We start from the raw sequence: 115,343 nt of genomic DNA, 5'->3' as shown, positions 1-115,343 counted from the left end.
CGGTCGCCGCCTCGTCGACCGGGCGCCGACGGCGCAGCAGCGGGCTCACTCGCCGTACTTCGCGCGCAGGCGCGGCAGGATCTCTTCGCCGTACATCCGCAGGAACGCCCCCTGGTCGTGACCCGGGTCGTGGAACACCAGATGACGGAAGCCCAGGCCGATGTACCAGCCGATGCGCTCGACGTGCTCGTCGGGGTCGTCCGACACGATGAATCGCGAGGCGGTCCGCTCGATCGGCAGCTGCTCGCCCAGGCGCTGCATCTCGATGGGGTCGTCGACGCCCATCTTCTCCTCCGGTGTGAGCGCCAGCGGCGCCCAGAACCGGGTCTTCTCGCGCGCCTCGTCGAGCGTGGGCGCCAGCGACACCTTCACCTCGATGAGCGTGTCGATGGCGTCGGCGGGCCGTCCCGCCTTCTCCAGGCCCTCGTGCAGCGCGGGCAGCAGGGTGTCGGTGTAGAGCTCGCGCTTCTTGCCGGACGTCGTGATGAAGCCGTCGGCGATGCGTCCGGCCAGGCGCGTGGCCGCCGGGCCCGCGGCGCCGATGTAGATCGGGACGGGCTGGGGCAGCTTGTCGTAGATCGTGACATTGTGCGCGTGATAGAAGGTGCCGTCGAAGGTCACGCGGTCCTCGGACCACAGCCGGCGGATGAGCCCGATCGCCTCTTTGAGTCGCTGGAAGCGCTCGGGCGGGTCGGGCCACGCGATGCCGAGGTTCGCCTCGTTGAGCGCCTCACCGGTGCCGACGCCCAGGATCACGCGCCCGGGGTACAGCACGCCGAGCGTCGCGAAGTCCTGCGCCACCACGGTCGGGTTGTAGCGGAACGTCGGCGTCAGCACGGACGTGCCGATCAGCACGCGCGACGTGCGGGCGCCGAGGGCGCCGAGCCAGGGGATGGATGCCGGCGCGTGGCCGCCGTCGTGCAGCCACGGCTGCAGGTGGTCCGAGATGAAGACCGAGTCGAACCCGGCCTCCTCGGCCTGCACGGCGTAGTCGAGCAGCTCGCCCGGGCCGAACTGCTCGGCGGAGGCCTTGTAGCCGAAGCGCAGCGGGATGGTCATGCGGTTCTCCCATCGAGGGTGAGGGCGGGGGTGAGGGCCGGGTCGGGCAGGAACTCCGAGCCGTCGGCTCGCGCGAGCCGCGCGCGGTACGCGTCGACCGTGCCGGGCCACAGCAGTGTGAGGCGACCCGAGCGGTCGTCGACGTACCAGTTGCGGCATCCTCCGGTCATCCAGCGAGTGGATGCCGCGGCCCGCGCGATCTCGTCGGTGTAGGCGCGCTCGGCGTCGGGGTCGACGCGCAGCACGCGCCCGGCGCGAGCCTGCAGCACGCGTGCCGCGTACCCGGCCTGCTCCTCGATCATGAGCACCGACGACGAGTGGCCGAGCGAGGCGTTGGGGCCGTTGAGGACGAAGAGATTCGGGAATCCCGCCACGACGGTCGACGCGAAGGCGGTCATCCCCTCCGACCAGTGCTCGGCGAGGGTCTGCTCCTGCTCGCCGACGACGAGGTCCGCGTACGGCTGGCGGGTCGAGACGAAGCCGGTCGCCAGCACCAGGGCGTCGAGGTCGTGATGCGAGCCGTCGGCGGCCAGGACCGTGGCACCGTCGATGCGGTCCACCGCGGCGGGCACGAGCGTCACGTCTTCCGACGCCACGGCCGGGTAGAACTCGTCCGACAGCAGCACGCGCTTGCATCCGAACGCGTAGTCCGGGGTGAGCAGGGCACGCAGCGCAGGATCGGCGATCTGCGCCTCCAGGTGCGCCCGCGCGATCGCCTCGGCCTCCGCCGCGGCGGCGGAGTCGCCCGACCGCGACGCGAAACGCTCCTCGCCCTCGGCGTAGAGGTCGGCGCGTAGCGCCTCAAGGGCTTCGGGATGCGCGGCGAAGCGGGCACGGTCGGCGTCGGAATAGGCATCCCCGCCGCGCGGCACGATCCAGGCCGGCGTGCGCTGGAACAGCGTCACGTGCGCCGCCGTGCGCGCGAGCGCAGGCACGATCTGGATCGCGCTCGCCCCCGTCCCGACGACCCCGATGCGCCGGCCGGCGAGCGGGGCGCCATGGTCCCACCGCGCCGAATGGAACACCGGCCCCGGGAAGGTCTCGAGCCCTTCGAGCGCGGGGATGGCCGGCTCGGTCAGGCGTCCGCACGCCAGCACCAGGGCGTCGGCGACGACGAGATCGGGCGCGTGCCCGGCGCCGCCCACGTCGATCAGCCAGACCTCGCGTCCGGCATCCCATCGCGCGCGCTGCATCCCGGTCCGCAGGCGGACGCGGTCGCGCAGGCCCTCGGCGTCGACGACGTGCTCGAGGTAGGCGTGGATCTCGTCGCCGCGCGCGTAGGTGCCCGACCACGACGGGTTCGGGTGCGCGGCGAAGCCGTACAGGTGCGAAGGCACGTCGCACGCGATCCCGGGGTAGGTGTTGTCGCGCCACGTGCCGCCGACCGAGGCCGCCCGCTCGAGGACGACGAAATCCTCGATGCCGGCGCGACGCAGCGCCATCGCCATGCCGATGCCCGCGAACCCGGCTCCGACGACGGCGACCTCGACACGCGTCATCCGGGCACCTGCCCGTAGGTCGTGGTCCGCAGCCGGAAGGGACGGAACAGGCGGGCCACCATCGCAGAGGCGTCAGCCGCCGGCAGCTCCTGACCGAACTCGATCCCCGCCTCGGGCTTCACGCGGCCGTCGAGGAGGGTCCCCCCGAGGTCGTCGCCGCCGGACTGCAGCAGCGCGACCGAGGCTTCGCGGCCTACGCGCGTCCACGGGATCTGCACGTGCGGGATGCTCCCCGACAGCAGCAGCCGCGACACCGCGACCATCGCCCGGTGCTCGTCGAGCGGCACTCGGCCGGGCACGAGCGGCACCCCGCCCGCGGGACCGGGGAGCGGGATCGGCACGAACTCGCTGAACCCGCCGCCCGTCGCCGCCCTCGCCGAAGCGGACTGGAGCTCACGCAGCTGCCGCAGGTGCGCGATGCGCTCGGCGGCGGTCTCGACATGGCCGTAGAACAGGACGCTCGTCGACCGGAGGCCCGCGCGGTGTACCGCCGTGATCGCTTCGACCCAGCGGTCGATCTCCAGATCGCCGGGCGCGACCAGCGCGCGCACGCGCTCGCTCAGCACCTTGACGCCGGTGCCCGGCACGGTGTCGACGCCGGCGTCGCGCAGCGCCGCGAGCGCGCCGTCGAGCCCCATCGCGCCGCGGTCGGCGAGATCCCACACGTCCTGCGGGCGATAGGCGTGGAGATGGATGCCGGGTGCCCCGGTCTTCACGGCACGGGCGATCTCGACGTACCCGGCCGGATCCGCCTCGGGGGGCAGCATCCCCTGGACGCAGATCTCGGTCGCACCGAGGTCCCACGCGTCGGCCGCGATGGCGGGGACGTCGTCGAGGGCGAAGACCGTGCCGAGGCCCGACGACGTGAGGTTGCGGTTCACGACGAGTGTGACCGCCTCGCCGACGGTGTACCGGCGCACGTCGTCGGCCGTCGCGGCGAGCACGTCGAGGTCGTCGCCGGTCGCCCCTAGGAGGGCTGTCCACTCGGCGTCGTCGAGCGCCAGGGGGTCGGCCGCGGCGGTCTCGGCGAGCCGGCGGACATCGCCGAGCCCCGGTCGCCCCGCGGAGGGCGCTCCGGCGTCCGCAGGGGAGACGCCTGCGTCGTCGATCGGCCTCGGGTCGAGGTCTTCCGTGCGGTCGGGGCGTTTCGTCTCGCGAGTCGGTCGCTGAGCGAGGAGCGCCAGCGACGAGGCGAAGCGTCCTCGCTCGCTCAACGAGCGAGGGGTCGCTGCAAGCCCCGTCGCCGGGTCGGCGAGCGCCGCCACCGCCGCTCGCAGCGCGGGGTCGATCCACGTCTCGGCGCCCTGCACGAACTCGGGCTGGGCCGTCAGGCGCTCGCGCAGCTCGAAGCCCAGGTCGGCGGTCATGCGGGCCAGGTCCGACAAGTGCGGCCAGGGGCGCTCGGGGTTGACATGGTCGGCGGTGAGCGGCGAGACGCCGCCCCAGTCGTCGGCGCCGGCACGCAAGAGCAGTTCGAACTCGGCGGGATCCGACAGGTTCGGCGGCACCTGGATCCGCATCCGCGGGCCCATCACGAGCCGTGCCACCGCGACAGCCGCCACGTACTCGAGCAGCTCCGCGTCGGGCGCACCCTGCATCGCCGTCCTCGGCTTGGCACGGAAGTTCTGGACGATGACCTCCTGCACATGGCCCTGACCGTCGACGACGTGCCGCTCGTGCGCCTCGCGGATCGCGACGAGCGACTCGGCGCGGTCGCGCACGGTCTCTCCGATGCCGACGAGGATGCCGGTCGTGAACGGGATGCGCCGGCGCCCGGCATCCTCGATCACGGCGAGGCGCACCTCCGGGTCTTTGTCGGGCGAGCCGAAGTGCACCTGGCCCGGCTCCTCGTACAGCCGCCGCGACGTGGTCTCGAGCATCATGCCCATCGACGGGGCCACGGGGCGCAGCGCGGCGAGCTCGTCGGCCGACATCACCCCCGGGTTGGCGTGTGCGAGCAGCCCGGTCTCGGCCGTGACCAGGCGGGCGACGTGCGCCACGTACTCGATCGTCGATGCGAACCCGTGCTCGTCGAGCCAGGCGCGAGCTTCCGGCCACCGTTCCTCGGGCCGGTCGCCGAGGGTCAGCAGCACCTCCTTGCAGCCGAGCGCCTGACCCTGCCGCACGACCGCGAGCACCTGCTCGGGCGACATGTACGCCGGCTTGTGCTTCTTGAGCAGCTGCCCCGGGGTGTCGACGAACACGCAGTAGTGGCAGCGGTCGCGGCACAGCGTCGTGAGCGGCACGAACACCTTGCGCGAGTACGTGATCACGCCGGGACGACCGGCTGCCTCGAGCCCGGCATCCCGCATCCGAGCGGCCAGCGCGAGCAGACGTTCGAGGCGCTCGCCCGTCGCGCCGAGCAGCGTCTCGGCATCAGAGGCATCGAGCCGAGCGCCCGCGGCGGCGCGCTCGAGCACGTGGTCGACCTCGGCGGCCGACGGGGAGACGACGATGGGGGACGCGACGGTCACTGATCCAGTCTTGCACCGAGTCCGGGGGTCGGGGCCCGGGATCGTTGCCCTCCCGTAAGCAAATCAGCCCTGATCGAACCGATGGCGCTGGCAGACTAGGCACATGGTGACTCTGCTGCTCGACTCGACGCAGCTCGAAGTCGTGCTGTCGGTGTCGGAGCGCGCCCTCTCATTCCGCAAGGGGAATGTCGTCGTCGATCGCTCGACGATCACCAAGGTGCAGCTCACCGACGACGCGTGGACGTGGCTGCGCGGCATCCCGAGCCCCGGTACGCACGTGCGCGGCGTCATCGCGATGGGCACGTGGCGCTCCGCCGGCGGCGAGGACTTCGCGGTCATCCGCCGGCACCGCCCGAGCGTCGTCATCGACCTGGACGGTCACGCGGAGTTCCAGCGGGTGATCCTCACCACGCGGCACGGCCTCGCCCTCGTGCAGGCGCTGCGCGTCGAGGTCGCAGAGGAGCCCGTCGACGTCGTCGAGATCGCCGCCGAGACCGGAAGCACACCCGCGGTGCCCGAGAAGAAGCCGCGCAAGCGCAAGGCTCCCGCGGCCGCCCCCGCTGTCTGATCCCGCGCCCTCACCGCGTCCCGCGTCCCGCTCCCCCTGGGCCGCGCCCTGTTGCGCGCGAGCATGCCCCGGGTGTGCGCGACCATGCCACTTCGGGCGCGAGCATGCCCTGTTGCGCGCGAGCATGCCCCGGGTGTGCGCGACCATGCCACTTCGGGCGCGACCATGCCACTTCGGGCGCGACCATGCCCGGGCAACGCGCGGGCATGGTCGGCGCGGGGAGGGCATGGTCGGCGATGACGCGGGCATGGTCGGCGTCGGGTGGGCATGGTCGACGTCGGGAGGGCATGGTCGGCGTCGGGTGGGCATGGTCGGCGCGGGGAGGGCCGCCGGACCGACGAGGCCGGGGAGTCAGCTGACGTCGCGGCGCCAGCTCACGAGGTGCCCGATAACGACGAACACGACGGCGTAGCCGAGCAGCACGAGGCCGCCCGCCCACCACTCCAGGGCGTCCGCTGACGCTGAGCCGGTCGCTGCCAGCGAATAGACGCTCGCGCCGACCAGGGCGTCGCTCGCCGCGCCCGGAAGGTACTGCGTGACGTCCGACAGCCCATCGACGAAGGCGGCGGCGGTCCGGCCGATCGGCTCCAGGAACTGCGTGAACACGAGTACGCCGACGATCGCGCCCACCTGGTTGCGCACCAAGGCGCCGACCCCGACGCCGATGAGCGCCCACAGGACGTAGGCGAGCAGCATCCGCCCCACCATCGCCCACGTGTCGGACGACGCGAGCTGCGTGTCGAGCCCGAATCCCGAGAGGATCGCGGCGGACACGCCGACCGAAGCCAGGACGCCCACCACCCCGAGCAGCGCACCGAGCAGGACGCCGACGGCGAGCTTCGCCACCAGCACGCGTCCGCGACGCGGGGTCGCCAGGAACGTCGGCGTGAGCGTCTTGTGCCGGAACTCCGCTGTCACCATCAGCGTGCCCACGAGCAGCGGGAACACATAGCCGACCGCGGTCGCGGTGCTGTAGAGCGTGGCGGGCAGGATCTCTTCGGGCAGCGGCGGGGTGCCGGACGTCTCACCCGGCAGCGAGCCGGTGGCCGACATCGAGAACACGAAGCCCAGCGCGCCGGCGGTGAACGCGACGTACGCGAACAGCACGATCGCGAGGATCCACCAGATGCTCGTCGAGAACAGCTTCGTCGTCTCGGCGCGGGTCGCCGCCGTGAGGCTCATCGCTCGCCCCCTTCGTGCTCGGTCTCGTCGTCAGGGGAGGGGGCGGATGCCGCGACCTGCGCGTCCTCGGCGTCTGCGGACTCCCGCGGTGCCGCTGCCGCCCGACCCTCGTCGGGCTCGCCCGCTGCGGCGGAGGTGTATTCGGCCGCTGGATCGCGGGGGCCGGGGTCGTCCGTGTCGTCGGGGCGTTTCGTCTCGCTCGTTCCTCGCTCGCTCAACGGCCGGGGGTCGTCGTCCGGTCGTTGCACGGCGGACTCTCCCGTGCCGGGAGACGAAACGCCTTCGTCGTCGGTCTGATCGACACCGGACGGCTCGTCGTCGCCGCTGTCGAAGGCGGCGAAGAACGCGTCGGCCTCGACGTCCGCGTCGGTCTTCACGTAGTTCTCCCACGGCCGGTCGTCGTCCTCGTCGGGCGGCTCGGGCGTCGAGAGCTCGTCGTCGATCACGCCGATCTCTTCGACGTCGGGGTCGGCGTCCTCGGGCGGCGCCTCGGCCGCGGCCTCGCGCTCCCGTGCACTCTCGAACTGGGGTTCGCTCTCGCTCTCCGGTGCGCTGTCGGACTGGGGTGCGCGATCGGACTCGGGCTCGGATGCCGTCGGGACGATGTCGATCACACCGGTGCTCGCCACCGCGAAGCCGGCACCCGTCGTCACCGCCGGCCCGCCGGTGGGTTCGGTCACGGGCGGGATGTCAGCGGCAGAGTCTTGGTCGGCGACCGGTTCCTCCGCGGCGGGCTCGCCAGCCTCGGCGGCCACCGGCTCTTCGGCGGTGGGGGCGGGGTCGAACGTGTCGGCGTCGCGGTCCCGTTCGTCCGTCCATGCGGCACCGGCGGCTGCGCCGAGGGCGGCCGCGGCTCCGGGGGCTCCCGCGGCTTCGGCGTCGAGCTCGGCCGCGGCCAGAGCGGACTCGTCGGCCTCCCGGGCCTCGTCGTCGGTCTCGCGACCCGCCGCCATACCGCCGGCGGCCGCGAGTGCGACCCCGGCCACGACCGGCGCGGCCTCGCCGGGCGCGGCCTCGGCCCCGGCCTCGACCGGCGCGGCCTCGGCCTCGGCCCCTTCGACCGGCGCCACTTCGACCGGCGCCGCCTCGACAGCTGCCCCCTCGACCGCGGCCCCTTCGACCGGCGCCGCCTGGGTCGGCGCGGCCGCGGGCTCGGGCGATGCGGCCTCGACGGACCCGGTGCCCGGGGCGGCGGCATCCATCGACGAACCCCCCGCCGCAGAGGCGTGGACGCGCGTGCCGTTGACGAGATCGAGGAAGACCTCCTCGAGCGCCGGGCCGCGCCGCTGCAGCGCCGACAGAGCGACCCCCGAAGCGGCCGCGGCCGCACCGACGGCCGTGGGGTCGGCGCCGCGCACGGTCAGACCCGAACGCAGCACCTCGTACGGCAGGCCCGCGGCCGACAGCGCGGCGGTCAGGGCGTCGCGGTCGGGGGCGTCGACGACCGTGGCGTACTCGGTCGGATCGGCGAGGTCGTCGATCGACCCCTCGAACACGAGTCGCCCGCGCGAGATGATCAGCAAGGCGTCGACGGTCTGCTGCACCTCGGCCAGCAGGTGCGACGAGACGAGCACCGTGCGCCCCTCGGCGGCGAGCTGCCGCAGGAAGCCGCGCATCCAGCGGATGCCTTCGGGGTCCAGGCCGTTGGCGGGTTCGTCCAGCACGAGCACGCCGGGGTCGCCCAGCAGCGCATACGCGAGGCCGAGACGCTGGCGCATGCCCAGCGAGTATCCGCCCACCTTGCGGCCGCCGGCATCCCCGAGTCCGACGAGGCCGAGCACCTCGTCCACGCGGCCCCGCGGGATCCCCGCCGCCTGCGCGTAGATCGTCAGGTGTGCAGCCCCGGTGCGGCCCGGATGGAAGCTGGATGCCTCGAGCACGGCGCCGACCGTCTGCAGGGGCTTGCCGAGCTCGGCGTAGCGCCGGCCGCCGATCGTCGCGTGGCCGCTCGTCGCGCGCACCAGGCCGAGGAGGATCCGCAGGGTCGTCGTCTTGCCCGCGCCGTTCGGACCGAGGAATCCGGTCACGCGGCCGGGCTCGACGCGTGCGGACAGGTCCGATACGGCGGTGACCGCGCCGAAGCGCTTGGTGACACCTGAGAACTCCAGCGACTGGCCGTCGGGCATGCCTGAACCCTCTCGTCGTGCGGGGCGACGCCGCCTCGTCGCGGCACTCCGTCCCATCCTGGCGGAAATCCGGCGTCACCGTGAGGGAAGTTGTGGCGCCCGGTAACGTTGCGCACGTGACCGACCCCGCCGCTGCCGCCGAGCCCACCGTCCTCGTCCGGGCGCGGGCGGGACTCGGGCGCCTCACGCTCAACCGGCCGCGCGCCATCAACGCGCTCGACCTCGGCATGGTGCAGCGCATGCACGAGGCTCTGGACGCCTGGGAACCCGACACCGACGTCGACGTCGTGCTGCTGGACGGTGCCGGGGATCGCGGCCTGTGCGCGGGCGGCGACGTCCGCGGCCTCGCCGAGCAGGTCACGAGCGGCCGGGCCGACGACGCCGCGGTCTTCTTCCGCGAGGAGTACGCGCTCAATGCCCGCATCGCCGAGTACCCGAAGCCCTTCGTGGCCTTCGCGGACGGCATCACGATGGGCGGCGGCATCGGCGTCACCGGGCACGCCTCGATCCGCGTCGTGACCGAGCGCTCGCAGCTGGCGATGCCCGAGACCCGCATCGGGTTCACCCCCGACGTCGGCGGGACGTGGCTGCTGGCCCACGCGCCCGGCCGGGTGGGGGAGTACCTCGGGCTCACCGGCGCGGTGATGGACGCCTCGGACGCGATCTACGCCGGCTTCGCCGATCACTTCGTGCCGCACGAGAACCTCGACGGCTTCCGCGACGCCCTGGAGACCCGTGCCGACCCTTCGCTGGCCGAGCTCGTCTTCCTGTTCGACGAGACCCCGCCGCGCTCGAAGCTCGAAGACGCCCGGGCCTGGATCGACGACGCCTTCGCCGCCGACACCGTGCCCGAGATCGTCGAGCGCCTGCGTGCGCGGCCCGAGCCCGAGGCCGCGGCCACCGCCGACCTGCTCGGCGAGCTGTCGCCCACCGGCCTGGCCGTGACGCTCGCCGCCGTGCGCAGCGCCCGTGAGCTGCCCGACCTGCGAGCCGCGCTCGCGCAGGAGTACGGGCTCGTGATGTGGTTCGCCACGACGCAGCCCGACCTCGCCGAGGGCATCCGCGCGCAGGTCATCGACAAGGACCGGGCGCCGCGGTGGTCGCCCGCGACGCTGGCGGACCTGCCGCCGGAGCTGGCGGCATCCGCTCTCGCGTTCCAGCCGGCGATTCCGCTCTGGAGCTGACGGGAGCCGATCGTGACCAGACGCCGCTCGTACTCGATCGGGGTGGCGATCGACTGGTTCTTCTTCGTCTTCGCGGGTCTCGCGGCCGTGTGGCTCGCGTACCTGAGCTTCACCGAGACGTTCAACGTCGGGTGGTGGGGCATCCCGTTCTTCCTGGCGTTCTGGGGGCTGCTGGCATACCTCGTACTGCCGCGCTTGCACCGCATCCTGACGACGATCTACGTGCCCGACTACTTCATCGGGCGCACGCGCACATCGGACGGACTCCTCGGAGACCCCGTGAACCTCGCGTTCCTCGGGACCGGCGACCAGATCCAGGCCGCGCTCGAGGCCGCGGGGTGGACCCCCGCCGACCCCGTCACCCTCGGCTCGTCGTGGCGGATCGTGGCCTCGACGCTCGCCCGCCGCAGCTACGACGAGGCGCCGGTGAGCCCGCTGTTCCTGTTCGGGCGGCAGCAGGACTTCGCGTATCAGCAAGAGGTCGCCGGCAACCCCGCGCAGCGCCACCACGTGCGGTTCTGGCGGTGCCCGGACGGCTGGCTGCTGCCCGGCGGGCGCCGCGTCGACTGGCTCGCCGCCGGCACCTTCGACACGCGTGTGGGGCTGTCGCTGTTCACGCTGCAGATCACGCACAAGATCGACGCCGACACGGACATCGAGCGCGACCACATCGTGACGACGATCCGTGACGCGGATGCGCGCGTCACCGTAGACGTCATCGCGGACTTCGCCACCGGCTATCACGCCCGCAACGGCGGCGGCGACAGCATCCGCACCGACGGCGACCTGCCCATCGTGGACGTCCGCGCCGTCGACGCGGGCGCCGGCCCCGAGGTCGCCGCGGACGTCGAAAACGGCGGCGCGTCATGACCGACGAGAGGATGCCGCACCCCGCGGATCACCCCGGCACCGGTGCGGCGGCGCACCATCCGCACAAGCGCCCGGCCTTCGAGCCCGCCGAGCGACTGCTGCGGCGGCCCGAGCGCGATCCCGCCATGCGGCGTCCGACCTCGACGGTGGCCGGTGCGGTGCTCGTGCTGCTGCGCGCGGCCGCGGGCCTGGTCGTGATCGCGGGCATCGCGGTCCAGTGGCCGGCCATCCTCGCCGACCCCGACGTCGAACTCACCCTCGACGGCGTCAGCGAGGCGGAGGCGGGCCAGTGGGCGCTGTGGGTCGTCGTGGTGGTGGGCGGGCTGTTCGTGCTGCTCGACATCGTGTTCGCCGCCTTCGTCCTGCGCGGCAGCAACGTGGCCCGCGTCGCGGTCATGGTCATCTCGACGCTGTCGATCTCGACGACGTTCTTCGGCTGGTGGGCGCAGGGGCAGGAGATTCACGTCAACCAGACGTTCGCGTCGCTCGCGCTGGACATCCTGGTGCTGCTCGCGCTGTCGAGCCGCAGCGCCGCCGCGTACGCGCGCCGGAACGAGCAGCGCTGAACGCCCGGCGGCCGCGCGGCCCGCGGCTGCGGCATCCACTTCGCCATCGCGTGGAACGGATGCCGGCGCGGTGCGGGAGCAGGGAGCGAGTGACGTAATCTGAGACGGCCCGCGCGCGAGGTGCCGCGGCAGCGGTCCCCGGGGAGGATCCGTGTTCGACAGTCCGCTCTCGGCATCGGCCTACGAGGTGCTCGTCGTGGACCCCGCCGTGGACGATGAGACGCTGCGCAAGGCGTACCGGCTGCGGCTGCGGCAGACGCACCCCGACACCGGCGGCGACGCCGCCCTGTTCATCCAGGTGCAGCGAGCGTGGGAGCTCGTCGGCACGCCCGAGGCCCGCGCCGCCTACGACCGTGGCCACGGCTTCGGCGAGGCCGCCGCACCCGAGTGGTCGGGCTGGCGCCCTCCCGCCGCCCGGACCGACACGCGCCCCCGCGCGCGCTCGTTCGGGCAGCCCGGCGGCTGGCGCCGCGAGCGGTACCTGACCCTCATCCGCGAGTGGGCGGGACGCGGCGTCACGCTCGACGACCCCTACGACCCTGCCCTGGTGCGCTCGGCGCCGGTGGCCCTGCGGCGGCTGCTCGCCGACGCCCTCGCCGAGGAGGCGACCGCGCGCATCGTCGCCGACCTCGGCATGGGTTACACGGTGTGGCACGACGTCGCCGCCGGCGGATCCGACGCCAAGATCGACCACATCGTGCTGGGGCCGAGCGGGCTCTACGGCGTCCTGTCGGAGGACTTCGGCGGTCCGGTCCGCCTGCGCCGCGGCGAGTTCATCGGCGACGGCGTGCCGGGCGCACCCATCGCGGAGCTGCTCGGCAACATGCGGGCCGTCGCCCGCGCCGCCGGCGTGCGCTTCAGCGGAGCGATCGTCGTGCTGCCCGACGAGGACGTGCTGCAGCCCATCGAAGAGCTCGGCAAGGTGCGCGGAACGCGCGTCGCCGTCGTCTCGCGCAGCGCGCTCACCACGATCCTGCGCCGCGGCATCACCGGCGCGCGCGACATCGGCGGCAACGAGGTCTTCGACGTCCGCACCCGCCTGCAGCAGACCGTTCGCTTCGCGTAGCCCGTTCTTCTCCGTCGACAGCATGTGCTCTCGCCGAGTGCACACGTTCCGCGCGCAGCTTGCGTGTGCGGTCGGCGAGATCACGTGTCGTCGACAGCCGAGGTGCCGGCGACCCCGCCGACACCTCGCTCAGGTGCGGTCGCGGGCCTGGCGCAGCCAGCGTTCGATGCCCGAGATGTGCACCTGGGCGGCCGCCGTGGCGAGCTCGACGTCGTGGTCGGCGATGGCATCGAGGATCGCCTGGTGCTCGGCGAGGGTGCGCTCGACAGCGCCCGCCTGGGTCAGACCGCGCCAGGCGCGGGCGCGGATCGTCTGGCTGGTGAGGCTCTCGAGCAGGCTCGCCAGGTAGGCGTTGCCCGCGAGGCGGGCGATCGCGGCGTGGAAGCGCACGTCATGCGTGACGAGCGCGTCGACGTCGGCCTCGAGCGAGGCCGCGGTGAGTTCGGCCTCGAGCTCGGCGACGGCGGCGTCATCGGCGCGCTGAGCGGCGAGTCCGGTGGCGTGCGACTCGAGCACGCGGCGCACGGCGAAGATCTCCAGTAGAGAGTCGTCGTCGTGCAGGTCGACGACGAACGAGATCGCTTCGAGCAGCAGCCGGGGCTCGAGGCTCGTGACGTACGTGCCGTCGCCGCGGCGGACGTCGAGCACGCGGATGACCTCCAGCGCCTTGACGGCCTCGCGCATCGAGCTGCGCGAGAGCCCCAGGCGCTCGGCCAGCTCCTTCTCGGGAGGAAGCCGTGATCCGGGGGTCAGTTCGCCGCGGACGATCATGTCTTTGATCTTCGAGATCGCTTCGTCGGTGACGGCCACGTCTCCATCGTAGACATCGGATGTCAGGATGGTGTGCATGCGCGTCGTCGACAGCCATCTGCACCTGTGGGATCCCGATCTGCTCGACTACGACTGGCTCGAGGGGGCGCTGCTCCGACGTTTCGGGCCCGACGAGCTGGACGCCGCCCTGGCCGACGTCCCCGCCGAGCCGGGCTTCGTCTTCGTGCAGGCCGAGTGCGCGCCTGCCCAGTCCGTCGCCGAGGTGGACGGGGTCGCTGCGCTGGCCGAGCGGGTCGGCGTGCGGGGCATCGTCGCCCGCGCCCCGCTCGAGGACCCGGCCGCGACCGAGGCGCACCTGGTCGCGTACGCGGCGCGCCCGCTCGTGGTCGGGGTGCGCCGGCTGCTGCAGTCCGAGCCCGACGGCTTCGCCGGGCGGCCCGGGTTCCGCGCGGCGGCGCAGGCCGTGGCATCCGCCCGCCTCACGTTCGACGCGTGCGTCCGCGCGCACCAGCTGCCCGACGTGATCGCGCTCGCCGACGCCGTGCCCGAGCTCACGATCGTGCTCGACCACCTCGGCAAGCCCGCCGTGGGGGACGTGGATGCCGCCGCCCCCGCCGGGGGCACGCCCTGGGCACGGGCGCTCGCCGCGCTCGCCGAGCGCCCGAACGTGATCTGCAAACTGTCGGGGCTGCCCGCAGAGTCGTCAGGGGAGTGGTCCGCCGCGCAGGTGCGGCCGTTCCTGGACGTCGCGCTGGACGCCTTCGGCCCCGAGCGCCTGCTGTTCGGCGGGGACTGGCCCGTGTCGGGCCCGTACGGCCGCTGGCTCGACACGGTGTCGACCTGGGCCGCCGATCGCATCGGCGACACCGACGCCGTGCTGGCGGCCAACGCCGAGCGCGTGTACGGGCTGCGCTGACGGGCAGGGTTACGGAGCGCGGGTGAGCCCCGCTGGCCCTGCTCGTCGATCAGAACAGGTGTTCTGGTGAGCGGAGGCGCAATCGCGGGCAAAACGTCCTGCGTGCGCCGAAACACCTGTTCTGGGCATGGGCGTGGGGAAAGTGCGCGCATCGGCGAGCAGTGGGTGGATGCCGGCGGCCGGGGCCGCCGGCATCCACCAGCCATCACGTCGGGCGCAGCGGTCAGCTGCCGGCGGGACGCAGGCGCAGGGCGGCCATGCCGCCGTCGACCTCGATGTAGGTGCCGGTGGTCGAGCCGGACTGCGGGCTCACGAGGTACAGGACGGCCCCCGCGACCTCCTCCGGCGAGACGAGGCGGCCGTGCGGCTGCCGAGCCTCGAGGGCGGCGCGCTCGGCGGCCGGGTCGGGGGCGGAATCGAGCAGCCGCCCGATCCACGGCGTGTCGGCCGTGCCGGGATTCACGGCGTTGACGCGGATCCCCTCGCGCAGGTGGTCTGCGGCCATCGCGCGGGTCATCGACAGCACGGCGCCCTTCGACGCGCTGTACAGCGCCCGCTGCGGCAGACCTGCGGTGGCGGCGATCGACGACGTGTTGCAGACCGCGGCGGCGGGCGACTGCCGCAGCCATGGCAGCGCGGCCGACGTCACGCGCGCGATGCCGGTGACGTTGATCGACAGGACGCGCGCCCACTCGTCGTCGTCGTTCGCCGCGATGTCGCCCTGCGCGCCGATGCCGGCGTTGTTGACGACGATGTCGATGCGGCCGAAGCGCTCCGCGACGGCTGCGACGGCGGCATCCACCTCCGCGCGGGACGAGACGTCGGCGGCGAACGCGGCGAACCGCTCCTCGGCGCCGGAGGGGTCGCGGTCGAGCACGGCGACCTGCGCGCCCTCGTCGGCGAGAGCGCGCGCGATGGCGGCGCCGATGCCCGACGCGCCGCCCGTCACGATGGCGACGAGGCCGTCCAGCTGCGCGGTCATCGGGATGCCTCCCACGCGACGAACTCCTGACGCTGTGCGCCGATGCCCTCGATCTCGATGTCGACGACGTCGCCCGGCGCGAGGTAGGGGAAGCGGCCCGAGAGCGCCACGCCCTGCGGCGTGCCGGTGAGCACGAGGTCGCCGGGCTCGAGCGTCAGGAACTGCGACAGGTGCCACACGATGTGGTCGACGGGGAAGATCATGTCCGCGGTCGACGAGTCCTGTCGCGGCTCGCCGTTGACGAAGCTCCGCAGCTGCAGCGCCTGCGGGTCGACCTCGTCGGGCGTGACCAGCCACGGCCCGGTGGGGTTGAAGCCGGGCGCGCACTTGCCCTTCGACCACTGCCCGCCCGACACCTCGAGTTGAAAGGTGCGCTCCGAGAGGTCGTTGGCCGTGACATACCCGGCGATGTGCGCGGCGGCGTCGGCGGGCGAGTCGAGGTAGGACGCGCGGCGGCCGATCACGACACCGAGCTCGACCTCCCAGTCGGTCTTCTCGCTGCCGCGGGGGATCGTCACCGTGTCGTTCGGGCCGACCACCGTGTTCGGGGTCTTCAGGAACACGACCGGCACCGGCGGCGGCGCCGAGCCGGACTCGGCGGCGTGGGCGGCGTAGTTCATGCCGATGCACACGACGGCGCTCGGACGGGCGATGGGGGCGCCGATGCGGAGGTCGCCGGCTCCCTCCAGCTCGGCCAGCTCGCCGGCGGCGATCGCGGCGTCGGTGCGGCCGACGGGGTCGTCGGCGAGGAAGTCTCCGTCGATGTCGGAGGTGAGGGGGCGCAGGTCGAGGTGACGGTCCCCGTCGAGGACGACGGGGATCTCGTGACCGGCGTCGCCGAGGCGCGCGAACTTCATTGGTCTCCTGGTGGTTCCGTGGCGGCTGCACCCGAGGGGCGCGATTGACAGTATAGACGTCGGATGTTTAACTGCGAGTGGTTCGACGAGAGAACCCGGAACCCGCAGGAGACCCGCAACAGTGAGCCGCATCGTCGCGTTCGAGACGACAGACATCCGATTCCCCACGTCGTTGAGCCTGGACGGCTCCGACGCGATGAACCCGGATCCCGACTACTCCGCCGCCTACCTCCGGATCGTGACGGATGCGGCAGACGCCATCGACGGGCACGCCTTCGTGTTCACGATCGGCCGGGGCAACGACGTGCAGGTGGCGGCCCTCGACGCGCTCGCCGACCACCTCGTCGGGCGTGAGCTCGAACCGCTGCTCGACGACATGGGCGCGACCAACCGTGAGCTGATCGGCGACTCGCAGCTGCGCTGGCTGGGCCCCGAGAAGGGCGTCATGCACATGGCGATCGGCGCGGTCGTGAACGCGCTGTGGGACCTCAAGGCCAAGCGCGCCGGGCTGCCGCTGTGGCAGCTGCTCTCTCGCATGACGCCCGAAGAGCTCGTCGCCCTCGTCGACTTCCGGTACCTCACGAATGCGCTGACGCCCGACGAGGCTCTCGCGATCCTCCGTGCCGCGGAGCCGGGCCGCGCCGAGCGCGAGGCCGAGCTGCTGGCCACCGGCTACCCGGCGTACACCACGAGTCCCGGCTGGCTCGGCTACTCCGACGAGAAGCTCGCCCGCCTGTGCCGCGAGGCGATCGCCGACGGCTTCGGGCAGATCAAGCTCAAGGTGGGTGCCGATCTCGACGACGACATCCGTCGCCTGCGCATCGCGCGCGAGACGTGCGGCGAGGGCTACCCGATCGCCATCGACGCCAACCAGCGCTGGGACGTGTCGGACGCGATCGCCTGGGTGAACGCCCTCGCCGAGTTCGACCTCGCCTGGATCGAAGAGCCGACGAGCCCCGACGACGTGCTCGGGCACGCCGAGATCGCGCGGGGGGTCGCGCCGGTCCGGGTCGCGACAGGCGAGCACGCGCAGAACCGGGTGATCTTCAAGCAGCTGCTGCAGGCCGGCGCCCTCGCTGTCATGCAGATCGACGCCGCCCGCGTCGGCGGCGTCAACGAGAACATCGCGAACCTCCTGCTCGCGGCGAAGTTCGGTGTGCCGGTCTGCCCGCACGCGGGCGGCGTGGGACTGTGCGAGGCCGTGCAGCACTTCTCGATGTTCGACTTCGTGGCCGTGAGCGCGAGCCGCGAGGGCCGCATGATCGAGTACGTCGATCACCTGCACGAGCACTTCGTCGTGCCCACGGAGGTGCGCGGCGGCGTCTACATCCCGCCGCTCGCGCCGGGCATCGGCATGGAGATGAAGGCAGACAGCCGCACCGCGTACACCTTCGGAGCAGTGGATGCTGCGGCCTGACGCCGGCGTCCGTCAGGCGCCTGCGCTCACGCGCCTCGGCTACGGCGCCGCCAACGTCGGCAACCTCTTCCGGCCGCTCAGCGACGAGCAGGCTTGGGCGATCCTCGAGGCCGCCTGGGATGCCGGCATCCGCTATTACGACACCGCCCCGCACTACGGCCTCGGGCTCTCGGAGCAGCGGCTGGGGGCGTTCCTGCGCACCAAGCCCCGCGACGAGTTCGTGATCTCGACGAAGGCGGGGCGGCTGCTGCGGCCCAACCCGGACGACGATGGCGGCCTCGACGTCGCGAACGACTTCCACGTGCCGACGACGCTGCGACGGGAGTGGGACTTCTCGGCGGACGGCATCCGGGCGAGCCTCGACGAGTCGCTCGACCGGCTGGGTCTCGACCGCGTCGACGTCCTCTACCTGCACGACCCCGAGCGCCACGACCTCGACCTGGCCCTGCGCGAGGCGTTCCCCGCGTTGCAGCAGCTGCGCGACGAAGGCGCCGTCGACGCCGTCGGCATCGGCTCGATGGTCTCATCGGCGCTGGCCGCGGCCGTCGAGGGTGCCGACCTCGACCTCATCATGATCGCCGGCCGCTACACGCTGCTGGAGCAGTCCGCCGCCGACGACGTGCTGCCCGCCTGCCATGAGCGCGGGACGGGGGTGGTGGCGGCATCCGTCTTCAACTCCGGGCTGCTCGCCAAGGACGAGCCGTCGCGCGACGACCGGTACGAGTACGGCCGCATGCCCGACGAGCTGTGGGACCGGGTGCAGCGTATCGTCGCGGTCTGCCGCGCACACGACGTCGCGCTGCCCGCCGCCGCCGTGCAGTTCGCGCTGCGCGACCCCTCGGTGCGCTCGGTCGTCGTCGGCGGGAGCCGCCCCGAGCAGCTGCGCCGCAACGCCGACCTCATGGCCGCCCCGATCCCGGCGGCGCTGTGGGACGAGCTGGCGAACGAGGGCCTCATCCGCTGACCCGACCCGCGCGTTCCGTCCGGGTGCGGCGGGAGCGTCCGCGCGGTCAGTCGTTCAGGCCGAACAGGTCGAGCGGGTGCGTCAGCCGCCACCACGGCGACGGATCCGAGACGTCGCCGGCGAGCGTCAGGTCGACCTTCGCACCGTTCAGCGGGCCCGTGACCTGAAGGGAGCCGACGGTGTCGCCCGCATCACGGGCCTCGCCGAGATCGAAGCTCGTGGCGACCGTGCCGACGCCGCCGTTCCAGAGGACGACCGACGCGTCGCCGGACGCGACGACGTCGACCTTGTCGCCCCAGCGGGTCTCGACGACGCCGGCGACCGTGCCCGCGGTGACCGAAGGCTTCAGCTGCAGCTCCTGCTCGAGCTGTGCGTAGATCGCGCGCGACGCCGCGAGCCGGGCCGCGTCGTCGGGCTGGCCGAGCACCGAGGCGTACAGGCGGACCGTCGTGTCGCCGATCGTCACGTCCTTGGCCGACAGCAGGTTCCAGGCGTCGAGCGTGCCGGTCTTGAGGCCGACGACCCCCGGGTCGGCGAGCAGCCCGTTCGTGTTCTCTACCGTCCCCGCCCCCGGCAGCACCACGGACTGCTGCGCCACGATCTCGGCGATGACGGGGTTCGCGAGCGCCTTCTGCGCGAGCGGGATGAGGGCTTCGGGGGAGGCGGTGTTGCGCTTGTCGATGCCGGTCGGCTCGTACAGCGTGATGCCCGGCACCCCGTGGTCGGTCAGCCACTTGTTCGCGGCGGACGCGTACACCGCGTCGGACGGGAAGAGGTTCTGCGCCAGCCGGTCGGCGTAGTTGCCTGCCGATCCGATGAGCATGCCCTGCAGGAGCTGGTACTCGGTCAGCGTCCCGCCGACCGGGACGTTGAGGGCGGACTCGCCCTGCCGCAGGTACTGCCAGTACGCGTTGCGGTCGGCAGCCGAGAACCGGTACTCGGGACCCTGCTCACCCACAGCGAGCGGCATCTCGTCGAGGACGACCAGCGCGGTCACGACCTTCGTGATGCTCGCGATCGCGTCGGGGTCGCCGGTCGACGCCAGCGATCCGATGCCCTCGACCGCCTCGGCCGCGCTGCCCTGGGCGGGCCACGCGGGCACGGCGGCGGGAGCGGCGGCGGGCTGCACCTGGATCGCCGTGACGGTCGGGGCGACGGCGTGGAGCGGCCACAGCAGCGTCGTTCCGGCGTAGGCCGCCAGCACGCCGGCGATCACGATGGTCGGCACGATCACTCCGGCCCGCAGCGGCGACCGCCGGGGCGCGTCGGCGAGCAGATCCGCCTCGACGGCGACATACGGCATCGACGCGGCGGCCAGGTCGTCGGGTGCGCCCACGCGGCCGACGGCGGCCGGGTCGACCCACGACAGCGCGGTGCCGGTGCCGGTGTTCGTGGCGGGAGCGGTGACGGTGGCGGAAGCGGATGCCGGCTGCCCGGCGTCGGCGGTCGACACGGGCTGCGTCGCCCGCGCGGGGTCGGGCACCGTGGCCGATCCGGTCTGCGAAGCGGCGGGGAACACCGGGGCGGGGCCCGTCGCGACGAACCCGAGCGCGGCGGCGAGATCGGTGCTCGCCGTGGTGGTGGGCACAGGCTCGACCGGCTCTGCATCCGCGGGCGGCACGAACGACGGCCCCTGTGCGAACGAGGGTGCCGGGTCGAACGAGGGTGCCGGGTCGAACGAGGGTGCCGGGTCGAACGAGGGTGCCGGGTCGAAGACCGGGAGGGCCGGAGACGGCTGGGCGGGGAACGGCGCCGCGGCGATCGATGTCGGAACGGCGGCGGTGTCGACCGGGGCGGTCGTGCTCGGCCGCGGGGCCATCGTCTCGTCAAACGAAGGACTGTACCCCGCCGGCGCGGCCGCGAACTCGCCCGTGCGCGCACGACGCTCACGGCGCGAGGGCGCGGGGGCGTCGTTCTGGGTCACTCGCCAAAGATACCTTGCCGCGTCGGCGGTATACTCAACGCCACAACCACGGGAGTCCGGTGAGCCGGGCTGAGAGGAAGCGACCCACGCTTCGACCGTCGAACCTGATCCGGATCATGCCGGCGCAGGGAGGAGAACACATGCACGCGTCCACGTCTGCCCCCACCGGGTCCGCATCGGCCACCGCCGCAGGGGCATCCGCGATCTCGCACCGCCTTCGCTGGCGCGTCGTCGACATCGTCGTCGCCGCCGTCCTCGGCGTCGCCCTCGGCCTCGTCTTCTGGGCGTGGAACACCGTCGGCGGCACGTGGTTCGTCGCCATGGACGGCCTCACCCCCGGCCTCGGCGGCATCGCCGTGGGGATCTGGCTCATCGGCGGCGTGATCGGCGGTCTCGTCATCCGCAAGCCCGGAGCGGCGCTCCTCGTCGAGGTGATCGCCGCGCTCATCTCGATGCTCATCGGCAACGTGTGGGGCGTCTCGACGCTGTTCTCGGGCATCGTGCAGGGCCTGGGCGCCGAAGTGATCTTCGCGCTGTTCCTGTACCGCCGCTTCACGCTCCCGGTCGCGATGCTCGCCGGTGTCGGCGCGGCCGTCGGGGCGTGGGTGTTCGAACTGTTCTACGGCAGCTCGCCGAACATCCTGAAGACCATCGAGTTCAACGTCATCTACCTGGTGTCGCTCGCCGTCTCGGGCGCGCTCCTCGCGGGGCTCGTCGGCTGGCTCGCGGTCCGCGCCCTCGCCGCGACCGGCGCGCTGAACCGCTTCGCCGCCGGACGCGAAGCGCGCCGCGAGGTCTGACATGCCGGGCTCGTCCGCCCACGCGGCAGGGCGCGGGCGGCCGGCCGACATCACCGCCGCCGGGTGGGGGTGGCGCTACGCCGGACGCCGTGCGCCGGCTGTGCGGGACGTGACCTTCACGATCGAGCCGGGCCAGCGCGTCCTGCTGCTGGGCGCGTCGGGCGCCGGCAAGTCGACGCTGCTGGCGGGCATCGCGGGCCTGCTGGGCGGCGCCGACGAAGGCGACCAGACCGGCATGCTCCTCGTCGACGGGGCGCGCCCCGAGACCCAGCGGGGCCGCGTCGGGCTCGTGCTGCAGGACCCGGACGCCGGCGTCGTGCTGTCGAAGGTCGGGGACGACGTGGCGTTCGGCTGCGAGAACCTCGGCGTGCCGGCATCCGATATCCCCGTCCGGGTCGCCGAGGCTCTCGAAGCCGTCGGGCTCGACGTGCCGCTCGACCGGGCGACCAAAGCGCTCTCGGGCGGACAGAAGCAGCGCCTCGCGCTCGCCGGGGTGCTCGCGATGAGGCCGGGCGTGCTGCTGCTGGACGAGCCGACGGCGAATCTCGATCCGGAGGGGGTGCGCGAGGTGCGCGCGGCGGTGGAGCACGCCGTCGCCGAGACCGGTGCGACGCTCGTCGTCATCGAGCACCGCACCGAGGTGTGGGCCGACCTCATGGACCGCGTCATCGTGGTGGGTGCTGAGGGAGGACTCCTCGCCGACGGTCCGCCTACCGAGGTGTTCGCGCGGGTCGGCGACGACCTCGCCGCCGCCGGCGTGTGGGTGCCCGGACGGCCGATCGACCTGCCCGTCCTCGCGCCGGCCCGGGTCGATGCCGAACCGGCGCTGGCGGCATCCGGGCTCTCGGTCTCTCGTGATCGCCGCTCGATCGTGCGGGCGGGGCTCGAGGTGCACGTGCCGCGCGGTGCGGCCACCGGGATCGTGGGCCCCAACGGCGCCGGCAAGTCCACGCTCGCGCTGACGCTCGCCGGGCTGCTGCCCGAGGCCGCGGGGGAGGTGCTGGCCGCGCCGCAGCTCGCGGGGCGGTCGGGGCGCCGGCCGTCGCGGTGGACCTCGCGCGAGCTGCTGACCCGCATCGGCACGGTGTTCCAGGAGCCCGAGCACCAGTTCCTCGCCTCGACCGTGCGTGACGAGCTCGCCATCGGCCCGCGGTCCCGAGGCGTCGCGGCGGCCGACGTCGAGGTCATCGTCGACGAGCTGCTCGAGCGGCTGCACCTCGCTCCGCTCGCGCTCGCCAACCCCTTCACGCTGTCGGGCGGCCAGAAGCGGCGCCTGTCGGTGGCCACGGTGCTCGCCGACGCCCCTCCGGTGATCGTGCTCGACGAGCCCACGTTCGGCCAGGACCGTCGCGGCTGGGTCGAGCTCGTGGCGCTGCTGCAGTCCGAGATCGCCGCGGGCACGACCGTCGTCGCCGTGACCCACGACGACGACGTGCTGCGGCACCTCGGTGCGCATCGCATCGACCTGGGACTGCCGGTGACCGCGGGGGCGGCGTCATGACCGCGGCGACGACCGACGCGAGCGCCGTCGACACGCGGCCGGCGTGGCTCGACGGCGTGAATCCCGTCACCAAGGTCGTGCTGGCGCTGCTGCTGTCGGTGCCGCTGTTCGCCTCGATCGACGTCACGAGCGCGCTCGCCGCCATCGTGCTGCAGCTCGCATGCCTTCCGCTGACGGGGCTGCCCCTCACCACGCTGCTGAAGCGGATGCTGCCGATCGTGGTGTTCGCGCCGGTCGCGGGCCTCAGCATGCTGCTGTACGCCGAGCCGGGCGGCCGCGTCTACTGGTCGTTCGGGTACGCGACGATCAGCGACGACTCGATCGCGCTGGCCATCGCCGTGTGCCTGCGCGTGATCGCCCTCGCGCTGCCCACCATCCTGCTGTTCGGCCGCACCGATCCCACCGAGCTCGCCGACGCGCTGGCGCAGGTCGCCCGCCTTCCGAGCAGGTTCGTGCTCGGCGTGCTGGCCGGCACCCGCACGCTCGGGCTGTTCCTCGACGACTGGCGCAGCATGGGTCTCGCGCGCCGCGCCCGCGGCGTCGGCGACACCGGCGCGATCCGGCGGTTCTTCTCGATGGCGTTCGTGCTGCTCGTGTTCGCCGTCCGGCGCGGCACCAAGCTCGCGACCGCCATGGAGGCCCGCGGCTTCGGCTCGGGGATCCCGCGCACCTGGTCGCGCCCGTCTCGCCTGCACGCGCGCGATGCCGTCGCCCTCGCCGGCGGCGCGGCCATCATGGCGCTCGCGATCGCCGCTGCGGTGGCCGCCGGTACGTTCCGGTTCGTGTGGTCGTGACGCGCCGGCCGTGACCGGCCGCTCGTGGCGCGCCGGCCGCGACGCGCCGGCCGCGACGCGCCGGCCGCGACGTGCCGGCCGTGATGCCTCAGTCCGCGGCGACGAGCCGCTCGTACGCCGGCTGCAGCGCCGGGAAGTAGTCGTCCCAGCTCACCGTGCCGACGTCGACGCCGGCGTGCGCGGCGACGAGCCGGTCGAGGTAGTACTCCCAGCCCGGGCCGATCGAGCCGACATCGTCGCCGGCATCCAGCCGTTGCCCGAACGTGAGCACGGTGTCGCCGGGGGACTCCTCGGCGAGCTCGAACCAGAGGTGCCAGCCGCCGGAGTCCGGTGCGGTGTCACCGGCGAACCGCCGCGGCCGGTCGCATTCGTGGATCGTGAACTCTGCGGGCTCCGCGTCGCCGGCCTCGGCGGTCATCGAGAAGGCGACGTGACCGGTGCGGGGGTCGCCCTCCCAGCGGCCGATCCATCGCTCCAGGCGTGCGGACTCGGTGAGCTCGCGCCACACGTCCTCCGCCGTCGCGGCCAAGCGGCGAAGGATCACGAGGTTCGCCTGCCCGTCGATCTTGGCCACGGTGCCGGTGATGTCGGTCATGTCGCGTTCCACAGCTCCTGGTAGTAGGCGAGGCGTTCGCGGTCGGGCTGGATGCCGTACGCCTCGATGAGGGCGTCCTCCCACCCCTCGCCATAGTTCCAGACGGTCGACATCGACGCCACGGCGATGTCGGCCCACCGGTCGCCGACGCCGAGTGCGCCGAGGTCGACGTGGCCGCTCCAGCGGCCGTCGTCGCCGATCAGCGTGTTGGGCACGCATGCGTCGCCGTGGCACACGACGAGCCGGTCGACCGGCGGTGCGTCGCGCAGTGCGTCGGGGAGGTGGATGCCGCGGATCCCGGCGTTCTCGATCCGCCGGGGGACGGTCCACTCGAACGGGCAGTCGGCGACCGGCAGGGCGTCGTGCAGCGCGCGCAGGCCTCTGCCGACCTCGCGGACGGCGGTGGCGGCATCCATTCGAGGGTCCACCGCGCTGATGCCGGGGAGGGATGCCGTCACCATCCATTCGTGCACGTCATCGCCGCCGTGCTCGAGCACCCGCGGGACGGGCGTGTACGCGACGGCCCATTCCAGGCGGTCGGCCTCGCCGGCGAACGACGTCTCGAGCGTGCGCGGCGTGTGCTTGATGTGGCGGCCGTCGTCGGTGCGGAAGGTCAGCCCGCCGTCCTGGTTGTGCCATACCGGCGTGAGTGCCGCGCCGCGCGCGAGCTCGAGCACCCGGGCCGGCACGGCGACGTCTTCGACAGGGATCGACATGCGTCCCATCCTGCCGGTGCTCAGCCCGACAGCGCCGCCTTCAGCAGCGCGGCGTGATTCTGCACCGGGTCATGCACCGAGTGCAGCAGTGTCACGACGGCGTGCGGCGCGAGCTCGGCGCGCAGGGCGTCGAGGGCGCCCTTCGTCGGGCCGGCGAGCTCGGCGCGGTAGGCGGCCGCGAAGTCCTCCCACGACATGCCGTCGTGGTGGAACGCGGTGCGCAGCTCGGTCGAGGGCGCCACGTCCTTGGCCCAGAGGTCGAGGTGCGCCCGGTCCTTCGAGAGGCCGCGCGGCCACAGCCGGTCCACCAGCACGCGGAATCCGTCGTCCGGCGCCGGGTCGTCGTACACGCGCTTGATGCGGAGCTCCATGCCCCTCATCCAACACCGCGCAGCAGCAGGTCGGTAGCGTGGATGCCGCATCCCCGCCGCGAAGCGTGTGGTGGAACGCAGTACCGCGTAGTGTGGAACCCGATACCAAGTTCGAAGGAGAACGCATGGAACTGACGGACGCCTCGGCCCTCGTCACCGGCGGCGCGAGCGGACTCGGCCTCGCGACCGCCCGACGTCTCGCCGCAGCCGGCGCGGTGGTGACCGTCGTCGACCTCGCGACCTCGGCGGGCGCCGACGTCGCGGCCGAGCTCGGCGGCTCGTTCGCGCCTGCCGACGTCACGGACCCGCAGCAAGTGGCCGATGCGGTCGCGGCGGCCGCGGCATCCCGGCCCCTTCGCGTGGTCGTGAACTGCGCGGGGATCGCACCTCCGGCGAAGGTGCTCGACCGCGAGGGTGATCCGTCGCCGCTGGATGCGTTCGAGCGCATCATCCGGGTCAACCTCATCGGCACCTACAACGTCATCTCGCAGGCGTCGGCCGTGATCGCCAAGACGGAGCCGACCAGCGCCGGAGACCGCGGCGTCATCGTCAACACCGCGAGCGTCGCCGCGTTCGACGGGCAGATCGGGCAGCCGGCGTACTCGGCCAGCAAGGGGGGCGTCCACGCCATGACGCTGCCGATCGCGCGCGAGCTCGCCCGCTACGGCATCCGCGTCGTCACCATCGCCCCCGGCATCATGGAGACCCCGATGCTCGCCGGCCTGCCCGAGGCCGCGCAGGAGAGCCTCGGCCAGCAGGTGCCGTACCCGCAGCGCCTCGGCAAGCCCGACGAGTACGCGCGCCTGGTGATGTCGATCGTCGACAACGGCTACCTGAACGGCGAGACCATCCGCCTCGACGGCGCGATCCGCATGGCCCCGAAGTGAACCCTGGAGACCCCATGAGCGACTCGATCCTCGTCACCCGCGACGGCGGCCTCGCCCGCGTCACCTTCAACCGCCCCGCCTCGCTCAACGCGATGGGCTTCGAGATGGGCCGCCGCTGGCGCGACATCGCGCACGAGCTGACCGCCGACGAATCCGTGGGTGCGATCATCCTCGACGCGGCAGGACCCGCGTTCTGCGCCGGCGGCGATGTCATCGAGATGGCCACGTCCGGGGCCTCGGGCGCCGACGTCACGGGCGCCGCGCACACGATCCACGACGGCATCCGCACCTTCGTCGAATCCGGCACGCCGATCGTCGCGGCCGTGCAGGGCGCGGTCGCCGGCGGCGGGCTCGGGCTGATGCTCACGGCTGACTACATCGTCGCGTCCGAGCAGTCGAGGTTCGTCAGCCGTTACGCCAACATCGGCCTGACCCCCGACCTGGGCGTCTCGACGCTCCTTCCGGCGGCGGTGGGGCAGCGCCGCGCGCTGCAGCTGCTGCTGCAGGACGTCACCATCGACGCGGCCACCGCCCTGGACTGGGGACTGGTGACCGAGGTCGTGCCGGCGGACGAGGTCGCCGCGCGCGCCGAGGCGGTCGCCCGATTCTGGCTCGACAACGCCACCGCCGCGTTCGGGCAGGCCAAGCGACTGGTCCGCACGGGCGCCGGCCGCTCGTTCGCCGACAACCTCGACGACGAGGCGGCGTCGATCGGCGCCCGCTTCGACACCGACGAGGCCCGGGCGCGCGTGCAGGCCTTCGCCGCGGCATCCACGAAGTCCCGTTCCTGACCGCACCCGCGGCGTCGACAACCCACTTCCCATCCGCATCATGTGCTCTCGCCGAACGCACACGGAACTGACGTCCAGGACGTGTGACCTCGGCGAGAGCACATGATCGCGGCACCTGTCGCCCGCACCGCACCTATGCCCGCACCTCTGGAGGAGTACCCATGACCGACAAGCCCCTCGCCGGCAAGACGATCCTGATATCGGGCGGCAGCCGCGGCATCGGCCTGGCGATCGCGCTCCGCGCCGCGCGCGACGGCGCCAACATCGCGCTGCTGGCCAAGACCGACACCCCGCACCCGAAGCTCGAGGGCACGGTGCACTCCGCGGCGGAGCAGATCCGGGATGCCGGCGGCCAGGCGCTCCCGATCGTCGGCGACGTGCGCAACGACGACGACATCACCGAAGCGGTCCTGAAGGCCCAGGGCGAGTTCGGCGGCATCGACATCGTCGTGAACAACGCATCGGTGATCGACCTGTCGCGCTCGCTCGACCTGGAGGCCAAGAAGTACGACCTCATGCAGGACGTCAACGTGCGCGGAACGTTCATGCTGTCGCGCGCCGCGGTGCCGATCCTCAAGGACGCGCCGAACCCGCACATCCTGTCGCTGTCGCCGCCGCTCAATCTGTCGCCGAAGTGGCTCGGCGGGCACACCGGCTACACGCTCGCGAAGTACGGCATGACGATGGCGACGTTGGGACTGGCGGCCGAGTTCGCCAAGGACGGCATCGCCGCCAACACGCTGTGGCCGCGCACCACGATCGCGACCGCGGCCGTGCAGTTCGCCCTCGGCGGCGACCGCATGATGAAGGTGAGCCGCACTCCCGAGGTCTACGCCGACGCCGCGTACGAGATCTTCACGAAGCCTGCGCGCGATTACACCGGCCAGACGCTCATCGTCGAGGACGTGCTGGAGGCCGCGGGTGTGACGGACTTCTCGGGCTACGCGGCGGTGCCGGGCACGCCCGACTCCGAGCTGTTCCCCGACATCTTCCTGGACTGATCCCGCCGTCGTAGGGTGGGGAACATGGCGGTGCGGAGCCTGTTCCCCATCCTCCTCACGCGAGACCTGCCGGCGCTCGTGCGGTTCTACGAGAGCGCGCTCGACGCGACGGTGTCGTACCGATTCGGCAACGAGGGCGTCGACGACTACGTGTCGCTGAAGCTGGGCGACGCGTCGCTCGGCATCGGCCGCGATCCCGACGCGCTGCCCCCGTCCGTGGGCGACCGCGTCGAGCTGTGGTTCTACGTCGACGACGTGGATGCCGTCTACGCGGCGTGGCTCGCCGCCGGAGGACGCGGAGTGGAGCCGCCCGCCGACATGCCGTGGGGCGAGCGCGTGGCGCAGGTGCGGGATCCCGGCGGCAACCTCGTGAACCTCGGCGCCGAGGCGCGGACGACCGCGGCGCCCGACGCGGCGGGCTGAGCGGTCAGATCAGCCCGAGCCGGCGGAACGCGTTCGCGATGCCGTCGTCGAGCACATCGGTGGTGACGAAGTCCGCGAGGTCCTTGAGCTCGGGGTGGGCGTTGCCCATGGCCACGGCGACGCCGCACACCTGGAACATCTCGATGTCGTTCCAGCTGTCGCCGATCGCGACGGCGTCGGCCGCGTCGATGCCGAGGCGTTCCAGCAGCAGCTCGATCGCGGAGCCCTTCGTCGTGTCGGCCTCGTTGATCTCGCCGTTGGAGCCGCCCGGCAGCGGCATGCTGCCCGGGACGATGAGGAACTGGTCGCCGAGGTCGGCGATCAGCTCGCCCATGCCCTCGGGGTGGTCGCTCACGAACACCGCCTTGTCGATGCGGTCGAGGTCGGCCTCGTCGACGCTCGGGAACGTGCGCTGGGCGAGCCCGACGAGCGAGTCCTCGGGCCGCACCTCTTCGCCCGCGGCTTCGCGCGCGTCGATCGCGGCCGCGTACTCGCGCATGAGCTCGGCCATTTCGTCGGACGCGTAGACGCCGTCACGCGTCTGCAGGAAGTAGCGGATGCCTCGTGCCTTGAGCGCGGCGATCATCCGGTCGGCATGCTCGCGCGACAGCGGCCGGTCGATGACCACCTCGCCGTCCGACGTGACCAGCGCACCGGAATTGGTCACGGCCCCGTCGAAGCCGATCTCGGCGACGCGCGGATGGATGTCGGAGGCCGATCGGCCGGTCGCGAGGTACACCAGGTGCCCCGCCGCGCGTGCGGCGCGGATCGCGTCGGGCGTGCCGGGCGCGATGCGCGAGCCGTGCTCGAGGATCGTGCCGTCGACGTCGATGAACACGATGCGCCGGCGGTCGGAGGTCGAGGGCTGCGGGGCCATGGGTCGTCCTTCAGTGCTTGTTGCCGGTGAGCAGGAGGATGCCGCCGAGCCCGATCATGAGTCCGCCGCCGGTCGCCGACAGGGTCGCGATGCGCTTCGGCGAACGGCCGAACCACGAGCGTGCCGCGGCCGCCACGAGGGCCCACGCCCCATCCGAGAGCAGCGCGATGGTGAAGAACACCAGGCCGAGCTCGATCATCTGGAGCGGCACCGACCCGGCGTTCAGGTCGACGAACTGGGGCAGCACGGCCACGAAGAACGCGATCGTCTTGGGGTTGGTCACGCCGACGACGAAGCCCTCGCCGAGCTGACGCCACGCGGAGCGGGGGAGCGCGGCGGCGGTGGCGGCGGCCGCGGTGCGGTGCCGGTGACGGATCGCCTGCACGCCGAGGTACATCAGGTACAGGGCGCCCGCCACCTTGAGGATCGTGAACAGCACGATCGACTGCGCGACGATGCCGCCCACGCCGAGCGCGACCAGGCCGATCACCGGCAGCAGTCCCAGGGCGTTGCCCAGCACGCTCAGCAGTCCGCCGATGCGGCCGAGCGCGAGAGCGCGGCCGATCGTGAAGAGCACGCTCGGGCCGGGGATCACGATGAGCACCAGCGCGGCCAGCGTGAACGCGATCAGGTTGTCGACGGGGACCACGTGTCGAGCGTAGCCGGGCCGCGCAGGGTCAGCGGGTCAGCAGGAAGCCGACGATGATGAGCCCGACGCCCACGCCCGCGAGCGCCATCGACAGACGGATCGCCCGGTACTTGCGCTGCACCACCGCCGACAGCACGAGCAGCTGCTGGAAGGTGCGCTCGGGCGGGTGGACCCCGCGCTCGCTCAGTGCGCGCTCGACCTCGGCGGGTGACCCGAGCCCGCGGACCTGGCCCCAGTACGTGATCGCGCCGGGACCGGGACCGCGGCTGAGACGCGGCCAGACCGCCGCCGCGGCGGCCACGACGGATGCCGCGGCCGCGACGACGCCCAGCACCCACACCGTCGCGCCCAACGGCGAGAGGGTGACCGGCGTCCAGTCGCCGCCGATCATGCCGCTCAGCACGATCGAGAACGCGATGCCGAGCGAGCCGATGAGCAGCGAGGCCTTCTGGTCGGCGCGATCGATCTCGTCGCGCACCTCGGCCAGCATCTCGGCCGCGAGGGCGGCGGTGTCGCGCGCGGGAAGCGGTCCGGGGGTGGATGCCGCGGCCGGCGCGCGACCGTCGGCCGCGGCATCCCGCATCTCGTCGCGCGCCATCAGCGCACCCCGAACGTGACGGTGAACGAGGTGCCGTCGGCGAGCTCGATGCGATACGTGTACTTCTTGCCGCTCTTCAGCTTGATGGTCGGGATGGCACCCACCCAGGTCTTGGTGAGCTTCGCATAGGTGAAGCTGCCGATCGGCGGATAGAGCCCCTCGTTGACCTTGGCCGACGACGGCAGGTCCGCCGTGGCGACGAGGACGACCCCGGTGACGAACCGCTTCGTGCCGATCGACTTTCCGGCGGCATCGCACGCGCGGAACACGATCGGCACGCCGGACAGCCGGAAGAACACGCTCGAGCCGTCGGCGTTTACCGCCAGCAGCGGAGACCGATCCGGCACGCCCCCGCACAGGACCGGGCCGGGCGCCGTCACCGTGTAGGCGGCGCTCGCCGACCCGGTGTTCCCGGCGGCATCCGTCGCGCGGCAGGTGACGCTCGCCGTGCCTGCCGTCGCCGTCGACGGGACGTCGCACGACTGCGAGGCCACGCCCGAGGCGGCGTCGGTCGCGTTCGGGGTGGCGGTCGCGGTGCCGCCGACCGTGACGGGGTCCGGCGTCACGACCGGGGCGAGCGCGGGCGCCGTCCCGTCGACCTTGACCAGGAGCTCGGTCGTCGCCGTCTCGCCCCGCACGTCGGTGACCGTGCCGCTGACGGTGCGGCCCTCGGGGGCGGTGTCGGCGTCGACCGTGACCGGGGTCGGGCACGAGGTGATCGCGACGCCCGAGGTGCACTGGAAGGTGACGGTCACGGGCGTCGTGCTCCAGGTGCCCTCGGTGTACGGGCCCGCCGCATTGACCGCGGTCGCGACGATCTGCGGAGCGGTCGACGGCGCCTGCACGACGACCGACGCCGAGGCCGCGTGCCCGTCCGTCGTGCCGTCGTTGGGCATCACGGTCACCGTGATGACATCGCCCTCGTGCGCGAGGCCGTCCAGCGCCAGCGTGGTCGCGTCGGCGCCGACCGGCGTGCCGTTGCGGGTCCACCGGTACGACAGGTCGACGTGGTCGCCGTCCGGGTCGGTGCCGTCGGCGTCCGCCGTGAGCAGCGAGGTCGGCGTCACGTCCGAGCCGTCGGGCTCCAGGGTGACGGTCGCCGCCGGCGCAAGATTGGCGTCCACGACCTCGACCGCGAACGACGCCGTGCTGCACGAGGCCGTGCGGCACACGCGGACCTCGACGACGTAGCCGCCCGGTGTCGGGAACAGCTCGTCGATGCGCGCGTGCGTCTGCGCGCCGTCCTGCTCGATGGCTGCGGGACCGGAGGCGACGACATCCTTCCCGCTCCTGACGTACACAGTGGCGGTGAGGTCTTCGCCGGGTGCGGCATCCGTCACCGCGATCGTCCGCTCCAGCCGGCTGCCCGCCTCGACCGTCGCGTCGTCACCGGGTGCTCCCAGCGCCGGCGCGGCCGCGGCTGCGAGGTCGAGGTGACCGTGCTGGGTCTGCGTCGCCACGTTGCCCGCGGCATCCACCACCTGCAGGATCCAGCGGAACGGCCGGCCGTCGTTCGGCACATCCGCGTCCCAGCTGGTGCCGCTGGGGCTGCGGGTGACCGGCACGCGCTCCCAGGCGGCCTGCCCGTCGCGCTGCACCAGGAGCACCATCTGCGCGATGTCGCTGCCCGTGCCGTCGGCGCCGAACGACAGGCGGCTTCCCCCGGCCCCCGGCACCTCGACGTACGTGACGGAGGGCGCTGTGCTGTCGGTCGAGTCGGCCGGGCCGTACACCGCCTCGACGTTCAGATCGGTGAATTTCTCGATCGAGGCGGTGCCGTCGCGTGCCACCTCCACGCGGGCGGGCGTCACGACGAGCAGATCGACCGGTCCGCCCGGTGCGTCCTGCTGCGAGATCGTCGCGAAGGTCGAGGGGAACGCGACGCCGGCGCGGGTGAGCTCCGTCTGCGGCACCCCGACGCCCGCCGCCGCGATCGCGGGGGAGACCCCCGTCTCGACCTCGGAGGTCAGCGCGGTGATGAGCGCGCCCCGCGGGACCAGCGGCGGATCCTCCGGCCGCGGCCCGAGCGCCGCGGCGAGCCGGGGCAGCACGGGCTGGCCGGGCACGACGGCGGGAGCCTGTCCGTCGGCGGTGAGGTAGGTCGTGCCGTCCGCGCTGCCCGACGGCACGGACTGGAACGTGGGCTGCAGCCGCAGCGACGCCGAGAGCACGCCGTCGTGATCGGCGACCTCGCTCAGGCCCGCAGGGACCTCGGGGAGCGGAGCGGACTTCGTCTCGCCGGAGGCCGCCGGCGAGAAGGTGTACATCGGCAGGCCGTAGTAGACGGCGCCCATCAGCACCTTCTCGTCGTACCCGGAGTACAGCCCGAGACCGCCGAGGTACGACTGCTTGGCGTAGGCCAGGGCCTGTGCGGAGGTGATGCTGCGCCCGTCCACCGTGACCCCGATCCAGTCGGCGTACAGCGCGAGCAGACGTTCGCCCAGCGCCGTCGTGGTGTTGTTGGCCAGACCGTACCCGGTGTTGCCGACGAAGCCGCCGGCCGTCGAGAAGACGTCCACCCAGTCCTCGACGTCGCCGAAGTAGGCCGTCGGCAGGTTGTTGCCCGCGTGGCATCCGATGAGGAAGACGAGCGCTCCCGCGAGCTGCGACTGGTCGCCGCGTCCGTCGGCGAGGAACAGGTCGGTCTCGGCGAATCGGCCGGACTCGGCGCCGTCGACCCCGGGCAGCATGCGTCGTTCGTCGGCGTGCGTGTTGAGCGACACGAGGCGGGGGCTCTCGGCGCCGTCCGCGGGGAACAGGGCATCGGACATGTCCTGCTGCGTCCACGTGCCGGTGAGCTCGGTGTTGGCGGGGGAGCGCCATTCCAGCGCCGCCGTCACCTCGGCCGGCAGCTCGGCCCACGCGCCGTAGCCCGCGGTGACGCTGGAGTCCGCGGCGAGCTCGCCCGCCGCATCCATCGCCCCGTCTGCGGCGCGGAAGCGTGCGGCGATGCCCTGGATCTGGGCGGGCGTCTCGACGAGCCGCCCGAGACCCACCGTCGGGACGTACAGATGGCCGGCGAGCGACTCGTACGCCGTCGCCAGCCCGTACGGATCGTCGGTCAGGATGTCGCCGGCCGCGGCGGCCGCCGACAGCGGCGTGGCGCACGGATCGACCGCGTCGGGCGCGATGTCGACCGGGCAGGGTTCGCCGGTCGGCGTCGTGGCGCGCCGCAGGTCGGTGGCGTGGCTGGATTCCGTGAACTGCGCCGTGTTCTGCGCGACCGGGGCGAACGGCACGATGTCGTCGCCGCCCACCACGACGACCGAGGTGATCTGGTCGCGGTGACCGTCGACGGCGGCGGCCACGTAGCGGTTGATCGCCGTCGTCAGCGCAGCGCGCGCACTGAGCGAGCAGGGGTTCTGGTTGTAGGCGGTCCGCGCCGCACGCACGGCCGGGTCGGAGTCCACCGACAGGATGGCGCCGTCCACTTCCGAGCCGGCGGCGCCGACGCCGTTCATCGAGGCCAGCGCCTCGCGCACGGCATCCGAGCCTTCCCATCCGTACTCCTGCGCGTACCGCGTCGCGTCGAAGATGTAGAGGGTGTTCGTCGTCGCGGTCACGGGGTCGCTCTGGCCGGGCTCGCCCATGTCGGGGGCGTCGACGCCGGGGCAGCGCGTCTCGTCGCTGTCGTCCACGTAGCGCACGCGCAGCGAGTAGAGCGACGAGCTCGGCATGCCGTTGCCGCTGGTCACCCGCACCATCAGCTGTTCGCCGGGTGCCGTGTCGACGCCCGCCGCCTCGATCTCGGCGGCGATGCCGTCGCGCACGACCGCCTGGTCGACGAGCGTCTGCCCGGGCAGGGCGCCGGCGGCGTCGGACCCGGACTCGGCGATCGCTCCGAAGTCGCTCTGCTCGGTCACGGCGGTACCCGGTGCGGTGCCGGCGTCGGCGACACCCAGCGTCGCCGCGGACGCCGATCCCGACGGGCGGAACAGCGAGATCGCGATCTGCCCGTCCTGGGCGTTCGTCGAGATCACCAGGCGCTTGCCGCGCGGCGCCGGGTCGACGAGGTAGTAGTCCTCGTCGCTGGAGGGGCTCTGCGACTCGGTCCCCGTCTCTTCGTCGAAGAGGAAGTGGTCGGGGGCGATCCACCCGTAGAAGATGCTCCCCTCGGTGAGCTCGGTGGGAACGCCCACCCACTCGCCGTTCTCGTAGTTGGTGGCGGGTTCGTCCCACGCGTCGTCCGTGCGGACGTCCGTGTTGGCCGCCGAAGCCGCGTAGATCCCCGACGTGATCCCGCCGTCGGCGCCGAAGTCGGTCATCGTCCTCGCCCACGAGAAGAAGGTGCCGAGAGCGAACACCGTGCCGGCGCGCATGTCGGCCAGGGGCGCGGTGACCCGCTGCCCGGAGCGGATCAGCGGTCCGCTGTACACGCCGTCGTCCGTCCCCCAGCGGATGCCCGGACCGGAGCCGGCGGCGTACACGTCGGTGGGAACGGTGGATGCCGGCGCGTCGACGAACGCGGTCGGCGCGGCGATCGTGAGCGGATCGTCGCCGGGCCCGACCTGCGACTCGCCGGGTCCGAGGTCGAAGGCGAACCGGTAGCCCGTCCAGTAGCGGCAGCGCACGTCCGGGGTGCAGGCGTTGCCCACCGAGCGGGCGCTCGCGTACCGCGGGTCGATCGCGCTCGGGGCGATGTCCTCCCACGGATAGCTCTCGGCATCCAGCAGCGAGAACAGCAGCGTGCCGACGGTGACGTCCTGGGGGGCGCCGGCGGCGATGTCGGCGGCGGTGCCGGTCGACAGGAGCGCCGTCGAAGGCGCGGCGAGGGTGCCGGTCACCTCGGTCGTCCCGAACAGCGCCGTGCGGCTCTCGGGCGACAGCGTCGTCACGTCGACCGCGCCCAGCGGCGTGTCGGCGAGGAACAGCCGGTCCGCCGGGACCTCGGACAGGAGCGTGAGCGCGATCGGCAGATCGCGCAGCGGCACGGCGTCGATGCCCGACGTGTCGAGCGTGAGACCGGCCGAATCGAGTTCGGCCAGCACCGCGTCGTCGTCGAGGGTCAGATCGATCCCCTGCGCGGTCAGCAGCGCCTGCCACCGGGCGATGGGCTCGGTGCCCTCTCCGGCGATCGGGATCTGGGCGACCGGCGCCGAGCCGAGAGCGTACGAGGTGAGCGAGAGCCCGGCCAGCCCGCTCTCGTCGAGCCCGAGATCCTGCAGGGTGAGCGAGCGGATGAGCTCGGCGGCGGCCCTCTCGGCATCGGTGGCCGGGTTGCCGTCGTCCAGGATGCCGGCGGCCCAGCCCAGCACCTCGTCGAGGGTCACCGTCTGGGTGAGCTCGCCCGCGAAGGGCGTGTCGGCGAGGATCTGGTCCCAGCCGCCGGGCAGGTCCAGCCGGTACACGGGAAGCCGGTAGACGGGCAGGCGGTAGACAGGGAGCCGGTAGACCGGCGAGTCGTCGATGAGCAGCCGGTAGACCGGGAGCCGGTAGACGGGCAGGCGGTAGACCGGCAGCCGGTACACCGGAAGGCGGTAGACCGGTGCGCCGGCGAGCTGCGCCGCATAGTCCCGCAGCGTCGTCAGGGGGATGTTCTGGATCCTCACCTGGGTCATGTACCCGGGGGTGGGGATCCAGCCGTCGACGGACTCCACCGACAGGTACGAGGACGTGTGGGTGTCGACGACGGCGACCTCGGAGGGCGACGGCGACTGGAAGGCGAGCGTGCGGCCGGCGACCGACACGCTCGGATGGGTGCCCTCGGCGACGTCGATCCAGTCGGGCGAGAAGGTGGCGACGCATTCGATCGTCCCCGACTGGGCATCCGACCAGTTGATCTCCTGCGTGCGGATGACCGGCACGGCCAGTGCCACCGGGTCGACACCGCTGGGCAGTCCGACGAGCAACGGCACGGTGGTCGACCACGCGACGTCGCTGCCCTGCGGCGAGATCTGCGGGTCGGCCACCTCGCCCACGCGGCGATCGGCGTCGATCGTCCCGAGCCCGACCGAGTAGCCGGTGACATTGCCCTCGACGGTGGTGGCGACGACGACGTCCTTCATCTCTCCCGAGAAGTTCTTGCAGGCGTCGGACCTGATGTAGGCCATGTTGGTGCCGGTGGCGTCGATCGACAGCGCGCTCGCCGCGGTGGCGATCAGCCGCGCGCGGTTGACCGTGAAGCCGCGGTCCACGGTGTACAGGCTCGGCAGCGCGGTCGCCGGCTGGGCCGAGATGGGGTCGCTGCGGGAGAGCAGCGCGATGACGTCGCCGTTGCCGCTGATCACGGCTCCGGACGAGCCGGTGGGCAGTTCGAGGCTCGGGAAGGCCTTGCGCAATGCGATGTCGCCGTAGATCCCGTCGCCGTCGGCGTCGAGATCGGCGACGTACGTGTCGGCGACGCCGTTGGTGTCGGCCACGGTGGTCGGGCCGGCCGTGACGAGGTTGCCGGCGGTCGACGTGAAGACGAGGTGGCGGCCGTCGTCACTGAGATCGGGTTCGAACGAGTCGCCGTCGGGCTCCGCGGCCGCCTGGATCCGGAAGGTGTGGTCGCGCAGGGTGTCCCGCACGTAGACGTACGTGCGCCCGGGTGCCGTGCTCGCGTCACCGGTGAGGTTGGTCGCCGCGCTGGTGAATGCCACATACCGCCCGTCGGCGCTCGCGACGGGTTCGGCACTGGCGCCGTCGGCGCGGGTGGTGCCCACGGGACCGTCGGGCACGCTGACCAGGTCCGGCGCCCCCGAGAACGGATCGTCCGAGTACATCGTCGCCGTGGACCGGTAGATGTCGGCCAGTCCGTTGTCGCCGCCCGCCGGGTCGGCGCCGCTCGAGGCGAAGACCACCTGCTGGCCGTCCGGCGTCAGGAACGGGTCGGTCGCCCCGCCGCCCGCCCCGTCCGCGACGGCGAACCGCTCGGCCCCGGTGGGGAGGCCGACGGCCGCGGCGACGGGAAGCGCCGAGGCCGCCGTCGAGGTGAGGGTCGCGAGGCCGGTGACGATCAGGGTCGGGATCGTCAGCACCGCCATGGTGCGAAGCGGTCGGCGCACAGCGGAGCGGGAACGGTTCATCGTCGCCTCACAGGGGTGGAAAGGACGCGGGGGCGGCGCGGACGGCTCATCGCCCGTGCCTCGATTCGACGGACAGGTCCGAGGACGCGGCGAGGAGGGCCTCGACATCGACGACGCCGAGCCCGGCGAGGGTCTGCTCTGCTTCGGCGGCGAGCGCGCCGTCGGCGGGGCCGCCGCATCGCGCGAGCTGCGCGAGTGAGAGCGCGCGCTCGAAGGGGAGGAGGGATGCCGCGGCCGCCGCCTCCCGCGTCAGCTCGCGCGCCGCATCGGCGTCGCCGTCGAGCCCGGCCAGGCGCGCCCGCTGGCGCAGCAGCCGGCTGAGGGCGGGCCCGGTCGGCTCTTCGCGGATCTCGTCGAGGATCGCGCGCGCGGCGCCCGCGTCGCCGGCATCCAGTTCCGTCTCGGCCAGCCGGATGAGGTTGTCGCGCGCCCAGTCGTTGTCGTCGACGGTCGAGAACAGCTCGGCCGCCCGGGTGAAGTCCCGGCGCGCGGCCTCTCGGTCGGCTGCGCGCTGATGGCCGCGCGCCGAGAACGCGGTGGCGATGGCGATCAGGTACGGGTTGTCGGACGCCTCGAAGACGTGCATCGCCTCGGCCAGCCGCGGCCGGGCGTCGCCGACGAGGCCCTGATCGACGAGCACCTCCGCCGCGTTGACGGACTCGATCGCCGCTCCGACGACGTCGCCGGCGGCCTCGGCGGCCAGCTGCGCCTGCGAGTAGAGCGCGATCGCGAGGCTCCATTCGCCGCGGTAGTAGGCGCGGGCGCCCAGCAGGTTGTACACCTTGGACTTCGAGAGCTCGTCGCCGATCTGGTCGTACAGCTCGAGCGACCGCTGCGTGTACTGGATCGCCTGATCGCCCTCGAGCTCGCCCGCCGCGATGTCGTGATAGCGGTAGGCGTCAGCGAGGACGCCCTTCGCCGCGTCATCGGCGGCGTGGTCGGCGAGGATGCCGATGCTCTCCTGCGCCAGGCGCCGGGCCTCGTGCCACTTGCCCTGGCGCAGCCGCAGGCCGGCCTCGGTCACGGCGACCGCTGCGAGCACGCTCTGCGCCGCGTCGCCGATCCCCGCCACCCCCCGTCGCGCGGCGCGCAGCGCGCGCACCGCCTCGGCGGGACGGCCGAGCACGTTGAGCGCGAACGCGCGCTCGCGGTCCAGACGTGCGCGCTCGACGGCGTCCGTGACGAGCTTGCGGGCGTGGGAGAAGGCTTCGAGGCCCTCCTGCGCCCAGCCGCCGGCGAGGCTCACGCGCCCCAGCGCGGTGAGCAGCTCGGGCAGGTCGTCCGCGGCCGCGGGCTCTCGCCGTGCCGCCTCGACGGCCACCCGGTACGCGTGGACGGCCTCTTCGAGGGCGAACGCGCGCTCGGCGCTCTGCGCGGCGCGGACGGCGGCGTCGCGCGCCGCCCGCCAGTCGCCGGCGACCTGGTAATGGTGGGCGAGCATCGCGTCGCGCGTGGAGCCGGCCGCGGACGGGTCCGCCTCGATCGCCGCGGCCGCGGCCCGGTGCAGCTCGCGCTTGGTCTGGAAGGTGAGCTGGTCGTACGCGACGTCGCGGAACAGCTCGCTGCGGAACGAGACCCCGTCCACGCCCAATTCGAGCATCGTGGCGAGACCGCCTGAGATCATCGGCGCTCCGACGCAGCGGACGTACAGCCCGAGCGGGATGCGGGTGCCCAGCACCGACGCCCGCCGCAGCGTGGCGCGGTCGGCCTCGCTCAGCGCGTCGATCCGCTCCCCGATGAGCTGCTCGATGGCCAGCGCATCGCGCCCGGTCGCCAGCCCCGCGGCCAGCTCGATCGCGTAGAGCGGGTTTCCGCCCGACCGGCTCACGAGCGGCCGCAGGTCGGCGGGAAGCAGCCGGCGCCCCGCGATGCCTTCGATGAGCTGGGCGGTGTCGTCGTCCGACAGCGGTCCGATCGCGATCCCGGGCGCCTCCAGCTCCAGTCCGCCGGGTTCGTCGCGGCGCACGACGACCACGCCGTGCCGTCGATCGCCGTGGATGACCTCGGTGAGCACGCCCGCCGACGCCGGGTCGATCCACTGGGCGTCCTCCAGGACGAGGCATCCCTCGCGAGCGGTGAGCAGCCCGATCAGCTCGCCGAGGACCGCCGTCGCGCGCTCCGCACGGAACCCGTCGTCGAGTGCGTCGACCTCCGCGGTCGGCTCCACCGCCGCCGAGACGGCGGGCGCGAGCAGCGGCAGCCAGGGGCGGAGGTCGGGGTCGAGCTGCGACACGGCCGCCGTCAGCAGCGCGCCGGCGTCGGCGGCATCCGCGGCGATGGGGATCCCCAGCAGCGGGCGCAGCAGCGACGACACCGCACTGTACGGCGTCGCGATCCCGTACCGGTCGCCGTGGGCGCGGAGGACCGGCAGGCCGGTCTGCTCCAGGGCGCGTTCCACGAGCCGGGACTTGCCGATGCCGGCAGGTCCCGACACCGTGACGACCGCTCCGGTGCCGCGCTGAGCGGCCTGCAGCACGTCGCTCAGTTGCGCCAGTTCGCCCTCGCGTCCGACGAACGCGCTCGATGCGTCGAGCGTGACCGACGTGGCGGCGCCGGTCACCGTGGCGACGGGGATCTCGTGCGATTTGCCCTTGACGGTGATCGCCCCGCCGTCGGTGGACGCGAACGCCCGCCCGGACCGTTCGAGCGCGGACCGCGTGACCAGCACCACGCCCGGTTCCGCTCTCGACGTCAGCCGGGCGGCGAGGTTCGTCGGGTCGCCCATGACGGTGTAGGTCTGCCGGAACTGCGCCCCCACGAATCCGGCGAACACGCGCCCGGAAGTCACGCCGGCGCGCACCAGCGAGCCCCGCGGCGCGTTCTGCACGATCCGCAGCGCCGCCGTGATCAGGCGTCCTTCGGGATCTTCGACCGTGGTCGGCGCGCCGGCGGTGAGGAAGTACCGGTAGCCCCCGGGCGACGGGTCGACGTCGAGCAGGGTGACGCCGGTCTCGGCCGCGGTCTGCTCCACGAGCAGCGTGAGCCGCGACATGAGCTCCACCTCTTCGGCCGTCGCGCTCGGCGCCAGGCCCGACACCTGCACGAAGGCGATCGCCGCCCACCGATGGTCCGGCTCGGCGCCGAGCAGATCGGGTCGCTCCGCGAACGCCCTCGGCAGGAACCGGTCGGCCGCATCGGTGCGTCCCACCGACAGCGCCATGAGGGACGCGGTCGCGACCGAGCCCGCGCGCAGCAGCCGGTGCGCCCCCTCGGCCCCCTCGACGGGGCCGACCTGGGTGGCCGGCAGCAGCGCGGCGGTCTCGTCGCTGACGAGGATCCGGCCCGCCTCTGCCGCGTTCTGCAGCTCGAGCACGCGCGAGGTCGCGCCGCCGGTGAGGATCGCGCTCACGTTCTCGTCGCCGGTGAGGACGAACTCGTACGTCCCCGAGTGCACGCCCACCGACATCCGCAGCTTGGCGCGGGCGAGGGGCAGGTGGATGTCGCCGACCGCGGTGAGCACGCGGTTCATGTTCCACGCCGCGTGCACCGCGTGGCGGGCGTGGTGGTCGCCGCTGAAGAGGAGGAAGAGGGCGTCGCCGGCGAACTTGACGACATCGCCGCCGTCGTCGGTGGCCGGCAGCAACACCGTGAAGATGCGCGACAGCGTGGCGATCAGCTGCTCGGTGCCCTCGCGCCCCGCCGCCGCGAGCTGCTCCGAGAGCGTCGTGAAGCCCGAGATGTCGACGACGACGGCCGTCCCGTCCACGCGCAGCACCCGCTGCTCGACGTCGCCCAGACCGTGGAGCAATCGCGGTGTCAGCGCAGCCGCCGTCACGTGCGCGCCCAGTGCCGTCCCCTTCCCCAGTTCTGCCCCCGGCCGTCTCCCCAGACGGCCGTCCCCGGCGGACCTCTGGGGCAAGAATGGCACCAACTCGCCCCGCGCGCCAGAGGCTGTCGGCTGCAGTATGACGGCGTGCGCGCGGCCGGTGGAGAGTGGATGCCGCGGCCTCCGGCATCCACTCCGTCCATGCCGCGTTCGCCCAGGCGCCGCCGCGTACCCTTGAGGACATGACCGAGTCCTCGCCCGTGCGCACGACCAAGCCCCGCCAGGTCCGGCCGGCGACCGAGGGCTGGACGCAGCAGAAGGACGCAGAGGGCCGTCCCCTCCTGCAGTTCGCGAGCCCCAAGCGCGGCAAGCCGCCCGTGCACCTCGCCGACTTCACGCCCGAGCAGCGCATCGAGAAGGTCAAGGAGCTGGGGCTCCCGGGCTTCCGCGCGAAGCAGCTCGAGAAGCACTACTTCCAGCACTGGACCCACGACCCGGCCGACATGACCGACCTCCCCGCCGAGGGGCGCGAGGAGCTCGTGCACGGCATGCTGCCGCCGCTGCTCACCGAGGTCCGGCGCCTGGAGACCGACCGCGGCGACACGATCAAGTTCCTGTGGAAGCTGCACGACGGCGCGCTCGTCGAGTCCGTGCTCATGCGGTACCCGGGCCGTATCACGCTGTGCGTGTCGTCGCAGGCCGGCTGCGGCATGAACTGCCCGTTCTGCGCGACCGGCCAGGCCGGGCTCACGCGCAACATGTCGGCCGCCGAGATCATCGAGCAGGTCGTGCGCGCCAACCGCCTCATCGCCGACGGGGGCCTCGGCGGCAAGAAGAAGGACGACCACTCCGCCGAGCGCGTCTCGAACATCGTGTTCATGGGGATGGGCGAGCCGCTGGCCAACTATGCGCGGGTCATGCAGGCCGTGCGCGTCATGACCGACAAGACGCACGGCATGGGCATGAGCGCGCGTGGCATCACGGTGTCGACCGTCGGCCTCGTGCCCGCCATCACCAAGCTCGCGAACGAAGACATCCCGGTCACCTTCGCGCTGTCGCTGCACGCGCCGGATGACACCCTCCGCGACGAGCTCATCCCGGTGAATTCCCGCTGGAAGGTCGACGAGGCCCTGGACGCCGCCCGCGCCTACTTCGACAAGACCGGCCGTCGCGTGTCGATCGAGTACGCGCTCATCAAGGACATGAACGACCACGGCTGGCGCGCCGACCTGCTCGCGAAGAAGCTCAACGACCGCGGTCGCGGCTGGGTGCACGTGAACCCCATCCCGCTGAACCCGACGCCCGGATCGATCTGGACCGCATCCGACGTGAGCGTGCAGAACGAGTTCGTCCGCCGTCTGAACGACGCCGGCATCCCGACGACCCTGCGCGACACCCGCGGCAAAGAGATCGATGGGGCGTGCGGCCAGCTCGTGGCCACCGAGGAGGACGAGGCGGTCGCCGCCGTCACCCCGCTCGAGGTCTGAGAGAGTGGATGCCGGGGCCCCGGCATCCACTCCCCACCGGGCCGCGCTGGGCATTCATCCACCTGCCGTCCAGGTGGCCCTCATACGGTGTTCGGATGTCTTACTCCGCACACCGGCCGGGCAGGTTCGGCTCCGACGGCCGCATCGAGTTCGAGACAGCAGGCTCTGAGCCCGAAGAGCTGTACGTCGACGACGTCCGCGCCGCGCAGGCCCGCGCCGCCCAGGACGAGGCGGCCGAGGCGCCTGACGCACCCGCTCCGCCCGCCGATCCCGAGGGCCCCGAAGACCCGTACCCCGTGACGCAGGACCTGCTCGACGACGCGCTCGCCATGAACCCGACGCAGCCGGTCGCCGTCGCGGCGTCGGCGGAGACGTCGCAGGACGACACGCTCGTGATGCCCGCCTCGGCCGACTGGGGCGCGATGGGCGAGGCATCCACCCCGGAGGCGGAGCCCGTCGAGGCGGCTCCGCCGGCCGCCGCACCGCCCGCCACCCGGGTCAAGACCCCGAAGCAGCCGCGCGCCAAGCGTGAGAAGGTGCCCGGATCGGGGTGGCGCCGACTGGCCGTCCTCGGCGGTGCGGACGGCGTCGTGCTCGACGAGGTGCCGAGCGAGACGCCCCGCTTCGTGCAGATGTTCTTCGTGCTCGCAGGCACGGCGCTGGTGTCGGCGATCTCGATGATGTTCGCCCTCATGACCGGTGTGCGGGTCGCGGCGTGGTTCGCGGTTCCGCTCGCGATCGTGTGGGCGCTCATCATCTTCAACCTCGACCGCTTCCTCACCTCGACGATGCGCTCGACGCGCAACGTGTGGCGCCTCGTCGGGCTGGCGATCCCGCGTGTGATCATGGCCGCGATCATCGGCCTGGTCGTCGCGGAGCCGCTCGTGCTGCAGGTGTTCCACAACGACATCGCGCGCGAGGTGAACGCGACGAACCTCGTGCAGGCGCAGTCCGATCAGGATGCCGTGACCTCGGGCCCCGAGAAGCAGGCTCTGGATGCCGCGAAGGAGCAGGTCGCCGCGCTGGAGAGCCAGGCCGCCAGCGGTGTGGTGGCGGGCGCCGACACCACGTCCGGCGCCGCCGCGTCGGCACAGACGACCGTCGACGACCTGACCGCCAAGCTGGCGGCCCAGCAGACCGTCATCGACCAGGCGCGCGCCATCTACCAGTGCGAGCTCACGGGGCAGGGCGCCGGAGAGGTCGCCGGCTGCACCGGCGTCGCGGGCGAGGGCGCGAGCTCCACCGCGGCGAAGGACCAGCTGGCAGCTGCCCAGGCCTCGTACGACGACCTGGCGGCCAAGCTGCGCGACGCCCAGGCAGGCCTCGCCGACGCACAGGCCGCCGGCACCGCGGACGCGAGCGCGTCGGAGGCGACCAACAAGCAGCAGGCCAAGGACGAGCTGCCCGCCGCCCGCGACCAGTACCAGGCCGCGCTGGCCGCCTACAACGCACGCGCCGCCGAGATCGCGGGCGCCAACGCGGGAGCGACGGGCCTGCTGAGCCAGATCAGCGGCCTGGAGCGCCTGTCGCAGCGCGAGCCGGCCCTGATGTGGGCGCACTGGCTGATCGCCTCGCTGTTCTTCATGATCGAGCTGCTGCCGGTGCTCGTGAAGGTCCTGACCAGCTACGGCGACCCGACGCTGTACGAGAAGGCGGACGCGCTGCGGCGCCAGGTCGCGCTCGACCGCGTCACCGCCCGCAGCTGGCGCGAGCGCGCCGACATCGCGCAGGGCGGCGAGGCCTGACCGGCTGACGCCGCCCCGGTCGACGCGCGCACGTTCGGGGAGTGGCCGGCGGGCGCCGACTCTTCACGCGACACGATATATCGTGTTACAGTGACGGGCGGATGCCGCCGGGAATCGGCATCCCGCGTCCACCGTCCGCCCTCCGCGAACGAGACTGCCGCGATGTCGGCGGCTCGTGCAAGTGTGGGTCCACACCACCTTCTGCGCGCTCGTCCGCGTGCCCTTATGCGCCTTTGGGGATCCTCGTGCTGGCCAAACTCCTCGTCCGATATCTGAAACCATCCGGGTGGCTGCTGCTCGGCGTGCTGCTGTTCCAGGCGGCATCCGCGGTCGCCTCGCTCTACCTGCCCAGCCTCAACGCCGACATCATCGACAACGGCCTGACCAAGGGCGACACCGCCTACATCTGGCGCACCGGCCTGTTCATGCTCACGGTGTCGCTCGGGCAGATCACGGCGTCCATCATCGCCACCTACTTCGCCGCACGCGCCGCCATGAAGCTCGGCCGCGACATCCGCGACGACATCTTCGAGCGGGTCTCCGGCTACTCCGAGCGCGAGGTCACCGACTTCGGCGCCGGATCGCTCATCACGCGCAACACCAATGACGTCCAGCAGGTGCAGATGCTGGCGATGATGGCGGCGACGTTCCTCGTCACGGCGCCCCTGCTGGCCGTCGGCGGCATCATCCTCGCGATCGAGCAGAGCGCCAGCCTCGCGTGGATCATCGCGGTGGCCGTGCCGGTGCTGCTGGTGGTCGCCGGCCTCATCATCGCCCGCATGGTGCCGCTGTTCCGCAGCTGGCAGTACAAGCTCGACGGCGTCAACCGTGTCATGCGCGAGCAGCTCACGGGCATCCGCGTGATCCGCGCCTTCGTGCGCGAGCCCATCGAAGAGGCGCGCTTCCGCGAGGCGAACACCGAGATCATGGTCGTCGGGCGCAAGGTCGGCTCGCTGTTCGTGCTGCTGTTCCCCGCCGTCATGCTGATCCTCAACGTCACCGTCATCGGGGTGATCTGGTTCGGCGGCATCAAGGTGGACGCGGGAGAGGTGCAGATCGGCACGCTGTTCGCCTTCATGCAGTACGTCATGATCATCCTGTCGGGCGTCATGATGGCGAGCTTCATGACGCTGATGATCCCGCGCGCCGCCGTGTCGGCCGAGCGCATCAGCGAGGTGCTCGGCACCCGCTCGACGCTGGTCGCGCCGGAGAACGGCGTGACGGAGTTCCCGTCGCCCGGCGCGGTGGAGTTCGAGGACGTCACCTTCACCTACCCGGGCGCCGAGCAGCCGATCCTGTCGGGCATCAGCTTCACCGCCGCCCCGGGTGAGACCGTCGCGGTCGTGGGCTCGACCGGCGCCGGCAAGTCGACGCTCGTGTCGCTCATCCCGCGCCTGTTCGACGTGACCGACGGCGTGGTCGCCGTCGGCGGCGTGGACGTGCGGCGGGCCGACCTCGACGCGCTGTGGCGCACGATCGGCATCGTGCCCCAGCGGCCGTTCCTGTTCTCGGGGACGATCGGGTCCAACCTGCGGTTCGGCCGCGAGGACGCGACCGACGCCGAACTGTGGCACGCGCTGGAGATCGCGCAGGCGAGCGACTTCGTCAGCCAGATGGACGGCGGCCTCGACGCCCCGATCTCGCAGGGCGGCACCAACGTGTCGGGCGGCCAGCGGCAGCGGCTCGCGATCGCCCGGGCGATCGTGCACGCGCCGCACGTGCTCGTCTTCGACGACTCGTTCTCGGCGCTCGACCTCACCACCGACGCGAGGCTGCGGCAGGCGCTGTGGCGCGAGCTGCCCGACGTCACGAAGATCGTCGTCGCGCAGCGCATCTCGACCATCACCGAGGCCGACCGCATCGTCGTGCTCGACGACGGCGGCATCGTGGGCCTCGGCACGCATGAGCAGCTGCTCGAGTCCAGCCAGACCTACCGTGAGATCGTCCAGTCCCAGCTCGGAGCGGAGGCGGCCCGATGAGCGCCGACGAGACCCCCACCCAGACGCCGCGCCGCGGCCGCCGCGCGCAGCGTCCGCAGCCGGTGATCAGCGCCGAGGAGCAGGCCGAGATCGAACTCGGCGAACAGGCCCGCATCGCCGCGGACGACTGGAGCGGCGGCGTCGCCCCGGGCAAGGCCGCGCACTTCGGTCCCTCGTTCCGGCGCCTGATCGGCCTGCTCAAGCCGCACGCCGTCGTCTTCGTGTTCGTATCGCTGCTCGGTGCGGCCGGCGTCGTCCTCGCGGTGCTGTCGCCCAAGGTGCTCGGCGAGGCGACCAACATCCTCTTCGAGGGCGTGGTCTCGTCGATGGCGCCCGCCGGCACGACGCAGCAGCAGGTCGTCGACGGCCTGCAGGCCGCCGGCCAGCAGGACCTCGCCAACATCGTCGCCGCCATGAACAACTTCACGCCGGGTGCCGGCGTGGACTTCATGGCGCTCAGCCGCGTGCTGCTGATCGTCCTGGCGCTGTACTTCGCCTCGTCGATCCTGATGTGGCTGCAGGGCTACGTCATCAACGTCATCATGATGCGCGTCATGTGGCAGCTGCGCGAAGACGTCGAGTCGAAGATCAACCGCCTGCCGCTGCGCTACTTCGACCGCGTGCAGCGCGGCGAGCTGATCTCGCGCGTCACGAACGACATCGACAACATCACGCAGATGATGCAGCAGTCGCTGTCGCAGGCGCTCACGAGCGTGCTGACCGTCATCGGCGTGCTCGTCATGATGCTGTCGATCTCGTGGCAGCTGACCCTCGTCGTCCTCGTGAGCTTCCCGCTCATGGGCGTGCTCTTCGGCGTCATCGGCCCGCGCTCGCAGAAGGCCTTCGGCATCCAGTGGCGCAAGGTCGGGCGTCTCAACGCCCGCGTCGAGGAGTCGTTCTCGGGTCACGCGCTGGTGCGCGTGTTCGGACGCGAGCAGGCGGCGCGCGAGGCGTTCCACGCCGAGAACGAAGAGCTGTACCAGGCCTCGTTCAAGGCGCAGTTCCTGGCCAACATCATGATGCCGGCGATGATGTTCATCGGGAACCTGACGTATGTCGGCATCGCGGTGTTCGGGGCGCTCATGGTCGCCGGCGGCCAGCTGCGGCTCGGCGACGTGCAGGCCTTCATCCAGTACTCGCAGCAGTTCACGCAGCCGCTGTCGGAGCTGGGCGGCATGGCCGCGGTCGTGCAGTCCGGCACCGCCTCGGCCGAGCGCGTGTTCGAGCTCCTCGACGAGCCCGAGCAGGAGCCCGACGCCGCCGACGCGCCGGTGCCCGTGGACGGCGACGGCACGATCGAGTTCCAGGACGTCGCGTTCTCGTACTCGCCCGACCGTCCGCTGATCCACGACCTGTCGTTCCGGGTCGAGCCCGGGCAGACCGTCGCGATCGTCGGCCCGACGGGTGCGGGCAAGACGACGCTCGTCAACCTGATCATGCGGTTCTACGAGCTCGACGGCGGGCGCATCCTGCTCAACGGCCAGAACATCGCGAACCTCACTCGTCGCGACATCCGTGCCAAGACCGGCATGGTCCTGCAGGACCCGTGGCTGTTCGCCGGCTCGATCCGCGAGAACATCCGGTACGGCCGCGCGGACGCCACCGACGACGAGATCCTCGCCGCCGCACGGGCGACCTACGTCGACCGCTTCGTGCACTCGCTGCCCGACGGGTACGACACGCTTCTCGACGAGGACGCGTCGAACATCTCGGCCGGCGAGAAGCAGCTCATCACGATCGCCCGCGCGTTCGTGGCCCAGCCGTCGGTGCTGATCCTCGACGAGGCCACCTCGTCGGTCGACACCCGCACCGAGCTGCTGCTGCAGCACGCGATGGCGGCGCTGCGCGAGGGACGCACGTCGTTCGTCATCGCGCACCGGCTCTCGACGATCCGCGACGCCGACCTCATCCTCGTGATGGAGAACGGCGGCATCGTCGAGCAGGGCACACACGACGAGCTCATCGCCGCTCAGGGCGCGTACTACCGCCTGTACAACTCGCAGTTCGAGCAGGCAGCGACCGACCTCGACGAAGAGGCGCGGGCGCTGGCCGTCGACGCCGAGTCCGGCGAGCCCACCGAGGACGAGGCGGCACCGGTCGTCTGAGCGCATCGCTGCGAAGAACGCTACCCGTCCCGGCTTGTCCGCCGGGGCGGGTAGCGTTTTCTCATGGTCAACTACCGATATCTCGGAAACAGCGGTCTCAAGGTCAGTGAGATCACCTACGGCAACTGGGTCACCCACGGCTCGCAGGTCGACGACTCCGCTGCCATCGCGACCGTCCACGCCGCGCTCGACGCCGGCATCACCACCTTCGACACCGCCGACACCTACGCCAACACGGCTGCCGAGGTCGTGCTGGGCAAGGCGCTCGAGGGTCAGCGTCGCGAGTCCCTCGAGATCTTCACGAAGGTCTACTTCCCGACCGGCCCGAAGGGTCCGAACGACACGGGCCTGAGCCGCAAGCACATCTTCGAGTCGATCGACGCATCGCTGCGACGCCTCGGCACCGACTACGTCGACCTCTACCAGGCGCACCGGTTCGACTACGAGACGCCGCTGGAAGAGACCTTCCAGGCGTTCGCCGACGTCGTCCGCCAGGGCAAGGCGCTCTATATCGGCGTCTCGGAGTGGACGGCCGAGCAGCTGCGCGAGGGTCACGCGCTCGCGAAGAGCTACGGGGTGCAGCTGATCTCGAACCAGCCGCAGTACTCCGCGCTGTGGCGCGTGATCGAGGGCAAGGTCGTGCCGACGTCCGAAGAGCTCGGCATCTCGCAGATCGTCTGGTCACCCATGGCGCAGGGCGTGCTGTCGGGCAAGTACCTGCCCGGGCAGCCGCTGCCCGACGGCTCGCGCGCGACCGACGAGAAGAGCGGCGCCGACTTCATCAAGTCGTTCCTGCGCGACGAGGTGCTCGAGGCGGTCCAGCGACTGAAGCCGATCGCCGAGCAGGCGGGGCTCTCGATGCCGCAGCTCGCGATCGCGTGGGTGCTGCAGAACAAGAACGTGGCGTCTGCGCTGGTCGGGGCATCCCGTCCCGAGCAGCTGGCCGAGACCGTCAAGGCCTCGGGCGTCGTGCTCGACGCCGACACGCTCGCGGCCATCGACACCGCGCTCGGCGGTGTCGTCTTCAGCGACCCCGAAGACACGTACACCGTCTCGCCGAAGGCGCGGCTCGTCTGACGCCATGGTGACGACCAGCGCCGGCATCCTGCTGTACCGGCTCACCCCGGATCTCGAACTGCTCATCGCGCACATGGGCGGTCCGTTCTGGGCGAGCAAGGATGCCGGCGCATGGTCGATCCCCAAGGGCGAGTACGACGAGGGCGACGAGGACGCGCTGGATGCCGCGAGACGCGAGTTCCGCGAAGAGCTCGGCATCGACGCGCCCGAGCCTCCGTACGCCGAGCTCGGCACGTTCGCATACTCGTCCGGCAAGCGCGTGACGGTCTTCGTCGCCGATGGAGCGGGCCTCGCGCTCGATGACCTGGAGTTCGGCGAGTTCGACCTCGAGTGGCCACCGCGTTCGGGTCGCACCGTGCGCTTCCCCGAAGTCGACCGGGTCGAGTGGACGACGCCGGATGCGGCACGCGAGCGTCTCGTGAAAGGTCAGCGCCCCGCGATCGACGCGCTGCAGCAGCGCCTCGAAGCGCTGACGTGAGCCGCCTGCCGGGCCCTTGTGCGGCTCCCCGCGGAGGCGGAGACTGACCGGGTCGACTCCGCACGAGAGGACCCACCCATGGCTCACGGCGACATCACCCACATCGACATCCCGGTCAGCGACTTCGAGAAGGCCTCTGCGTTCTACTCCGGCCTGTTCGGCTGGCAGATCGCGGAAGTGCCCGGCTACGAGGGGTATCCCATGTGGCAGGCGCCCAACAAGATCTCGGGCGGCGGGCTCGCGCCGCGCGACGAGGGCTTCACCCAGCCCCGCTCCTACGTCGAGGTCGACTCGATCGACGAGACGCTGGCCAAGGCGAAGGATGCCGGGGGCACGGTGGTCAGAGAGAAGAGCGAGATCTCGCCAACGAGCTGGTGGGCCGTGATCGAGGACCTCGACGGCAACACCATCGCCCTGTACGAGGGCACCACCGACGCCGGCTGACGCGCTGGTCGCGGCATCCGCGCGGACGCGGGTCAGCGCACGCCCTGGCCCAAGAGGTCGCGGACACGTATGTCTCCGCTCGCCGGCTCGCGACGGAGGTGCGCGGCGACCTCGCGGACGAGCGCGACGGTCGACGTCGGGCGCAGCCCGGGCTGAGGCTGTCGGAGTCCCGCCAGTGCGGAGAGCACCGGCCGGAGCGCCTCGTCGTGGCAACGGGCGTCGTCGTCGGCGACCCACGCCATGACGTCGTTGATGGTCCAATCGGGATGAACTGGACTGACCGTCGACGGAACGCTGGTGTGTGTGCGGAACATTGGACCAGAATGCGGTGTCATGACGACCGTTGACAGGGCCAATGAGCGGCTGGTGGACCACCGGGTGGCTCTCGGCGGCACGGTGGAGGCAACCCGGCTCGCCGCTCGGCTCGGACGGTGGGCGCACGGCGACGGCACGCTGAGCGTCCGTCTGGCGCAGGCCATCGCCGCGCTCGTCGAAGGCGGGGAGCTGCGACCGGGCGACCGGCTGCCTGCCGAACGCGGGCTCGCCGGCGCCATCTCGGTTTCACGCGGCACCGTCGTCGCCGCGTACGCGCTGCTGGCCGAGGACGAGCTGGTGGAACGGCGGCAGGGGAGCGGCACGCGCATCGCCGGACACCTGGGCGCCGCCATGCCGGCCCGGGAGCGGACGGCGCGCGGCGAGGGGCTGTTCTCGGCGCTGCCGTCCGGCATCGACCTGCTGCGCGCAGTGCCCGCGATGCCGCAGCCGGCCCTGGACATCGTCCGCGCCCACGCGCCGACCCTCGATCCGGTGACCCTCGCCGAGACCGATCCGGCGGGGCTGCCGATCCTCCGCACCCGCATCGCGGCGCTGTTCGAAGAAGAAGGCACGCCGGCCACGGCGGCGCAGATCCTCGTGACCCACGGCGCGCAGCAGGCGATCAGCCTCGTCGTGGACGAGCTGGTGTCACCGGGCGACGTCGTACTCACCGAGTCGGTCACGTGGCCCGGCCTGGCCGACTCGGTGCGACGTCGGGGCGGGCGCGTGCACGGCATCACGATCGGCCCCGAGGGGGTCGACGTCGACGAGCTCGAAGCGGCTGTCGCCGCACTGCGCCCGGTCCTGATCGCGGTGAACCCGCACCACCACAATCCGACCGGCACCCGGCTGCCTGCGGCCGCACGGCAGCGCCTGGCCGACCTGTCGGCCGAGTACGGCGTCCCGGTGCTGGAGGACCGCGTGCTCGCGCACGTCTCGTTCGACGGCGTCGTGCCGCCGACGCTCGCCGCGCTGCGACCCGATGCGCCGGTCATCGTGGTGGACTCGCTGTCGAAGTGGTGCTGGTCGGGCCTGCGCGTGGGCTGGCTGCGGGCGGATCCGGTCCTCGTCCGGCGCCTGCGCGGCGTCCGCCAGCTCATCGACCAATCGACCAGTGTGCCGGCGCAGCTGCTCGCCCTCGACCTCGTCGAGCAGGCGAGGGCGCTGCGGTTGGAGGTGAGCAGCACGCACGCCGTCGCGGCCGCGCAGCTCGCAGACGCGATCGGCGAGCACCTGCCCGGGTGGGAGGTCTCCCCGCCGCGCGGTGGCCTCGCCATGTGGGCCCGCCTGCCGATCGGGTCGGCGACGGCCTTCGCACGCGCCGCCGCGATGCGCGGCGTCTCGGTCGCCGGCGGCACCGAGTTCACGGCATCCATCACCTACGACGACCACATCCGGCTCCCGTACACGGCGCCGGAGGCGGTGCTGCACGAGGGGGTGCGCCGCCTCGGCGAGACGTGGCGGGAGTACCGCGTGCAGCTCTGACTCAGCGGCCGTTCTTGGGACGCGACGACACGTCGATGCGATCCTGGGCGCCGAGCGACGACCAGGCGCTCGCGACGCCCTTGGCGGCGTGCTCGGACGCGCGCACGGCGCGCTCGTCGGCCCATGCGTTCAGCACGTGACCGGAGTGACCGCGCACGTGCTCCAGCACGACATCCGGCAGGCCCGCGGCGCGGCGGGCGTCACGCGCCGAGATCAGCTGCTCGAGGATGTCGACGTTCTTGGTCGGCGCGCCGGTGGAGGTCTTCCAGCCCCGGCGGCGGTGGCCGTCCATCCACTTCGTGTAGGTGTCGATGGCGTACTTCGAGTCGGCCTGCACGACGAGGTTCGCAATGTCGGCGTGGTCCTCGATGGCCTTGAGCAGCCCCGTGAGCTCGCCGATGTTGTTGGTTCCCACGGGGATGGAGCCCGCGGCCCAGTGCCCGTCCTCGCCGACCCACGCCCACCCGGTCGGGCCGGGGTTGCCCTTGCAGGCTCCGTCGGTGGCAACGATGTAGCGGGGCGCGTCGGTCACTCGGGCAAGGCTACCCGGCCGCGGCGATGTCGCCCGCCGGTTCCCCCGTGAGGGCGGTTGCAGAGGACGCGGTATGCCCCGCGCTATCGAAATCGGCAACCGCGCCTGACTTGTTCGACAGCGAATGACGGTTTCGACAGCGCGAACGGATCGGCAGGGTCCGTTCGACCGCATGGGAGGGTGGAGGGATGCGGGCGGCCGCTGCCGCCCGACGGCTCAGGCCGGATCGGCCTCGGGCCCTTCGCGCTCGGATCGCCACTCGTCCGCGAGTTGCGGCATCCGCACCGACAGGTACCGCAGGAAGTCGGCGATGTCGTGGGCCCTCGCCGCCGACGCGGGGGCGGGATTCTCGTCGGCGATGCGGTCGAGGTAGCCGGCGAGGTTGGCGTACAGCGGGGCGTTGGCGGCGATCATGCCCGTCCACGCGTCTTCGGTGAGGTCGTAGCGGTCGCGGCGGTCGCCCGGGCGCGAGCGGCGGTGGATGAGCCGCAGCGACACGAGGTAGCGCACGGCGCCCGACACGGCCGCGGCCGAGACGCCGAGCCGCTCGGCGAGGTCGGCCGCGGTGTAGCCGTCGTCAGGGGCGCCGGCGAGCGCCATCATGACGCGCGCCGGCATGCGGGGCATGCCCACGGCCGCGAGCATCGCGGCGGACTGCTCGGCCGCCTCGACTCCCGCGTGCTCCGCTGACATCCGCACCCCCTCTGTCGAGGCTATCCGTTCGTGGCCAGTTGCCGCCGCCGCATGAGCAACAGGGCGCCGCCCGCCAGCACCGCCGTCGCCCCGAGCAGCCACCAGCCGCCCTTCATGTCGAGCTCTCCCGCGTCGACCGTCGGAGCCGAGGTGAAGGGCGACAGGTTGACGACGGCATCCGGCAGTCCGAACAGCGCGCCGAACAGGCCGAGCATCAGGCCGCCCAGCACGAGGATCCACGCCAGGGCGATCGTCAGCCGCGGTGCCACGACGAAGACGAACGCCGTGATCGCGAGGAACACGGATGCCGCGACCGCCTGCCCGAAGCCGGCCAGGACCGCGTCCGACACGAGGTCGGCGTCGCCCTGCCGGAGCGAGCCGAGCCAGGCGCCGAGCACGCCGGAGGCGCAGACGGCCAGCACGCCGGCGAACGCGATGACGAGGTAGCCGCCGAGCCAGCGGACGCGTCCGACAGGCTGCGCGAGGACGAGCTCCGCGGTGCCGTGCGCTTCTTCCTGCCGGGCGCGCGACACGGTCTGCACGGCCGCGCATGCCGCGAGCACCCCGACGATGAGGAAGAAGATGATGACCATCCCGGCCGCCAGGCTGCCGTTGTCGGAGAGTGCGGACAGCACGTTCTGCAGCGCGGGGATGTCGGTGCCGAGCTCGCTGATGACCGAGGCCAGGCTGGTAGACAGCGCTCCGGTGAGGAGGCCTCCGACGCACCACCCGATGAGCGAGCCGCGGCTCAGCAGCCACACCAACCCGATCGGCGCCGACAGAGAGGCGTGCGCGTACAGGCGTCCGGGACGCTGCGCGATGAAGCTCTCGCCGACGTCGCGCAGCGGCTGCAGGACGAGGGCCACCGCCGTCAGCACGACACCGGTGGCCAGGCACAGCACCAACGGCCACCAGGCGTCGTCCGCGAAGGGGCGGGAGTTCTCGGCCCAGCCGAACGGCGACAGCCACGTGACCCATGAGCTCTCGATGCGCTGCAGATCGTCGCTCGGGGTGCCGAGTGCGTTGCCGATGCCCGACAGCAGGAACGTGATGATCAGCACCCACACCGACAGCGAGTTCGCGCCGCGCGAGGTGCGCATCAGCTGTGCGGCGACGAGCGCGACGCCGAGGAAGACGACGCCGACGGCCGCCGAAGCCACGCCCGCGACCGCCGAACCGCCGACGGCGAAGCCCGAGCCGGCGTACACGGCGAACACCAGTGCGCCCAGGACCGCGTTCGCGATCAGACCGTGGAGGATCGTCGCGATCGTGGGCGCGGCGCGCCCTGCCGGTGTCGCCGAGACCAGTTCGGCGCGGCCGAGCTCCTCCTCGGCGCGCGTGTGGCGCACCGCGAGGAACGACGACATGAAGGCGGCCATCATGGCGAGGAACGGCAGGATGAGGAACAGCGTGAAGGCCTCGCGCTCGGCCCCCGACGGCAGACCGCGGAACAGCATGATGACGGGGTTCGCCATCACCGCGACCAGCACCTCCTGCCGGTCCTGCAGCGTGCCGTAGGACTGCTCCACGCCGCTGACCGCCGACGCGGCGAGCGCGGCGGTGCCCAGGATCCAGAGCGTCAGCTGCAGCCAGTCGCGACGCAGCCGCTGGCGCAGCAGCGCGGCAACGGTCATCGCGACGCCCCCGTGGTCTCGCGCGCGGGCGTCTGCCGGCCGTCCGGCACGGCCGGGTCGCCCCCCAGCTCATCGCCGTAGTGGCGGAGGAACAGCTCCTCCAGCGACGGGGGCGCGATGCGCAGACCCGCTGCGTTGCGCTCCGCCAGCGTCGGAAGAGTGGATGCGACGGCATCGCTGTCGACCGTGAACTTCACGCGTCCTTCTTCGGCCGTCACATCGTGGGCGCCCGGGATGCCGGCCGCGGCCGAGGCATCCGTCCCCTCGAACGAGATCTCGGTCCGAGTGAGGTGGCGAAGCTCGGCAAGGGTGCCGGATTCGACGATGCGACCCGCGCGGATGATCGAGACGCGGTCGCACAGCTGCTCGACCTCCGACAGGATGTGGCTCGACAGCAGCACGGTGGCGCCGGCATCCCGCACCCGGGCGATCTCTCGCCGGAACATCACCTCCATGAGCGGGTCGAGGCCGCTCGTCGGCTCGTCCAGGATGTAGAGGTCGGCGGGAACGGCGAACGCGGCGATGAGCGCGACCTTCTGCCGATTGCCCTTGGAGTACGAGCGGCCCTTCTTGCGCGGATCGAACTGGAAGGCCTCCATGAGCCGTTGACGCTCGGCGCAGTACGCGCTGTCGCGCTTGCCGGTGCCGCGCAGGCGCGACAGGAAGTCGATGGCCTCGCCGCCGGACAGGTTGGGCCACACGCTGACATCGCCGGGGACGTACGCGATGCGGCGGTGGAGCGCCACGCTGTCGTTCCACGGATCCTGGCCGAAGACGGATGCCTCACCGCCGGTCGCCCGGGCGAGCCCGAGCAGGACCCGGATGGTGGTGGATTTGCCGGCCCCGTTGGGTCCGAGGAACCCGTGGATCTGGCCCTGGTCGACGGTCAGGTCGAGACCGTCGAGGGCGTGGACGCGGCCGTAGTGCTTGGTGAGGCCGCTGGTGCGGATGACTGTGGACATGGCGGTGACGCTACGCCGGTTTCACAAATTTGTGAATGTTCCTCACGCTTTCCATACGGCCCGCCTCACGTTGTATACGATGGGCGGCCCTACTTGCGGGAAGGTGGCCTTCCGGGCGGTTTATGTATACACTGAGCGAGGTTCCTGACGAGGAGGTGATGCGGATGCGTGCCAGCGATCGCGCTTACGCGACGCTCCTCGACGAGATCCAGTCGGGCGTGCTGAGCCCGGGCACCGTGCTCGGCGAAGTCGACCAGGCCGCACGCCTCGGGGTCAGCCGCACGCCGCTGCGCGAGGCCCTCGGGCGCCTCGCGGCCGACGGGCTCGTCGCCCAGCAGTCTCCGCGCGTCACAGTCGTCACCGCGATCGACGCCGGCGACATCCGGGAGATCTTCGAGGTGCGCCGGGCGCTCGAAGAGTCGGCGGCCCGACTCGCCGCCGCGCGGGGGGATGCCGCAGCCTTCGCCGCGCTCGCACACGACTTCGCACGCGTCGACCTCGGCACCGCCCGCGGGGCCGACGGCTACTACGGGCTCATCGCACGCTTCGACAGGATGCTCGACACCTCGGTCGCCAACGACTACCTCACCGCCGCACTGCGCACCGTGCGCACCCACCTCGTCCGGGTGCGCAGGCTCGCGCGCGACAATCCGGCCCGGCTGGCGGCATCCGTCTCGGAGCACCGTCTCATCGCGGCGGCCATCGCCGCGCGCGACGCCGACCTGGCCGCCCACGCCACCCACGTTCATCTGCACAACGCGCTCGAGAGCATCCTCGGCGCCCTCGACGCTTCGACCATGGAAGGTTCGTCATGACCGTCACCCACCACCTCCGCGTACACCGCAGCGACGAGAACCTCGCTCGGGAAGGCCAGCTCGCGTGGCACCTCGCCGAGATCGCGGCCGACCCGGTCGAGGTCGACGCCGACGTGGTCGACATGATCATCAACCGCGTCATCGACAACGCGGCCGTGGCCGCGGCATCCCTCACCCGCGCCCCCGTCAGCGCCGCGCGTCAGCAGGCGCTCGACCACGCCGTCTCGGTGGGCGGTTCGGGCGCGACCGTGTTCGGCTGTGCGCTGGACCGCAAGACCAGCCCGGAGTGGGCGGCATGGGCCAACGGCGTCGCCGTGCGGGAGCTCGACTACCACGACACGTTCCTCGCGGCCGAGTACTCGCACCCCGGCGACAACATCCCGCCGATCGTCGCGGTCGCCCAGCACGTCGGCGCCGACGGGCACGCGCTGGTCCGCGGCCTCGCGACGGGCTACGAGATCCAGATCGACCTCGTCCGGGCCATCAGCCTGCACAAGCACAAGATCGACCACGTCGCCCACCTCGGCCCGTCGGCCGCCGCGGGCATCGGCACCCTCCTCGGCCTCGACGTCGAGACGATCTACCAGGCGATCGGCCAGGCGCTGCACACGACGACCGCCACGCGGCAGTCGCGCAAGGGCGAGATCTCGACGTGGAAGGCGCACGCCCCGGCCTTCGCCGGCAAGATGGCGGTCGAGGCCGTCGACCGCGCGATGCGCGGCGAGACGTCGCCGTCGCCGATCTACGAGGGCGAGGACGGCGTCATCGCGTGGCTGCTGGACGGTCCCGACGCCACGTACGAGGTGCCGCTGCCCGCCGCCGGCGAGTCCAAGCGCGGCATCCTGGACTCCTACACGAAGGAGCACTCGGCCGAGTACCAGGCGCAGGCCTGGATCGATCTGGCCCGCAAGCTGCACGGGTCGAACCCCGAGGTGGCCGACCCGGCGAACGTGGAGTCGATCGTGCTGCACACGTCGCACCACACGCACTACGTCATCGGCTCGGGCGCGAACGATCCGCAGAAGTACGACCCGACGGCATCCCGCGAGACGCTCGACCACTCCATCCCGTACATCTTCGCCGTCGCGCTGCAGGACGGCGGCTGGCACCACGTCGACTCGTACACGCCGGAGCGCGCAGGGCGTGAGGACACCGTGGCGCTGTGGCACAAGATCACGACGGCCGAAGACGCCGAGTGGACGCGCCGCTACCACTCCGAGGACCCCGACGAGAAGGCGTTCGGCGGCCGCGTCGAGATCCGCCTCACCGACGGCACGGCGATCGAGGATGAGATCGCCGTCGCCGACGCGCACCCGCTCGGCGCGCGTCCGTTCGCGCGTGAGGACTACGTGCGCAAGTTCCGGCTGCTCGCCGAACCCGTGCTGTCGGCCGAAGAGATCGAGCGCTTCCTCGACCTCGCCCAGCGTCTGCCCGAGCTCACCCCCGAAGAGGTGCAGCAGCTGACGATCGTCGCGGACTTCGGTGTGCTCGCCGGTGCACCGGCGCCGAAGGGGCTGTTCTGATGCTGCGTTTCGTCTCGCTTCGCTCGCTCAACGACCGTGAGGAGCTCCGCCCGTGCTCTATTCGGTAGTCCCCGCGCACGAGAAGCGGCGCCTGTTCCGCGAGCGCCTCGACTCGGGCGAGCTGCTGCGCTTCCCCGGTGCCTTCAACCCGCTGTCGGCCCGGCTCATCGAGCGCAAGGGCTTCGAAGGCGTCTACATCTCGGGTGCGGTGCTGTCGGCCGATCTCGGCCTTCCTGACATCGGGCTCACGACGCTCACCGAGGTCGCGGCACGCGGTCAGCAGATCGCGCGGATGACCGATCTGCCGGCGATCATCGACGCCGACACCGGGTTCGGCGAGCCGATGAACGTCGCCCGCACCATCCAGACGCTGGAAGACGCCGGGCTCGCCGGCACGCACATCGAGGACCAGATCAACCCGAAGCGGTGCGGTCACCTCGACGGCAAGGCCGTCGTCGACGAGGACACCGCGATCAAGCGCATCCGCGCCGCCGCCGACGCGCGACGCGACCCGGACTTCCTCATCATGGCGCGCACCGACATCCGCGCCGTGGAGGGATTGGATGCCGCCGTCCGGCGTGCGCAGGCGCTCGTGGATGCCGGAGCGGACGCGATCTTCCCCGAGGCGATGCGCACGCTCGACGAGTTCGAGGCGGTCCGCAAGGCGGTCGACGTGCCGATCCTCGCCAACATGACCGAGTTCGGGAAGTCCGACCTCTTCAGCGTCGACCAGCTGCGGGACGTCGGGGTCAACATCGTGATCTGGCCGGTCTCGCTGCTGCGGATCGCGATGGGTGCGGCATCCCGCGCACTCGATACGCTCGTCGAGGACGGGCACCTGACCTCGAAGCTCGGCGAGATGCAGCACCGCGCCGACCTCTACGACCTCATCGACTACGAGCAGTACAACCACTTCGACACCAGCGTCTTCAACTTCACCGTTCCCGGTCGTTGAGCGAGCGAAGCGAGACGAAACGTGGCAACCCGTCTCGTCTCGTCGCTTCGCTCCCCGCTCAACGACCGGGGGGATGCAAAAGGAGCAATCATGACCGAACCCGACATCAAGAAGGGCCTCGCGGGCGTCGTCGTGGACTACACGGCGATCTCGAAGGTCAACCCCGAGACCAACTCGCTGCTGTACCGCGGGTACCCGGTGCAGGAGCTCGCGGCGACGCAGCCGCTCGAGGCCGTCGCCTACCTGCTGTGGAACGGCGAGCTGCCCGACGCCGAGCAGCTCGCCGAGCTGCGGCTGACCGAGCGTGCGCACCGCGCGATCCCCGACGACGTGCGCACCACGATCGACCTGGTGCCGCTGGATGCCCACCCGATGGACGAGGTGCGCACCGCGGTGAGCCTCATCGGCGCGCGCGATCTCGCCGGCAGCGGATCGGTGCTCGACGCGAGCGGCAGCCCCGAGCAGAACCTCGAGCGCAGCATCCGGCTGTTCGCGGTGCTGCCCGCCATCGTCGCGTACGGTCAGCGCCGTCGCCGCGGCCTGGAGCCCGTCGCACCCCGTGACGACCTGGACTACGCGGCCAACTTCCTGTGGATGACCTTCGGCGAAGAGGCCGACGAGGTCGTCGTCGACGCGTTCAACCGCTCGATGATCCTGTACGCCGAGCACTCGTTCAACGCCTCGACCTTCACCGCCCGTGTGATCACCTCGACGCTCAGCGACCTGTACTCGGCCGTCGTCGGCGCCATCGGCGCCCTCAAGGGCCCGCTCCACGGCGGCGCCAACGAGGCCGTGCTGCACATCTTCGACGAGATCGGCTCGGCCGAGAACGTGGGGGCGTGGCTCGACCAGGCGCTCGCCGAGAAGCGCAAGATCATGGGCTTCGGCCACCGCGTCTACAAGCGCGGCGACTCGCGCGTGCCCACGATGAAGGCCGCGCTCGACACCCTCGTCGAGCACTACGACCGGCCCGAGGTGGCGGCACTGTACGACGCGCTCGAGTCCGAGTTCGTCGCGCGCAAGGGCATCTACCCGAACCTCGACTACCCGTCGGGGCCCGCGTACAACCTCATCGGCTTCGACACGCTGACCTTCACGCCGCTGTTCGTGGCGGCCCGCGTCACCGGCTGGACCGCGCACATCATGGAGCAGCTCACCTCGAACACGCTCATCCGTCCGCTGTCGGAGTACAACGGCCCTGACGAGCGTCACATCGACGGCTATGTCGCCGACACCGCCGCGCTCGAGGTCGCCGACCGCGCCGAAGAAGCGGCCGGATGACGCTCTGGTTCGGAGATGTCGCCGCCATCGACCTGACGGCGATGGCGAGCGGCACGCTCATCGAGAACCTGGGCATCGAGATCGTCGAGATCCGCGATGACGCGCTCGTGGGACGGATGCCGGTCGACCGGCGCACCGTGCAGCCGGCGGGGGTGCTGCACGGCGGCGCCTCCGTCGCGCTCGCCGAGACGCTCGCGTCGTGGGCGGGCTATCTGGCCGTGGACCGCGAGCGGTTCCACGTGGTCGGCCAGGAGATCAACGCGAACCACATCCGCCCGATCTCGTCGGGGTGGGTGACGGCTACCGTGACGCCCGCCAACATCGGCCGCCGCGCCCACGTGTGGGAGATCCGCATCGTCGACGACGCCTCGCGCCTCGTGTGCATCTCGCGCTGCACGCTCGCGGTCATCGAGCAGCGCAGCACGTACGCGACGCCCGACACGCGCGGCTGACGGCACGCCACACTCGGAGATCCCGCTCCGCTCGGACGGATGTGTCACGTGCGTCCGAGTCACGCGAGATCTCCGAGTCTCACGCGATGCCCGCGGCGCGCGGATCGCCCGACGGCTCGAGCACGAAGAAGTACGCGCGGCCGCGGTCGGCGGCATCCCGACCTGTCATGACCCCCAGGACCGCGTCCGGAGCGAGCCGCACGAAGAGGTCGACGATCGCCTGACCGTCGTAGACCATGGCCGCCGTCGTCACTCCGTCGTGCTCGAGCGTGCGCAGGGTCGCGCCGCCGCGGGCGAGGGCGCGGTCGACAACGAGCCCGTCGTCGGTCTCGCACACGATGGGCGCCACGTCGTCATCCGCGCGGAACAGCTTGCCGTACCACCGGCTGCGCTCCAGCAGCCGCCCGGCGCGGTGATCACGCGTGACGCCCCAGCCGTGCCACAGCCCGCGCAGCTCGCCGGGGGCGACCGGCGGCAGCGAGCGCCACAGCGCCGGCAGGTCGGCGTCGGGAACATCGCCGGCGCGCAGAGCCTCGAGCAGCGTGGCGGAAGAGCGGGAGGATGCCGCCGGCCCCGGCCCTGCGGCATTCCGATCCATCAGCAGCACGGGCTTGATCGCGCGACCCGAGCGGACGGCGTCGATCGCCGCGCCCACGTCGGCGAAGTCGTACGCGGTGACGAGACGTTCGACGGGAAGACGGCCGGCGCGCCACAGCGCGGCGAGCAGGGGGACGTCGCGTGCGACGACCGCGTCCCCCTCGATGACGCCCGTGAGGGTGCGTCCCCACAGCAGGCGGCTCTGCGACACGGTGACGGGGTTCGCGCCCGGCTTCAGGGCGACGGTCGCCGCGACACCCCGCGGCGCCAGGGCGGCGAGGACCGCATCGGTCGTGCCCTGGCTGCCGACCGTGTCGATCGCGTGCGTGAACCCGGTCACACCGTCGAGGGCCGCCGGATCGTGGGTCTCGGTCGCGCCCACCTCCCGCGCGAGCACGCGGCGCGCGTCGACGGGGTCGCTGACGGCGACGCGGGCGACCCCGCGGTGACGTGCGGCCATGACGGCGGCGAGGCCCGTCGTCCCCGCGCCCAGTACCAGCAGCGCGTCGCCCGTGCCGGGGCGCAGCGTGTTGAGCACGGTGCCGGCGCCGGTGAGGATGCCGCAGCCCAGGGGAGCGGCGACCTGCCACGGCACGTCGTGGCCGATGACGGCGACGCTCGAGGCCGGAGCGACCACGTGCTCCGCCCACGAGGACTGCGACATCCAGCCCGTCGTGACCCGTCCGCCGCCGTCGGCGGCGCCGCCGCGCGCGCCGTAGTTGAGCGCGCTGAAGCGCGCGCAGTACGCCGGGTGTCCGTCGGCGCACGCGGCGCACGTCTGACACGACGCGAAGCTCAGCACCACGTGGTCGCCGGGGTGGATGCCGCCTACCCGGCGGCCGACGGCCTCGACGACGCCCGCGCCCTCGTGACCGAACACGGCGGGGAACCGGTCGCCCGCGCCACCCGCGATGCCGAACAGGTCGGTGGGGCACACCCCCGACGCCCGGATGCGCACGAGCACCTCGTCGTCTCCCGGCGCCGGCAGTGTGATGCCGGTGAGCACGGCGGGGCCGCCGCGCTCGTGCACCACGGCGGCCGTGGTCGCGATCGGTGTCGTCGCGACCGGTGTCGCTGCGATCGGAGTCGTCGGGTCGACCGCCCGGGCGGCGTCGATCGTGTCGGTCATGCGCGTCCGATCAGGCCGGGGCCGGTTCGCGGTCGGCGGCGCGCAGCGCCACTTTGTTGACCTTGCCCGCGGCGTTGCGGGGGAGGGCCGGCACCACGACGAGCGCCTTGGGCTGCTTGAAGCGTGCGAGCTTGTCGCCGAGCCACGCCTGCAGCTCGTCGATCGTGAGCTCCTCGCCGGGCGTCAGCACGACGGCGGCGACGGCGACCTCGCCCCACCGCTCGTCGGGACGCCCGTAGATGGCGGCGTCGAGGATCCTGGGGTGCGCGAACAGCACGTTCTCGACCTCTGCGCAGTACACGTTCTCGCCGCCCGAGATGATCATGTCCTTCTTGCGGTCGACGACCCAGACGAATCCCTCGTCGTCCTGCCGCACCAGGTCGCCGGAGTGGAACCAGCCGCCGTCGAACGCCTCTGCGGTCTCGGCCGGCTTGCGCCAGTACCCCTTCATGAGGTTGGGGCCGCGGTACAGGATCTCGCCCACCTCGCCGCGCTCGACGTCGTTCAGCTCCTCGTCGACGACGCGGTACTGCAGGGTGGGGATGGGGCGGCCGACCGATCCGAGCTTGCGCAGCGAGTCCTCGCCGCTGAGCGCGCACGTGATGGGGGTCATCTCGGTCTGCCCGAACACGGCGACGTTCGTCGCCTTCGGGAAGCAGTCGCTCATCTGGCGCAGCAGGGTGTCGGAGGCGGGAGCCGCACCCCAGCTGATGATGCGCAGATGCAGGTCGCGGTCGGGGATCGTCGGGTCGGCGCAGATGACCTGCCACTGCTGCGGCACGTTGAAGACGATGGTCGCCTTCTCACGCTCCCACGCGTCGAGCAGCTCGGTCGGGTTGAACGCGCCCAGCGGGTGGATCACGGTCACGATGCCGATGACGAAGTTCGGGGCGATCGACCCGAGCCCGGCGATGTGGAACAGCGGCGCCGTCATGAACGAGATGTCGTCCTCGCCGAACACCTGGTTCACGCGCAGCAGGGTGAGGCTCTGCGCGAAGAGGTTGACGTGATCGAGCATCGCGCCCTTGGGGCGGCCGGTGGTGCCCGACGTGTACATGATGAGGCACGTGGTGTCTTCGGGCACGTCCGGAGCCTCGAAGCCGGCCGGGTCCTCGGCGACGAGATCGGCCCAGGACTCGGCCCCGTCGGTCGCCGAGCCCGTCGGCGCGTCGCCGATCACGATGACCTTCTTGATGCGGTCGGTGATCTGCGCCACCGCGCCGACGAGCGGAGCGAGGGGCGCCTCGACGATGAGCACGTCGGCGTCGGCGTCGTCGACGATGTAGGCGATCTCGGGCGGAGTGAGGCGGATGTTGATCGGCACGGCGATGGCGCCGAGACGGTTGATGCCGAAGACCGACAGCACGACCTCCGGCCGGTTCAGCGTCAGCAGGAGCACGCGGTCGCCGAACCCGACGCCGCGTCGCGCCAGCGCGGCGGCGAAGGCGTCCATGCGCTCGGCGGCCTGCCGCCAACTGGTCGTCTCGCCGAGGAAGCGGAAGGCGGCGGCATCCGGCTTCATCTCCGCGTGCGTCGCGACCTGGTTCATCCAGTGGTTGCGGCGCGCGGCGGCGGGGATCGCTGAGGGGGCGGCGTCGGTCATGTCGGGTTGCCTCTCGTCACGTCGTCGTACGGATGCCGCGACCCTGCGGCACCGGGCTGGTGTGTCGAGTATGACACCGGCGGCACCCGTTGTCACGCTCTTTGTTAACGCAGATTCACATCCCGACATGCGTGCGAAGTGAACCGCGAGTCGCGGATCCGGGTCTGCGGCGGGGCCGCGGGTAGGCTGTGCGCATGCCCGCAGCCGTGCCCGCCGCCGCTCCGCGCACACGGCCTCGCGACCGCAAGCGCCGCATCGAGGAGGCCGCCGCGCTCGCCTTCGCGCAGCACGGCTACCATGCCGTCGGGATGCAGGACATCGCTGCCGCCGTCGGCATCTCGGCTCCCGCCCTGTACCGCCACTTCCCGAACAAGTACGCGCTCTTCGTCCGCACCGCCTTCACCATCGCGCACCGGCTGATCGAAGACACCGACGAGGCCGCCGCGCGCCCTCTGGAGTCGGCCGACGAGGCGCGGGCCGCTCTCGACGCCCTCTTGGACGCCGTCATCGCCACGACCGTCGAGCTGCGCGCGACCGGCGGCATCTACCGGTGGGAGGGCCGCTACCTCGAGCCCGAAGACCGCGAGCTGCTCACCTCGGAGTTCCGCACCCTCCGTCGCCGCTTCGAGACCGCTCACGGCGTCTACCGTCCCGACGTCGACGATGTCGATCGGCGCCTGCTGGTGCTCGGTGCGCTGAGCGTGGTGGCGAGCATCACCGCGCACCACACCACGGTCGCCGCCCGCACGCTGCGCACGCTCCTCGCCGGCGCGGCGTGGCGCGCCCTGGACGGCACGCTGCCGGCGACCGACGCGATCGCCTCGCCGAGCCCATCGGACGAGGGCGTGGCGGATGTGGGGCCGCCCGCATCCACCGTTCCCGAGCAGGCCGCAGAACAAGGCCGTCGCGCACAGCTCATCGACGCCGCGATCCGCCAGTTCGCGGCACGCGGCTACAACGAGGCGACCATCGAAGACATCGCGGTGGCGGTCGACCTCACGCCGTCGGGCGTCTACCGGCACTTCGACGGCAAGTCGGCCCTGCTGCTCGCGGCGTGCGACCGCGCCGCCGTGTCGCTGGAGCGGGCCGTACTCCGTGCCCGCGAGCAGGCGGCATCCCCGTCCGAGCTCATGCACGGACTCGTCCGCGCCTATGTCGCGCACACCTTCGGCAACCTCGAGCTCACGCGCGTGTACTTCTCCGAGATCGCCAATCTCGCACCCGACGAGCAGCGCAGGCTGCGGGCGCTGCAGCGTGCGCACGTCGCCGACTGGGTCGCGGTGCTTCAGGCCGTGCGTCCGGACCTCGGCGGGCGCGAGGCGGCGGTGCTGGTCCACGCCGGACTCGGCGTCGTGGCCGACCAGACGCCGATGCTGCCCGTGCGCGATGCCGCCGCGGCCGAGCGGCTGGCCTGCCTGGTCGAGATCGTGCTGGGAGTGCGAGGGATGCCGCACCCGGCGTGATCGGCCGGGTGCGGCATCCACTCTGCCGACGTCGGGTCAGCGGCCCTTGCCGTGCAGCATCGGGATCATGCGCTCGACCAGGTGCATGTCGCGCGGCGAACGCTCGAGCGTCAGCAGGTTGAGCGCGGCCTTGCGGGTCTGGCGGGCGATCGACTTCGGCACGCTGAACTCACGGAGCCCGTCGGCGCCGTGGATGCGGCCGAAGCCCGATCCCTTCACGCCGCCGAACGGCAGCGCACCGACGGCGGCGAAGCCCAGCACCGAGTTGATCGTGACGACCCCGGCGTGCAGGCGCGCGGCGAGGCGCTCGCCCTTGTGCGCATCCTTGGTGAAGACGGCCGCACCCAGGCCGTAGTCGGTCGCATTGGCCCGGGCGACGGCCTCGTCGAGGTCGGCGACGGCATTGATCACGACCGTGGGGCCGAAGGTCTCGCGCTGGACGGCCTCCGAGTCCTCGGGCACGTCGACGAGCACGATGGGCGACACCGTGCGCCCGCTGATCGACGCGGGTCCGCCGTACACGGCCTGCCCGCCGCGGCTGAGGGCGTCGTCGACGTGGGCGGCCACGACGTCGGCCTGCGACGGCAGCGTCATGGGGCCGTAGGTGGGCGCGTCGCCGTCGACCGCGATGCGCCCGGCGCGGTCGACGACCTTGGCGACCAGCGCGTCGCGGACCGGCCGCTCGACGTACACCCGCTCGACGCCGACACACGTCTGCCCGGCGTTGCCGAGCGCGCCGAACGCGATGAAGTCCGCAGCGGCGTCGAGGTCGGCATCGGCCGCGACGATGAGGGCGTCCTTGCCGCCGCACTCCGCGACCAGCGGCGTGAGCGACTCGGCACACGCGGCCATCACCTTCTTGGCGCTGGCCGTCGACCCCGTGAACGCGACCTTGTCGACCCCGGCCCGCACCAGGTCGGCGCCCGTGCCGCGGTCGCCGGTCACGACCTGCAGGACGGTGCGGTCGCAGGCCTCGCGCCACTTGCCGGCCACCCAGACGGCGGTGCCCGGTGTCAGCTCGCTCGGCTTGAAGACCACCGCGTTGCCGGCGGCCAGCGCATACGAGATCGAGCCCATCGGCGTGTAGAAGGGATAGTTCCAGGGCCCGATCACGCCGACCACCCCGTGCGGCTCGTAGCCGAGCGTCGCGTGCTGGTTGTAGTTCACGAGGCCTGCCTTGACCTTGCGGCGCTTGAGGACGCGCTCGGCGTTCTTCGTCGCCCAGTCGAGGTGGCCGAGAGTCAGCATGACCTCGAGCAGCGCGTCGCCCTCGGGCTTGCCGGTCTCGCGCGCGATGGTGGCGGCGAGATCCTTCGCGTCGCGCGCGATCGCGCCCTTGAAGGCGAGCAGGATCCTGCGGCGGCCGGCGAAGCCCTGCGCCGCCCACCACGCGGCGGCGTCACGGGCGCGCTCCACGGTGCGCCGGACGTCGTCGGCGGTCGCGACCGGGTAGGAGGCGATGGTCGTCCCGTCGCGCGGATCGGTCGTGGTGAGGACGGCCGTGCCGTCGTCGTGGATGAGGGTCATGTCGGGTTCCTCCAGCTCTCTGCCCCGACGTCGTCGTCGGCGGCGCGCTGCGAATAAGTGAACGGCGATTCACGGTAGCGCCCCCGTTGCCGCGCCGCAAGGGATCCGGCGGAGATTTTCGAATCCCAGTTAGAATGTGACGGTCGAAAGGGGAGCTGCGTGTCGCAGGGCGAGGACGGCGCGACGCTGAAGTCGCAGCGCACGCGCGAGCGCATCCTGGATGCCGCGGCGCAGGTGCTGAGCCGCAAGGGCTACGCCGGCACACGCTTGACCGACGTCGCCGACGTCGCCGGAGTCCAGGCGCCCGCGATCTACTACTACTTCGGCTCGCGCGACGACCTCGTCGAGGAGGTCATGTGGGCCGGGGCGCACCGCGTGCGCGTGCACATCGAAGAGGTGATCGCGGCCCTGCCCGCCGAGGCGACGCCGCTCGACCGCATCCTCGCCGCCGTCGACGCCCACCTGCGCTACGAGCTGCAGATCTCGGACTACACGACGGCGTCGGTGCGCAACGCGGGTCAGGTGCCCGAGCATCTTCGCGTGCGCCCCGCCGCCGAAGAGGCGGCGTACAGCCGCATCTGGCGCGACCTGTTCCACGCCGCGCAGGATGCGGGCCAGCTGCGCGCCGACCTCGACATCAACATCTTCCGCCTGCTGCTGCTCGGCTCCATGAACTGGGCCGTGGAGTGGTGGAACCCCCGCACCCGCAGCCTCGACGACCTGGTGCGCCAGACGCAGGATCTGGTCCGCCACGGCGCCGGCGCCTGACTCCCGCACGGTCCCCGCTGGCTCGGAGATCCCGGGAAGCTCGGAGATTCTGGCGTTATCCGTCCGAGCGAGGCGAGATCTCCGAGTGTGGCGCGCCGCGCGGGGGAGGTGCACCGCATCAGCGCCGACGGTGGAGACCTTGCGCGACCGCAGACATGATGGCGTCCTGGACTTCGTGCCAGCGCCCGATCACCTGGCCGTAGCCGACACGGATCACGTGGTAGCCCAGCAGCAGGAGCTCGGCGTCGTGGCGGATGTCCTCCTCGCGCTGCGGACCGACGTGCGTCCCCCCGTCCACCTGCAGGACCAGGCGGTCGCCGATGAGGAAGTCGACACGATGCCCCGCAATCCAGACCTGCTGACGGATCGGCAGCCCTAGCCAGCGCAACCGCGGCGGCACGAGCGTCTCAAGCCCCGAGTCCGACCAGTCGCTCGCCTCGGCACAGAGTCTGCGAGCCGCGGGCGGAAGGGCGAGTCGCCGCATCCGTTCGCGCGAGATCAGTCCCTTACGGAGTGCCGACTCCCAGACTGCCAAGGCGGCCTCGTAAGGCTGGCAGCGCGAGACGAGTGCGAGCACATTCTCGATCCTGTCGACCAGGGAGTCTGGATGCCGTGGCACGACCGGAGTCGCCCAGTGCACGTGCTCGATCGTGGTTCGAATCTGCGATCGAGCCCCCGCTCCGACATGTGGTCGGTCCTCGGCCAGGACCCACAGGCCGTTGCGACGAGCGGCGGTGACGCATGTGAGCACGACGCCCGCACGAGCCGCCGACTTCAGCGCCGCATCCGCGTCGGGAAGCGCGAGCCAACCGCGACCGACACGCTCGACGGTCCCGGCGGCGACGAGCTGTCGCTGCGCATACTCCGACACGCCTCGTGCGGCGAGGGTCCGCGTGCGCGCCACTCCGCCGAGGTCGCTCATCACCCTCAGTGCGTAGATGGCCACGCGCCCAGCATCCCGATTCCGCCTCGACCGCAGCGGTCGATCCGCCACATCTGGGGACAGTGCTCGTCGTCGCCGCACTGGGGAGGAGGCGCCACGGGTGTGCGAACTTCGGAGATCCCGCCAACCTCGGAGATCCTGACACCATCCGTCCGAGCGAAGCGAGATCTCCGAGTGTGGCGCGCAGGTGGATGCCGGCGGCCGGGGCCGCCGGCATCCACGGGGGTCAGGCGAAGAGGGCCAGGCGCTGCTGCAGCACGGCGTGGGCCTGCGCCACGGTGCGGCGGACGACCTCGCCGGCGCGAGGGATGTCGCGGATGAGGCCCTGGACCTGGCCGACCGTCCAGATGCCGGCGTCGAGGTCGCCGTCCTCGAAGACCCTGCGGCCGCGCGCGCCGGCCACGAGCTCGCGCACGTCGGGGAACTGGCCGCCGTCCGCGAGGATGCGCACGACCTCGTCCGACACGGCGTTCTTGGCGACGCGGGCCGTGTTGCGCAGCGACCGGAAGATGAGGTTCGTGTCGAGTTCGGATGCCTCCACGATGCGCTCCTTGACGGCCTGCGACACCGGCGACTCGACGGTGCACATGAAGCGCGAGCCCATGTTGACGCCGTCCGCGCCGAGTGCGAGGGCGGCAGCGAGCCCGCGCCCATCGGCGAACCCGCCGGACGCGATGAACGGGATCGACAGCGCGTCGGCCGCCGCGGGGATCAGGACGAGCCCGGGCACGTCGTCCTCGCCGGGATGCCCCGCGCACTCGAACCCGTCGATCGACACGGCCGTGACGCCGACCTTCTCGGCCTTGAGGGCGTGCCGCACCGACGTGCACTTGTGGATCACGCGCACCCCGTGCTCGCCGAACATGTCCATGTGCGGCTCGGGGTTCGCACCGGCGGTCTCGACGATCGTCACGCCGGAGTCGATGATCGCCCGGCGGTACTCGTCGTACGGCGGCGGGCTGATCGACGGCAGGATCGTGAGGTTGACGCCGAACGGCTTGTCGGTGAGTGCGCGCGCCCGGTCGATCTCGTTCACGAGGTCGGCCGGGGTCGGCTGCGTCAGCGCCGTGATCATGCCGAGGCCGCCCGCCTCCGACACCGCCGCGGCGAGCTCGGCGCGGCCGACCCACATCATGCCGCCCTGCACGACCGGGTGCTCGATGCCGAGCGCCTCGGTGAACCGGGTGCGCAGCCGTGCGGGTTTGGTCTCGTCGCTGCGCTCCTCGGTCGACGACCGGGTGGCCGTGTCACTCATAGGTCTCACCCGCCTCGGCCTTGGCGAGCAGCGATGCCGGCGGCAGGAACCGGTCGCCGTAGCGGTCGGCCAGTTCGCGGGCCCGTGCGATGAACCCGTCGAGGCCGCCCTCGTACTGGTTGACGTACTGCAGCACGCCGCCTGTCCAGGCGGGGAAGCCGATGCCGTAGATGGACCCGATGTTCGCGTCGGCGACCGAGGTGAGCACCCCGAGGTCGAGACACTCGATCGCGTCGAGTGCCTCGGCGAACAGCATCCGCTCCTGCAGGTCCTCGAAGGGGAGCACCGTGCGGCCCGAGCCGTACTCGTCTCGCAGGCCCGGCCAGATCCCGATCCGGCGCCCGTCCTCGGCGTAGTCGTAGAAGCCCTTGCGCTCGCGGCGGCCGATGCGCCCGGCATCCACCACCATCCAGTCCATGACGGCTTCGGACGGATGCTCGACCCAGACCTTGCCCTCGGCCTCTTCGGCCTCGCGGGTCTCCAGCCGGATCTTGCGCGAGAGCGAGATCGTCAGCTCGTCGAGCAGCTGCAGCGGGCCGGCGGGGTAGCCGGCCTGCAGCGCCGCCTGCTCGACCGAGGCCGGCTCGACCCCCTCGCCGACGGCGGCCACCGCCTCGGCGATGAACCGGCCGATGACCCGCGATGTGAAGAAACCGCGCGAGTCGCCCACGACGATGGGGGTCTTGCGGATCTGCTGCACGAAGTCGAACGTCTTCGCGAGCACCTCGTCGCTCGTGCGCTGGCCGCGCACGATCTCGACGAGCTGCATCTTGTCGACGGGCGAGAAGAAGTGGATGCCGATGACGTCCGAGCCCCGTTCCACCCCCTCCGCCAGCACCGTGATCGGCAGCGTCGACGTGTTGGAGCCGAGCACCGCGTCGGGCAGCACGAGGTCCTGGACCTCCTGGAAGACCCCCTGCTTCACCGGCACCGACTCGAAGACGGCCTCGATCACGAAGTCGACACCCGCGAAGTCGGCCGGGTCGGCACTGGGATGGATGCGGTCCAGCAGCGCCGCACTCTTCTCGAGGGTCGTCCGGCCGCGCGCGAGCGCCTTGTCCTCCAGGCCGCGGGCGTAGTCCTTGCCCCTCTCGGCGGCCTCGAGCGAGATGTCCTTGAGCACGACGTCGATGCCGGCCTTCGCCGACACGTACGCGATGGCGGCGCCCATCATCCCGGCGCCGATCACGCCGAGCTTCTTCGCCTGGTACTTGGGGAAGGGCTGCCCGGTCTCGGCGTTCACCGACGGGCGGGACGCCCCGGAGTTGATCTCCTGCAGGTCGAAGAAGAACGCCTTGATCATGTTCTTCGCGATCTGCCCGTGCGTGAGGCCGACGAGGTAGCGGGTCTCGACCTTCGACGCCGTGTCGAAGTCGACGTACGCGCCCTCGACCGCCGCGGCCATCGCCGCGCGCGGTGCGGGCAGCGGTGCGCCCTTCAGCTGCTTGCGCAGCGACGCCGGGAAGGCCGGCAGCGCGCCCGCGAGCGACGGAGACGTCGGCGCGCCGCCCGGGATGCGGAACCCCTTCACGTCCCACGGCTTGACCGGCGCCGGATTCGCGGCGATCCACGCCTTCGCTGCGGGCAGCAGCGCTTCGGGCGAGGGCACGAGCTCGTCGACGATGCCGACCGCGAGCGCGTCCGTCGGCGAGAACTTCGTGGCCGGCAGGATCACATCGGTCAGGGCCTTCTGCAGTCCCAGCATCCTGACCAGGCGCGTGATGCCGCCGCCGCCGGGCAGCAGGCCGAGCGACACCTCGGGCACGCCGAACTGCGCGCCGCGGACGTCGGCCGCGATCCGGTGGTGCGCGGCGAGGGCGACCTCCAGGCCGCCGCCGAGCGCCGTGCCGTTCATGGCCGCGACGACCGGCCTGCCGAGCACCTCGAGCCGGCGCAGGTCGGCCTTGACCGCATCGATGTGCGCGGTCTCTTCGGCCGCCTTCGCGGGATCGGCGGCGCGCAGCAGATTGAGGTCGCCGCCGGCGAACCAGCTGCGCTTGGCCGAGACCAGCACCACGCCGCGGATGCTGTCGCGCTCGGCCTCGAGCCGGTCAGCCGTCGCCTTCAGCGCCGCGACGAAGTGGGGATTCATGGTGTTGACGGCGCTGTCGGGGTCGTCGAGCGTGATGACGACGTCGCCGTCGGCATCCTGCTCCCAGGCGTAGCCCTGGTACACGGTCGTGTCGTCGATCGTGGTGCTCATGCGTGTCTTCTTCCTCGGTCGTGAGTGGATGCCGCGGGTCAGACCCGCTCGATGACGGTGGCGATGCCCATGCCGGCGCCGACGCACAGCGTCGCGAGGCCGCGTCGCTGGTCGCGGCGCTCGAGCTCGTCCAGGAGCGTGCCGAGGATCATCGCGCCGGTCGCCCCGAGCGGATGCCCGAGCGCGATCGCACCGCCGTTGACGTTGACCTTGTCGTGCGGGATGCCGAGGTCCTTCATCCACTTCATGACGACGGCGGCGAACGCCTCGTTCAGCTCGAACAAGTCGATGTCGGATGCCTCCAGCCCCGCCTTCGCGAGCGCCTTCTGCGTCGCGGGCGTCGGTCCGGTGAGCATGATCGTGGGTTCGGAGCCGGTGACGGCGGTCGCCACGATGCGCGCGCGTGGCGTGAGGCCGAGGCGCTCGCCGATCTCCTTGCTGCCGATGAGGACGAGCGCGGCGCCGTCGACGATCCCGGAGGAGTTGCCGGCCGTGTGGACGTGCTCGATGCGCTCGACGGCGTGGTACTTCTGCGTCGCGACGGCGTCGAAGCCCGCCGTCTCGCCCAGCGTCGCGAAGGCGGCGGGCAGGCCGCCCAGTCCCGTGGTGTCGGGACGGCGGTGCTCGTCGGTGTCGAGCAGAGTCACGCCGTTCTGGTCGCGCACCGGCACGATGGAGCCCTCGAACCGGCCCTCGCGCCAGGCGGCGTCGGCGCGACGCTGCGACTCGGCGGCGTACGCGTCGACGTCGTCGCGCGAGAAGCCCTCGATCGTCGCGATGAGGTCGGCGCCGACGCCCTGCGGCACGAAGTACAGGTCGTAGTTGGTGGTCGGGTCCTGCGCGTAGGCACCGCCGTCCGAGCCGATCGGCACGCGCGACATCGACTCGACGCCGCCCGCGAGCACCAGGTCTTCGAAACCCGAGGCCACTTTCTGCGCCGCCGTGTTGACGGCTTCGAGTCCCGAGGCGCAGAAGCGGTTGAGCTGCACGCCCGCGACCGTCTCGGGCAGGCCGGCGACGAGCGCCGCCGTGCGGGCGATGTCGCCGCCCTGCTCGCCGACGGGCGAGACGACGCCGAGCACGATGTCGTCGATGAGCGCGGGGTCGACGCCCGGATTGCGTTCGAGGAGCGCGTGGATGAGTCCCACCACGAGGTCCACGGGCTTGGTGCCGTGCAGCGCCCCGCCCCGGTTGCGGCCGCGCGGCGTGCGCACGGCGTCGTAGATGTACGCGTCTGCCATGGGGTGTCTCCTCACAGTCCGAGGCCCCGACCGACGATCTCTTTCATGATCTCGGTCGTGCCGCCGTAGATGGTCGTGATGCGCGCGTCCTCGTAGTCGCGCGCGATGCGGTACTCGCGCATGTAGCCGTAGCCGCCGTGCAGCTGCAGGCAGCGGTTCACGATCTGGACATACTGCTCGGTGGTCCAGAACTTCGCGGCGGCGGCATCCTCCGCCGACAGTTCGCCGGCGGAGTGTGCGTGGATGCAGCGGTCGATGTACGCGCGGCTCACCTCCGTCGCCGTGACCATGTCGGCCAGCTCGAACCGCGTGTTCTGGAACGATCCGACGCTCTTGCCGAACGCCGTGCGCCCCTTCACGTAGTCGATGGTGCGTTCCAGCACGCCTTCGCTCGATGCGACCGCCGCCGCGGCGATCGACAGGCGCTCCTGCGGCAGGTTGCGCATGAGGCCTGCGAAACCGGCGCCTTCGGGGCCGAGCAGGTTCGCCGCCGGCACCCGCACGTCCTGGAACACCAGCTCACTGGTGTCCTGCGCGTGCAGGCCGACCTTCTCGAGGTTGCGCCCGCGTGAGAAGCCGGGCGCGTCGGTCTCGATGACGAGCAGGCTGAGGCCCCGGTGCGGGTCGTCGCTCGTGCGCACGGCGGTGACGACGAGGTCGGCGTTCTGGCCGTTCGAGATGAAGATCTTCGAGCCGTTGACGACGTACTCGTCGCCGTCGCGCACCGCGGAGGTGCGGATGCCCGCCAGGTCGCTGCCGGTGCCGGGTTCGGTCATGGCGACGGCGACGATGAGCTCGCCGGCCGCGATGCCCGGGAGCCACCGCTGCTTCTGCTCGTCGTCCGTGAGGTCGGTGAAGTAGGGGATCACGATGTCGTTCGACAGCGCGATGCCGGCCAGGCCGTCCGACACCGGGTGGCGCGCGAGCTCTTCGCCCATCACCGCGTGGAACCGGAAGTCGTCCGCGCCGCCGCCGCCGTACTCCTCGGGGATCGAGAAGCCCAGGATGCCGGCCTCAGCGGCCTTCGTGAACAGCCAGCGGTCGACCTTGCCCTCGGCCTCCCAGCGTTCGGCGTGGGGGCGTGCGTGCTGTTCGGCGAACGCGCGCACCACCTCGCGGAACTGCTCGTGGTCGTCGTCGTAGATGTCTCGTGTCAGCGCCATCGCCGATGCTCCGATTCTTGCCGGGGTCGCGGTGCGGCAGCGTCGCCGCCCGGACATGTTTTTATTATGCATTAGAAATTGGATGCCGCAACCCGCACCATCACCGGTCAGCCGGGGTTGTGCGCCGAGCATTTCTTACGGACGATTAAGCGCGGGCGACGCTGCCTGCCCGAGAGCGAGGACGAAGATGACCAGACCGCTGACCGGCCGCACCGCGGTCGTGACCGGCGCGAGCCGGGGGATCGGGCTCGCGATCGCCGCCCGCCTGGCCGCCGACGGCGCCCGTGTGTGCCTGACCGCCCGGCACCCCGACGAGCTCGAGGCCGCGGTGGCGGCGCTGCCGGTCGGGTCGGCCGTCGGCGTCGCAGGGGCCGCGGACGATCCCGCCCACCGCGCCGAGACCCTCGACCGTGTCGTCGCCGAATTCGAGGGCATCGACATCCTCATCAACAACGCGGGCATCAACCCGGTGTACGGGCCGCTCGCGGGACTGGATCTCGCTGCGGCCCGCAAGATCCTCGAGGTCAACGTGGTGTCGACGCTCGCCTGGACCCAGGAGGCGCTCGCGCGCGGACTCGGCGCGGGCGTGCACGGCGGCAGCGTCGTGAACCTCTCCTCGGTCACGGGCGCCGTCGCGTCGCCGGGGATCGGCTGGTACGGCGTGACGAAGGCCGCCGTGTCGCACCTGACCGAGACGCTCGCCGTGGAGCTCGCGCCGCGGGTGCGGGTCAACGCGGTTGCGCCCGCCGTGGTGAAGACGCGGTTCGCGCGGGCGCTGTACGAGGGGCGCGAGGACGAGGTGGCCGCCGGGTATCCGCTGGCCAGGCTCGGGGAGCCCGAAGACGTGGCCGGAGCCGTGGCGTTCCTCGTGGGCGAGGACGCCGCGTGGATCACGGGCCAGGTGCTGACGCTCGACGGCGGCCTGCTCTCGGCGGGAGGCGCCGCATGAGCGCCGGGCTGCGCGAGCGCACGCGCCGATTCATCCGCGACGTCGTGCTGCCCGCCGAGCCCGCTCCCGGCGACGCGCTCGACGACACCCTGCTCGGCGTGCTGCGCGACGCTGCGCGCGAGGCCGGCCTGTTCGCACCGCACGCGCCGGTCGCGCACGGCGGCCTCGGGCTGCCGCTCGACGAGTGGTCGGGGGTGTTCCAAGAGGCGGGGTACTCGCCGATCGGCCCCGCGGTGCTGAACATCATGGCGCCTGACGAGGGCAACATGCGCCTGCTGGAGGTCGTCGGCACGCCCGGGCAGCACGAGCGCTACCTCGCGCCGCTCGTCCGCGGCGACGTGCGGTCGAGCTTCGCGATGACCGAGCCGCATCCCGGCGCGGGATCGGACCCTCGTGCGCTGTCGACCGCGGCGGAGCGCGTCGACGGCGGCTGGCTCCTCACCGGCCGCAAGCGCTTCATCAGCGGTGCGAACGGCGCCGCCTTCGCCATCGTGATGGCCCGCACGCCTGCGGTGGAGGGGTGGGCAGAGGGGGCGACGATGCTGCTCCTGCCGCTCGACGCCCCGGGCGTGACGATCGGTCCCGACGTGCACACGATCGAGGGAGCGATCGCCGGCGGCCACCCCTACGTGCGATTCGAGGACTGCTTCGTGCCGGACGAGGACGTGCTGGGCGAGCCGGGGCAGGGGTTCCGGTACGCGCAGGTGCGTCTCGGCCCCGCACGGCTCACCCACTGCATGCGGTGGCTGGGCCTGGCCCGGCGTGCCCACGACACCGCGCTCGACCGCGCGAACGCCCGCGAGCTGTTCGGTTCGAAGCTGCGCGACCTCGGCGTCGCGCAGGCGCTGCTGGCCGACAGCGTCATCGACCTCGAGACCTCCGACGCCATCATCGACAAGACCGCCCGCGTGCTCGTCGCCGACCCGCGGGCAGGCGAGGCGCTGTCGTCGGTGGCGAAGGTCCACTGCTCCGAGGCCGTGTTCCGTGTCATCGACCGGTCCGTCCAGCTGTGCGGCGGCGACGGCGTCACCGACGCGCTGCCGCTCCTGCAGTACCTCAACGAGGTGCGCCCGTTCCGCATCTACGACGGGTCGAGCGAGACCCACCGCTGGGCGATCGCGCGGCGCGCGGCATCCGCTCGCTCCCGTGAGGTCGAGGCGGGCGCGCGCCGCCTCGACGAGGTGACGCCGTGATCTCGCAGCCGGACGGCGAAGTGGTCGTCGCGTCGTGGGCCGACACGGAGGGCCTGGAGCGGCCGCCGCTGCTCGTGGTCGACGCCGTGGCGGAGTACCTGCGCGGTATCGGGCTCGGTGACGGCAGCCTCGCGTGGGAGCGCATCGGCGAGGGGCAGTCGAACGTCACGTACGCGATCGCGTGGAGCGCGCGCGAGCTGGTGCTGCGCCGCGGCCCGCGTCCGCCGCATCCACCCTCCACGCACGACATGGCGCGCGAGGCCCGCGTGCAGCGCGTGCTGGGGGCGGCGGGCGTGCCCGTCCCGCGCATCGTCGCGGTGTGCGACGACCCCGCCGTGCTCGGCGTGCCGTTCTACGTGATGGAGCGCGTCGCGGGCGATGTGGTGACGGATGCCGTCCCCGCGGCGCTCGACGACGGCCCGGGCCGTCGCGGGCTCGCCTTCGCGGCCGTCGACGCGCTCGCCGGCCTGCACGCCGTGCCCCTCGACGGCGAGGTCGCCGCGCTCGGCCGGCCGGACGGATATCTCGCTCGGCAGGTCGGACGCTTCGCCGGCCTGTGGCAGATGAACTCCCGGCGGTCGTTCCCGGCCGTCGACGAGCTCGCGACCTGGCTCGCCGAGCGTACGCCGGTCACGCAGCGTGCGTCCGTGGTGCACGGCGACTTCCGGATCGGCAACCTCATGTACGCGCCCTCGACCGCCGCGAAGCCCGCGCCCGCGCGCGTGGCGGCGATCCTCGACTGGGAGATGGCGGCGCTCGGCGATCCGCTGGCAGACCTGGGGTATTTCACCGCGACGTACGCGCGCCCGGGGTCGGCGCCGACGCCGCTGGAGCTCACGCCGGTCACGCGCCTCGACGGGTTCCCCGAGACCGCGGAGCTGCTGGCGCGCTATGCGGCGCGGCATCCGCTGGACCTCTCGATGCTGCCCTGGTACGAGGCTCTCGCGTTCTTCAAGGCCGCGGTGTTCTGCGAAGCGCTGTACACGCGGTGGCTCGACGGCCAGCGGCCGGGCGACACCTTCGGCCCGTCTCTGGAGGCGGGGGTCCCGCGGCTGCTGGAGGCCGCGCAGGAGCGCGCAGCCGTGCTGGGATGACCCGGGCTCGCGCCCCGCTCGGAGATCTCGCGAAACTCGGAGGATCCCGGGCCAGGCATCCGAGCGGGGCGGGATCTCCGGGTTTCGCGGAGACGTAGGCTCGGAGCAGGAGGCATCTCATGCGCAGCGCGGTCATCGTCGACGTCGTCCGGACCCCCTCGGGGCGAGGCAAGCCGGGGGGAGCGCTGAGCGGCGTGCACCCGGTGGACCTCGCGGCGGGGGTGCTCACGGCCCTGCTGGAGCGCAGCGGACTGGCCTCGACCCAGATCGACGACGTGCTCATGGGGTGCGTCAGCCAGGTGGCCGACCAGTCCCTCAACATCGCCCGCCAGTCGGTGCTCGCCGCGGGATTCGCCGAGACCGTGCCCGCCGTGACCATCGACCGGCAGTGCGGGTCGAGCCAGCAGGCCGCGCACTTCGCGGCGCAGGGAGTCATCGCCGGCGCATACGACATCGTGATCGCCGCGGGCGTCGAGTCGATGAGCCGCGTGCCCCTCGGCTCGTCGGCCCACGGCGGCTCCGTGTCGGAGGGTGTCGCGCGCCGCTATCCCGACGGCCTCGTCAACCAGGGCGTGTCGGCCGAGCTCATCGCGCAGCGCTGGGGCTTCGCGCGCGAAGAGCTCGACGCGTTCTCTGCCGAGTCCCATCGGAGGGCGGCGGATGCCTGGTCGCGCGGCCGCTTCGACTCCCAGGTGATCCCGGTCCTGGGCGGCGACGGCGAGGCGGTCGCGTTCGACGAGACCGTCCGTCCCGGCACGACGGTGGAGGGGCTCGCCGGTCTCGGCCCCGCGTTCCGGACCGAGGCGCTCGCGGGGCGCTTCCCCGACCTCGACTGGCGCATCACCGCGGGCAACTCGTCGCCGCTCACCGATGCGGCATCCGGGGCCCTCATCATGAGCGAAGAGAAGGCCACCGAACTCGGCCTCACGCCCCGCGCGCGATTCCACTCGTTCGCGGTGGTGGGCGACGACCCGATGATGATGCTCACGGGACCGATCCCGGCGACGCGGCGCATCCTCGAGCGCAGCGGCCTGTCGATCGAGGACCTCGACGCCTACGAGGTCAACGAGGCGTTCGCGTCCGTGCCGCTGGCGTGGCAGCGGGAGCTCGATGCCGACCCGGCGAAGCTCAACCCGTGGGGCGGTGCGATCGCGCTCGGGCACGCGGTCGGCGCGTCGGGCACGCGCCTGCTGAGCACGCTGGTGGCTCAACTGGAGGCCACCGGCGGGCGCTACGGCCTGCAGACGATGTGCGAAGGCGGGGGCATGGCGAACGCGACGATCATCGAGCGCCTGTAGTCAGAACGGCAGCGTCCCGCACACGCGGTCTACGATGGGCCCAGACCTGACGACGACGGCGTCGCCCGATCGCATCCGCTGATCTGCAGTTCGGGGGAGTGATGTCTGAGACCCGTTCGCCATCCGTCCAGACCGCCGCGCCGGTCATGACGCACCGCGCGATCCTGTTCGTCATCTTCGGCCTGATGGCGGGCATGTTCCTCTCCGCGCTGGATCAGACCGTCGTCGGCACCGCGATCCGCACGATCGGCGACGATCTGCACGGGCTGAGCCAGCAGGCGTGGGTGACGACGGCCTACCTGATCGTGTCGACGATCTCGACCCCGATCTACGGCAAGCTGTCCGACATCTTCGGGCGCAGGCCGCTGTTCATCTTCGCGATCGTCGTGTTCGTGATCGGCTCGATCCTCGCGTCGTTCTCGACCTCGATGCTCGAGCTCGCGGCGTTCCGCGCCGTCCAGGGCCTCGGCGCGGGCGGACTCATGTCGATGCCGCTCGCGATCATGGGCGACATCCTCGCGCCGCGCGAGCGTGCGAAATACCAGGGGTACTTCCTCGCCGTGTTCGGCGTCTCGAGCCTGCTCGGGCCGCTCATCGGCGGCCTGTTCGCGGGCGCCGACGAGATCCTCGGCATCGCGGGCTGGCGCTGGGTCTTCCTCATCAACGTGCCGATCGGCGTGGTGGCGCTCATCATCGTGCTGCGGTTCCTGCACATCCCGCGGCATCCCGTCCATTCCGTCCGCATCGACTGGTGGGGCGCCACGACCGTCATCATCGCCCTCGTGCCGCTGCTGCTGGTGGCGGAGCAGGGACGCGAGTGGGGGTGGGACTCGCCGCTCGCGATCGGCTGCTACATCGTCGGCGGCCTCGGCGTGATCGCGTTCGTGATCGTCGAGACGCTCATGAAGGACGACGCGCTCATCCCGCTCAAGCTGTTCCGCTCCTCGACGTTCTCGATGGCGACCGTGATCGGCGTGTTCGTGGGCTTCGGCATGTTCGGCGCGATGCTCACGATCCCGCTCTATCTGCAGCTCGTGATGGGCGCGACCCCGACCGAGAGCGGCCTGCAGATGCTGCCGATGATCCTCGGCATGATGATCGCCTCGATCGGGAGCGGCCAGCTCATCGCCCGCACCGGGCGGTACCGGATCTTCCCGATCCTCGGCACCGCCTTCCTGTCGATCGGCTTCTTCTGGCTGACCCGCCTGCAGTACGACACGTCGTACTGGTTCATGGCGGGCGGGATGCTGCTCATCGGGCTCGGACTCGGACAACTGATGCAGACGCTGACGATCGCGAGCCAGAACTCCGTCGGCCTGCGCGACATGGGAGTGGCGACGAGCGCGTCGACGTTCTTCCGGCAGATCGGGGGCACGCTCGGCACGGCCGTGCTGCTCTCGCTGATGTTCACGCTGATGCCGCAGAACATCCAGGCCTCGTTCGCCGACGAAGACACCCTGACGAGCGCTCTGGATGCGGCGTTCGACCCCGAGGTCGCGAGCGCACCCGAGAACGCCGCGATCATGGCGAAGATCTACACGCCGATCGTGACGCAGGCGACCGACGCGACGACCCAGCAGCTGCAGCAGGGCGTCGACAAGGCCGCCGCCGCGGCCACCGACGCGGTCGCGGCGCAGGTCGAGGCGGGGCAGATCCCGGCGTCGCAGCAGCAGGCGGCGACCGATGCGGCGGTCGCGCAGGCGCAGCAGGCGGCCCTCGCCGAGATCCAGAAGCAGGTGCCGGCGGCTCGACTGTCGGACGACGGCACCGTGACCCTCGACCTCTCGGACGCCGACGAGCGTTCCGCGTTCGTCGACACGCTCGTGCCCACCCTGCTTGATCGCTTCGCGGACGGCGGCGGAGACTCCCAGATCGATGACAGCACGGTCGACGACACGTCGTTCCTCGTCGGCGCCGACGCACGGCTGAGCAAGCCGATGCTGATCGCGTTCAACGACTCCGCGGTCGCGGTCTACTGGGTCGCGATGTGGGTGGTCATCATCGCGTTCGTGCTGTCGCTGTTCTTCAAGACCCCGCCGCTGCGCGCCAAGTCGGCGTTGCAAGAGGCGGTCGACGACGACGCCGCGCTGTCTGCCCAGCGCGCGGCGAACCAGACGGGCGCGCCCGTCGAGGTCGACACCGGCGGCATCCGCGTGCCGGCCGGTGCCGCGCCGATGACGCGGCGCGAGGCGCGCGAGGCCCGAGAGACGGCGGGCGCGGCGGAGTAGTCGCGCCCGAGGGCGCCTCGCGAGTGCTCGGCTTCGCCGGCCTGCAAGCGGTTGCGCAAACCGAGAGCGAGTGGATGCCGGCGGCCGCGGCATCCACTCCATGAAAGGGTTCTCACACTGTAAGCGCTTGCACTTCTGGTGAATCCGCTGTTACTGTCGGCGCACAGCTCACCGGCACGTCGTCGTGCCTTCTCCCCATCCAGGAGCCTTGATGTCACAGCCGACAAGTCCCCGAGCACGCACCGCCGTCGCGACCCTCGCGGCCGCCGCCCTCGTCATCACGGCCGGAGTGATCGCCATCGCACCGGCCGCCGCGGCCGAACGCAGCTTCGCGCTCGTGGGCGACCTGCAGTCCGAGCTCGGCTGCTCCGCCGACTGGCAGCCCGAGTGCGCGGCGACCGAGCTCGTCGCCACCGGCACCGCCGGCGTGTACGCCGCCGAGTTCGAGGTGCCCGCCGGCTCGTACCAGTACAAGGTCGCCGTCGATGACGCGTGGGACGAGTCGTACGGCCTGAACGGCGGCAACGACAACATCCCTCTCACGATCGCCGGGCCGTCGACCCTGCGCTTCGTGTTCGACGACAACACGAAGCGGGTGGGCGTCGAGGCGAAGAGCCTGCGTGCCGGCTACACCGCCGACGACGACGCGCTCGTCGCGCCGCCCGTGCGCGAGCCGGGCAGCCAGGAGCAGTTCTACTTCGTCATGACCGACCGCTTCGCCGACGGCGACGCCTCGAACGACGAGGGCGGGCTGACCGGCGACCGCCTCGCCACCGGGTACGACCCCACCGACAAGGGCTTCTACAACGGCGGCGACATCGCGGGCCTGCGGCAGAACCTCGACTACATCGACGGCCTCGGCACGACGGCCATCTGGCTCACCCCGAGCTTCAAGAACAAGCCCGTGCAGGGCGTCGGCGCGAACGCCAGCGCCGGCTACCACGGGTATTGGATCACCGACTTCACGCAGATCGACCCGCACCTCGGCACCAACGCCGAGCTGAAGGCTCTCATCGACGAGGCGCACGCCAAGGGCATCAAGGTCTACTTCGACATCATCGCCAACCACACGGCCGACGTCATCGACTACGCCGAGAAGCAGTACGGCTACATCGACCAGAAGACCTCCCCGTACACCGACGCCGACGGCGTCGCGTTCGACCCCCACACCTACGCGGGCACCGACACCTTCCCGGCCCTCGACCCCGCCACGTCGTTCCCCTACACGCCGGTCATCGCCGACGCCGACAAGGACCTCAAGGTGCCGGCGTGGCTGAACGACCCCACGCTTTACCACAACCGCGGCAACTCGACCTGGGCGGGCGAGTCGGTGACCTACGGCGACTTCGACGGACTCGACGACATCATGACCGAGAGCCCCACGGTCGTGGACGGCTTCGTCGACGTGTACTCGGCCTGGATCGATCTCGGCATCGACGGCTTCCGCATCGACACCGCCAAGCACGTGAACTTCGAGTTCTGGCAGCAGTGGACGACCCGCGTGCTCGACTATGCGCACGAGAAGGGCAAGAAGGACTTCTTCATGTTCGGCGAGGTCTACGACGCCGACCCCGCGAAGCTGTCGCCCTACGTGCGCGACACCGACATGTCGAGCGTGCTCGACTTCACGTTCCAGTCGTCGGCGGTGAGCTTCGCGGGGGGCGGCAACGTCAAGAGCCTGCAGAACCTCTACGCGGGCGACGACCGGTACACGACGCCCGACTCGTCGGCGACGGCGCTGCCGACCTTCCTGGGCAATCACGACATGGGACGCGTCGGCTACTTCCTCAAGGATGCCGACCACGCGCTGCAGCGCGACCTGCTCGCCCACGACCTGATGTTCCTGGGTCGCGGCCAGCCGGTCGTGTACTACGGCGACGAGCAGGGCTTCGTCGGCACGGGCGGCGACAAGGACGCCCGCCAGTCCCTGTTCGCGAGCCAGGTGCCGTCGTACCAGGACCAGAACCTCATCGACGGCACTGCCGCCGGATCGGTCGACCGCTACGACACGTCGGCGCCGGTCTACGAGCGCATCGCCGAGCTCGCGGCGCTGCGCACGGCCCATCCCGCCCTCGTCACCGGCGCCCAGATCGAGCGCTACGCCGACAACGGGGCTGGCGTGTACGCGTTCTCGCGTGTCGACCGCGACGAGAAGGTCGAGTACCTGGTCGCGCTCAACAACACGACCGCCGACAAGTCCGTGAACCTCACCACCCTCACCGCGAACGCCTCGTACGCCCCCGTCTACGGCACGTCGACGGGTGTCTCGACGGATGCCGCCTCCGCGACCTCGGTGAACGTCCCGGCTCTCTCGGCCGTCGTCTACCGCGCCGGCACGACCGTCACCGCGCCCGCCGCGGCGACCCCGGTGTCGGTGACCGTGCCCGCCGCGGGCGCGGGCCTCGACGGCACCGCCGCCGTGACCGCCGACGTGGACGACACGACCTGGCAGGAGACGAGCTTCGCGTGGCGCGTCGTCGGGTCGGACGAGTGGCACGCGCTCGGCACCGCGGAAGACACCGACCCGGGCGTCTTCCACACCGTCGACGGGCTCGCCACGGGCACGCTCGTGGAGTACCGCGCCGTCACCACCGATGCCGCCGGCCACCACGCCGCCGCGTCGACGTACGCGTCGGTGGGCAACAAGGTGAGCACGGGCGTCGACGAGACGCCCGAGGAGCCGGTCGAAGAAGAGCCGCAGACGCCGACGGAGTACGGCGCGGTGAGCGTCCCCGGAAGCTTCAACGCCGCGGCGGGCTGCCCGGGTGACTGGCAGCCCGACTGCGACGCCGTGCAGATGACCAAGGTCGACGGCATCTGGCATCTCGCGCTGGCCGACCTGAAGGCAGGCAGCTACGAGTTCAAGATCGCCACCGAGAAGAAGTGGGACGAGAACTACGGCGCCGGTGGCGTGCAGAACGGCGGCAACATCACGCTGGTGCACGCCGGCGGGCCGGTCGAGTTCTTCTTCGACCCGCGCACGAAGAACATCCGCACGACGGATGACGGCCCCGTCATCACGCTGCCCGGCTCGCTGCAGAGCGAGCTCGGCTGTGCGGGCGACTGGATGCCGGACTGCCTGGCGACGATGATGTTCGACCGCGACGGCGACGGCGTCTTCCAGTTCACGACCGACGACCTGCCGACGGGGTCGTACGAGGTGAAGGTCGCGCACAACCGCTCGTGGAGCGAGAACTACGGCGCGGCCGGCGCCCCGGGCGGAGCGAACATCACGTTCAGCGCGACGGCGGGCAAGGTCGTGACCTTCCGGTACACGCTTCAGACCCACGTCCTGACCGTCAAGGCGAGCGACCCGCCGCTGGCCGGCACCGGCGAACTGCGCGCGCACTGGATCGACGCCGAGACCCTCGCCTGGCCCGCCGACCTCGGTGCGCCGGCCGACGGTGCCGCATGGCAGCTGTACGGTTCGAACGATGCCGCACTCGGCGTGACCGCGGACCGCGAGGTCACCGGCGGCACCGATCCGATCGCGCTGACCCGCATCGACGGCGGCCTCACCGGCGACCAGAAGGAGCGTTTCCCTGCGCTCGCCGGCTACGTCGCGCTCCGCATCGACGTCGACCGCGCTACGGCGGCGGACCTCCTGAAGGGCCAGCTCATGGTCGCTCAGCGCGGCGCGAACGGAGCGCTCACGGCGTTCACGGGCGTGCAGATCCCCGGCGTTCTCGACGACCTCTACGCGGATGCCGTCGACGACGCCGACCTCGGCGTCGCGTTCGCGAAGAACGGCAAGCCGACGTTCCGGCTGTGGGCGCCGACCGCTCAGGCGGCGACGCTGCTGACGTGGGACCCGTCGACAGGCTCGGCGGCCGCGGCCGGTGATCCTGTGCGTCATGAGGGGACCTGGGATGCGGCATCCGGAATCTGGACCGTGAAGGGCGACAAGAAGCTCGTCGGCGACGAGTACCTCTGGGAGGTCGTGGTCTACGCCCCGACCACGGGCAAGATCGAGACGAACGAGGTCACCGACCCGTACTCCGTCGCCCTCACCGTCAACTCGGAGCGGTCGGTCGCGATCGACCTCGACGACAAGCAGTGGCGTCCGAAGGCGTGGGAGAAGACGAAGGCGCCCGAGATCGCCCGGCCCGTCGATCGTGCGATCTACGAGCTGCACGTGCGTGACTTCTCGATCGGCGACGCCACGGTGCCCGCGGCCGAGCGCGGCACGTACAAGGCGTTCACGCGCGACAGCGCGGGCACGAAGCAGCTGCGTCAGCTGTCGGCGGCCGGCATCAACACCGTGCACCTGCTGCCGACCTTCGACATCGCCACGATCGAAGAGGACCGCAGCGCGCAGCAGACGCCGGCCTGCGACCTCGCGTCGCTGCCCGCCGACAGCGACCAGCAGCAGGCGTGCGTCGCCGCGGTCGCCGAGACCGACGGCTTCAACTGGGGCTACGACCCGTACCACTACTCGGTGCCCGAAGGCTCGTACGCGGTGGACCCGGACGGCGGTGCACGGGTGTCGGAGTTCCGCGGGATGGTCGGGGCGCTGCACGGCATGGGCCTGCAGGTCGTGCTCGACCAGGTGTTCAACCACACCTCGGCATCGGGCCAGAACGCGACCTCGGTGCTCGACCAGGTGGTGCCCGGGTACTACCAGCGCCTCAACGCCGCCGGCAACGTCGAGACCTCGACCTGCTGCCAGAACGTCGCCACCGAGCATGAGGTCGCGCAGAAGCTCATGGTCGACTCGGTCGTCCTGTGGGCGCGCGAGTACAAGGTCGACGGGTTCCGCTTCGACCTGATGGGCCACCACTCGAAGCAGAACATGCTCGAGATCCGCGCCGCACTGGATGAGCTCACGCTCAAGAAGGACGGCGTCGACGGCAAGGCGATCTACCTCTACGGCGAGGGCTGGAACTTCGGCGAGGTCGCGAACAACGCCCTCTTCGAGCAGGCCACGCAGGGGCAGCTCGGCGGCACCGGCATCGGCACGTTCAGCGACCGGCTGCGCGACGCCGTCCACGGCGGCAGCCCGGTCGCCGGTGAGACCATCCAGCAGCAGGGATTCGGCACGGGCCTGGGCACCGACCCCAACGGGGCGCCCGTCAATGGCACGACCGAAGAGGCGCTCGCCGACCTCGCGCACCAGACGGATCTCGTCAAGCTGGGGCTCGCGGGCAACCTGCGCGACTACACGCTGACCGATCACACGGGCGCCGTGAAGGCGGGCGACGAGCTCGACTACCGCGGAGCCCCCGCCGGCTACGCCGACCAGCCGGACGAGATCATCACGTACGTCGACGCGCACGACAACGAGACGCTGTTCGACCTCTCGATGCTGAAGCTCCCGGCCGACACCACGATGGCCGACCGCGTGCGCATGAACACGCTCGAGCTCGCGACGACGACATACGCGCAGACGCCGTCGTTCTGGCACGCCGGCACCGAGCTGCTGCGCTCGAAGTCGCTGGATCGCAACAGCTACAACTCGGGCGACTGGTTCAACCGCATCGACTGGACCGGTCAGCAGTCGACGTTCGGTTCGGGCCTGCCGATGGCCGCCGACAACGATGACAACTGGGGCATCATGCAGCCGCTGCTGGCGAACCCCGCCAACAAGCCCGGGGCATCCGACATCGCCACGGCCGAGGCATCCGCTCTCGACCTGCTGCGGGTCCGTGACGAGGTGGGACTGCTGCGGCTCGGTTCGGCGAAGCTCATCGAGCAGAAGGTCACGTTCCCGAACAGCGGACCGGATGCCGCACCCGGCGTCGTCGTGATGCTCATCGACGACCTCGTCGGCAAGGACGTGGACCCGAGGCTCAAGGGCGCCCTGGTGGTGTTCAACGCCGGGACCGAGCCCGTCTCGCAGACGGTGTCGCAGTTGAAGGGCCGCGCGTTCGCGCTGACGCCGGCGCTGGCGAAGGGCTCCGACCCGGTCATCAAGACGACGACGTGGGATGCCGCCACCGGCACGGTCACCGTCCCCGCGCGCACGGCCGTGGTGCTCGTGGAGCCGCAGAAGAAGCACTGACCAGGATCCGCGAGCGGATACGCGCGCGCCTCACGGCGGGAGCGTATCCGCTCGCGGAGCGGGGCAGATCAGAGAGCGCTGCCGACGCGCAGCAGGTTGCCGTTGCGATCGACGACGGCGAACTCCCGCATGCCGTAGTCCGTGTCGACCGGAGCGGTGATGCGGCTGCCGGTCGCAGGATCCGGCTCGACGAGGTGCGCCCACTCGTCGTGAAGCAGCCGGGCGTCGTCGACGTACAGGTAGCACATCGACGCCGTCGTGAGGGGGTCGACGTGTGCGTCCTCGGTGAAGTGGAGCTCTGCGTCGCCGCGGCCGATGATGAGGTACTGCCAGTCCTCCGGCGGTGCCCCGCGGTTCTCGAAGCCCAGCCGCTCGTAGAACTCGAGCGTCTCTCGCAGGTCGCGACTGAGCAGGATGGGCACGGCGCGTGCGGTCATGTCCCGCAGGCTAGCGCGGCGCGCCGACACCGCGACAGAGGTCAGAGCGAGCCGAGCAGCTCGGCACCGAAGACCGCGACCGCGGCGACGCCCACGCCCGCGACCGCCAGGCCGATGATCGCGAGGATCAGGATGTTCCCGCCGATCGTCAGCAGCGCGGCCGCCACCGGCGACAGCTCGTGGTGACGGCGGAGTCGGACGGGAGCCGTGGTGGTGACCATGCTTCGACGCTACGGAGCGGCCATGCCCGCGCGCGTCCGTCCGTGGTCTCATGCGCCTCCGCCTTGCGGATGATTCCGGCCGGGCGGCATGGGCTACCGTGGAGCCGGTTCGCACAACCCGCGGAGGCCCAAGGATGAGAGTCGCGCTGCACTCGATCGTCAAGGACGGTCACGAGAGCTCGTACGATCGCGAGCACGAGCGGATCCCCGACGACCTGGCCGCCAGCTTCGCGCGGATCGGCATCCACGACTGGACGATCTGGCGCTCGGGCTCCCACCTGTTCCACGTCGTCGACTGCGACGACTTCGCGGCCGCCATGCGGGCGCTGCAGGACGATCCCGCCGACGCCGCGTGGCAGGCGCACATCGGGCAGCACGTGGACCACTTCGTGCTCGACGGCCCTTCCCCCGAGGGCATGGTGCTGCCACAGGTGTGGCGACTCAGCGAGCAGCGCGGCTGACCGGCCGGCATGCGGCATCCGATTCCAGAAAAATACTCGCGAAGAAGTGTCGATGCCGGACGACGCTGTGCGACGACCCCAGTGAGACGGGCGCCGGCCCGCCCGCACCGGAAGGATCTGACATGAAGTACATGATGTTCGTCGTCACCTCGCTCGAGCCCGACACCGAGGTCGATGACTCCGACGTCGACCTGTGGGTCGACCCGCTCGATGCCAGCGGCAAGCGCGTCATCGGCGAGGTGCTCGCCCCGCAGGCGGACTCGACGGTCGTGAAGGTGCGCGGCGGCAAGGTGCTCACCACGCGCGGCCCGTTCGTCGAGACCGCCGAGGTGATCTGCGGCTTCGACATCCTCGAGGTCGACAACCTCGACGAGGCGATCGAGATCGCGTCGCGGCATCCCATGGCCCGCAACGGGCAGCTCGAACTGCGGCCGTTCATGGTCTGGCCCGACGCCGACAAGAGCGACGCGACCGCCTGACCTGACGGTCACCCGCACTCCGGAAGGGGGCGGCTCTCCGAGGAGAGTCGCCCCCTTCGCGCGTCGGTTCGTGTTCTCGTGCGCCGTGATCGATAATCGTTAACCGTGTGATCGACGACGTCGCACGGGAGGACGGACTCGTGCAGGAACTCAGCCAACTCTTCGACGTGACCGTCGTCGGCGGGGGTCTCGCGGGCGTGGCCGCAGCCGTCTCGGCGGCGCGCAACGGCGCCCGCGTCGCGCTCGTGAACAATCGCCCCGTGCTCGGCGGCAACTCGTCGAGCGAAGTCCGGGTGTGGGTCGTGGGCGGCACCGCGCACGGCGCGCAGAAGTTCGCCCGCGAGACGGGGATCATGGGCGAGCTCTTCCTCGAGAACCAGTGGCGCAACCCCGAGGGCAACCCGGTCCTGTGGGACCACGTGGTCCTCGACCTCGTGCGCGCCGAGCCGAACATCACGCTGTTCCTGAACACCGAGGTGCGCGACGTCGAGGCGGACGGTCCGGCCGAGGATCGCAGCATCCACTCGGTCACCGGCTGGCAGTCGGGCTCCGAGCGGCTCATCACCTTCGCGTCGCCCGTCTTCGTCGACAGCACCGGCGACGGCCTGGTCGGGTTCCTCGCGGGTGCGCGCCACATGTCGGGCCGCGAGGATCGCAGCGCGCACGGCGAACCGTGGGCTCCCGAGGTGGCCGACGACGACATGCTCGGCAGCACGATCCTCTTCTACACGAAGGATGCCGGCGAGCCGGTGCGGTTCGTCCCGCCGGGCATCACGAAGGACGTCGTCGCCGCCGGCATCCCCATTCATCGCCACATCGACACCGCCATGAACGGCTGCGACTACTGGTGGATCGAGTGGGGCGGGCAGCTCGACGCCGTCGACGACAACGAGCGCATCCGCGACGAGCTGTGGGGCGTGGTCTTCGGCATCTGGGACCACATCAAGAACTCTGGCGAGTTCGACGCCGACACGCTCACGCTGGAGTGGGTCGGCACGATGCCCGGCAAGCGCGAGTACCGCCGCTTCCTCGGCGACCACGTGCTCACGCAGCAGGACGTGCTCGATCAGACCCGCTTCGACGACAACATCGGCTTCGGCGGATGGTCCATCGATCTGCACCCTCCGGGCGGCGTGTACTCGGATGCCGCCGGCTCGATGCACCTGCACGGCCCCGGGCTGTACGAGATCCCGTTCCGGTCGCTGTACTCGGTCAACGTCTCGAACCTGCTGATGGCCGGCCGCGACATCTCGGCGAGCCACGTCGCGTTCGGCACGACCCGGGTGATGGCGACGTGCGCGGTCACCGGCGAGGCCGCGGGCGCGGGTGCGGCGCTCGCGGCGCGGTACGGCGTCTCGCCGCGCACGCTGCTGGCCGAGCGCCGCGACGAGCTGCAGCACGCGCTGCTGCGGCAGGACGCCTCGATCGCGGGGGTGCCGTGGCGGGATGCGCGCGACCTCGCCCTGGCCGCGGAGGTCTCCGCATCGTCGGAGCTGCGCCGGCTCGCGGCGCCCCGGTCGGACGCCGGCGACGAGGACCTCGTGTCGCTGGCGGACCGCGACTTCGGGCTGCTCCTTCCCGTGGATCCGCGCGTGGATGCCGTCTCGATCGACATCGAGGCCGCCGCCGCGACCACGGCCGTCGTTGAGCTGTGGAGCACGCGCAACGGCCTGAACCACGTGCCCGTCGACCTGATCGACCGCCGCGAGGTCGAAGTGCCCGCCGGCCATGGGACGATCCGCGCGGAGTTCGCGTACGCACCGCCCGTCGCGTGCACCGTCGTGCTGGTCGTCCGCCGTGACCCCGTCCTCTCGGTGCGCGTCGCCCACGAGCCGCCGCCGTACGGCGTGCTCGGCCTGCTCAGCCGCGAGCCCGGCCTCACGACCGGACAGCCGCAGACGAATGCGTGGTCGGCGGTGGAGCTGCGGCGCCGCGCACCGCGCTTCGCCGTCGAGCCCGAGACCGACGCGTACCGCCCGTCGCAGGTGGCCGGGGGGCTGGCGCGTCCGTTCGACGGGCCGAACCTGTGGTCGTCAGCACCGATCGCGGGGGAGGAGTGGGTACAGCTCGCATGGGCCGACGCCCGCACGATCGGCAGCGTCGAGCTGATCTTCAACGACGACGTCGACGAGGACCTCGTGAACCTGCACCATCACCGCACACCGTTCATCGCGATGCCCGAGCTCGTGCGCGACTACCGCGTCGAGGCCCGCATCGACGGGGTGTGGCATCCCCTCGTCCACGTCGAGGGCAACCGCCGCCGCCGGCGGGTGCACGTGCTGGACGAGCCTGTGCGCACGACCGCTCTGCGCGTCGTCGTCGAGGCGACCAACGGGGCCGATGCGGCGATGGTCGTCGCGGTGCGGGTCTTCGCGCCGGAGGTGTGACCCCGAGGTCCGAGCCAGGAATCGCGAGAGGACATGCCTCCGCCGCGCAGAGCGGGCGGAAACATGTCCTCTCGCGGGTCCCGGGGCTCAGCCGGGCGTCAGCGGCCGGTGAGCGCCGTGATCTCGAACAGGGTGGTCGTGCCCGACACCTCGTTGCCCACCGCGAGGAGCGGCGTCCCGGTGGCCGAGCTCGAGGCCGGGATGAAGGCGACGCCCTCGGGCCCCAGGTCGCCCGCCGCAGCGAGGTCGCCGCCGTCCTCGACCGAGACCGAGAAGTCGCGGTTGTTGACGTAGGTGACGAAGCGGGATGCCGTCGGGTCGGTGATGTCGAAGACCGCGATGCCGCCCACGCGCTCGAAGCCGACGAAGGCGTAGGTGCGGCCGTCGACCTGACCCACCGCGACGCCTTCGGGCTCGGGGCCCTTGTCGTCGCTGCGGCCCTCGAAGTTCGACGCGGTGTGGTTCGAGTTCACGAAGCCGGGGATCGCCGCCGCCGTGAGCGCCTCGAACTGCGAGCCCGAGTCGAACACGAGCGTGCCGTCGGTGCTCCAGATCGAGAACGAGCGTCCGCCGAACGCGTACAGCTCGCTGTAGCAGCCGGCCGCGGCGTCGAAGCCGTTCTCGATGGTCACGTTCAGCCGGCCGAGGTCGGCGTCGCCGAGGAAGGGCGCGAGCGGGCTCGTCGCGCACACCGGGCCGTAGCCGTCCTTCTTGAGATCCTTGACGCGCGAGACCTCGCTGTAGTCCCCCCACTCGCGGGCGTCGCCCTCGTTGGCGGTGACGAGGTAGGTCTTGCCGCCGGCCGAGTAGGACTGGATGCCGTCGGGCATGTACAGGCCCTTCAGGCCCGGGTAGGTGCGCAGTGAGAACGCCTTGTCCTTGTCGCTCGGGTCCAGTGCGTTCTGCGCGAGGCCGAGATCCTTGGCGCCGAGCGGCAGGATGTCGGTGACGCGGGCGCTCGGGATCTGGACGACGGCGATCGCGTTCGCCTCCTGCAGCGACACGTACGCGTTGTTGCCGTCCACCGCGATGTACTCGGGCTCGAGGTTGCGGCTCACCGGGTGGTCGTCGCCGTGCGGCGCGGGGCCGAACACGCGCACGCCCGCGGGCAGCGTCTTGCCGCCGCCGGCCTCGTACGCGTGGAAGTCCGCCGTCTTGACGTCCTTCTGCTTCGCGGCCGCGACCTTGTTCGGCAGCTTCACGACGCTGACCGAGCCCTCGGGGTCGGACGAGAAGTCGTCGGCGGGCTCTGCCTCGTTGGCGACGAGCGCGTACTTGCCGTCGGGGACGATCGTCACCATGTCGGGGAGCGCGCCGACCTCGACCGTTCCGAGCACGGCGGCGGCGGCATCCTTCGCGCGGGCGTCGAAGAACAGCAGGTGGCCGGCGTCGGTCTTGGTCGTCGACTCGAACGCGACGACACCCAGGCCGTCGGGGCGGACAGCGACCGAGTTCGCGACGCCCGCCGAGGCGAGTGCGAACTCCTTGGTCACGGCGGACGCGTCTGAGTAGTCGAGCACGCTCACCGAGCCGGCGAGGGCGTTCACGACGAACAGCCGGTCGCCGTAGGCGGCGACGATCTCGGACGCGGACTGGTCGAACGCGCCGGTCTCGAACGTGCCGATGGGCGCGAGCGAGATCGCGGCGTCGTCGGCCGAGTACGAGATCGGGTCGGGCACGATCGCCGCGTGGGCGGCGAGCGGAGTCAGGGCGAGTGCGCAGGCGGCGGCCGCGGTGACGGCGGCGGCGCCGGCGCGGCGGGAGGCGCGTGAAGGCATCGGGTTCCTTGTCGAGGTTCGGGTGCGCGGAGGGCGCACGACGTGACTATCGACGTCGGGTGTCACCCGGGTGAACGGAGGGCGAACGGGAGCGGCATCCACAGATCTCTGGAATCCCAAGCAGATACAAGGACGTCCATGTAAAATCACCAGTGTGCCAACGTCGGCACGATCGCGTTGATCAGGATGCCCCACAAGGGCGATTCCGGATCGAGAAGGAGCAATGGTGACCACGATCGCCCCCCTCAACCAGACGACGCCAGCCCCCGCGGCCCCGAACCTCACCGCAGAGGAGCGCGCCGCGATCCTCGACGCGGTGCGCGACTTCGCGCAGCATGAGCTCGCGCCGCATGCGCTCGAATGGGATGCCGCGTCGCACTTCCCGCGCGAGACGCTCAACCGTGGCGGCGACCTCGGCCTCGGCGGCATCTATGTGCGCGACGACTTCGGCGGCACCGGACTGTCGCGCTCGGACGCCGCGGCGATCTTCGAGGAGCTCGCGAAGGGCGACCCCGCGATCGCCGCGTACATCTCCATCCACAACATGGTGGCGTGGATGATCGACACGTACGGCGACGAGGACCAGCGGGGCACGTGGCTGCCCACCCTCACGGCCATGACGGGCTTCGGCAGCTACTGCCTCACCGAACCGGGGGCCGGATCCGATGCCGCGGCGATCGCGACCAGCGCCATCCGCTCGGGTGACGAGTACGTGCTCACCGGTGTCAAGCAGTTCATCTCGGGCGGTGGCGAGGCGGCCGTGTACATCGTGATGGCCCGCACCGACGCGGACGCCGGCGCCCGCGGGATCACGGCCTTCCTGGTGCCCGCCGACGCGGAGGGGCTCTCGTTCGGGGCGCTCGAGCACAAGATGGGATGGAACGCCCAGCCCACCCGTCAGGTGATCCTCGACGAGGTGCGGGTGCCCGCCTCCAGCATCCTGGGCGAGCCCGGCCAGGGCTTCAAGATCGCGATGTCGGCGCTCGACGGCGGCCGCATCAACATCGCGGCGTGCTCGCTCGGCGGCGCCCAGTGGGCGCTCGATCGCACCGTGACCTACGTGCACGAGCGCTTCACCTTCGGAGAACCGCTGGCAGAGAAGCAGGCCGTGGTGTTCGCGCTGGCGGACATGGCCACGGAGCTGCGCGCGGCGCGCGCCCTCGTCCGTGACGCCGCGGCCGCGCTGGACGCGAAGAGCCCTGACGCGTCCCTGCAGTGCGCGATGGCCAAGCGCTTCGCGACCGACGCCGGCTTCACCGTCGCGAACCAGGCGCTGCAGCTGCACGGCGGCTACGGCTACCTTCACGACTACGGCATCGAGAAGGTGGTGCGCGACCTGCGCGTGCATCAGATCCTCGAAGGCACCAACGAGATCATGCGCGTGATCATCGGCCGCCAGCTGCTCGGCAGCTGACGCGGACGACCACCGACTCAGCGACGAAGAAGGTCGACATGAAGATCGCATTCCTCGGGCTCGGCCACATGGGCCTGCCCATGGCGAAGAACCTCGCCGCCTCGGGCCACGACGTCGTCGGCTTCGACGTCGCCGCCGCGGCCGTCTCGGCCGCCGCCGACGCCGGGCTCGCGACCGCCGGGTCGGGGGTGGATGCCGCCACCTCCGCCGACGTCGTCATCACGATGTTCCAGACCGGGGCGCAGGTGCTCGACGCCTATCGCGGCGCCGGCGGAGCACCGGGTCTGCTCGACGTGGCGACCCCCGGGGCCCTGTTCGTCGACTGCTCGACCATCGCCGTCGACGAGGCCCGCGCGGCGCACGCCCTCGCCGAGGCCGTCGGTCACAGATCGCTCGACGCGCCCGTGTCTGGCGGCGTCGTCGGCGCCGAGAACGCGACGCTCGCCTTCATGGTGGGCGGCACCGACGAGGACTTCGCCTTCGCCCAGCCGCTGCTCGAGGCGATGGGCCGTCGCGTGGTGCACTGCGGCGGAGCCGGTCTCGGGCAGGCCGCCAAGGTGTGCAACAACATGATCCTCGCGGTCTCGCAGATCGCCGTCGCCGAGGCGTTCGTCCTGGGCGAGCGGCTCGGGCTGTCGCACCAGGCGCTGTTCGACGTCGCCTCGAACGCGTCCGGACAGTGCTGGGCTCTCACGACCAACTGCCCGGTGCCGGGGCCCGTGCCGACGAGTCCGGCCAACCGCGACTACCAGCCGGGCTTCGCCGGCGCGCTCATGAACAAGGACCTGGGCCTCGCCGAGCACGCCATCGAGGCGACCGGCGTCGACGCCCGCATGGGCATGCTCGCACGGCAGATCTACCGCGACTTCGCGGCAGGCGAGGGCGCGGGGAAGGACTTCTCAGGCGTCATCGACACCATCCGGGCCGACAGCGCCTGACAGGAAGAAGTGGATGCCGGCAGCCTGGGCCGCCGGCATCCACTCGAAGAAGACGTCGTCAGTTGCCGGCGAGAGCCTGGTCGGTGTCCTTGATCGCCTGCATCATCTTGCGCAGCGACTCGCCCATGTCGGAGATGCCCTCGATGGCCTTCTCCAGACCCGTGGTCAGCTCGTTGTACCCCTCACCGAACTTGCCCGACGCGTGCTGCGTCTTGAAGTCATCGCCCAGCAGACGGTCCACGTCGCTCTTCAGGCGACGCAGCACGTCACCGATCTCTTCGCGACCCGAGTCGAGCTTGCCCGCCATCGACTCCATCTCGCCGTAAGAAGCCTTGAAATCAGCCATGATCCGTCCCTTTGTCAAAATCAGCGGACCCGATCAGGCCCACCGCCAGGCTACGACAACCCCCCACCACACCCACATGGGGACCATTCCCCATGTGGAAAACTGAGCTACCGGAGGACGAAGATGACCGATTACGAAACGATTCTCGTCGAGACGCGCGGCCGCGTCGGATGGATCACCCTCAACCGGCCGGATGCGCTCAACGCGCTGAACACCCAGGTGTGCCGGGAGGTGGTGGCGGCGGCATCCGCGTTCGATTCCGACGCGGGGATCGGCGCGATCGTCGTCACCGGGTCCGAGCGCGCGTTCGCCGCCGGAGCCGACATCAAAGAGATGGAGTCCAAGACAGGGCTCGACATGCTGCTGGGCGACCACTTCGGCGGCTGGACGCAGTTCGCCGCCGTGCGCACGCCCGTCATCGCCGCGGTCGCCGGTTACGCCCTCGGCGGCGGGTGCGAGCTGGCCATGATGTGCGACATCATCCTGGCCGCCGACACCGCGAAGTTCGGGCAGCCCGAGATCACCCTCGGCGTGATCCCCGGAATGGGCGGCTCGCAGCGGCTCGTGCGCGCCGTGGGGTACTACAAGGCCGCCGACCTCATCCTCACCGGTCGGATGATGGATGCCGCCGAAGCCGAGCGCTCGGGGCTCGCCTCGCGCGTGGTGCCCGCCGCCGATCTGCTGGCCGAGGCGCAGAAGACCGCCGAGGCCATCGCCGCGAAGGGGCTGCCGGCGCTGTACGCGGCCAAGGCGGTGCTGGACGGCGCGCTGGAGTCGTCGCTGGCGGAGGGGCTGCGCCTGGAGAAGCACGTGTTCGCGAGCCTCTTCGACACCGAGGACCAGAAGGAGGGCATGGCCGCGTTCCGTGAGAAGCGCACCCCCGACTTCCGCGGGCGCTGAGTCAGAGGGGCTCGGGCTGCGGGCGCGGCTCGGTGAAGTCGCCGGAGTCCTTGCGGAAGCGCGCGATGATCCGCACCAGCTCGGTGGTGTCGGCCTCGCTGAGACCCGGGCTCTCGAACACCTCGGTGTTGAGCGCGGCGGTCGCCCGTTCGACGAGCTCCCGGCCGCTGCCGGTCAGCACGAGCATCGCCGCGCGGCCGTCGTCGGGGTGGGGCTCGCGCGAGAGCAGGCCGTCGCGCGTCAGCCGGTCGACCGTGTTCGTGACGCTCGTCGGATGCACCTGGAGCCGGGCGATGGCACTGGCCATCGGCATCCGTCCCTCCCGCGTGAAGCCCAGCAGCCGCAGCATCTCGTACCGCGCGAACGACAGGCCGAACGGCTTCAGCGTGGCGTCGATGCGCGCGAACAGCAGCTGCTGCGCGCGGATGATCGACGTGACCGCCGTCATGCCGGCGGCCGCCGGCTCCCACCCGTGGGCGATCCACTGGCGTTTGGCCTCGGCGATCGGGTCCACCGCCAGCCGCTTCGGTGCTGCCATCGCGACCTCCTGCCTCCACCGTACCGGCGATGGGCGCGTCGGCGGTGGTGACACTGAGTGTCAGCTCGCCTGACACTCAGTGTGACGTTCGCCCGGAGTCCCCTAGACTCTTGCGTAGCGTGAGGAGATCGACATGAAGATCGTCGTCCTGGTCAAGGAAGTCCCGGATACATACGGGGATCGCAAGCTGTCCCTCGAGACCGGTCTGGCCGATCGTGCGGCCAGTGAGACGGTGCTCGACGAGATCGGCGAGCGGGCTCTCGAGGTGGCTCTGTCGTATGCCGACAAGACGCCGGGCACCGAGGTCGTGGTGCTGTCGATGACGCCCGAGTCCGCGTCGGCGACGGTGCGCAAGGGTCTCGCGATGGGGGCGGCCTCGGCGGTGCAGGTGGTCGACGACGCGCTGCTGGGTGCAGACCTCGGACTGACCGCGGAGGTGCTCGCCGCCGCGCTGCAGCGCACCGGGTTCGATCTGGTGATCGCCGGCAACCAGTCCACGGACGGCTCGGGCGGGGTGGTCCCGGCGATGGTGGCCGAGATCCTCGACGTGCCGTCGGCGACCTACCTGAGCGCCGTCGAGATCGGTGAGGGCGAGGTCTCGGGCACGCGGGCATCGGACGGCGCGACGGTGAGCGTGACGGCATCCCTGCCCGCCGTGGTGTCGATCACCGAGGCGCTGCCGGACGCCCGGTTCCCCAACTTCAAGGGCATCATGGCGGCGAAGAAGAAGCCGTTCGAGACGCTGTCGCTGGCCGACCTCGACGTCGAGGCGCACGATCCGGACGCCTCGCGGTCGATCGTGATCGGGCTGAGCGAGAAGCCGCCGCGCGCGGCGGGAGTGAAGATCGTCGACGAGGGCGACGCGGGCGAGAAGCTCGCGGAGTTCCTCATCCAGAACCGGCTCGCGTGAGGAAGCGCCATGACGTTTGCAGATGACTCGATCCTGGTTCTTCTCGACACGACGCCGTCGGGCGGCCTGGCCAAGTCCGCCGCCGAGGTGCTCGGTGCCGCGGCCCAGGTGGGCACACCCGTCGCGCTGATCGTCGGCGACGAGGCGCTGGCGAAGGATGCGGCGGCCCTCGGCGCCGCGTCGGTGCTGGTCGCCGCGCCCGCGGAGGGCCTGGGCTCCGGCCGCGTGGACGCGCTGACGTCGGCGGCCGATCTGGTGCGCCCCGACGCCGTGCTGGTGTCGAACTCCGTGGAGGGCCGCGACGTCGCAGGCCGGTTCGCCGCGCGCAACCGCTCCGGCATCGCGGTGGACGCTGTGGGCGTCTCGCGCGACGCGGAGGGTGTGGTCGCGCACCACTCGGTCTACGGCGGCGCGTACAACGTGGACTCCGCGGTGACGTGGGGTGCGCCGGTGATCACGATCCGGCAGGGCTCGGTGGATGCCCGCGCCGAAGCGGTCGCCTCGGCCGAGGTCGAGCAGCTCGAGGTGCGCGCGTCGGGCCGGCGCGCGGCGAGCGTGGTGTCGGTCGACGAGGCGGTCGTCTCGTCGTCGCGGCCCGAGCTGCGCGGGGCCACGAAGGTCATCTCGGGCGGCCGCGGGCTCGGCTCGGGCGAGAAGTTCGCGCTCGTCGAGCAGCTCGCCGACGTTCTCGGTGCCGCCGTCGGCGCCTCGCGGGCCGCTGTGGACGCCGGCTACGTGCCGCAGACGTATCAGGTCGGGCAGACCGGTGTCTCGGTGTCGCCGCAGCTGTATGTCGCGATCGGCATCTCGGGTGCGATCCAGCACAAGGCGGGCATGCAGACGGCCAAGACGATCGTCGCGATCAACAAGGACGCCGACGCTCCGATCTTCGAGATCGCCGACTTCGGCGTCGTCGGAGACCTGTTCCAGGTCGTGCCGCAGTTGATCGCCGCGCTCGAGGCGAAGAAGGCGTAACCCGTATGGCGACGTTCGGGGGGACTCTGCGACGCGGGCTGCCGCGCACGCCCGGCGGCGAGCCGTGGCCGCCGGCCGGCGTCGCGCCCGGCGCGCCCGACCCGGCAACGGCGGTCGAGGCTCCGGCGGCGACGGAGGCTGCCGTGGTGACCGAGGCACCTGCCGAGCTTGTGGCTGCGGCCGAGGCTCCGGCCGTTGAGCGAGCGAGGAACGAGCGAGACGAAACGCCTGTGCCGGCCGGAACCTCCGCCGCGGCGGCCGCCGGCACGGCCGCGCCGGGTCGCAGCATCCGTCGTGGCCTGCCGCGTGTGCCGGGCGGCGAGCCGTGGCCGCCGGCATCCACTGCACCTCCCGCTCAGGTCGCGCAGAACGTCGCGTCGGCGGGCGTAGACGCGCCGACTGCGACACGCGAACCGGCGACGCCTTCGGTTCAGGTGTCACAGACGGCGGCAACGGCCGAGGCGAACCCGCCAAGCGCGCCAGCGGAAGCCGCCAGAGGTGCGAAGGCGCTGCGTCGCGGATTGCCGCGTGTGCCCGGGGGAGAACCGTGGCCGCCCGCGGGCGTCGCGCCGACGGCGCCGGCTGCCGCGACCACGGCCGCCGTGCCTGCGGCAGCGCCGGCCGAGGCTGCGGCAGAGGCTGCGGCATCCACTGCCCCCGCGGTGCGCTCGACCGCCACCGGAGTGCCGCTGTCGCAGCCCCTGCCGTACCCGCACACCGTGTGGGAGGGCGCGAACGCCCGCGTGCACCCCGTACGGCGCGAAGCGCGGCGGATCGGGCCGTTCACGGGACGCCAGTGGAGCCTGCTGATCCTCGGCGGAGCGGCGCTGCTCTATGCGGCCGCCATGGCCGTGTTCGCCGTGCGCTGGCTGCTGTCGACGTCATGGGGCGTGGACTTCATCGCGGCGTTCCCCGGCGAGTACCACCTGCCCGAGGGGGCGCCGGTCGGCTTCCCGGCGTGGCTCGGGTGGCAGCACTTCTTCAACGTGTTCCTGATGGTGCTGATCATCCGCACCGGACTCACCGTGCGCACCGAGAAGCGGCCGACGGTGTTCTGGTCGCCGCGCAGCAACGGGCGCCGCAAGATCAGCCTCAACCTGTGGTTCCACCAGTCGCTCGACATCCTGTGGCTCGTCAACGGGGCGATCTTCGTCGTGCTGCTGTTCGTGACCGGCCAGTGGATGCGGATCGTGCCCACCTCGTGGGAGGTCTTCCCCAACGCGCTGTCGGCCGCGCTGCAGTACGTCTCGCTGGACTGGCCCACCGAGAACGGCTGGGTCAACTACAACTCGCTGCAGCAGCTGGCGTACTTCACGACCGTGTTCCTCGCCGCGCCGCTGGCCGCGATCACCGGTGTCCGCATGTCGGGCGTCTGGCCGAAGAACGCCGCCGGGCTCAACAAGGCCTACCCGGTCGAGTGGGCGCGTGCGGTGCACTTCCCCGTGATGCTCTACTTCGTGCTCTTCATCTTCGTGCACGTCGTGCTCGTGTTCGCGACCGGGGCGCTGCGGAACCTCAACCACATGTACGCCGCACAGGACGCGATCAACTGGGTCGGGTTCTGGATCTTCGCGCTGTCGCTGCTCGTGATCGCCGCCGCCTGGATCGCCGCGCGACCACTCGTGCTCGCCCCGATCGCCCGCCTGTTCGGCAAGGTGTCGGGCCGCTGAAGCCGGTCAGTCCTCGACGGTGATGCCGGCGAGGGCCGCGAGCGTGGGCGCCATGAGCTGCAGCTGCTCGGACGAGATCGTGGCGCCGCGCAGGCCCTCCATCCCGATGACCTGGCCGAGGTCGGCGCCGCGCAGATCGACGTCGGTGAGCCTGGCGCCGGAGCTGTTCAGGGTGGCGATGCGGCTGCCGTCGAAGGCGACGCGGCGGGCCGAGGCATCCATCAGGTCGATCTCGTCGATCGTGCAGTCGACGAACGCGACGTCGAGCAGTTCGGCAGCGCGCAGGTTGACGTAGCCGAGCTTGCAGCGGGTGAACCGGATGCCGCGCCACGACGCGTCGTACACCTCGACCGAACCGAACCGGCTGTCGCGCACCTCGACGTCGCGCCAGCCGCTGCGGGCGCCCGACACCGCGGGCACGTTCGCGCCGGAGATGACGCTCTCGAGCAGGTGCGCGCCCCTCAGCGTCCAGGCGTCGAGCTCCAGCCCGTCGAACCGGCAGGCCTCGACGGTGTCGCCGACGGCGAGCGTCCAGTCCTCGCGCGAGACACCGCTGTACGCGAGTCCGTCGAAGGCGTCGAACGCGTCCGCGTCGCCCGGTGCGAGATCGGCGAGAACCACCGCCTCGTCGAAGTCGAACGACGGCGCCTGCGCGCCGCCCTTGCGCGTGCCCTTGGTGCGAATCGCCACTCCTGCACCCTAGTCCGTGGCGCCGACACCGCCCTCGTCGGAACGGGATGCTTCGTCTCGTGCCTCGCTCAGCACACGTGCCGCTCCCGCCTCGTACCCTTCGGCGTAGGCCTCGTCAGCACCCAGGCGGAACATGTCGCGCTCGAGCGGTCGCACGATCGAGCGCGCACCCGGTAGGTCGAGCCCGCCCACGAGGTCGGCGCGACCTCGCACGACGGCGACCGGCAGGCGGGCCGCCTTGCCCTTCACGAGGTCCGCCGCCGCGGCCAGCTCGTCACCCACGCACGGCATCGTGACGACGAGCGGCCGCCCTTCGGCGTCCGTGCCGCCACGGAGATCCTCGAACACCTCGACGCCGCCGGCGCCGATCGCGTGATCGGTCTGCCCCTCGCGCCAGGCGCGGCCGAGCGTGTCCGACACGATGACGCCCACCTGCACGCCGAGCCGCTCGCGCAGCCCGCCCGCGATCGCGCGGGCCGAGGCGTCCGGATCGACGGGCAGCAGCAGCACCGTGCCATCCGGGGTGTTCGACGCGTCGACGCCCGCCGCGGCCGACACCATGCCGAGCCGGTTCTCCACGATGCGGGTCGTGAAGCCCGACGGGGTGACGCGGGAGGCCACCACCCGCACCGTCTCGGCGGTGATCGCGTCCTCGCGGTCGTCGGCCACCACGAAGCGGCCCTCGGCTTTGGAGACGATCTTCGAGGTCACCACGAGGATGTCGCCGTCCTGGAGGTCACCGCCCGCGGCGTCGGCGATCACCGAGACGAGGTCGGTGCCGGCGTGGATCTCGGGAATGCCCTCGAGGGGCCAGACGGTGAGCGCGGTGCGAGGGGGCATGCGACCAGTCTCGCGGAACCTGAGCCCGGCTGCGGCCGGGGTGCGGCATCCATCCGCGAAACGCCGAGGGGGCGCGCCCGGCGAACCGGACACGCCCCCTCGTGAGAGAACGTTCAGCGCGTGAACCGGACCTCGGTGAGCGTCTCGCCGAGGAAGGGCTCCGTGTGCGAGGCGCCGTCCAGTGTGAAGCCGTTGCGCACGTAGAAGCGGTGCGCGCGGGGGTTGTCGTCCGCGACCCACAGGTACAGGCCCTCGGCGGGCTCGACGACCGCGTCGAAGAGCTTCTGGCCGATGCCGGTGCCGTGGTACGCGTCGAGCAGGTAGATGAAGTAGAGCTCGCGGAACCGCGGAGCGTCCTTGTCGCGCGCCGGGCCGGACCCCGCGAACCCGACGATCTCGCCGTCGACGAGAGCAGCGAACATCTTGAACTCGGGACCCTGCACGGCCCAGTGGGTCCACAGCTCGGCGAGGCGCTTGGGCGAGACCGCTTCGAGGGCGGCCTTGCTGATCAGGTGGTCGTAAGTCTCGTGCCAGCACGTCGCGTGGACGCGCCCGAGGGCCTCGGCGTCGACGTCGCGCACCGGACGGACGACGATGTCGGTCTGGGTTTCGGCTTCCATGGGCGAGACTCTACGCGGCTCGCCGCGAGACGTGAAATCGCGCGAACGCCTGATGAACGGCGCGTGACGATCGGATGCCGCCGGTCGCGGCATCCGGTCATTGTGGGAATCGTCAAGCGAATCGGCATTGAGGTCGAGGATCGCTACGATCGCACCTCGTGAATGTGTGGTGGCGGACCCTGCTGACGATCATGCGTGCGAAGGCGATGCTGCGCCGCAACGGCCCGATCCCTCCGCGGTCCGTCGGACGCGTCCGGCTGACGACGCTCCCGACCGACATCGACCTCCTGATGCACATGAACAACGGGCGCTATGCGTCGCTGTTCGATCTGGGCCGGTTCGACCTGCTGATCCGCACCGGGCTGTGGGACGCCATGAACGAGCGCGACTGGTACGCCGTCGTGGCCAGCGAGACCGTGACGTTCCGCAAGTCGCTGCAGCTGTGGCAGCGGTTCACGGTCGAGTCGCGCCTCTACGGGCACGACGACAAGGCCGTCTACCAGATCCACCGTGCAGTGGTCGGCGGCGAGGTGTACGCCGAGATGATCGTGCGCGCCCGGTTCCTGCGCAAGACCGGCGGAGTCGTGAACACCGACGAGCTGTTCGCGGCCCTCGGCCGGCCCGACGACCTGCCTCCGCTGCCGGGCTGGGTGTCGGATTGGGCCGACGGCGCAGCGCTGCCGTCCACGCGGGCTGCTGCGCCCAGCCTCTGGGACTGAGCACTCCGGGACCGAGTGCTCGGGGCCTGGCTCAGCGGAGGATCATCGTCGCCACGAGCGCGATCGCCGCGACGATGCCGACGTTGATCGTGGTCAGCAGGAGCGTCCAGAGCCGGTTGGGCTCGGGAGCGGTGAGGCTTCGGTGGTCCACGGCCTCGAGCGCGGCGTCGAGGGAGCGGTAGCGGCCGAGCGTCCTGGCGCCGCGCGTGGCGATGTAGCGGTCTGCGTCACGATGGACCTCGCCGACGACCATGCCGTGCAGGTCGGCGGTCCACTCGCCGCGCTCAGGACTCGTCCAGCGGACGGTCCAGCCGGGTTCGCTGTCGTGGGCGTGCTGGCTCATGCGTCGACGGTAGGTCGACGCTCAGCCTGGCGGGTGGGCCTTGACAGGCCGGCTGCCGCGGGTTATCGCGCGCCCGCGGGTGCGGCGGGTCCGTCTGGTTCAGGGACCAGCGTCAGACCGGCGGGCGAGTTCGCCGCCTTGGTGAGCGCCTCGATCCACTCGGGGTTCAGCCGCGGCTGGCGCCCGCCGAAGTACTCGAACGAGAGCGAGACGTGGGGGCTCAGCCAGATCGAGGCGCGGCCGAGGCCGCTGCGCATCGGGTCGGTCCACGTGAACGGGAACGATTCACCACGGCGCAGCTTCGACCAGATGACGGACTGCAGGTGAGCGAGGATCCGGTCGTCGAAGGATGCCGTGATGCGGGAGTCGTAGGTGAGCGTGCCCATCGCCCTCTACAGTAGCCTCCCCGCCGTCCGCTGTGCCACGTTGCGGCGCGGAGCGGGCATTATACGGATCAGAAGCCGATCTGTCTGGTGTTGCGCGGTCGTGGGCGTCTCGCCGAGTGTGGTCACATGCTCAGTTCCCTCCGGCTCACCACCGACCTGCGAACGGCGGTGGCCGGCGGTGAGCTCTCGGTCGCCTACCAGGGTCAGTACGATCTCGGTGCGACGGCCGAGAGCGGGGACACTCTCGCGGCCGTCCCCGCCTCGGTCGAAGCGCTGTGCCGCTGGCATCACCCGGAGCAGGGGCCCATCTCGCCCGAGGTCTTCATCCCGCTCGCCGAACGCGGTGGGTTCCTCGACGAGGTCGACGGGTACGTGTTCTCGCGGGCCGCAGAGCAGATCAGCGAATGGCGTGACGGAGGGCACGACGTCGGGTTCGCCGTCAACGTCTCGCCCGCGCACTTCTCGTCACGGTACGCCGACGCGGTCATGATCCGCCTGGACGAGCTGGACCTCGACCCTGCGGCGCTGACCGTCGAGATCACCGAGGCGCCGCTGCCGCAGCTGCGCGCGCCGATGCTGTCGGCCATCGAGTCGCTGCACCAGGCGGGGGTCACCATCTCGGTGGACGATTTCGCGGCGAGCGACACGACGGTGGCGATGCTCGAATCGCTGCCCATCGACGAGGTCAAGCTCGACCGTTCGCTCACGCAGCGAGTGGATGCCGCAGCCGACGACGCCATCGCCACCGTGGTCGAGACCAGCGCCGGCCATGGGTGGCGCGTGGTGGCCGAGGGCATCGAGACGCTCGCCGATCTGGCCCGGGCGGTGGCACGCGGCTGCGACAGAGGGCAGGGCTACCTGTGGGGGATGCCGTTGAGTGCGGATGCGATGAGCGGCGTCCTTCGGGGTGTCGGCCCCGCAGCCGTCTGACGCCGCGTCAGCGCGGCTGAGCGCTCAGAGGTCGTAGTCGACCGTGTCGTCGCCGAGGTCCTCGACCTGTGCGCCCGAGTCGCCGACCTCGAACTGAGACCAGGTCACCGGCATCCCGGGGGAGAAGAGGATGTCGACGCCGGGACCGCCGCGCAGCGGCGGGACGGTGACGTACCCGCCCCCGGCTTTGACCGCTTCGAGGATCTTGCCCTTGAGGTCGGTGACCGGGTCGGGGAGGAAGTAGTCACGTCCATCAACGGTGAGCCGGTTCACGATCGCCATGCCCTCCAGGTTAGCGCGCGGCCGACACGCATAGGATCGGGGTGTGGGCATACTTCACTACGGCTCCCCAGCGGCGTCCTTCACGATCGACGACCGCGTGCTGGCGCACCTCGAGCTCGTGATCCTGGCCAAGCTGCGCCGCCGCGAGAACCTGTCGTTCGCGATCGTCGACGAGAAGACCTCGCTGCGACAGTCGATCTGGATCTCTCCGGTGACCCAGCTGCGATTCGAGTACGAGGGGCCGATGCCCGAGATCAATCGGCTGTGGCTGCACGAGCTCGTCGACACGGCGAACTCCTCCGGTGGGCTGCGCATCGTGCCCGAGCCGGAGCTTCCCTCACGCTGAGACCCGTCCGCCGCCGCCGCGCTTCGCGCGGTACATGGCGGCGTCCGCGGCATCCAGCAGGTCACCGGGCGCGTTGCCGCGTTCGGCTGTGACCACACCCGCCGACGCCTTCACGCGGATCTCGGTGTCGCGGACCACGATCGGCTCGGTGATCGACGCCAGCGCCCGGCCGGCCACGGCGGCCGCCTCGGCCGGCCCCGCGTCCACGCAGACGATGATGAACTCGTCGCCGCCCAGCCGCACGACCACGTCCGATGCGCGGGCGACCCCGCTCAGCCGCCGGCCGATCGCCGCCAGCACGGCGTCGCCGACCTCGTGGCCATAGGTGTCGTTGACGAGCTTGAAGTCGTCGAGGTCGAGGAACACCACGGCGACGGCCTTGTCGGAAGCGTCGAGCAGGTCCTCGAGCCGATCATGCAGGAAGCGTCGGTTGTGCAGGCCGGTCAGCGCGTCGCGGAGAGCGAGCTCTGCCAGCTCGGCCTGCGCTCGCGCGATCATCGCCGCCCGGATGTCCTCGCCGAGGTCGTACGCGTCCTGCGCGTGCTCGCCCCAGGGGAGGCTGCGTCCGGTGACGCTCTGGCTCCAGGCCGAGAACGATCTGCGGGGCGACAGGGGGCTGTCGCGGTTCTCAGGCCGCTGCTCGCCGAGCCAGTCGACGGTGCGGGCGACCTCGCCGCGCACGAACACGAGCACATCGCCGTCGGCGCCGAGCGGTACCACGAGCAGACCCGTGACACCGGGGATCTCGACTGCGAGCTCGGGGCGCTCCAAAGGCAGCGCCTCCCACAGGAAGCGCCCGGATCCGAGCTCGTCCACCACCGCGAACAGTCGCCCAGGCGGAGGGACGACGCCGACGGTCGTCACGGTCCCATCGAGCCGCAGGAGTGCGCCGTCGGCCGGCACGATGTCGAGCACGGTGCGTTCCCCGCTCATGAGCACCGAGCCCACGTCCGTTCGTCCGTAGATCGGCGCGGTCAGTGCGGTCCGCCGCTCGCGCACCTCGAGCTGGCGGCTCAGGCGCCGGATCTGCTCGGCCGACGTCAGCTGTGTGGCGACGTGGGTGGCGAGCACCTCCAGGGCCCGGCGCAGGAGTACCGGGATGCGTCGCGGCGTGCGGTGCGCACACGTGAACATGCCGACGAGGTGGTCGCCGATCACGATGCCGAACGACACCGTCGAGACCTGGCCCATGTTCCGCATGAACTGGAGGTGGTGGGGCGATGACGCGCGCAGCTCGGCCGGGCCGAGGTCGATGGGCGCCTCGTCGGGCAGAAGCGTGTGCAGCGGCAGGCCCGGGTCCTCGGTGTCGGCGATCACCCGCGACCGCTTCTCGATATAGAGTGCCCGCGCCTGCACGGGGATGTCGGATGCCGGGAAGTGGAGCCCGTAGTACGACTCCATCTCGGGCTCACGTTCGTCGGCCACGACCTGCCCGTGACCGTCGTCGTGGAAGTGGTAGCACATGACCCGGTCGTACCCGGTGATGGCCTTGATCTCGCGGGCAGCCTGGCGGCGCAGCTCATCGGGATCCGACACCCCGGCAAGCCGCTGGATGGCGCCGACGACACCAGTGCGCACATAGTCCAGACCCGGGACGACCGGTTCGAGCTCCAGCAGCCTCGGTGTGGTGTCCGGATGCGGGATCACGTCGTAGGCGGCGCCCTCGAACTCGGCGCGCACGGGGTCGACCGCCACGCCGTGACGCAGCGCCCACAGCAGCGTCTCGCTGCCCGCTTCGTGCAGATCGCGTCCGAGCCAGTGCTCGACGTTCTCGCTCGCGACCACGACCAGGCCCGTCTCGACGTCGACGCCGAACAGCGCACCGTGCGACTGGATGCGGCCGATCGTGCGGATCGGCTCCGCGGAGCATTCCTGCAGCCTCAGTAGTTCGTCGGCGTCGCGGGAGGCGTCACCACCGAAGGCGAGAGAGGGGAGATCGGTCAACCCATGCCCTTCTGAAAGCGGGCGGCTGGATACTGCGCCGGCGAGTCTGATCATCCTACGCGCGGTCGGCCCTGATCCCATCCGGATGCGCATATGCGCAGCGAGGGCGCGGTTAGCGCAACGGCGAGCGGCGCGCAATGGGTTGTACGGCAGACGCGAAGGGCGATTCGCTGATCTGGGTGGCGCCGGCATTCCCGCCGGCGCCGAGGGAGGAGGAGCCGTGGACACGACGACTCTCATCTGGATCATCGTCGTCATCGCGATCGTGCTCGTGATCGTCGTCATCGCGCTGCTGCTGACGGCCCGAGGCCGCCGGACGCGGAGACTCGAGCATCAGCATGAGCGTGCAGAGCGCATGCGCGCCGACGCACGCGAGACCGAACTCGCCGCCCGTGAACACGAAGCCGAAGCAGCCCGCGCCCGGGCCGACGCGGCGGCCGCCTCGGCGGCGGCCGAGGCTGCGAAGGCGCGCGCAGCAGAGGCTTCGATCGACGCCGAACGCCGCGCCGGGACCATCGACGAGCACCGCGACGAGGCCGCTGACCTGCGCGCACAGCAGGCCGAGACGCTGCGCAAGGCCGACAAGGTCGACCCGTACGTCGACGCGGATGCGGCCGACTCCACTCGGGGAACGACCGCGACGGGCGCGACGACCGATCGCGACGCGGCGGTCACCCGGGACGCGGCAGCCATGCGAGATGCGGGCATCACGCGGGACGCGGCGGCCGCGCCCGCGCAGACCGTCGACGGTCGTGACACGCGGGACGTGCGGGACGCGGACGTCGCCGACGCGCGCACGCGCGACACGGCGGTCACCGACGAGACGGACGGGCGCGCAGTCCCGCCGACGCGCACCGATCGCGCCTGATGTGGCGGTCGCGCCGCGGCCGGGGGCCCCGCGGCGCGACCGCTTCGGCGGTGCCCCGACCGCGCGCGTGAGGAGCCGCGGCGCCCGCTAGCGTAAAGCGGGTGACCGACGTGCTCGACGTGCTGCGCACCGCCGGCCGCCTGCTGTGGCGGCACTGGCCGGTGCTGCTCGCGCTGTACCTCGGCGCGATCCTCGCCCGCTACGGCGTCATCGAGTTCGCGGGGTGGATCGGCTCGTACAGTGCCGTCGCCGGGTCACTGCTCCTGCCCATCGCGATCCTCGTGCGCCTCATCGCGCTCGTGGCCATGTTCCTCGTGCTGCGAGACGGCATGCGCCAGCTCCGGGCGATCGCCCCCCTGCCCGCCGACGGCCCGGCGCGGCGGCGTGAGTTCGTCGACGCGCTGATGGTCGGCATCCTCCCGTTCTTCGCCTTCTACGCGGCCTGGGGGTACCTGCGCGAGGATGCGGTCGCGTACTCCTCGCGGGTGCTCGAGCTCACGACCGGTCGACTGTTCGACGACGCGACGGTCGGCGACGGGCTCAACGGCATGGTCACGGTCACGCCGCTGACGATCGCGATCGTGATCGCCGCGTTCGTGCTGCGCTGGCTCCTCCAGCGCTACCGCGATCGACTGCCCCGATGGTTCGGAGTCTTCGCCGCCTATCTTGAAGCGGTCTGGGTGTACTTCGCCGCGGTCGTGATCGGCGACATCGTCGCGACGGTGTCGAACTGGGTCGCGACGCGGCAGGGCATGGTGTGGCTCGGCGATCTGCGGGCGGGCATCGAGTCCGTCTTCCTCCCGTTCGCGTGGCTCTGGAGCGCCACGGAGTGGCTGCTCGGCGAAGTGGGCGGCATCATCCTGCTCCCGGTGGCCTGGCTGACCATCGCAGGCGTGCTCTACGGCCAGGCGGTCGCACCGGCTGCGGTGTCGACCGAGCGCATCGCCGGTGACGTCGGCCGTCGTATCCGCACCCACTACCGGAACCTGCCCGGCCGGCTCCGCGCGCGGCTCGAGGACCTGTGGAGCGACCTGGTGGGCCGCTTCACGCCCATCGGCAACGCCCTCGTGCTGATGTGGCGCGCGGGCCCGGTGCTGATCGGCGGGTTCGTGCTGACGTACACGCTGCTGCTGTGGCTGCAGGGAGTGTGCGAATGGGCGGTTCCCCGGGCGTTCGGGCCGCACGATTCACAGTTCTGGTTCGTCAACGACCAGCTGATCTTCCTCATCGTGCCGGTGCTGATCGAGCCCGTCCGCATCGCTCTCGTCGCAGGGGGCTACGACGGCGTCATCGGGCGACTCCGGGGGCGTCAGGCCGGGGCGTCCGATCGTCCTGAGGCTCTCGACACCGCTCAGGGCTCGACGACGGCGCTCACGAACTCGGGCCTGCCCGCCACGGACTCCAGCTCGACCACGAACGGACCCGAGGCGTCGTCGGGCACCAGGTAGTCCAGGGTGAGGTCGTAGGGGCCCTCAGCCTCGCTGTCGCAGAACGTGTGGATGTCGGGGTCCCATTCGCGGCCGAGATCATCGCGGGCGTCCCATTGGCGACGATGGCCGTCGGCCTCGCGCAGCTGCGGCACTGTGCACGAGAAGGACTGATCGCCCGGATCGATGTGAAGCGTGACAGTGACGACACGCGTATGCGCGGGGGCGTCCGGCAGCTCGGTGAACTCCGCCGACGCCGGGCCGACGGTCGCACCCGCATAAGGGATCTCTTCGCCGGGCGGCAGCGCGACAGCCTTGCTCGCGCTGTTCTCCAGCACCGTGGACCACTCGTTCCACGACATCGCGGCATATGTCGCCGGTACGAGCAGGACGAGCGCACCGAGCGCCACGGCGTTGGAGCGCCACCAGCCGCTCACGGGTTCACCCAGCCGTTCTCGAGCAGCTCGGTCTGATCGACGGTCTTGACCTCGGCGAGGTCGAACGACAGCACGATCATCGAGTCGAGCTCTTGGTTGATGGCGTTCAGAGCCAGCTCGATCCGTCCCTCGCCGGCCTCCACTCCCTCGGGCAGCTCGAAGGCGAGACTGCCCTCGCGGGGTGCGCCGACCGCGAGCGCGCTTCCGGCCAGTGAGTCCGGGCGCTCGCTCGCGTCGAACTGCACGCCGTCGAGCTCGAGCTTCGCGTACTGGATCGACGTTCCAGCCTCGGTCTGCACGGCCTCGGCTTCCAGATCGACGACCAGCCAGTTGCCGTCTGCACTCCAGCCGTCCGCGCTCACCTCCGACGCGCGGCGGAGGTCGGTGAAGGTCACCGTGAAGCTGCGCCCGGTCGCGGCATCGCCGACCGATGCGGGCACGCGGAACGGTGCCTGGATCTGCGCTTCGCCCGGCGTCGCGAGGGCCACGAACCAGGCGACCGCGATGAAGACGAGACCGATCGTCCACCCCGCCCACGGCGGAAGGTGCGCGGCGCTCGGGACGGGATGGGACGGTGCACCGGGCGCGCTCCCCTCAGCTGCCATTGTCGTCCTCCTGATCGACACCGGCACCCACGTCCTGGATGGTGAGCGTCAGCGTGGCCGAGGCCACCGGGTCTTCCCAGTCGCTGCCGCGGGTGACGAAGGTCCCGGTGTACAGCGTCAGATCGTCGAGCCTCACCGTGAGCCGGTCGCCGGCGGCGTATTCGTCGTCATCGACGATCCAGGTATAGACGAGCTGTGCCGGGACGCCGGGCTGCAGCGTCGGGCCGATCGTCGCGTCGTCCATCCGCGCCGCCGAGGACGGTTCGTCCAGCCCGGCGACCGAGAAGGACCGCTGCACGGCGCCGGTGGCCCGGATCGGCTCATCCCAGTTGTTCTCGACGTCGACGACGATCGCGAGAACGCGCTGCCCATCCTCGGGGAACGTGCCCGAGCCGGGCAGCTCGTCGATGAGCACCGCGCGCTCCACGGTGAGCGACCGCATGTCGTTCACGTGCGCGGCACCCTTCCTGAGGTGTGCGAGGGGCGGCTCGGCAGCCGTGGCGAGTCCGCCGAACGCCGCCGTCGCGGCGAGGAACACGCCGGTCCCGATCGCCGCGAACCACGCCGTCGGCACGCGATCGGCCACCGCGCGGACCCAGGTGAAGCGGCTCTTGCGCGCAGGGGCGACGCGAGGCTGCTCAGACACGAGCCCAGCCTAGAGGGCCGGGCGAGGGCGGCTCGGCGGGGTGACGGACGGCGGCGACGCAGACCTCAGGCGGCCGGATCGGCGTTGGTCGCGGCGAACGCGTCGCGCAGCGCGCGCCGCACCTCGACGATTCCCGCGCGGTCGCGGGAGGCGACGCGCTGCGACACGAAGACCTCGCGCGCCGGGTGCTCGGGCAGGTCGAGCAGCCTCACCGGCGCGGGGGAGCCGGCCCACAGCAGGTCGGGCAGCACGGCCACCGCGTGCCCGGTCGCGACCAGCCGGGCGTGCGCGGTCAGATCGGCGAGCTCGAACCGGACGTCGGGCTCGAAGCCGGCGGCGCGGCACTGCTGCACGGCCCACTCGCGAGCCGCGGTGCCGGCGGGCTCCATCGCCCACGCCCGCTCGTGCAGTTCGTGGAGCGCTCGCGCCGGATCCGCGGGCGGCACCGCCAGCCGGATCGGATCCGTGCCGAGCACCTCGCGCTCCAGGCCCTCGACGTGGGCACGCGTGTGCCCGGGGTACTGCTCGGCGACCACGAGGTCGACACCGCGCGCCGTCAGCTCGAACAGCCCCTGCTCGGGCGGAAGCTGCACGAGCTCGACGCGCAGCCCGGCCGCCCGGTCCCCGAGCAGCGCGAGCGCCGTCGGGAGCAGCGCGAGCGTCGCCGTCTGCATCACCGCCACCCGCACCGGAGCGAGCCCGGGCGAGAGCGACTCCAGCTCTCCGCGTGCCTGCTCGTCGAGGTCGAGAGCGCGAGCCGCGTGCGCGGCGAGGACGCGCCCGTGCTCGGTGAGCCGCACGCGGCGGCCGTCCGGGGCGAGCAGTGCGACGCCCGCCTCTTTCTCGAGCAGCCCGAGCTGCTGCGAGATCGTCGAGGGGCTGTACGAGAGCGCCTCGGCGACGGCTGCGAGCGTGCCGCGCAGCGCGAGCTCGTGGAGCAGTCTGAGACGGCGAAGTTCGAGCACCGGCATCCCATCGACAGAACCGAACGATACAGATCATAGATGCTCGCTTTTCGTGAACAAACGGATGCCGCACCCTGGACGTCATGGCACAGGTCGAGCCGATCGCGCACGAAGAGGTGCAGGCTGGAGTCACACACGTGAACGCAGAGGTGAACGAAGCAGTGAGCGAAGCGCACAGGGATCCCGCAACCGAGCGCCGTCTGGTCGACGAGGCCGTCGCGCTGGCGCAGCGCTGGACGCGCGAGAGCGCCGAGGTGCAGGCCGACCCCGCGGCCGAGCGCCTGGCCGGCGTGCTCAAGGACCCCAACGGGCTGCCCTTCACGATCGGCTTCGTCGACGGCGTCATGCGCCCCGAGAGCCTGTCGGCGGCGGCCTCGCACCTCAACCGCGTCGCACCGCTCGTGCCCGAGTTCCTGCCGTGGTACCTGCGCTCGGCCGTGCGCGTGGGTGGCGTGGTGGCGCCGGTGCTGCCGTCGCCTGTCGTGCCCATCGCGCGCCGGGTGCTGCGCGAGATGGTGGGGCACCTGGTCGTCGACGCCCGGCCCGACAAGCTCGGCGCCGCCATCGAGCAGCTCCGCGCCGGGGGCGCGCGGCTGAACCTCAACCTGCTCGGCGAGGCGGTGCTCGGCGAGGACGAAGCGCTGCGCCGACTGGACGGCATCCACGAGCTCATCCGCCGGCCGGACGTCGACTATGTGTCGGTCAAGGTCTCGGCGATCGCGAGCCACATCTCGATGTGGGCGTTCGACGAGGTCGTCGACAAGGTGGTCGAGCGCCTGCGCCCGCTGTATCTGACGGCCGCGTCCGATGGCACGTTCATCAACCTCGACATGGAGGAGTACCGCGACCTCGACCTGACGATCGCGGTGTTCACGCGCCTGCTCGAAGACCCCCGGCTGCGCCTGCTCGAAGCCGGCATCGTGCTGCAGGCCTACCTGCCCGACGCCCTGCCGGCGCTGGATCGCCTGACGGCGTGGGCCCTGCAGCGCGTCGACGCCGGCGGCGCCCGCATCAAGGTGCGGCTCGTGAAGGGCGCGAACCTCGCGATGGAGCGGGTGGATGCCGTCATGCACGGGTGGACGCTCGCCACCTACGACACCAAGGTCGACTCCGACGCCAACTACGTGCGCTGTCTGCGCGCGGCGCTCGACCCCGCGCGCACGCGCGCGGTGCGGATCGGCGTCGCCGGGCACAACCTCTTCGACATCGCGTATGCGTGGCTGCTCGCGGGCGCCGGCGCGGTGCGCGCCGACACTTCGACAGGCTCAGTGCAGGCGACGTCGGGCGACGCTGGCGCGTCGCCCGACGTCGAGTTCGAGATGCTGCTCGGCATGGCGCAGGGACAGGTCGCCGCCGTCACGCGCGAGGTCGGGCACGTGTTGCTGTACGTGCCGGTCGTGCGGCCCGACGAGTTCGACGTCGCGATCAGCTACCTCGTGCGCCGCCTGGAAGAGAACGCGTCGAGCGACAACTTCCTGTCGGCCGCGTTCGACCTCGCCGACGACCCGGCGATGTTCGCCCGCGAGCGAGACCGCTTCGTCGCATCGATCGCCCGGGCCGACGACCCCGCGCTCGCGACCGGACCTCGGCGCGAGCAGGACCGGGTCGTCGAAGCCGCGGCCCTGGCGGCACCGACGGACGCCGGGGCCGGTGCCGAGGCTCCGCGCACCCGCGCACGGCTCCGGCGCGCCGCGTCGGGCGACGACGCCGGGCTGACCCAGGTCGTGATGGGCATCGCGCGGTCCGCCGTGACCTCCGACACCGCGCCGCTGGAGCCGGCCGTGCCCGAGCAGGTGTTCGGCGCCGAGGCGTTCGTCGAGACCGCGGTGTTCGCGCCCCGCCAGACCGACGCCCGCGCCGCCGGAGCGCCCGGATTCCACAACACCGCCGACAGCGACCCTGCGCTGCCCGGCAACCGCGCCTGGGCGCGCGGCATCCTGTCGCGCATCGAGACGTCGCGCGCCGGCGACGCGACCATCGCCGCCGCGCGCGTCACCGACGAGTCGTCGCTACAGGCGATCAT

At 71.6% G+C, this 115,343-nt stretch carries 98 protein-coding genes and 1 riboswitch (2 of these 99 cut by a window edge); of the genes, 51 read left to right on the top strand and 47 right to left on the bottom strand.

The features are described 5' to 3' along the window. The 4 genes in view from cofC to cofG are tightly spaced (each overlapping or abutting the next) and all read right to left on the bottom strand, a layout consistent with a single transcriptional unit that may run on beyond the window. On the bottom strand, positions 1-49 hold the beginning of the coding sequence (gene cofC / locus FB391_RS15660) for a 2-phospho-L-lactate guanylyltransferase (protein WP_246093561.1). 626 nt of this gene lie to the left of the window's left edge; only the first 49 of its 675 coding nucleotides appear in the window; its start codon is at positions 47-49; its stop codon lies beyond the left edge, outside the window. After that, on the bottom strand, positions 46-1,059 hold the full coding sequence (fgd, locus tag FB391_RS15655) for a glucose-6-phosphate dehydrogenase (coenzyme-F420) (protein ID WP_141895909.1): 1,014 nt from the start codon (positions 1,057-1,059) through the stop codon (positions 46-48). Before fgd ends, cofC begins: the two co-directional genes overlap by 4 nt. Then, positions 1,056-2,558 carry a flavin-containing monooxygenase gene (locus FB391_RS15650; protein WP_141895907.1) on the bottom strand — a complete coding sequence of 501 codons (1,503 nt, stop codon included), beginning with the start codon at positions 2,556-2,558 and terminating at the stop codon, positions 1,056-1,058. Before FB391_RS15650 ends, fgd begins: the two co-directional genes overlap by 4 nt. Continuing rightward, a complete protein-coding gene (cofG, locus tag FB391_RS15645; protein ID WP_141895905.1) occupies positions 2,555-5,032 on the bottom strand; it encodes a 7,8-didemethyl-8-hydroxy-5-deazariboflavin synthase CofG in 2,478 nt (825 codons plus the stop codon). Before cofG ends, FB391_RS15650 begins: the two co-directional genes overlap by 4 nt. Before the next feature lie 103 nt (positions 5,033-5,135). Here cofG and FB391_RS15640 point away from each other — a divergent pair, with 103 nt between their 5' ends. Then, positions 5,136-5,600, top strand: a complete 465-nt coding sequence (locus tag FB391_RS15640) for a hypothetical protein (protein WP_141895904.1) — start codon at positions 5,136-5,138, stop codon at positions 5,598-5,600. 351 nt (positions 5,601-5,951) lie between these two features. Here FB391_RS15640 and FB391_RS15635 read toward each other — a convergent pair whose 3' ends face one another. Together FB391_RS15635 and FB391_RS20165 are read right to left on the bottom strand one after the other, a co-directional pair. After that, complete coding sequence (locus FB391_RS15635; protein ID WP_141895902.1) at positions 5,952-6,782, bottom strand: ABC transporter permease; 831 nt, start codon at positions 6,780-6,782, stop codon at positions 5,952-5,954. Next, positions 6,779-8,908 carry an ABC transporter ATP-binding protein gene (locus FB391_RS20165; RefSeq protein WP_141895901.1) on the bottom strand — a complete coding sequence of 710 codons (2,130 nt, stop codon included), beginning with the start codon at positions 8,906-8,908 and terminating at the stop codon, positions 6,779-6,781. Before FB391_RS20165 ends, FB391_RS15635 begins: the two co-directional genes overlap by 4 nt. 116 nt (positions 8,909-9,024) lie before the next feature. Between FB391_RS20165 and FB391_RS15625 the strand changes: the two genes are divergently transcribed. From FB391_RS15625 to FB391_RS15610, 4 genes are all read left to right on the top strand, one after another. Then, entirely contained in the window at positions 9,025-10,092 is a 1,068-nt protein-coding gene (locus FB391_RS15625) for an enoyl-CoA hydratase/isomerase family protein (RefSeq protein ID WP_141895899.1), read from the top strand. Between the two features lie 12 nt (positions 10,093-10,104). Then, a complete protein-coding gene (locus FB391_RS15620; RefSeq protein ID WP_141895897.1) occupies positions 10,105-10,962 on the top strand; it encodes an LssY C-terminal domain-containing protein in 858 nt (285 codons plus the stop codon). Then, complete coding sequence (locus FB391_RS15615) at positions 10,959-11,528, top strand: hypothetical protein (RefSeq protein ID WP_246093560.1); 570 nt, start codon at positions 10,959-10,961, stop codon at positions 11,526-11,528. The genes FB391_RS15620 and FB391_RS15615 overlap by 4 nt, the downstream gene beginning before the upstream one ends. Before the next feature lie 151 nt (positions 11,529-11,679). Next, positions 11,680-12,594: a J domain-containing protein gene (locus FB391_RS15610; protein ID WP_141895895.1), complete on the top strand. Its 915-nt coding sequence runs from the start codon at positions 11,680-11,682 to the stop codon at positions 12,592-12,594. 129 nt (positions 12,595-12,723) lie between these two features. Here FB391_RS15610 and FB391_RS15605 read toward each other — a convergent pair whose 3' ends face one another. Further along, positions 12,724-13,404 carry a FadR/GntR family transcriptional regulator gene (locus tag FB391_RS15605; protein WP_141895894.1) on the bottom strand — a complete coding sequence of 227 codons (681 nt, stop codon included), beginning with the start codon at positions 13,402-13,404 and terminating at the stop codon, positions 12,724-12,726. Positions 13,405-13,441: 37 nt separating this feature from the next. Between FB391_RS15605 and FB391_RS15600 the strand changes: the two genes are divergently transcribed. Further along, positions 13,442-14,281, top strand: a complete 840-nt coding sequence (locus FB391_RS15600) for an amidohydrolase family protein (RefSeq protein ID WP_185843129.1) — start codon at positions 13,442-13,444, stop codon at positions 14,279-14,281. A 223-nt stretch (positions 14,282-14,504) separates the two neighbouring features. Here the strand turns inward: FB391_RS15600 and FB391_RS15595 are convergent, their stop codons facing one another. Further along, positions 14,505-15,263, bottom strand: a complete 759-nt coding sequence (locus tag FB391_RS15595; protein WP_141895890.1) for an SDR family NAD(P)-dependent oxidoreductase — start codon at positions 15,261-15,263, stop codon at positions 14,505-14,507. Continuing rightward, the gene (locus FB391_RS15590; RefSeq protein WP_141895889.1) at positions 15,260-16,120 is read right to left on the bottom strand and encodes a fumarylacetoacetate hydrolase family protein; all 861 of its coding nucleotides are present in this window, start codon (positions 16,118-16,120) and stop codon (positions 15,260-15,262) included. The genes FB391_RS15595 and FB391_RS15590 overlap by 4 nt, the downstream gene beginning before the upstream one ends. A 121-nt stretch (positions 16,121-16,241) precedes the next feature. Between FB391_RS15590 and FB391_RS15585 the strand changes: the two genes are divergently transcribed. After that, positions 16,242-17,537: an L-fuconate dehydratase gene (locus FB391_RS15585; RefSeq protein WP_141895887.1), complete on the top strand. Its 1,296-nt coding sequence runs from the start codon at positions 16,242-16,244 to the stop codon at positions 17,535-17,537. Beyond that, positions 17,524-18,501: an aldo/keto reductase gene (locus FB391_RS15580; RefSeq protein WP_141895885.1), complete on the top strand. Its 978-nt coding sequence runs from the start codon at positions 17,524-17,526 to the stop codon at positions 18,499-18,501. Before FB391_RS15585 ends, FB391_RS15580 begins: the two co-directional genes overlap by 14 nt. Positions 18,502-18,547: 46 nt before the next feature. Here FB391_RS15580 and FB391_RS15575 read toward each other — a convergent pair whose 3' ends face one another. Continuing rightward, entirely contained in the window at positions 18,548-20,425 is a 1,878-nt protein-coding gene (locus FB391_RS15575; protein WP_141895883.1) for a D-alanyl-D-alanine carboxypeptidase, read from the bottom strand. Positions 20,426-20,463: 38 nt separating this feature from the next. Beyond that, positions 20,464-20,573, top strand: a riboswitch (TPP riboswitch). Between FB391_RS15575 and FB391_RS15570 the strand changes: the two genes are divergently transcribed. The 3 genes from FB391_RS15570 to FB391_RS15560 all read left to right on the top strand — a co-directional run bounded on the left by FB391_RS15570 (position 20,566) and on the right by FB391_RS15560 (position 23,520). Next, positions 20,566-21,225: an ECF transporter S component gene (locus tag FB391_RS15570; RefSeq protein ID WP_141895881.1), complete on the top strand. Its 660-nt coding sequence runs from the start codon at positions 20,566-20,568 to the stop codon at positions 21,223-21,225. Its footprint overlaps the riboswitch before it by 8 nt. Position 21,226: 1 nt before the next feature. Then, a complete protein-coding gene (locus FB391_RS15565) occupies positions 21,227-22,726 on the top strand; it encodes an ABC transporter ATP-binding protein (protein WP_246093559.1) in 1,500 nt (499 codons plus the stop codon). Then, positions 22,723-23,520 carry an energy-coupling factor transporter transmembrane component T family protein gene (locus FB391_RS15560; protein WP_141895879.1) on the top strand — a complete coding sequence of 266 codons (798 nt, stop codon included), beginning with the start codon at positions 22,723-22,725 and terminating at the stop codon, positions 23,518-23,520. Before FB391_RS15565 ends, FB391_RS15560 begins: the two co-directional genes overlap by 4 nt. 88 nt (positions 23,521-23,608) lie before the next feature. On the opposite strand, the gene FB391_RS15555 is transcribed toward FB391_RS15560, so the two are convergent. Genes FB391_RS15555 through FB391_RS15545 form a run of 3 tightly spaced genes read right to left on the bottom strand, consistent with a single transcriptional unit; the run spans position 23,609 to position 25,202 of the window. Next, complete coding sequence (locus tag FB391_RS15555; RefSeq protein ID WP_141895877.1) at positions 23,609-24,115, bottom strand: SRPBCC domain-containing protein; 507 nt, start codon at positions 24,113-24,115, stop codon at positions 23,609-23,611. Further along, positions 24,112-24,831, bottom strand: a complete 720-nt coding sequence (locus FB391_RS15550; RefSeq protein WP_141895875.1) for an aminoglycoside 3'-phosphotransferase — start codon at positions 24,829-24,831, stop codon at positions 24,112-24,114. Before FB391_RS15550 ends, FB391_RS15555 begins: the two co-directional genes overlap by 4 nt. A 20-nt stretch (positions 24,832-24,851) precedes the next feature. After that, the gene (locus FB391_RS15545) at positions 24,852-25,202 is read right to left on the bottom strand and encodes a DUF488 domain-containing protein (RefSeq protein WP_141895874.1); all 351 of its coding nucleotides are present in this window, start codon (positions 25,200-25,202) and stop codon (positions 24,852-24,854) included. Between the two features lie 125 nt (positions 25,203-25,327). Here FB391_RS15545 and FB391_RS15540 point away from each other — a divergent pair, with 125 nt between their 5' ends. The 4 genes from FB391_RS15540 to FB391_RS15525 all read left to right on the top strand — a co-directional run bounded on the left by FB391_RS15540 (position 25,328) and on the right by FB391_RS15525 (position 28,304). Further along, entirely contained in the window at positions 25,328-26,089 is a 762-nt protein-coding gene (locus tag FB391_RS15540; RefSeq protein WP_141895872.1) for an SDR family NAD(P)-dependent oxidoreductase, read from the top strand. 14 nt (positions 26,090-26,103) lie between these two features. Then, the gene (locus FB391_RS15535) at positions 26,104-26,880 is read left to right on the top strand and encodes an enoyl-CoA hydratase/isomerase family protein (protein WP_141895870.1); all 777 of its coding nucleotides are present in this window, start codon (positions 26,104-26,106) and stop codon (positions 26,878-26,880) included. 161 nt (positions 26,881-27,041) lie between these two features. Further along, complete coding sequence (locus tag FB391_RS15530) at positions 27,042-27,881, top strand: SDR family oxidoreductase (protein ID WP_141895868.1); 840 nt, start codon at positions 27,042-27,044, stop codon at positions 27,879-27,881. A gap of 24 nt (positions 27,882-27,905) precedes the next feature. After that, positions 27,906-28,304: a VOC family protein gene (locus tag FB391_RS15525; protein WP_141895867.1), complete on the top strand. Its 399-nt coding sequence runs from the start codon at positions 27,906-27,908 to the stop codon at positions 28,302-28,304. Between the two features lie 4 nt (positions 28,305-28,308). On the opposite strand, the gene FB391_RS15520 is transcribed toward FB391_RS15525, so the two are convergent. From FB391_RS15520 to FB391_RS15500, 5 genes are all read right to left on the bottom strand, one after another. Beyond that, the gene (locus FB391_RS15520) at positions 28,309-29,181 is read right to left on the bottom strand and encodes a Cof-type HAD-IIB family hydrolase (RefSeq protein ID WP_141895865.1); all 873 of its coding nucleotides are present in this window, start codon (positions 29,179-29,181) and stop codon (positions 28,309-28,311) included. 10 nt (positions 29,182-29,191) lie between these two features. Then, positions 29,192-29,830 (bottom strand): LysE family translocator, encoded by a 639-nt coding sequence (locus FB391_RS15515; protein ID WP_141895863.1) that lies wholly within the window; start codon positions 29,828-29,830, stop codon positions 29,192-29,194. A 28-nt stretch (positions 29,831-29,858) separates the two neighbouring features. After that, positions 29,859-30,428, bottom strand: a complete 570-nt coding sequence (locus tag FB391_RS15510) for a Pycsar system effector family protein (RefSeq protein ID WP_141895862.1) — start codon at positions 30,426-30,428, stop codon at positions 29,859-29,861. After that, positions 30,428-37,393: a PD40 domain-containing protein gene (locus tag FB391_RS15505; protein WP_185843128.1), complete on the bottom strand. Its 6,966-nt coding sequence runs from the start codon at positions 37,391-37,393 to the stop codon at positions 30,428-30,430. The genes FB391_RS15510 and FB391_RS15505 overlap by 1 nt, the downstream gene beginning before the upstream one ends. A gap of 88 nt (positions 37,394-37,481) precedes the next feature. Then, entirely contained in the window at positions 37,482-41,210 is a 3,729-nt protein-coding gene (locus FB391_RS15500; RefSeq protein ID WP_141895858.1) for an AAA and adenylate/guanylate cyclase domain-containing protein, read from the bottom strand. Positions 41,211-41,443: 233 nt separating this feature from the next. On the opposite strand from FB391_RS15500, the gene rlmN reads away from it, so the two are divergent. The 7 genes from rlmN to FB391_RS15465 all read left to right on the top strand — a co-directional run bounded on the left by rlmN (position 41,444) and on the right by FB391_RS15465 (position 50,516). Further along, entirely contained in the window at positions 41,444-42,688 is a 1,245-nt protein-coding gene (rlmN, locus tag FB391_RS15495; RefSeq protein ID WP_141895856.1) for a dual-specificity RNA methyltransferase RlmN, read from the top strand. Between the two features lie 95 nt (positions 42,689-42,783). Further along, a complete protein-coding gene (locus tag FB391_RS15490) occupies positions 42,784-44,433 on the top strand; it encodes a DUF4407 domain-containing protein (protein WP_141895854.1) in 1,650 nt (549 codons plus the stop codon). 245 nt (positions 44,434-44,678) lie between these two features. Beyond that, the gene (locus FB391_RS15485) at positions 44,679-46,412 is read left to right on the top strand and encodes an ABC transporter ATP-binding protein (protein ID WP_141895853.1); all 1,734 of its coding nucleotides are present in this window, start codon (positions 44,679-44,681) and stop codon (positions 46,410-46,412) included. After that, on the top strand, positions 46,409-48,517 hold the full coding sequence (locus FB391_RS15480; protein ID WP_246093558.1) for an ABC transporter ATP-binding protein: 2,109 nt from the start codon (positions 46,409-46,411) through the stop codon (positions 48,515-48,517). Before FB391_RS15485 ends, FB391_RS15480 begins: the two co-directional genes overlap by 4 nt. 63 nt (positions 48,518-48,580) lie before the next feature. Further along, positions 48,581-49,594, top strand: a complete 1,014-nt coding sequence (locus tag FB391_RS15475) for an aldo/keto reductase family protein (protein WP_141895851.1) — start codon at positions 48,581-48,583, stop codon at positions 49,592-49,594. Positions 49,595-49,598: 4 nt separating this feature from the next. Next, the gene (locus FB391_RS15470) at positions 49,599-50,072 is read left to right on the top strand and encodes an NUDIX hydrolase (RefSeq protein ID WP_141895849.1); all 474 of its coding nucleotides are present in this window, start codon (positions 49,599-49,601) and stop codon (positions 50,070-50,072) included. Positions 50,073-50,150: 78 nt separating this feature from the next. Then, on the top strand, positions 50,151-50,516 hold the full coding sequence (locus tag FB391_RS15465; RefSeq protein ID WP_141895848.1) for a VOC family protein: 366 nt from the start codon (positions 50,151-50,153) through the stop codon (positions 50,514-50,516). Positions 50,517-50,548: 32 nt separating this feature from the next. Here FB391_RS15465 and FB391_RS15460 read toward each other — a convergent pair whose 3' ends face one another. Further along, the gene (locus tag FB391_RS15460; RefSeq protein ID WP_141895846.1) at positions 50,549-50,830 is read right to left on the bottom strand and encodes a hypothetical protein; all 282 of its coding nucleotides are present in this window, start codon (positions 50,828-50,830) and stop codon (positions 50,549-50,551) included. Positions 50,831-50,849: 19 nt separating this feature from the next. On the opposite strand from FB391_RS15460, the gene FB391_RS15455 reads away from it, so the two are divergent. Continuing rightward, positions 50,850-52,316 (top strand): aminotransferase-like domain-containing protein, encoded by a 1,467-nt coding sequence (locus FB391_RS15455; RefSeq protein ID WP_141895844.1) that lies wholly within the window; start codon positions 50,850-50,852, stop codon positions 52,314-52,316. A gap of 1 nt (position 52,317) precedes the next feature. Here the strand turns inward: FB391_RS15455 and FB391_RS15450 are convergent, their stop codons facing one another. The 4 genes from FB391_RS15450 to FB391_RS15435 all read right to left on the bottom strand — a co-directional run bounded on the left by FB391_RS15450 (position 52,318) and on the right by FB391_RS15435 (position 56,137). Next, a complete protein-coding gene (locus FB391_RS15450) occupies positions 52,318-52,848 on the bottom strand; it encodes a ribonuclease H family protein (RefSeq protein ID WP_141895842.1) in 531 nt (176 codons plus the stop codon). A gap of 216 nt (positions 52,849-53,064) precedes the next feature. Continuing rightward, positions 53,065-53,541, bottom strand: coding sequence for a GbsR/MarR family transcriptional regulator (locus tag FB391_RS15445; protein WP_141895841.1), 477 nt, complete (start codon positions 53,539-53,541; stop codon positions 53,065-53,067). A 20-nt stretch (positions 53,542-53,561) separates the two neighbouring features. Further along, positions 53,562-55,175 (bottom strand): ABC transporter permease, encoded by a 1,614-nt coding sequence (locus tag FB391_RS15440; protein ID WP_141895839.1) that lies wholly within the window; start codon positions 55,173-55,175, stop codon positions 53,562-53,564. After that, positions 55,172-56,137: an ABC transporter ATP-binding protein gene (locus FB391_RS15435; protein ID WP_141895837.1), complete on the bottom strand. Its 966-nt coding sequence runs from the start codon at positions 56,135-56,137 to the stop codon at positions 55,172-55,174. The genes FB391_RS15440 and FB391_RS15435 overlap by 4 nt, the downstream gene beginning before the upstream one ends. A 164-nt stretch (positions 56,138-56,301) precedes the next feature. Between FB391_RS15435 and FB391_RS15430 the strand changes: the two genes are divergently transcribed. From FB391_RS15430 to FB391_RS15410, 5 genes are all read left to right on the top strand, one after another. After that, positions 56,302-56,952, top strand: a complete 651-nt coding sequence (locus tag FB391_RS15430; RefSeq protein ID WP_141895836.1) for a GntR family transcriptional regulator — start codon at positions 56,302-56,304, stop codon at positions 56,950-56,952. Continuing rightward, a complete protein-coding gene (locus FB391_RS15425) occupies positions 56,949-58,475 on the top strand; it encodes an MmgE/PrpD family protein (protein WP_141895834.1) in 1,527 nt (508 codons plus the stop codon). The genes FB391_RS15430 and FB391_RS15425 overlap by 4 nt, the downstream gene beginning before the upstream one ends. Before the next feature lie 52 nt (positions 58,476-58,527). Beyond that, positions 58,528-59,430 carry a methylisocitrate lyase gene (gene prpB / locus FB391_RS15420; RefSeq protein WP_141895832.1) on the top strand — a complete coding sequence of 301 codons (903 nt, stop codon included), beginning with the start codon at positions 58,528-58,530 and terminating at the stop codon, positions 59,428-59,430. Positions 59,431-59,520: 90 nt separating this feature from the next. After that, on the top strand, positions 59,521-60,711 hold the full coding sequence (locus tag FB391_RS15415; protein ID WP_141895831.1) for a bifunctional 2-methylcitrate synthase/citrate synthase: 1,191 nt from the start codon (positions 59,521-59,523) through the stop codon (positions 60,709-60,711). After that, positions 60,708-61,163 carry a hotdog fold thioesterase gene (locus FB391_RS15410; RefSeq protein WP_141895829.1) on the top strand — a complete coding sequence of 152 codons (456 nt, stop codon included), beginning with the start codon at positions 60,708-60,710 and terminating at the stop codon, positions 61,161-61,163. Before FB391_RS15415 ends, FB391_RS15410 begins: the two co-directional genes overlap by 4 nt. 79 nt (positions 61,164-61,242) lie before the next feature. Here the strand turns inward: FB391_RS15410 and FB391_RS15405 are convergent, their stop codons facing one another. Both FB391_RS15405 and FB391_RS15400 read right to left on the bottom strand, forming a co-directional pair. Continuing rightward, positions 61,243-62,889, bottom strand: a complete 1,647-nt coding sequence (locus tag FB391_RS15405) for an alcohol dehydrogenase catalytic domain-containing protein (protein ID WP_141895828.1) — start codon at positions 62,887-62,889, stop codon at positions 61,243-61,245. Positions 62,890-62,899: 10 nt separating this feature from the next. Further along, positions 62,900-64,492, bottom strand: coding sequence for a long-chain-fatty-acid--CoA ligase (locus FB391_RS15400; RefSeq protein WP_141895826.1), 1,593 nt, complete (start codon positions 64,490-64,492; stop codon positions 62,900-62,902). Positions 64,493-64,686: 194 nt separating this feature from the next. On the opposite strand from FB391_RS15400, the gene FB391_RS15395 reads away from it, so the two are divergent. Then, on the top strand, positions 64,687-65,955 hold the full coding sequence (locus FB391_RS15395) for a TetR/AcrR family transcriptional regulator (RefSeq protein ID WP_141895825.1): 1,269 nt from the start codon (positions 64,687-64,689) through the stop codon (positions 65,953-65,955). A gap of 36 nt (positions 65,956-65,991) precedes the next feature. Here the strand turns inward: FB391_RS15395 and FB391_RS15390 are convergent, their stop codons facing one another. Further along, positions 65,992-67,482 carry an aldehyde dehydrogenase family protein gene (locus tag FB391_RS15390; RefSeq protein ID WP_141895824.1) on the bottom strand — a complete coding sequence of 497 codons (1,491 nt, stop codon included), beginning with the start codon at positions 67,480-67,482 and terminating at the stop codon, positions 65,992-65,994. 159 nt (positions 67,483-67,641) lie between these two features. On the opposite strand from FB391_RS15390, the gene FB391_RS15385 reads away from it, so the two are divergent. Then, positions 67,642-68,250: a TetR/AcrR family transcriptional regulator gene (locus FB391_RS15385; protein ID WP_141895822.1), complete on the top strand. Its 609-nt coding sequence runs from the start codon at positions 67,642-67,644 to the stop codon at positions 68,248-68,250. Between the two features lie 118 nt (positions 68,251-68,368). Here the strand turns inward: FB391_RS15385 and FB391_RS15380 are convergent, their stop codons facing one another. The 5 genes from FB391_RS15380 to FB391_RS15360 form a co-directional block, all read right to left on the bottom strand. Further along, positions 68,369-69,196, bottom strand: coding sequence for a DUF559 domain-containing protein (locus FB391_RS15380; RefSeq protein WP_246093557.1), 828 nt, complete (start codon positions 69,194-69,196; stop codon positions 68,369-68,371). Positions 69,197-69,419: 223 nt separating this feature from the next. Further along, positions 69,420-70,448: an NAD(P)H-dependent flavin oxidoreductase gene (locus FB391_RS15375; protein WP_141895821.1), complete on the bottom strand. Its 1,029-nt coding sequence runs from the start codon at positions 70,446-70,448 to the stop codon at positions 69,420-69,422. Further along, on the bottom strand, positions 70,441-72,651 hold the full coding sequence (locus FB391_RS15370) for a 3-hydroxyacyl-CoA dehydrogenase NAD-binding domain-containing protein (RefSeq protein WP_141895819.1): 2,211 nt from the start codon (positions 72,649-72,651) through the stop codon (positions 70,441-70,443). Before FB391_RS15370 ends, FB391_RS15375 begins: the two co-directional genes overlap by 8 nt. A 38-nt stretch (positions 72,652-72,689) precedes the next feature. Beyond that, positions 72,690-73,892 (bottom strand): acetyl-CoA C-acetyltransferase, encoded by a 1,203-nt coding sequence (locus FB391_RS15365; protein ID WP_141895818.1) that lies wholly within the window; start codon positions 73,890-73,892, stop codon positions 72,690-72,692. A gap of 11 nt (positions 73,893-73,903) precedes the next feature. Continuing rightward, positions 73,904-75,055 (bottom strand): acyl-CoA dehydrogenase family protein, encoded by a 1,152-nt coding sequence (locus FB391_RS15360; protein WP_141895816.1) that lies wholly within the window; start codon positions 75,053-75,055, stop codon positions 73,904-73,906. A gap of 187 nt (positions 75,056-75,242) precedes the next feature. Between FB391_RS15360 and FB391_RS15355 the strand changes: the two genes are divergently transcribed. The 6 genes from FB391_RS15355 (at position 75,243) to pulA (ending at position 87,818) form a co-directional block, all read left to right on the top strand. Then, positions 75,243-76,004, top strand: coding sequence for an SDR family oxidoreductase (locus FB391_RS15355; RefSeq protein WP_141895814.1), 762 nt, complete (start codon positions 75,243-75,245; stop codon positions 76,002-76,004). Next, a complete protein-coding gene (locus FB391_RS15350) occupies positions 76,001-77,197 on the top strand; it encodes an acyl-CoA dehydrogenase family protein (RefSeq protein ID WP_141895812.1) in 1,197 nt (398 codons plus the stop codon). Before FB391_RS15355 ends, FB391_RS15350 begins: the two co-directional genes overlap by 4 nt. Then, a complete protein-coding gene (locus tag FB391_RS15345; RefSeq protein WP_246093556.1) occupies positions 77,194-78,291 on the top strand; it encodes a phosphotransferase family protein in 1,098 nt (365 codons plus the stop codon). The genes FB391_RS15350 and FB391_RS15345 overlap by 4 nt, the downstream gene beginning before the upstream one ends. 119 nt (positions 78,292-78,410) lie before the next feature. Next, a complete protein-coding gene (locus FB391_RS15340) occupies positions 78,411-79,589 on the top strand; it encodes a thiolase family protein (RefSeq protein WP_141895810.1) in 1,179 nt (392 codons plus the stop codon). Between the two features lie 101 nt (positions 79,590-79,690). Beyond that, positions 79,691-81,817 (top strand): MDR family MFS transporter, encoded by a 2,127-nt coding sequence (locus FB391_RS15335; protein WP_141895809.1) that lies wholly within the window; start codon positions 79,691-79,693, stop codon positions 81,815-81,817. 211 nt (positions 81,818-82,028) lie between these two features. Beyond that, the gene (gene pulA / locus FB391_RS15330; protein ID WP_141895807.1) at positions 82,029-87,818 is read left to right on the top strand and encodes a pullulanase-type alpha-1,6-glucosidase; all 5,790 of its coding nucleotides are present in this window, start codon (positions 82,029-82,031) and stop codon (positions 87,816-87,818) included. A gap of 68 nt (positions 87,819-87,886) precedes the next feature. Here the strand turns inward: pulA and FB391_RS15325 are convergent, their stop codons facing one another. Both FB391_RS15325 and FB391_RS15320 read right to left on the bottom strand, forming a co-directional pair. Further along, a complete protein-coding gene (locus FB391_RS15325; RefSeq protein WP_141895806.1) occupies positions 87,887-88,255 on the bottom strand; it encodes a bleomycin resistance protein in 369 nt (122 codons plus the stop codon). A 41-nt stretch (positions 88,256-88,296) separates the two neighbouring features. Further along, positions 88,297-88,476, bottom strand: coding sequence for a hypothetical protein (locus FB391_RS15320; RefSeq protein ID WP_141895804.1), 180 nt, complete (start codon positions 88,474-88,476; stop codon positions 88,297-88,299). A gap of 134 nt (positions 88,477-88,610) precedes the next feature. Here FB391_RS15320 and FB391_RS15315 point away from each other — a divergent pair, with 134 nt between their 5' ends. The 3 genes from FB391_RS15315 to FB391_RS15305 all read left to right on the top strand — a co-directional run bounded on the left by FB391_RS15315 (position 88,611) and on the right by FB391_RS15305 (position 91,803). Further along, the gene (locus FB391_RS15315) at positions 88,611-88,937 is read left to right on the top strand and encodes an L-rhamnose mutarotase (RefSeq protein WP_141895802.1); all 327 of its coding nucleotides are present in this window, start codon (positions 88,611-88,613) and stop codon (positions 88,935-88,937) included. A gap of 122 nt (positions 88,938-89,059) precedes the next feature. Continuing rightward, positions 89,060-89,416, top strand: coding sequence for a YciI family protein (locus FB391_RS15310; RefSeq protein WP_141895800.1), 357 nt, complete (start codon positions 89,060-89,062; stop codon positions 89,414-89,416). 107 nt (positions 89,417-89,523) lie between these two features. Continuing rightward, positions 89,524-91,803, top strand: a complete 2,280-nt coding sequence (locus FB391_RS15305; protein ID WP_246093555.1) for an FAD-dependent oxidoreductase — start codon at positions 89,524-89,526, stop codon at positions 91,801-91,803. 98 nt (positions 91,804-91,901) lie between these two features. Here FB391_RS15305 and FB391_RS15300 read toward each other — a convergent pair whose 3' ends face one another. After that, a complete protein-coding gene (locus tag FB391_RS15300) occupies positions 91,902-93,581 on the bottom strand; it encodes a choice-of-anchor I family protein (RefSeq protein WP_141895798.1) in 1,680 nt (559 codons plus the stop codon). A gap of 223 nt (positions 93,582-93,804) precedes the next feature. Between FB391_RS15300 and FB391_RS15295 the strand changes: the two genes are divergently transcribed. Beyond that, positions 93,805-94,995, top strand: coding sequence for an acyl-CoA dehydrogenase family protein (locus tag FB391_RS15295; protein WP_141895796.1), 1,191 nt, complete (start codon positions 93,805-93,807; stop codon positions 94,993-94,995). A gap of 38 nt (positions 94,996-95,033) precedes the next feature. Next, entirely contained in the window at positions 95,034-95,933 is a 900-nt protein-coding gene (gene mmsB, locus FB391_RS15290; protein ID WP_141895794.1) for a 3-hydroxyisobutyrate dehydrogenase, read from the top strand. Between the two features lie 58 nt (positions 95,934-95,991). Here mmsB and FB391_RS15285 read toward each other — a convergent pair whose 3' ends face one another. Then, positions 95,992-96,279, bottom strand: a complete 288-nt coding sequence (locus tag FB391_RS15285; RefSeq protein ID WP_018171432.1) for a WXG100 family type VII secretion target — start codon at positions 96,277-96,279, stop codon at positions 95,992-95,994. 123 nt (positions 96,280-96,402) lie between these two features. Here FB391_RS15285 and FB391_RS15280 point away from each other — a divergent pair, with 123 nt between their 5' ends. Next, positions 96,403-97,179: an enoyl-CoA hydratase gene (locus FB391_RS15280; protein WP_141895792.1), complete on the top strand. Its 777-nt coding sequence runs from the start codon at positions 96,403-96,405 to the stop codon at positions 97,177-97,179. 1 nt (position 97,180) lies between these two features. Here the strand turns inward: FB391_RS15280 and FB391_RS15275 are convergent, their stop codons facing one another. Next, entirely contained in the window at positions 97,181-97,717 is a 537-nt protein-coding gene (locus FB391_RS15275) for a MarR family winged helix-turn-helix transcriptional regulator (protein ID WP_141895790.1), read from the bottom strand. A gap of 133 nt (positions 97,718-97,850) precedes the next feature. On the opposite strand from FB391_RS15275, the gene FB391_RS15270 reads away from it, so the two are divergent. From FB391_RS15270 to FB391_RS15260, 3 genes are all read left to right on the top strand, one after another. Next, on the top strand, positions 97,851-98,627 hold the full coding sequence (locus FB391_RS15270; protein ID WP_141895788.1) for an electron transfer flavoprotein subunit beta/FixA family protein: 777 nt from the start codon (positions 97,851-97,853) through the stop codon (positions 98,625-98,627). Between the two features lie 9 nt (positions 98,628-98,636). Then, positions 98,637-99,602, top strand: coding sequence for an electron transfer flavoprotein subunit alpha/FixB family protein (locus FB391_RS15265; RefSeq protein WP_141895786.1), 966 nt, complete (start codon positions 98,637-98,639; stop codon positions 99,600-99,602). Between the two features lie 530 nt (positions 99,603-100,132). After that, positions 100,133-101,272, top strand: a complete 1,140-nt coding sequence (locus FB391_RS15260; RefSeq protein ID WP_246093553.1) for a cytochrome b/b6 domain-containing protein — start codon at positions 100,133-100,135, stop codon at positions 101,270-101,272. Positions 101,273-101,278: 6 nt separating this feature from the next. Here FB391_RS15260 and FB391_RS15255 read toward each other — a convergent pair whose 3' ends face one another. The 3 genes from FB391_RS15255 to FB391_RS15245 form a co-directional block, all read right to left on the bottom strand. Further along, positions 101,279-101,962, bottom strand: a complete 684-nt coding sequence (locus FB391_RS15255) for a pentapeptide repeat-containing protein (protein WP_141895783.1) — start codon at positions 101,960-101,962, stop codon at positions 101,279-101,281. A 9-nt stretch (positions 101,963-101,971) separates the two neighbouring features. Continuing rightward, entirely contained in the window at positions 101,972-102,802 is an 831-nt protein-coding gene (gene cofE, locus FB391_RS15250; protein WP_141895781.1) for a coenzyme F420-0:L-glutamate ligase, read from the bottom strand. A gap of 113 nt (positions 102,803-102,915) precedes the next feature. Further along, positions 102,916-103,422 carry a GNAT family N-acetyltransferase gene (locus tag FB391_RS15245; protein WP_141895780.1) on the bottom strand — a complete coding sequence of 169 codons (507 nt, stop codon included), beginning with the start codon at positions 103,420-103,422 and terminating at the stop codon, positions 102,916-102,918. 158 nt (positions 103,423-103,580) lie between these two features. On the opposite strand from FB391_RS15245, the gene FB391_RS15240 reads away from it, so the two are divergent. Next, positions 103,581-104,141 (top strand): acyl-CoA thioesterase, encoded by a 561-nt coding sequence (locus tag FB391_RS15240; protein WP_141895778.1) that lies wholly within the window; start codon positions 103,581-103,583, stop codon positions 104,139-104,141. Positions 104,142-104,172: 31 nt separating this feature from the next. On the opposite strand, the gene FB391_RS15235 is transcribed toward FB391_RS15240, so the two are convergent. Beyond that, positions 104,173-104,484: a hypothetical protein gene (locus FB391_RS15235; RefSeq protein WP_141895776.1), complete on the bottom strand. Its 312-nt coding sequence runs from the start codon at positions 104,482-104,484 to the stop codon at positions 104,173-104,175. A 62-nt stretch (positions 104,485-104,546) separates the two neighbouring features. Further along, entirely contained in the window at positions 104,547-104,870 is a 324-nt protein-coding gene (locus tag FB391_RS15230; protein ID WP_141895774.1) for a DUF7882 family protein, read from the bottom strand. 126 nt (positions 104,871-104,996) lie between these two features. On the opposite strand from FB391_RS15230, the gene FB391_RS15225 reads away from it, so the two are divergent. Beyond that, positions 104,997-105,800: an EAL domain-containing protein gene (locus FB391_RS15225; protein WP_141895772.1), complete on the top strand. Its 804-nt coding sequence runs from the start codon at positions 104,997-104,999 to the stop codon at positions 105,798-105,800. Positions 105,801-105,824: 24 nt separating this feature from the next. Here the strand turns inward: FB391_RS15225 and FB391_RS15220 are convergent, their stop codons facing one another. Further along, on the bottom strand, positions 105,825-106,082 hold the full coding sequence (locus FB391_RS15220; RefSeq protein WP_141895771.1) for a hypothetical protein: 258 nt from the start codon (positions 106,080-106,082) through the stop codon (positions 105,825-105,827). Between the two features lie 43 nt (positions 106,083-106,125). Between FB391_RS15220 and FB391_RS15215 the strand changes: the two genes are divergently transcribed. After that, entirely contained in the window at positions 106,126-106,428 is a 303-nt protein-coding gene (locus tag FB391_RS15215) for a DUF7882 family protein (RefSeq protein WP_141895769.1), read from the top strand. Here the strand turns inward: FB391_RS15215 and FB391_RS15210 are convergent. Further along, positions 106,420-108,372 (bottom strand): bifunctional diguanylate cyclase/phosphodiesterase, encoded by a 1,953-nt coding sequence (locus FB391_RS15210; protein ID WP_185843127.1) that lies wholly within the window; start codon positions 108,370-108,372, stop codon positions 106,420-106,422. The genes FB391_RS15215 and FB391_RS15210 overlap by 9 nt on opposite strands. Positions 108,373-108,592: 220 nt before the next feature. On the opposite strand from FB391_RS15210, the gene FB391_RS15205 reads away from it, so the two are divergent. After that, positions 108,593-109,240: a hypothetical protein gene (locus FB391_RS15205; RefSeq protein WP_246093552.1), complete on the top strand. Its 648-nt coding sequence runs from the start codon at positions 108,593-108,595 to the stop codon at positions 109,238-109,240. A gap of 101 nt (positions 109,241-109,341) precedes the next feature. Continuing rightward, positions 109,342-110,688: a hypothetical protein gene (locus tag FB391_RS15200; protein ID WP_141895766.1), complete on the top strand. Its 1,347-nt coding sequence runs from the start codon at positions 109,342-109,344 to the stop codon at positions 110,686-110,688. On the opposite strand, the gene FB391_RS15195 is transcribed toward FB391_RS15200, so the two are convergent. From FB391_RS15195 to FB391_RS15180, 4 genes are all read right to left on the bottom strand, one after another. Continuing rightward, positions 110,592-111,104 (bottom strand): hypothetical protein, encoded by a 513-nt coding sequence (locus FB391_RS15195; RefSeq protein ID WP_141895764.1) that lies wholly within the window; start codon positions 111,102-111,104, stop codon positions 110,592-110,594. The genes FB391_RS15200 and FB391_RS15195 overlap by 97 nt on opposite strands. Next, positions 111,101-111,709: a DUF4352 domain-containing protein gene (locus tag FB391_RS15190; RefSeq protein ID WP_141895763.1), complete on the bottom strand. Its 609-nt coding sequence runs from the start codon at positions 111,707-111,709 to the stop codon at positions 111,101-111,103. The genes FB391_RS15195 and FB391_RS15190 overlap by 4 nt, the downstream gene beginning before the upstream one ends. Beyond that, complete coding sequence (locus FB391_RS15185) at positions 111,699-112,355, bottom strand: hypothetical protein (protein WP_141895761.1); 657 nt, start codon at positions 112,353-112,355, stop codon at positions 111,699-111,701. Before FB391_RS15185 ends, FB391_RS15190 begins: the two co-directional genes overlap by 11 nt. 65 nt (positions 112,356-112,420) lie before the next feature. Beyond that, complete coding sequence (locus FB391_RS15180) at positions 112,421-113,320, bottom strand: LysR family transcriptional regulator (protein WP_141895759.1); 900 nt, start codon at positions 113,318-113,320, stop codon at positions 112,421-112,423. A gap of 83 nt (positions 113,321-113,403) precedes the next feature. Here FB391_RS15180 and FB391_RS15175 point away from each other — a divergent pair, with 83 nt between their 5' ends. Continuing rightward, a protein-coding gene (locus FB391_RS15175) for a proline dehydrogenase family protein (RefSeq protein WP_246093550.1) crosses the window boundary here: on the top strand, positions 113,404-115,343 show its 5' end (the start). 1,951 nt of this gene lie beyond the right edge of the window; only the first 1,940 of its 3,891 coding nucleotides appear in the window; it begins with the start codon at positions 113,404-113,406; the stop codon falls past the right edge of the window.

The organism is Microbacterium kyungheense (assembly GCF_006783905.1).
Lineage (GTDB): Bacteria > Actinomycetota > Actinomycetes > Actinomycetales > Microbacteriaceae > Microbacterium > Microbacterium kyungheense.
Note: the sequence above shows the minus strand (reverse complement) of the source record. Positions and strands in the feature narration are given on the sequence as shown.

Bases quoted from the DNA above. Each gene is read 5' to 3' on its own strand.
- fgd (WP_141895909.1), bottom strand. From the start codon at position 1,059: ATGACCATCCCGCTGCGCTTCGGCTACAAGGCCTCCGCCGAGCAGTTC.
- FB391_RS15650 (WP_141895907.1), bottom strand. From the start codon at position 2,558: ATGACGCGTGTCGAGGTCGCCGTCGTCGGAGCCGGGTTCGCGGGCATC.
- FB391_RS15640 (WP_141895904.1), top strand. From the start codon at position 5,136: ATGGTGACTCTGCTGCTCGACTCGACGCAGCTCGAAGTCGTGCTGTCG.
- FB391_RS15635 (WP_141895902.1), bottom strand. From the start codon at position 6,782: ATGAGCCTCACGGCGGCGACCCGCGCCGAGACGACGAAGCTGTTCTCG.
- FB391_RS20165 (WP_141895901.1), bottom strand. From the start codon at position 8,908: ATGCCCGACGGCCAGTCGCTGGAGTTCTCAGGTGTCACCAAGCGCTTC.
- FB391_RS15615 (WP_246093560.1), top strand. From the start codon at position 10,959: ATGACCGACGAGAGGATGCCGCACCCCGCGGATCACCCCGGCACCGGT.
- FB391_RS15600 (WP_185843129.1), top strand. From the start codon at position 13,442: ATGCGCGTCGTCGACAGCCATCTGCACCTGTGGGATCCCGATCTGCTC.
- FB391_RS15595 (WP_141895890.1), bottom strand. From the start codon at position 15,263: ATGACCGCGCAGCTGGACGGCCTCGTCGCCATCGTGACGGGCGGCGCG.
- FB391_RS15590 (WP_141895889.1), bottom strand. From the start codon at position 16,120: ATGAAGTTCGCGCGCCTCGGCGACGCCGGTCACGAGATCCCCGTCGTC.
- FB391_RS15580 (WP_141895885.1), top strand. From the start codon at position 17,524: ATGCTGCGGCCTGACGCCGGCGTCCGTCAGGCGCCTGCGCTCACGCGC.
- FB391_RS15570 (WP_141895881.1), top strand. From the start codon at position 20,566: ATGCACGCGTCCACGTCTGCCCCCACCGGGTCCGCATCGGCCACCGCC.
- FB391_RS15565 (WP_246093559.1), top strand. From the start codon at position 21,227: ATGCCGGGCTCGTCCGCCCACGCGGCAGGGCGCGGGCGGCCGGCCGAC.
- FB391_RS15560 (WP_141895879.1), top strand. From the start codon at position 22,723: ATGACCGCGGCGACGACCGACGCGAGCGCCGTCGACACGCGGCCGGCG.
- FB391_RS15555 (WP_141895877.1), bottom strand. From the start codon at position 24,115: ATGACCGACATCACCGGCACCGTGGCCAAGATCGACGGGCAGGCGAAC.
- FB391_RS15550 (WP_141895875.1), bottom strand. From the start codon at position 24,831: ATGTCGATCCCTGTCGAAGACGTCGCCGTGCCGGCCCGGGTGCTCGAG.
- FB391_RS15545 (WP_141895874.1), bottom strand. From the start codon at position 25,202: ATGGAGCTCCGCATCAAGCGCGTGTACGACGACCCGGCGCCGGACGAC.
- FB391_RS15540 (WP_141895872.1), top strand. From the start codon at position 25,328: ATGGAACTGACGGACGCCTCGGCCCTCGTCACCGGCGGCGCGAGCGGA.
- FB391_RS15535 (WP_141895870.1), top strand. From the start codon at position 26,104: ATGAGCGACTCGATCCTCGTCACCCGCGACGGCGGCCTCGCCCGCGTC.
- FB391_RS15530 (WP_141895868.1), top strand. From the start codon at position 27,042: ATGACCGACAAGCCCCTCGCCGGCAAGACGATCCTGATATCGGGCGGC.
- FB391_RS15525 (WP_141895867.1), top strand. From the start codon at position 27,906: ATGGCGGTGCGGAGCCTGTTCCCCATCCTCCTCACGCGAGACCTGCCG.
- FB391_RS15520 (WP_141895865.1), bottom strand. From the start codon at position 29,181: ATGGCCCCGCAGCCCTCGACCTCCGACCGCCGGCGCATCGTGTTCATC.
- FB391_RS15510 (WP_141895862.1), bottom strand. From the start codon at position 30,428: ATGGCGCGCGACGAGATGCGGGATGCCGCGGCCGACGGTCGCGCGCCG.
- FB391_RS15505 (WP_185843128.1), bottom strand. From the start codon at position 37,393: ATGGCGGTGCTGACGATCCCGACCCTGATCGTCACCGGCCTCGCGACC.
- rlmN (WP_141895856.1), top strand. From the start codon at position 41,444: ATGACCGAGTCCTCGCCCGTGCGCACGACCAAGCCCCGCCAGGTCCGG.
- FB391_RS15490 (WP_141895854.1), top strand. From the start codon at position 42,784: ATGTCTTACTCCGCACACCGGCCGGGCAGGTTCGGCTCCGACGGCCGC.
- FB391_RS15480 (WP_246093558.1), top strand. From the start codon at position 46,409: ATGAGCGCCGACGAGACCCCCACCCAGACGCCGCGCCGCGGCCGCCGC.
- FB391_RS15475 (WP_141895851.1), top strand. From the start codon at position 48,581: ATGGTCAACTACCGATATCTCGGAAACAGCGGTCTCAAGGTCAGTGAG.
- FB391_RS15470 (WP_141895849.1), top strand. From the start codon at position 49,599: ATGGTGACGACCAGCGCCGGCATCCTGCTGTACCGGCTCACCCCGGAT.
- FB391_RS15465 (WP_141895848.1), top strand. From the start codon at position 50,151: ATGGCTCACGGCGACATCACCCACATCGACATCCCGGTCAGCGACTTC.
- FB391_RS15460 (WP_141895846.1), bottom strand. From the start codon at position 50,830: ATGTTCCGCACACACACCAGCGTTCCGTCGACGGTCAGTCCAGTTCAT.
- FB391_RS15455 (WP_141895844.1), top strand. From the start codon at position 50,850: ATGACGACCGTTGACAGGGCCAATGAGCGGCTGGTGGACCACCGGGTG.
- FB391_RS15445 (WP_141895841.1), bottom strand. From the start codon at position 53,541: ATGTCAGCGGAGCACGCGGGAGTCGAGGCGGCCGAGCAGTCCGCCGCG.
- FB391_RS15440 (WP_141895839.1), bottom strand. From the start codon at position 55,175: ATGACCGTTGCCGCGCTGCTGCGCCAGCGGCTGCGTCGCGACTGGCTG.
- FB391_RS15435 (WP_141895837.1), bottom strand. From the start codon at position 56,137: ATGTCCACAGTCATCCGCACCAGCGGCCTCACCAAGCACTACGGCCGC.
- FB391_RS15430 (WP_141895836.1), top strand. From the start codon at position 56,302: ATGCGTGCCAGCGATCGCGCTTACGCGACGCTCCTCGACGAGATCCAG.
- FB391_RS15425 (WP_141895834.1), top strand. From the start codon at position 56,949: ATGACCGTCACCCACCACCTCCGCGTACACCGCAGCGACGAGAACCTC.
- FB391_RS15415 (WP_141895831.1), top strand. From the start codon at position 59,521: ATGACCGAACCCGACATCAAGAAGGGCCTCGCGGGCGTCGTCGTGGAC.
- FB391_RS15410 (WP_141895829.1), top strand. From the start codon at position 60,708: ATGACGCTCTGGTTCGGAGATGTCGCCGCCATCGACCTGACGGCGATG.
- FB391_RS15405 (WP_141895828.1), bottom strand. From the start codon at position 62,889: ATGACCGACACGATCGACGCCGCCCGGGCGGTCGACCCGACGACTCCG.
- FB391_RS15400 (WP_141895826.1), bottom strand. From the start codon at position 64,492: ATGACCGACGCCGCCCCCTCAGCGATCCCCGCCGCCGCGCGCCGCAAC.
- FB391_RS15395 (WP_141895825.1), top strand. From the start codon at position 64,687: ATGCCCGCAGCCGTGCCCGCCGCCGCTCCGCGCACACGGCCTCGCGAC.
- FB391_RS15390 (WP_141895824.1), bottom strand. From the start codon at position 67,482: ATGACCCTCATCCACGACGACGGCACGGCCGTCCTCACCACGACCGAT.
- FB391_RS15375 (WP_141895821.1), bottom strand. From the start codon at position 70,448: ATGAGTGACACGGCCACCCGGTCGTCGACCGAGGAGCGCAGCGACGAG.
- FB391_RS15370 (WP_141895819.1), bottom strand. From the start codon at position 72,651: ATGAGCACCACGATCGACGACACGACCGTGTACCAGGGCTACGCCTGG.
- FB391_RS15365 (WP_141895818.1), bottom strand. From the start codon at position 73,892: ATGGCAGACGCGTACATCTACGACGCCGTGCGCACGCCGCGCGGCCGC.
- FB391_RS15360 (WP_141895816.1), bottom strand. From the start codon at position 75,055: ATGGCGCTGACACGAGACATCTACGACGACGACCACGAGCAGTTCCGC.
- FB391_RS15355 (WP_141895814.1), top strand. From the start codon at position 75,243: ATGACCAGACCGCTGACCGGCCGCACCGCGGTCGTGACCGGCGCGAGC.
- FB391_RS15350 (WP_141895812.1), top strand. From the start codon at position 76,001: ATGAGCGCCGGGCTGCGCGAGCGCACGCGCCGATTCATCCGCGACGTC.
- FB391_RS15340 (WP_141895810.1), top strand. From the start codon at position 78,411: ATGCGCAGCGCGGTCATCGTCGACGTCGTCCGGACCCCCTCGGGGCGA.
- FB391_RS15335 (WP_141895809.1), top strand. From the start codon at position 79,691: ATGTCTGAGACCCGTTCGCCATCCGTCCAGACCGCCGCGCCGGTCATG.
- pulA (WP_141895807.1), top strand. From the start codon at position 82,029: ATGTCACAGCCGACAAGTCCCCGAGCACGCACCGCCGTCGCGACCCTC.
- FB391_RS15325 (WP_141895806.1), bottom strand. From the start codon at position 88,255: ATGACCGCACGCGCCGTGCCCATCCTGCTCAGTCGCGACCTGCGAGAG.
- FB391_RS15320 (WP_141895804.1), bottom strand. From the start codon at position 88,476: ATGGTCACCACCACGGCTCCCGTCCGACTCCGCCGTCACCACGAGCTG.
- FB391_RS15315 (WP_141895802.1), top strand. From the start codon at position 88,611: ATGAGAGTCGCGCTGCACTCGATCGTCAAGGACGGTCACGAGAGCTCG.
- FB391_RS15310 (WP_141895800.1), top strand. From the start codon at position 89,060: ATGAAGTACATGATGTTCGTCGTCACCTCGCTCGAGCCCGACACCGAG.
- FB391_RS15300 (WP_141895798.1), bottom strand. From the start codon at position 93,581: ATGCCTTCACGCGCCTCCCGCCGCGCCGGCGCCGCCGCCGTCACCGCG.
- FB391_RS15295 (WP_141895796.1), top strand. From the start codon at position 93,805: ATGGTGACCACGATCGCCCCCCTCAACCAGACGACGCCAGCCCCCGCG.
- mmsB (WP_141895794.1), top strand. From the start codon at position 95,034: ATGAAGATCGCATTCCTCGGGCTCGGCCACATGGGCCTGCCCATGGCG.
- FB391_RS15285 (WP_018171432.1), bottom strand. From the start codon at position 96,279: ATGGCTGATTTCAAGGCTTCTTACGGCGAGATGGAGTCGATGGCGGGC.
- FB391_RS15280 (WP_141895792.1), top strand. From the start codon at position 96,403: ATGACCGATTACGAAACGATTCTCGTCGAGACGCGCGGCCGCGTCGGA.
- FB391_RS15275 (WP_141895790.1), bottom strand. From the start codon at position 97,717: ATGGCAGCACCGAAGCGGCTGGCGGTGGACCCGATCGCCGAGGCCAAA.
- FB391_RS15270 (WP_141895788.1), top strand. From the start codon at position 97,851: ATGAAGATCGTCGTCCTGGTCAAGGAAGTCCCGGATACATACGGGGAT.
- FB391_RS15265 (WP_141895786.1), top strand. From the start codon at position 98,637: ATGACGTTTGCAGATGACTCGATCCTGGTTCTTCTCGACACGACGCCG.
- cofE (WP_141895781.1), bottom strand. From the start codon at position 102,802: ATGCCCCCTCGCACCGCGCTCACCGTCTGGCCCCTCGAGGGCATTCCC.
- FB391_RS15245 (WP_141895780.1), bottom strand. From the start codon at position 103,422: ATGGAAGCCGAAACCCAGACCGACATCGTCGTCCGTCCGGTGCGCGAC.
- FB391_RS15235 (WP_141895776.1), bottom strand. From the start codon at position 104,484: ATGAGCCAGCACGCCCACGACAGCGAACCCGGCTGGACCGTCCGCTGG.
- FB391_RS15230 (WP_141895774.1), bottom strand. From the start codon at position 104,870: ATGGGCACGCTCACCTACGACTCCCGCATCACGGCATCCTTCGACGAC.
- FB391_RS15225 (WP_141895772.1), top strand. From the start codon at position 104,997: ATGCTCAGTTCCCTCCGGCTCACCACCGACCTGCGAACGGCGGTGGCC.
- FB391_RS15220 (WP_141895771.1), bottom strand. From the start codon at position 106,082: ATGGCGATCGTGAACCGGCTCACCGTTGATGGACGTGACTACTTCCTC.
- FB391_RS15190 (WP_141895763.1), bottom strand. From the start codon at position 111,709: ATGGCAGCTGAGGGGAGCGCGCCCGGTGCACCGTCCCATCCCGTCCCG.